Annotated in this window: 98 protein-coding genes, 1 tRNA gene and 1 riboswitch (1 of these 100 running past the window's edge); of the genes, 59 read left to right on the top strand and 40 right to left on the bottom strand. The window is 32.4% G+C overall.

The genetic code is table 11. The annotated features are described in order from the left end of the window. The 12 genes from ACKTTV_RS15215 to ACKTTV_RS15160 all read left to right on the top strand — a co-directional run. Nucleotides 1-443, top strand: the 3' portion of a protein-coding gene (locus ACKTTV_RS15215) for a macro domain-containing protein (RefSeq protein WP_408031717.1). It extends 178 nt beyond the left edge of the window; 443 of the gene's 621 nt are visible here — the last part of the coding sequence; the start codon falls outside the window, past its left edge; its stop codon occupies nucleotides 441-443. 4 nt (nucleotides 444-447) lie between these two features. Continuing rightward, entirely contained in the window at nucleotides 448-1,326 is an 879-nt protein-coding gene (locus tag ACKTTV_RS15210; RefSeq protein WP_408031716.1) for a pirin family protein, read from the top strand. Further along, entirely contained in the window at nucleotides 1,319-1,516 is a 198-nt protein-coding gene (locus ACKTTV_RS15205; protein ID WP_408031715.1) for an NIF family HAD-type phosphatase, read from the top strand. The genes ACKTTV_RS15210 and ACKTTV_RS15205 overlap by 8 nt, the downstream gene beginning before the upstream one ends. Nucleotides 1,517-1,549: 33 nt before the next feature. Then, nucleotides 1,550-2,032 carry a DUF3995 domain-containing protein gene (locus tag ACKTTV_RS15200; RefSeq protein WP_408031714.1) on the top strand — a complete coding sequence of 161 codons (483 nt, stop codon included), beginning with the start codon at nucleotides 1,550-1,552 and terminating at the stop codon, nucleotides 2,030-2,032. Nucleotides 2,033-2,162: 130 nt separating this feature from the next. Then, nucleotides 2,163-3,284 (top strand): serine hydrolase domain-containing protein, encoded by a 1,122-nt coding sequence (locus ACKTTV_RS15195; RefSeq protein ID WP_408031713.1) that lies wholly within the window; start codon nucleotides 2,163-2,165, stop codon nucleotides 3,282-3,284. A 93-nt stretch (nucleotides 3,285-3,377) separates the two neighbouring features. Then, nucleotides 3,378-4,103: a hypothetical protein gene (locus ACKTTV_RS15190; protein WP_408031712.1), complete on the top strand. Its 726-nt coding sequence runs from the start codon at nucleotides 3,378-3,380 to the stop codon at nucleotides 4,101-4,103. A gap of 3 nt (nucleotides 4,104-4,106) precedes the next feature. Beyond that, nucleotides 4,107-4,571, top strand: a complete 465-nt coding sequence (locus ACKTTV_RS15185) for a hypothetical protein (protein ID WP_408031711.1) — start codon at nucleotides 4,107-4,109, stop codon at nucleotides 4,569-4,571. After that, nucleotides 4,558-5,064, top strand: a complete 507-nt coding sequence (locus tag ACKTTV_RS15180; RefSeq protein ID WP_408031710.1) for a GyrI-like domain-containing protein — start codon at nucleotides 4,558-4,560, stop codon at nucleotides 5,062-5,064. The genes ACKTTV_RS15185 and ACKTTV_RS15180 overlap by 14 nt, the downstream gene beginning before the upstream one ends. A gap of 202 nt (nucleotides 5,065-5,266) precedes the next feature. Then, nucleotides 5,267-5,719 (top strand): GNAT family N-acetyltransferase, encoded by a 453-nt coding sequence (locus ACKTTV_RS15175; RefSeq protein ID WP_408031709.1) that lies wholly within the window; start codon nucleotides 5,267-5,269, stop codon nucleotides 5,717-5,719. Further along, nucleotides 5,716-6,462 carry an alpha/beta fold hydrolase gene (locus tag ACKTTV_RS15170; protein ID WP_408031708.1) on the top strand — a complete coding sequence of 249 codons (747 nt, stop codon included), beginning with the start codon at nucleotides 5,716-5,718 and terminating at the stop codon, nucleotides 6,460-6,462. Before ACKTTV_RS15175 ends, ACKTTV_RS15170 begins: the two co-directional genes overlap by 4 nt. 520 nt (nucleotides 6,463-6,982) lie before the next feature. Further along, a complete protein-coding gene (locus tag ACKTTV_RS15165) occupies nucleotides 6,983-7,525 on the top strand; it encodes a Crp/Fnr family transcriptional regulator (protein ID WP_408031707.1) in 543 nt (180 codons plus the stop codon). A gap of 119 nt (nucleotides 7,526-7,644) precedes the next feature. Further along, nucleotides 7,645-9,153, top strand: a complete 1,509-nt coding sequence (locus ACKTTV_RS15160) for a glutamate synthase-related protein (RefSeq protein WP_408031706.1) — start codon at nucleotides 7,645-7,647, stop codon at nucleotides 9,151-9,153. 192 nt (nucleotides 9,154-9,345) lie between these two features. Here ACKTTV_RS15160 and ACKTTV_RS15155 read toward each other — a convergent pair whose 3' ends face one another. The 12 genes from ACKTTV_RS15155 to ACKTTV_RS15100 form a co-directional block, all read right to left on the bottom strand. Further along, on the bottom strand, nucleotides 9,346-10,749 hold the full coding sequence (locus ACKTTV_RS15155) for a beta-galactosidase (RefSeq protein ID WP_408031705.1): 1,404 nt from the start codon (nucleotides 10,747-10,749) through the stop codon (nucleotides 9,346-9,348). A 391-nt stretch (nucleotides 10,750-11,140) separates the two neighbouring features. After that, nucleotides 11,141-11,854 (bottom strand): sialate O-acetylesterase, encoded by a 714-nt coding sequence (locus ACKTTV_RS15150; RefSeq protein WP_408031704.1) that lies wholly within the window; start codon nucleotides 11,852-11,854, stop codon nucleotides 11,141-11,143. A 264-nt stretch (nucleotides 11,855-12,118) separates the two neighbouring features. Then, nucleotides 12,119-12,901, bottom strand: a complete 783-nt coding sequence (locus tag ACKTTV_RS15145) for a LytR/AlgR family response regulator transcription factor (RefSeq protein WP_408031703.1) — start codon at nucleotides 12,899-12,901, stop codon at nucleotides 12,119-12,121. A 24-nt stretch (nucleotides 12,902-12,925) separates the two neighbouring features. Next, complete coding sequence (locus tag ACKTTV_RS15140; RefSeq protein ID WP_408031702.1) at nucleotides 12,926-13,978, bottom strand: sensor histidine kinase; 1,053 nt, start codon at nucleotides 13,976-13,978, stop codon at nucleotides 12,926-12,928. Between the two features lie 275 nt (nucleotides 13,979-14,253). After that, nucleotides 14,254-14,994 carry a hypothetical protein gene (locus tag ACKTTV_RS15135; protein ID WP_408031701.1) on the bottom strand — a complete coding sequence of 247 codons (741 nt, stop codon included), beginning with the start codon at nucleotides 14,992-14,994 and terminating at the stop codon, nucleotides 14,254-14,256. Between the two features lie 273 nt (nucleotides 14,995-15,267). Beyond that, nucleotides 15,268-16,011, bottom strand: coding sequence for a hypothetical protein (locus ACKTTV_RS15130; protein WP_408031700.1), 744 nt, complete (start codon nucleotides 16,009-16,011; stop codon nucleotides 15,268-15,270). 259 nt (nucleotides 16,012-16,270) lie between these two features. Then, nucleotides 16,271-16,450 (bottom strand): hypothetical protein, encoded by a 180-nt coding sequence (locus ACKTTV_RS15125; RefSeq protein WP_408031699.1) that lies wholly within the window; start codon nucleotides 16,448-16,450, stop codon nucleotides 16,271-16,273. A gap of 144 nt (nucleotides 16,451-16,594) precedes the next feature. Then, nucleotides 16,595-17,452, bottom strand: a complete 858-nt coding sequence (locus tag ACKTTV_RS15120; protein ID WP_408031698.1) for a M57 family metalloprotease — start codon at nucleotides 17,450-17,452, stop codon at nucleotides 16,595-16,597. Nucleotides 17,453-17,766: 314 nt separating this feature from the next. Beyond that, on the bottom strand, nucleotides 17,767-18,882 hold the full coding sequence (leuB, locus tag ACKTTV_RS15115) for a 3-isopropylmalate dehydrogenase (protein WP_408031697.1): 1,116 nt from the start codon (nucleotides 18,880-18,882) through the stop codon (nucleotides 17,767-17,769). 25 nt (nucleotides 18,883-18,907) lie between these two features. Next, nucleotides 18,908-19,507: a 3-isopropylmalate dehydratase small subunit gene (gene leuD / locus ACKTTV_RS15110; protein WP_408031696.1), complete on the bottom strand. Its 600-nt coding sequence runs from the start codon at nucleotides 19,505-19,507 to the stop codon at nucleotides 18,908-18,910. Continuing rightward, a complete protein-coding gene (gene leuC / locus ACKTTV_RS15105) occupies nucleotides 19,508-20,890 on the bottom strand; it encodes a 3-isopropylmalate dehydratase large subunit (RefSeq protein WP_408031695.1) in 1,383 nt (460 codons plus the stop codon). Then, the gene (locus ACKTTV_RS15100) at nucleotides 20,890-22,065 is read right to left on the bottom strand and encodes a 2-isopropylmalate synthase (RefSeq protein ID WP_408031694.1); all 1,176 of its coding nucleotides are present in this window, start codon (nucleotides 22,063-22,065) and stop codon (nucleotides 20,890-20,892) included. Before ACKTTV_RS15100 ends, leuC begins: the two co-directional genes overlap by 1 nt. Nucleotides 22,066-22,196: 131 nt before the next feature. Here ACKTTV_RS15100 and ACKTTV_RS15095 point away from each other — a divergent pair, with 131 nt between their 5' ends. The 23 genes from ACKTTV_RS15095 to ACKTTV_RS14985 all read left to right on the top strand — a co-directional run bounded on the left by ACKTTV_RS15095 (nucleotide 22,197) and on the right by ACKTTV_RS14985 (nucleotide 49,722). Beyond that, nucleotides 22,197-23,759, top strand: coding sequence for a hypothetical protein (locus ACKTTV_RS15095; RefSeq protein WP_408031693.1), 1,563 nt, complete (start codon nucleotides 22,197-22,199; stop codon nucleotides 23,757-23,759). A 239-nt stretch (nucleotides 23,760-23,998) separates the two neighbouring features. Beyond that, a complete protein-coding gene (gene thrA, locus ACKTTV_RS15090) occupies nucleotides 23,999-26,440 on the top strand; it encodes a bifunctional aspartate kinase/homoserine dehydrogenase I (RefSeq protein WP_408031692.1) in 2,442 nt (813 codons plus the stop codon). Nucleotides 26,441-26,456: 16 nt separating this feature from the next. Then, nucleotides 26,457-27,389, top strand: coding sequence for a homoserine kinase (locus tag ACKTTV_RS15085; RefSeq protein WP_408031691.1), 933 nt, complete (start codon nucleotides 26,457-26,459; stop codon nucleotides 27,387-27,389). Between the two features lie 28 nt (nucleotides 27,390-27,417). Continuing rightward, entirely contained in the window at nucleotides 27,418-28,719 is a 1,302-nt protein-coding gene (gene thrC / locus ACKTTV_RS15080) for a threonine synthase (protein ID WP_408031690.1), read from the top strand. Nucleotides 28,720-29,011: 292 nt separating this feature from the next. Continuing rightward, complete coding sequence (locus ACKTTV_RS15075; RefSeq protein ID WP_408031689.1) at nucleotides 29,012-30,400, top strand: ankyrin repeat domain-containing protein; 1,389 nt, start codon at nucleotides 29,012-29,014, stop codon at nucleotides 30,398-30,400. A 205-nt stretch (nucleotides 30,401-30,605) separates the two neighbouring features. Then, on the top strand, nucleotides 30,606-31,370 hold the full coding sequence (locus ACKTTV_RS15070) for a response regulator transcription factor (protein WP_408031688.1): 765 nt from the start codon (nucleotides 30,606-30,608) through the stop codon (nucleotides 31,368-31,370). Nucleotides 31,371-31,444: 74 nt separating this feature from the next. Beyond that, nucleotides 31,445-32,536 (top strand): S41 family peptidase, encoded by a 1,092-nt coding sequence (locus ACKTTV_RS15065; RefSeq protein ID WP_408031687.1) that lies wholly within the window; start codon nucleotides 31,445-31,447, stop codon nucleotides 32,534-32,536. A gap of 143 nt (nucleotides 32,537-32,679) precedes the next feature. Beyond that, nucleotides 32,680-33,930, top strand: coding sequence for an aminotransferase class V-fold PLP-dependent enzyme (locus ACKTTV_RS15060; RefSeq protein ID WP_408031686.1), 1,251 nt, complete (start codon nucleotides 32,680-32,682; stop codon nucleotides 33,928-33,930). Nucleotides 33,931-34,178: 248 nt separating this feature from the next. Continuing rightward, nucleotides 34,179-34,640, top strand: a complete 462-nt coding sequence (locus ACKTTV_RS15055) for a helix-turn-helix domain-containing protein (protein WP_408031685.1) — start codon at nucleotides 34,179-34,181, stop codon at nucleotides 34,638-34,640. Between the two features lie 186 nt (nucleotides 34,641-34,826). Then, a complete protein-coding gene (locus ACKTTV_RS15050) occupies nucleotides 34,827-35,171 on the top strand; it encodes a DUF1801 domain-containing protein (RefSeq protein ID WP_408031684.1) in 345 nt (114 codons plus the stop codon). Between the two features lie 140 nt (nucleotides 35,172-35,311). Continuing rightward, entirely contained in the window at nucleotides 35,312-35,878 is a 567-nt protein-coding gene (locus tag ACKTTV_RS15045) for a cysteine hydrolase family protein (protein ID WP_408031683.1), read from the top strand. A gap of 82 nt (nucleotides 35,879-35,960) precedes the next feature. Then, a complete protein-coding gene (locus ACKTTV_RS15040) occupies nucleotides 35,961-36,464 on the top strand; it encodes a GNAT family N-acetyltransferase (RefSeq protein ID WP_408031682.1) in 504 nt (167 codons plus the stop codon). A gap of 146 nt (nucleotides 36,465-36,610) precedes the next feature. Further along, nucleotides 36,611-37,948: an alkaline phosphatase D family protein gene (locus ACKTTV_RS15035; RefSeq protein ID WP_408031681.1), complete on the top strand. Its 1,338-nt coding sequence runs from the start codon at nucleotides 36,611-36,613 to the stop codon at nucleotides 37,946-37,948. A 66-nt stretch (nucleotides 37,949-38,014) separates the two neighbouring features. Continuing rightward, nucleotides 38,015-38,524 carry an AAA family ATPase gene (locus ACKTTV_RS15030; RefSeq protein ID WP_408031680.1) on the top strand — a complete coding sequence of 170 codons (510 nt, stop codon included), beginning with the start codon at nucleotides 38,015-38,017 and terminating at the stop codon, nucleotides 38,522-38,524. A gap of 203 nt (nucleotides 38,525-38,727) precedes the next feature. Next, on the top strand, nucleotides 38,728-41,871 hold the full coding sequence (locus ACKTTV_RS15025; RefSeq protein ID WP_408031679.1) for a VPS10 domain-containing protein: 3,144 nt from the start codon (nucleotides 38,728-38,730) through the stop codon (nucleotides 41,869-41,871). Between the two features lie 227 nt (nucleotides 41,872-42,098). Then, complete coding sequence (locus ACKTTV_RS15020) at nucleotides 42,099-43,163, top strand: DUF4198 domain-containing protein (protein ID WP_408031678.1); 1,065 nt, start codon at nucleotides 42,099-42,101, stop codon at nucleotides 43,161-43,163. Next, nucleotides 43,163-43,843 (top strand): HupE/UreJ family protein, encoded by a 681-nt coding sequence (locus ACKTTV_RS15015; protein WP_408031677.1) that lies wholly within the window; start codon nucleotides 43,163-43,165, stop codon nucleotides 43,841-43,843. Before ACKTTV_RS15020 ends, ACKTTV_RS15015 begins: the two co-directional genes overlap by 1 nt. 166 nt (nucleotides 43,844-44,009) lie before the next feature. Further along, nucleotides 44,010-44,723, top strand: coding sequence for a DUF3667 domain-containing protein (locus ACKTTV_RS15010; protein WP_408031676.1), 714 nt, complete (start codon nucleotides 44,010-44,012; stop codon nucleotides 44,721-44,723). A gap of 147 nt (nucleotides 44,724-44,870) precedes the next feature. After that, nucleotides 44,871-45,476, top strand: a complete 606-nt coding sequence (locus tag ACKTTV_RS15005; RefSeq protein ID WP_408031675.1) for a hypothetical protein — start codon at nucleotides 44,871-44,873, stop codon at nucleotides 45,474-45,476. A gap of 61 nt (nucleotides 45,477-45,537) precedes the next feature. Beyond that, nucleotides 45,538-46,356: a DNA alkylation repair protein gene (locus ACKTTV_RS15000; protein WP_408031674.1), complete on the top strand. Its 819-nt coding sequence runs from the start codon at nucleotides 45,538-45,540 to the stop codon at nucleotides 46,354-46,356. Between the two features lie 82 nt (nucleotides 46,357-46,438). After that, on the top strand, nucleotides 46,439-48,007 hold the full coding sequence (locus tag ACKTTV_RS14995) for a serine hydrolase domain-containing protein (protein WP_408031673.1): 1,569 nt from the start codon (nucleotides 46,439-46,441) through the stop codon (nucleotides 48,005-48,007). Between the two features lie 197 nt (nucleotides 48,008-48,204). Further along, nucleotides 48,205-48,843, top strand: coding sequence for a peroxiredoxin (locus ACKTTV_RS14990; protein ID WP_408031672.1), 639 nt, complete (start codon nucleotides 48,205-48,207; stop codon nucleotides 48,841-48,843). A 69-nt stretch (nucleotides 48,844-48,912) separates the two neighbouring features. Further along, nucleotides 48,913-49,722, top strand: coding sequence for a hypothetical protein (locus ACKTTV_RS14985; RefSeq protein WP_408031671.1), 810 nt, complete (start codon nucleotides 48,913-48,915; stop codon nucleotides 49,720-49,722). A gap of 39 nt (nucleotides 49,723-49,761) precedes the next feature. Here ACKTTV_RS14985 and ACKTTV_RS14980 read toward each other — a convergent pair whose 3' ends face one another. After that, a complete protein-coding gene (locus tag ACKTTV_RS14980) occupies nucleotides 49,762-49,965 on the bottom strand; it encodes a hypothetical protein (protein ID WP_408031670.1) in 204 nt (67 codons plus the stop codon). Between the two features lie 193 nt (nucleotides 49,966-50,158). Between ACKTTV_RS14980 and ACKTTV_RS14975 the strand changes: the two genes are divergently transcribed. Genes ACKTTV_RS14975 through ACKTTV_RS14965 form a run of 3 tightly spaced genes read left to right on the top strand, consistent with a single transcriptional unit; the run spans nucleotide 50,159 to nucleotide 52,165 of the window. Beyond that, entirely contained in the window at nucleotides 50,159-51,076 is a 918-nt protein-coding gene (locus ACKTTV_RS14975) for a PhzF family phenazine biosynthesis protein (RefSeq protein WP_408031669.1), read from the top strand. Nucleotides 51,077-51,092: 16 nt separating this feature from the next. After that, a complete protein-coding gene (locus ACKTTV_RS14970; protein WP_408031668.1) occupies nucleotides 51,093-51,677 on the top strand; it encodes a Crp/Fnr family transcriptional regulator in 585 nt (194 codons plus the stop codon). A 53-nt stretch (nucleotides 51,678-51,730) separates the two neighbouring features. Continuing rightward, the gene (locus ACKTTV_RS14965; protein ID WP_408031667.1) at nucleotides 51,731-52,165 is read left to right on the top strand and encodes a carboxymuconolactone decarboxylase family protein; all 435 of its coding nucleotides are present in this window, start codon (nucleotides 51,731-51,733) and stop codon (nucleotides 52,163-52,165) included. Nucleotides 52,166-52,249: 84 nt separating this feature from the next. On the opposite strand, the gene ACKTTV_RS14960 is transcribed toward ACKTTV_RS14965, so the two are convergent. Together ACKTTV_RS14960 and ACKTTV_RS14955 are read right to left on the bottom strand one after the other, a co-directional pair. Next, entirely contained in the window at nucleotides 52,250-57,226 is a 4,977-nt protein-coding gene (locus ACKTTV_RS14960; RefSeq protein ID WP_408031666.1) for a DUF4132 domain-containing protein, read from the bottom strand. A gap of 11 nt (nucleotides 57,227-57,237) precedes the next feature. Continuing rightward, nucleotides 57,238-57,663 (bottom strand): hypothetical protein, encoded by a 426-nt coding sequence (locus ACKTTV_RS14955; protein ID WP_408031665.1) that lies wholly within the window; start codon nucleotides 57,661-57,663, stop codon nucleotides 57,238-57,240. 197 nt (nucleotides 57,664-57,860) lie between these two features. Here ACKTTV_RS14955 and ACKTTV_RS14950 point away from each other — a divergent pair, with 197 nt between their 5' ends. Continuing rightward, entirely contained in the window at nucleotides 57,861-58,121 is a 261-nt protein-coding gene (locus ACKTTV_RS14950; RefSeq protein WP_408031664.1) for a hypothetical protein, read from the top strand. Continuing rightward, the gene (locus tag ACKTTV_RS14945) at nucleotides 58,121-58,729 is read left to right on the top strand and encodes a hypothetical protein (RefSeq protein ID WP_408031663.1); all 609 of its coding nucleotides are present in this window, start codon (nucleotides 58,121-58,123) and stop codon (nucleotides 58,727-58,729) included. The genes ACKTTV_RS14950 and ACKTTV_RS14945 overlap by 1 nt, the downstream gene beginning before the upstream one ends. Before the next feature lie 210 nt (nucleotides 58,730-58,939). On the opposite strand, the gene ACKTTV_RS14940 is transcribed toward ACKTTV_RS14945, so the two are convergent. The 13 genes from ACKTTV_RS14940 to ACKTTV_RS14880 form a co-directional block, all read right to left on the bottom strand. Further along, a complete protein-coding gene (locus ACKTTV_RS14940) occupies nucleotides 58,940-59,857 on the bottom strand; it encodes a glycoside hydrolase family 17 protein (RefSeq protein ID WP_408031662.1) in 918 nt (305 codons plus the stop codon). An 18-nt stretch (nucleotides 59,858-59,875) separates the two neighbouring features. Then, entirely contained in the window at nucleotides 59,876-62,209 is a 2,334-nt protein-coding gene (locus ACKTTV_RS14935) for an MFS transporter (protein ID WP_408031661.1), read from the bottom strand. A 12-nt stretch (nucleotides 62,210-62,221) separates the two neighbouring features. Beyond that, nucleotides 62,222-63,661 carry a glycoside hydrolase family 30 protein gene (locus ACKTTV_RS14930; protein ID WP_408032018.1) on the bottom strand — a complete coding sequence of 480 codons (1,440 nt, stop codon included), beginning with the start codon at nucleotides 63,659-63,661 and terminating at the stop codon, nucleotides 62,222-62,224. Between the two features lie 61 nt (nucleotides 63,662-63,722). After that, on the bottom strand, nucleotides 63,723-65,006 hold the full coding sequence (locus tag ACKTTV_RS14925; protein WP_408031660.1) for a glycosyl hydrolase family 17 protein: 1,284 nt from the start codon (nucleotides 65,004-65,006) through the stop codon (nucleotides 63,723-63,725). A 96-nt stretch (nucleotides 65,007-65,102) separates the two neighbouring features. Then, nucleotides 65,103-68,543 (bottom strand): hypothetical protein, encoded by a 3,441-nt coding sequence (locus ACKTTV_RS14920; RefSeq protein ID WP_408031659.1) that lies wholly within the window; start codon nucleotides 68,541-68,543, stop codon nucleotides 65,103-65,105. Between the two features lie 275 nt (nucleotides 68,544-68,818). Continuing rightward, a complete protein-coding gene (locus ACKTTV_RS14915) occupies nucleotides 68,819-70,822 on the bottom strand; it encodes an immunoglobulin-like domain-containing protein (RefSeq protein WP_408031658.1) in 2,004 nt (667 codons plus the stop codon). Nucleotides 70,823-70,843: 21 nt separating this feature from the next. Continuing rightward, nucleotides 70,844-71,671, bottom strand: a complete 828-nt coding sequence (locus tag ACKTTV_RS14910) for a glycoside hydrolase family 16 protein (RefSeq protein WP_408031657.1) — start codon at nucleotides 71,669-71,671, stop codon at nucleotides 70,844-70,846. Between the two features lie 24 nt (nucleotides 71,672-71,695). Then, nucleotides 71,696-73,090 (bottom strand): Ig-like domain-containing protein, encoded by a 1,395-nt coding sequence (locus ACKTTV_RS14905; protein WP_408031656.1) that lies wholly within the window; start codon nucleotides 73,088-73,090, stop codon nucleotides 71,696-71,698. Between the two features lie 10 nt (nucleotides 73,091-73,100). Then, nucleotides 73,101-76,280 carry a glycoside hydrolase family 2 protein gene (locus tag ACKTTV_RS14900; RefSeq protein ID WP_408031655.1) on the bottom strand — a complete coding sequence of 1,060 codons (3,180 nt, stop codon included), beginning with the start codon at nucleotides 76,278-76,280 and terminating at the stop codon, nucleotides 73,101-73,103. Nucleotides 76,281-76,932: 652 nt separating this feature from the next. Beyond that, nucleotides 76,933-78,114 carry an AIR synthase related protein gene (locus tag ACKTTV_RS14895; protein WP_408031654.1) on the bottom strand — a complete coding sequence of 394 codons (1,182 nt, stop codon included), beginning with the start codon at nucleotides 78,112-78,114 and terminating at the stop codon, nucleotides 76,933-76,935. A gap of 1,417 nt (nucleotides 78,115-79,531) precedes the next feature. Continuing rightward, on the bottom strand, nucleotides 79,532-80,020 hold the full coding sequence (locus tag ACKTTV_RS14890; RefSeq protein WP_408031653.1) for a GNAT family N-acetyltransferase: 489 nt from the start codon (nucleotides 80,018-80,020) through the stop codon (nucleotides 79,532-79,534). Nucleotides 80,021-80,028: 8 nt separating this feature from the next. Beyond that, nucleotides 80,029-80,478 (bottom strand): GNAT family N-acetyltransferase, encoded by a 450-nt coding sequence (locus tag ACKTTV_RS14885; protein ID WP_408031652.1) that lies wholly within the window; start codon nucleotides 80,476-80,478, stop codon nucleotides 80,029-80,031. A 33-nt stretch (nucleotides 80,479-80,511) separates the two neighbouring features. Further along, complete coding sequence (locus ACKTTV_RS14880; protein WP_408031651.1) at nucleotides 80,512-82,695, bottom strand: glutamine synthetase III family protein; 2,184 nt, start codon at nucleotides 82,693-82,695, stop codon at nucleotides 80,512-80,514. Between the two features lie 191 nt (nucleotides 82,696-82,886). Here ACKTTV_RS14880 and ACKTTV_RS14875 point away from each other — a divergent pair, with 191 nt between their 5' ends. Beyond that, nucleotides 82,887-83,909, top strand: a complete 1,023-nt coding sequence (locus ACKTTV_RS14875; protein WP_408031650.1) for a glutamine synthetase beta-grasp domain-containing protein — start codon at nucleotides 82,887-82,889, stop codon at nucleotides 83,907-83,909. A 65-nt stretch (nucleotides 83,910-83,974) separates the two neighbouring features. Here the strand turns inward: ACKTTV_RS14875 and ACKTTV_RS14870 are convergent, their stop codons facing one another. Then, the gene (locus ACKTTV_RS14870) at nucleotides 83,975-84,916 is read right to left on the bottom strand and encodes a calcium/sodium antiporter (RefSeq protein ID WP_408031649.1); all 942 of its coding nucleotides are present in this window, start codon (nucleotides 84,914-84,916) and stop codon (nucleotides 83,975-83,977) included. Between the two features lie 504 nt (nucleotides 84,917-85,420). Here ACKTTV_RS14870 and ACKTTV_RS14865 point away from each other — a divergent pair. From ACKTTV_RS14865 to ACKTTV_RS14845, 5 genes are all read left to right on the top strand, one after another. Then, nucleotides 85,421-86,749, top strand: coding sequence for a hypothetical protein (locus tag ACKTTV_RS14865; RefSeq protein ID WP_408031648.1), 1,329 nt, complete (start codon nucleotides 85,421-85,423; stop codon nucleotides 86,747-86,749). A 126-nt stretch (nucleotides 86,750-86,875) separates the two neighbouring features. Next, nucleotides 86,876-87,028, top strand: coding sequence for an SsrA-binding protein (locus ACKTTV_RS14860; protein ID WP_408031647.1), 153 nt, complete (start codon nucleotides 86,876-86,878; stop codon nucleotides 87,026-87,028). Nucleotides 87,029-87,039: 11 nt separating this feature from the next. Further along, complete coding sequence (locus ACKTTV_RS14855) at nucleotides 87,040-87,267, top strand: putative signal transducing protein (protein ID WP_408031646.1); 228 nt, start codon at nucleotides 87,040-87,042, stop codon at nucleotides 87,265-87,267. 47 nt (nucleotides 87,268-87,314) lie between these two features. Next, a tRNA-Arg gene (locus tag ACKTTV_RS14850) sits at nucleotides 87,315-87,388 on the top strand. Between the two features lie 317 nt (nucleotides 87,389-87,705). After that, nucleotides 87,706-88,107 (top strand): DoxX family membrane protein, encoded by a 402-nt coding sequence (locus ACKTTV_RS14845; RefSeq protein WP_408031645.1) that lies wholly within the window; start codon nucleotides 87,706-87,708, stop codon nucleotides 88,105-88,107. 327 nt (nucleotides 88,108-88,434) lie between these two features. Here the strand turns inward: ACKTTV_RS14845 and ACKTTV_RS14840 are convergent, their stop codons facing one another. From ACKTTV_RS14840 to ACKTTV_RS14810, 7 genes are all read right to left on the bottom strand, one after another. Then, a complete protein-coding gene (locus ACKTTV_RS14840; RefSeq protein WP_408031644.1) occupies nucleotides 88,435-89,490 on the bottom strand; it encodes a clostripain-related cysteine peptidase in 1,056 nt (351 codons plus the stop codon). Between the two features lie 54 nt (nucleotides 89,491-89,544). Continuing rightward, nucleotides 89,545-89,763, bottom strand: a complete 219-nt coding sequence (locus ACKTTV_RS14835) for a hypothetical protein (RefSeq protein WP_408031643.1) — start codon at nucleotides 89,761-89,763, stop codon at nucleotides 89,545-89,547. Nucleotides 89,764-91,258: 1,495 nt separating this feature from the next. Continuing rightward, a complete protein-coding gene (gene metF, locus ACKTTV_RS14830) occupies nucleotides 91,259-92,215 on the bottom strand; it encodes a methylenetetrahydrofolate reductase [NAD(P)H] (RefSeq protein WP_408031642.1) in 957 nt (318 codons plus the stop codon). A 20-nt stretch (nucleotides 92,216-92,235) separates the two neighbouring features. After that, nucleotides 92,236-92,484 carry a hypothetical protein gene (locus ACKTTV_RS14825; protein WP_408031641.1) on the bottom strand — a complete coding sequence of 83 codons (249 nt, stop codon included), beginning with the start codon at nucleotides 92,482-92,484 and terminating at the stop codon, nucleotides 92,236-92,238. Between the two features lie 4 nt (nucleotides 92,485-92,488). Then, complete coding sequence (metH, locus tag ACKTTV_RS14820; RefSeq protein WP_408031640.1) at nucleotides 92,489-95,167, bottom strand: methionine synthase; 2,679 nt, start codon at nucleotides 95,165-95,167, stop codon at nucleotides 92,489-92,491. A 49-nt stretch (nucleotides 95,168-95,216) separates the two neighbouring features. Next, a complete protein-coding gene (locus ACKTTV_RS14815) occupies nucleotides 95,217-95,687 on the bottom strand; it encodes a hypothetical protein (RefSeq protein ID WP_408031639.1) in 471 nt (156 codons plus the stop codon). Then, nucleotides 95,671-96,681: a homocysteine S-methyltransferase family protein gene (locus ACKTTV_RS14810; RefSeq protein WP_408031638.1), complete on the bottom strand. Its 1,011-nt coding sequence runs from the start codon at nucleotides 96,679-96,681 to the stop codon at nucleotides 95,671-95,673. Before ACKTTV_RS14810 ends, ACKTTV_RS14815 begins: the two co-directional genes overlap by 17 nt. Nucleotides 96,682-96,732: 51 nt before the next feature. After that, a riboswitch (SAM riboswitch) is annotated at nucleotides 96,733-96,836 on the bottom strand. Between the two features lie 1,132 nt (nucleotides 96,837-97,968). Here ACKTTV_RS14810 and ACKTTV_RS14805 point away from each other — a divergent pair. The 7 genes from ACKTTV_RS14805 (at nucleotide 97,969) to ACKTTV_RS14775 (ending at nucleotide 104,428) form a co-directional block, all read left to right on the top strand. Continuing rightward, nucleotides 97,969-98,790 (top strand): DUF4393 domain-containing protein, encoded by an 822-nt coding sequence (locus ACKTTV_RS14805; RefSeq protein ID WP_408031637.1) that lies wholly within the window; start codon nucleotides 97,969-97,971, stop codon nucleotides 98,788-98,790. Nucleotides 98,791-98,871: 81 nt separating this feature from the next. Continuing rightward, nucleotides 98,872-99,606: a hypothetical protein gene (locus tag ACKTTV_RS14800; protein ID WP_408031636.1), complete on the top strand. Its 735-nt coding sequence runs from the start codon at nucleotides 98,872-98,874 to the stop codon at nucleotides 99,604-99,606. A 69-nt stretch (nucleotides 99,607-99,675) separates the two neighbouring features. After that, on the top strand, nucleotides 99,676-99,951 hold the full coding sequence (locus ACKTTV_RS14795) for a hypothetical protein (RefSeq protein WP_408031635.1): 276 nt from the start codon (nucleotides 99,676-99,678) through the stop codon (nucleotides 99,949-99,951). Between the two features lie 76 nt (nucleotides 99,952-100,027). Next, nucleotides 100,028-100,339: a hypothetical protein gene (locus ACKTTV_RS14790; RefSeq protein ID WP_408031634.1), complete on the top strand. Its 312-nt coding sequence runs from the start codon at nucleotides 100,028-100,030 to the stop codon at nucleotides 100,337-100,339. A gap of 54 nt (nucleotides 100,340-100,393) precedes the next feature. Continuing rightward, nucleotides 100,394-101,131, top strand: coding sequence for an HNH endonuclease (locus ACKTTV_RS14785; RefSeq protein WP_408031633.1), 738 nt, complete (start codon nucleotides 100,394-100,396; stop codon nucleotides 101,129-101,131). A 205-nt stretch (nucleotides 101,132-101,336) separates the two neighbouring features. Beyond that, nucleotides 101,337-103,673 carry an nSTAND3 domain-containing NTPase gene (locus ACKTTV_RS14780; protein WP_408031632.1) on the top strand — a complete coding sequence of 779 codons (2,337 nt, stop codon included), beginning with the start codon at nucleotides 101,337-101,339 and terminating at the stop codon, nucleotides 103,671-103,673. 383 nt (nucleotides 103,674-104,056) lie between these two features. Next, nucleotides 104,057-104,428: a hypothetical protein gene (locus ACKTTV_RS14775; RefSeq protein ID WP_408031631.1), complete on the top strand. Its 372-nt coding sequence runs from the start codon at nucleotides 104,057-104,059 to the stop codon at nucleotides 104,426-104,428. A 266-nt stretch (nucleotides 104,429-104,694) separates the two neighbouring features. Here the strand turns inward: ACKTTV_RS14775 and ACKTTV_RS14770 are convergent, their stop codons facing one another. The 4 genes from ACKTTV_RS14770 to ACKTTV_RS14755 all read right to left on the bottom strand — a co-directional run bounded on the left by ACKTTV_RS14770 (nucleotide 104,695) and on the right by ACKTTV_RS14755 (nucleotide 108,667). Beyond that, the gene (locus ACKTTV_RS14770; protein WP_408031630.1) at nucleotides 104,695-104,895 is read right to left on the bottom strand and encodes a hypothetical protein; all 201 of its coding nucleotides are present in this window, start codon (nucleotides 104,893-104,895) and stop codon (nucleotides 104,695-104,697) included. Between the two features lie 173 nt (nucleotides 104,896-105,068). Then, complete coding sequence (locus tag ACKTTV_RS14765; RefSeq protein ID WP_408031629.1) at nucleotides 105,069-105,278, bottom strand: hypothetical protein; 210 nt, start codon at nucleotides 105,276-105,278, stop codon at nucleotides 105,069-105,071. A gap of 235 nt (nucleotides 105,279-105,513) precedes the next feature. Continuing rightward, nucleotides 105,514-108,183: a LuxR C-terminal-related transcriptional regulator gene (locus ACKTTV_RS14760; RefSeq protein WP_408031628.1), complete on the bottom strand. Its 2,670-nt coding sequence runs from the start codon at nucleotides 108,181-108,183 to the stop codon at nucleotides 105,514-105,516. A 184-nt stretch (nucleotides 108,184-108,367) separates the two neighbouring features. Beyond that, complete coding sequence (locus ACKTTV_RS14755) at nucleotides 108,368-108,667, bottom strand: hypothetical protein (RefSeq protein ID WP_408031627.1); 300 nt, start codon at nucleotides 108,665-108,667, stop codon at nucleotides 108,368-108,370. A gap of 467 nt (nucleotides 108,668-109,134) precedes the next feature. Between ACKTTV_RS14755 and ACKTTV_RS14750 the strand changes: the two genes are divergently transcribed. The 6 genes from ACKTTV_RS14750 (at nucleotide 109,135) to ACKTTV_RS14725 (ending at nucleotide 114,887) form a co-directional block, all read left to right on the top strand. Next, a complete protein-coding gene (locus ACKTTV_RS14750; RefSeq protein WP_408031626.1) occupies nucleotides 109,135-109,506 on the top strand; it encodes a hypothetical protein in 372 nt (123 codons plus the stop codon). Then, on the top strand, nucleotides 109,493-110,473 hold the full coding sequence (locus ACKTTV_RS14745; protein ID WP_408031625.1) for a hypothetical protein: 981 nt from the start codon (nucleotides 109,493-109,495) through the stop codon (nucleotides 110,471-110,473). Before ACKTTV_RS14750 ends, ACKTTV_RS14745 begins: the two co-directional genes overlap by 14 nt. A gap of 172 nt (nucleotides 110,474-110,645) precedes the next feature. Next, entirely contained in the window at nucleotides 110,646-111,566 is a 921-nt protein-coding gene (locus ACKTTV_RS14740) for a hypothetical protein (protein WP_408031624.1), read from the top strand. 207 nt (nucleotides 111,567-111,773) lie between these two features. Beyond that, nucleotides 111,774-112,064: a putative quinol monooxygenase gene (locus tag ACKTTV_RS14735; protein ID WP_408031623.1), complete on the top strand. Its 291-nt coding sequence runs from the start codon at nucleotides 111,774-111,776 to the stop codon at nucleotides 112,062-112,064. 539 nt (nucleotides 112,065-112,603) lie between these two features. After that, nucleotides 112,604-114,037 carry a glycosyl hydrolase family 18 protein gene (locus ACKTTV_RS14730; protein WP_408031622.1) on the top strand — a complete coding sequence of 478 codons (1,434 nt, stop codon included), beginning with the start codon at nucleotides 112,604-112,606 and terminating at the stop codon, nucleotides 114,035-114,037. A gap of 205 nt (nucleotides 114,038-114,242) precedes the next feature. Beyond that, nucleotides 114,243-114,887: a class I SAM-dependent methyltransferase gene (locus tag ACKTTV_RS14725; protein ID WP_408031621.1), complete on the top strand. Its 645-nt coding sequence runs from the start codon at nucleotides 114,243-114,245 to the stop codon at nucleotides 114,885-114,887. Nucleotides 114,888-115,343 lie beyond the last annotated feature (456 nt).

Here is a 115,343-nt window from a genome sequence, read left to right as displayed (position 1 = left end):
ATGGAGGAATAGATTTGGCTATTAGAAATTATTTCGGGATGAAAATTCAATACAACGTCCAAAAGAGAATTCAAAAAGATTTTTATGGAGAACAACCTGTAGGAACTTCAATCATTGTTTTTACGGAAAATGAAGACCACCCTTTTTTAGCACATACACCCACAATGAGAGTACCTTCAGATATTTCTATAACTGACAATGTGTACAATGCATTTTTTGCTATGCTCACAGCTATTGCTAATTATAATAAAAACAACAAAGTCCGAATTCATAAAGTTCTTTGCCCTGGAATGGGAACTGCAACTGGAAAAATGAGTACCAAAGAAGCGTCAAGACAAATGTATACTGCTTATAAAAACTTTCATAATCCAACATCCAATATGAACTGGAAAAATTTGACAGCTCGTCATTCAGAAATTATTGGACAACTAACAAACCACTAACCTCATGTCAAACACAAAATTAATTATTGAAGAAAGAAGCAGAGATATTGGAGATTTTCTAGTAGGACGATTACTTCCATTTAGAAGAAAGCGAATGATTGGTCCGTTTATTTTTATTGATCATATGGGACCGACAACCTTAGGAAAAGAAAAAACTATGAGCGTAGATCAACACCCTCATATTGGTTTGGCTACATTAACCTATCTATTAAGTGGTGCCGTGATGCATGTTGATAGCATTGGTACTTCACAAAAAATTATTCCTGGTGAAGTAAATCTTATGGTTGCGGGTAAAGGCGTTACTCATACTGAAAGAACTCCTGAAGAATTAAAGGGAAAAACATATCAAATAGAAGGCTATCAAATATGGCTAGCTTTACCCAAAAATATGGAAGACAATCAACCAGAGTTTCATCATTTGAAATCTCATGAAGTTCCTTCTTGGGAAGAAAACGACTTAGTAATGAAGTTGATTGTTGGTACTGCTTTCGGAAAACAGTCTAATTTAACTTTATGGTCTAACCTATTTATGTTGGAAATAATTGCACAAAAAGACACCTCTGTAAACTTAACTGGTAATTTAAAAGGTGAAATCGGAATTTTGGTTCATTTTGGAGAGATAACAGCTTGTGATGAAGTAATTAAAAAAGGACATTTACTGGTTTCTAAAGAAAATGATTATTGCCAGTTTAAGGTCAAAGCCAATTCAAGACTATTTGTTTTTGGAGGTCAACCTTTTGAAGAGCCTCGCTATATCGATTGGAATTTTGTATCGCATGACAAAACTAAAATTGAAAAAGCTAAATTAGCATGGAACAACAAACAATTCCCCAAAATTAGCAATGATAATAGCTATATACCCTACCCTAGTGTGAATGTATAATATAAACATGCCTGAAAAAGAAAAACTTTTACTCATTCTTGATATTGACGAGACTTTAATTCATGCCACTCGAAATAAGCTAGATAGAAAGGAAAACTTCAAAATTTTCGACTATTATGTTTATGAACGACCTTATTTACTTGAATTCCTAAATGAGGTGAAAAAGATGACAATGAGCTACTACTTTTAGTAAAGTATTTAAAAACATTAAAAAACGAAACAAATGTCCGAAGTATCGAAAAAAGAGGTTAGCAACAGAAAATATAAAAACAATACTTTATCTATTGTTTTATCAATTATCTTCCTGTTACTATCTATCATTCATGTTTACTGGGCATTCGGTGGAACATGGGGATTTAATAACGTTCTACCAGAAACGTCAGAAGGAGTAAAAATTCTAAACCCAACATTTACGGATAGTATTATTGTAGGTTTTGGGCTGCTACTTTTTTCAACTATCTATTTATTTTATGCAAAATTATTTAAAGTAAAAGTGTTAATATTTCTTAGAGCCATTCTACTTTGGTTAATTCCTTCTATTTTTCTTCTAAGAGCTATAGGTGATTTTCATATCGTTGGTTTTTTCAAACATATTAGAAACACGAATTTTGCCTATTTTGACAATTACTTTTACTCTCCTCTATGCCTGTTTATTGCAGTTATGGGATTTATTGTTGCAAAAAGAAAAGTAACTATTTCAAAGTAATATCATGAGATATTTGGAAGAAACTAGTTTAATAACTTATCAGTCTTTGAATATCTATAAGTAAGTAAAATGGCATAAAAACACAATTTTACTATAGTATATTTCTTTATTTTTAGAGCAAACTACTACCATGATAAAACTTATTAAACTTCTAACCTTCGCTTTATTTTGCATTTCTGTGAATTCTCAAGAACTCAAGTTGAACACCGAAAAGCTTACCAACTATTTACAAAATTTTCATAACAATAATCGGTTTAACGGAGAAGTACTCGTTGCTCACAAAAACAAAGTGGTTTATCGAAAAAGTTTTGGATACGCCAATACCGAGCTAAAAACAACTTTCAATAACAAAACAAAGTTCCAATTAGCATCACTATCAAAACAGTTTACATCTTTTGGTATTCTTATTCTTGAACAAGAAAAAAAACTATCCGTTAATGACTATGTTTCTAGCCATTTGAGCAATTTCCCTTACAAAAAAGTACAAATTAAACATCTAATGTCACACACTTCTGGGCTACCTAATTTTGTTAATTCCATGTGGCAAGATCTTGATACTACAAAAGTGAACGGAAACAAGGAAATGTTTGAAATGTTTGCGTCTAAAAAATATCCATCACAATGGGCACCTGGAAAGAAATGGGAATACTGCGATATCGGGTATTGCACACTTGCTTCTTTAATTGAAAAAGTTAGTGGTAAAAGCTATAAAAATTTTATGAAAGAAAAGATTTTCGATCCCGCGAAGATGCATAGCACCACGGCTGAGCATTCTACAGATTATAGAACGGTCAAAACTCCTGAACTTGCCATGGGATATATATATGACGCTAAAGCAAACGAAAAACGTATAGCTTATGAAACTCCCGAAAACAGCTTTGTGTACTGGTTAGGTGGCTTTTATGGTGATGGATCAATAATTAGTACCCTTGATGATTTATTGAAATGGGATAAAGCTCTTTATGAAAAAAGCATTATTTCAGAACAAAGCCTAACAAAGGCAACCACTCCTGTTAAGTTAAATAATGGCGAGCTTGCCAATGGCTGGGGCTCACACTATGGATTCGGTTGGTCTTTATACACTTCAGAAAAATTAGGAAAAGTGCAGACTCATTCAGGACAGCAACCAGGCTATAATACCAGACTCACTCGCTGCCCTGAAAAAAAACTAACAATCATTATTGCTGCTAATTTATCCATCCCTAAATTCTGGGAAATTAATTTGTTAAAACAAATTGAGGAACAACAATAGTATTTTCAATAATAAAATTTATATTGCAATACTTCCCCATGACTTATAAAGCTAAGTCCAAATATTGCTATTATTTAACCTTATTTAAAAATTATGTTTCGTTATTTATTATTGGTCCTTGTATTTGTTACAGTAAAAATACAATCTCAAAATCAGTATAAATCTGCTGAAGGACATTATAGTTTGTCGGGTTTTGAAATTGCTTCAGGAATTTATCTTATCAAAAACAAACAATTTTTCTACTATGCTACTTTTGGAGCTGTTGATTTAAAAGTTTACGGAAGTTATAAAATTAACAACAATGGAGATTTAACTCTGTATCCAGATAAGGAACTTTTAAAGGAGTTTTATATTTATGGTTCAAAAGACGTTGCTCCAGATAATACTATAAAAATATCTTACTATAAACCTTACGATCGTAAAGCTGAGAAAATATCAATAATATCGGATAAAGAAACATTACCATTTCCTGAGTTTACGTCAAATAAAAGGGAGGTTTCTCTTACTTTTAAAAGACCCGTGAGTAATGAAATCAAAATTTCTATTGATACCTCAAAAAGCACAAATTCTTTTCTATTACCTAAAAATGTAAACGAATTAAAAATACTACATAATTATTATGCACAAATGACCAAAAAAATGGCAAAAAGTGCATTTAAAGTAAAAGAAGATTATTTGATTGATGACAAGTTAAAGAAACATAAAAGAAAAGATATTAACTCAAAAACTATTGAAAAAGTTCTTTCATTTATTGGTAAAAAACAACAGAATAGAAGCTTTGTAAAAAGAGGAAAAACATTCGAAATAATAGATAATTAGCATATGAATAAACTCGTATTCCGCGTTATACTACCAATAAGTATCATTTTATTTGGAACCATATCTCAATGGAGATATGGGTTAGTCCTTGACGGAACATATGAGTTTTTCGTTGGTTTTCCTTTTATACAACAATGCCGTGGTTTTCATACATCGCTATCTACTCAATATTTTGTAATGGAGATGCTTTTAAATTTCCTTGCCTACTTTTTTATTACCCTTGTTTTCTGTCTATTCATTCGTAAATTTTATAGGATTGAAATTTCTAAGAAGATATCAAATAGTTTTTGGATAGGTTTCGGAGTATTTCTATTATTTTTTATGTATTTATCACTAGAAATGCAAGATCATTTTCTGATAAAACGTAATTTTAAAGTTAAAATTACCAATACCGGTATCTCTTTATTTAATACCCATCCGGATAGAACGACTCAACAAATTAAGATATTAGAAAATGAGCAGCAATAAAATAGAGCCAAGAATAATACAATTGTCAGAAAAAAAACTTGTAGGACAAAAAGTTAACATGAGTTTGGTTAATAATAAAACTCACCAACTATGGAGTCAATTTTCACCCGAAATCAAAGAAATTCAAAATCGTATTTCTGAAGACATGATATCTATGCAAGTTTACCCACCTTTATACTACCAAAATTTCAATCCATCAAATGAATTCGAAAAATGGGCTACTGTAGAGGTTCATAATTTCAATACCGTACCTCAAAACATGAATACTTTTGTGTTGAAAGAAGGAATCTACGCGGTATTTGATTATAAAGGTTTGAGCTCAGATACATCTATATTCCAATATATTTTTTCTGAATGGATTCCAAATTCTCCTTACGTTGTTGATAATCGGCCTCACTTTGAAGTACTAGGAGAAAAATACAAAAATAATCATCCTGATTCTGAGGAAGAGATTTGGATTCCGATAAAGAAGAAAAAAAGTAATGTGTTATAAGTTTCAGACTAATTCTAATTACCCTGTTTACCTGTATTCATGTTAGCCATTAATGGATGGCTTATTACTGAATATACTATTCATAATTCAAACTATTACTTTAAACTTATTCCTGAATTTCATGGTAGCTGTAAAAGAGAATCCCAGTATTTAAAACTAAGTCTAAAATAATATCATTCAAAAAATAAAATCTTAGCAAACAATGTATAAAATAGAAATAGTTCGGAAGAAGGACTATGCAGAACTCATAAAAGTATGGGAAGCCTCAGTAAGGGCGACACATGATTTCTTAAAAGAAGAAGATATCGAATACTTTAAACCGTTAATTTTAAACACTTATTTCGATGCAGTGGAACTTAATTGTATAAAAAACAGCAGCAATAAAATAATTGGTTTCAGTGGAGTAGCTGAACAAAGTTTAGAAATGCTTTTTGTTCGACCAGATTATATTGGAAAGGGAGTTGGAAAAACCTTACTTCAAAACACTATAACAACATTAAATATTGACAAGGTAGATGTTAATGAACAAAATCAACAAGCCTTGAATTTTTATTTAAACCAACGTTTTGAGATTATAAATCGCTCGGAATTGGATGCTACCGGAAAGCCATACCCAATACTTCATATGAAACTTAAAAAAACTACTACAAAATGATAAAAACATCTACTACAAAAGAATCCGGTTACCTAAAAATTGGTAATCATCAAATTTATTACGAAACTTATGGAAAAGGTGAACCTTTGCTGTTATTGCATGGTTATACACAATCTTCAATTGCATGGCATAGTTATGTTGACGAATACCTAGATAAGTACAAAGTTTATTTAGTAGACTTAAGAGGTCATGGTAAATCAAGTACATTGACAGAAAAATTCTCTGTAAAATCTGCATCTGAAGATGTTCTGAAATTACTAGAACACCTTAATATTAAAAAAATAAAAGGAATTGGATTAAGCTTTGGTGGTGATGTACTTCTCCAGTTAAGCTGTCTAAAACCTGAACTAATTAAATCAATGGTAATTATAGGTGCTAATGGTGATTGGAACAGTCAAGATTTCCCTAACATGTTGAACACTTTCAATTATGAAAATGTCGAAAAATTTCAATGGATATACGATTACCATAATGGTGGAGATGAACAGATTAAAAAAATCTTGGATGAACTTGCCAATTATAAAATTAAATTAACAAAGAGCGAAATAACAGCTATTAAAACAAAAACACTCCTTGTGCTTGGTGATAAGGCCGAACAAATATCAATTGAGTCTGTAACAACACTTCATAAGAACTTAAAAGACTCTCAACTTTGGGTAGTACCAAACACAGGACACTATGCTCATGATGGTGATAATAGAACTGAATTTCTTAGATTGTCTAAAAATTTTCTTTCATCATAATAAGTTTAACTATACCCTCTTCACCTGCTATTCTACTACATTTATAACCAATAAAATGTAGTAGGTTTGAATATAAATACAGAAGCTAAAAATAATCACTTCATAAGTACTTCATCATATTTTGACAGGAAGTAATGCCATATCTTTGCAGTGTAATTAATAAATGTTTCCCCTCAAATTTAATTACGAAAAGGTTATCGTAAATTAATCATCCCATTACAAACTTTCCCCAAAAAGTATATTACACACAACGATAACCTTTTTTTATTTCCCTTTTTTTAAGGGGAGAAGTTGGCTCCTTCGGGAGCTTTCTTATTTTTTTTCCACTTTTTTTTATTTTTTTTCATTTTTTATGTGACCTATCAAAAATTTGTGTGTCATATAAGTAATTTAAGTAATAAAGCTGGGGGGCTTTTATATTTAAGGTTAAATTAAGAGGAGCTTTTTATAAGCTCCTTTTTTTGCACATAAATATTTAACCTTATTTCTTTAAAACATTGTATTTATTACTTTTACAACTATGAGTAGACTTCAAGATATACTAGCAATTAGTAAAAATGCAAAAGCCAAACTTTTTAAAAAAGGAACAATATTACAAAAGCCAGGAAAATTAAAACCTTATGCATATTTTGTTTCCAAAGGGTTATTACGAAGCTATATCATTGACAGCAAAGGAAAAGAGCATATATACATGTTTGCTCCTGAAGAATGGATTATTGGAGATCTAGAAGCCATGGAATACAATCAACCCATTGAATTATATATTGATTGTTTGGAGGATACTGAAGTAATTATTTTTGATAAAGATTGTTTTTTCGAATATCAGTTATCAAAAGAGCAAATAATTAATAATGCCCAACTTCTATATCGTAGAATAGGCAGATTACAACGTAGAGTTTTAATGCTTATGGGCACTCCCGCTATAGATAGGTATAAATATTTTTTAAAAACCTACCCTGAACTCCAAAACAGAGTACCTCAACATATGATTGCCTCATTTTTAGGAATCGCACCGCAAACATTGAGTACTTTAAAAGGAAAAATAATACGTTCAAAAGATTAAACGAGAACGTTAACTTATCTTTAATCAAACAATTCGCTCAAACTTTCTTCATATAGATGAATGCATAATACTACGGAGTTTTTGAATTTTGAAAGGAATACAGAAACTAATAAGATATTATGAGCAAACCAAAAATAGCAGATCGAAAACCGATTAAGGTTACACTAGAAAAAGGAGAAGAACAATATTGGTGTGCATGTGGGTTGAGTAAAAATCAGCCTTATTGTGATGGTTCGCATAGAACAACTGATATTACTCCTAAAAAAATTATAGCTGAAGAAACAGGAGATGCCTATCTATGCATGTGTAAACATAGTAAAAACCCACCTTATTGTGATGGAACTCACGCCACATTAAAAGAAGAAGAGTCTACCATTAACAACTCTCCTACTCCAGGATCAACTAAGGAAGAGCCTACACTTGCCTATATCAAAGCTCTAGCTAAAGATGGCTTGACAAAAGTTGGTCATCATGGAGAAATGGGTGCTATGGGAGTTCCTATTCCTGAATTACCCCAATGGAAAGATATTCAAATATTAGCAGCTCAAATGGCGACCAAGCCTCTTATGGAAGATGTTGAAGTTAAAACAGAATTAATCATTGGGCCAAACGCTGAAAAGCCTCTAAAATTAGATATCCCTTTATTTGTATCCGATATGAGCTATGGAGCGCTTTCTGAAGAAGCGAAAATATCGTTAGCTAAAGGAGCTGAGCTTGCCGGAACGGGTATTTGTTCTGGTGAAGGAGGGATGCTTAGAGAAGAACAAGAAGCTAACTCAAAATATTTTTATGAATTGGCTTCAGCTAAGTTTGGTTTTGACTGGGATAAACTAAAAAAAGTACAAGCTTTTCATTTTAAAGGAGGTCAAGGAGCCAAAACAGGAACTGGAGGTCATTTATCTGGAAATAAAGTTATTGGTAAAATAGCTCAAGTACGAAATTTAAAGGAAGGAACACCAGCTGTTTCACCACCAACATTTGACGATTTAAGTACTACTGAAGATTATAAAAACTTTGCAGATAAAGTAAGAGAAATTACTGGAGGAATTCCCATTGGATTTAAACTTTCAGCAAATCATATTGAAGAAGATATCCAATTCGCTTTAGATGCAAGTGCAGATTATATTATACTCGATGGTCGTGGAGGTGGAACTGGAGCTGCTCCTTTGATTTTCAGAAACAATATTTCAGTTCCAACAATTCCTGCCCTTGCAAGAGCAAGACATTATCTTGATAAAGTAAATCGTAAAGATGTTACTTTAATTATTACAGGAGGTATACGAATTCCTGACGATTTTATAAAAGCATTGGCCTTAGGTGCCGATGGAATAGCTCTATCAAATTCAGCACTACAATCTATTGGTTGTGTTGCTGCACGTATGTGTAATACAAATAACTGCCCTGCTGGTATTGCTACTCAAAAACCAGAGTTGAGAAAATTGTTAAATATTGACAAATCAGCGAATCAGCTATTCAATTTTTTTACCGCTTCTGTCGAACTGATGAAAGTTATGGCAAGGGCCTGCGGGCATAATGATTTTAACAAGTTTAATGCAAAAGACATAACCACTTGGAAAAAAGATATGGCTGAACTGGCCAATATCCGATATGCGGGAAGTATTCAATAATTATACTCTTTTCTCTTTCATTTAAACTCTGAGTTTTTCTTTTGAAAAGCTCAGAGTTTTTTTTGAATATTACCAATCTTAAAACGTCAACTTAATTGGTTAAAACAAGTTTATTTCTTGAGAAAAAACGAGTAACACAGCAACCCTAACCCCAGAATCACTGTGTTACTTCGGATAAACTTAGAGGGGATCTTAGAAATTATCAGCATTTCTTTTTAAAAGTCTTCGCCCTTCTTGCATATTATTAGCTCTATGATGTTCAAAACAATCATTACCTCCAGGACCATTGTTAATGTCAGTACAGTCCCATTTATTTGGAATCTCTACATAAACCCCATGGTTTCTTCCCGCTACTTTTAGCCCTTCATAAAGATCTTCTAATTCATAATCTACAAACCTGCTAAAAACCTGTGTTTGATAATAAATAGGAAATCCCATTTCCGCATGAGGTAATAACCATTCTTGATAAATTTCTTTCTCTACATTGTCATAAAGACTATGCTGCCCAAGAATTCCCTTTACTCCTAGTATTCGTCTTGCTGCTGCGAAAAGCTCACTAGTTCTCTCCTCATCTGTTGGACTGTTATTTCCATCAATTTTATAAGGATTCAGCGCAACAAGTGTTCTAGTTTTCTTCCAGTTATTGTTATGAATTCGTAACATTCTCTTATAGGCTTCAATATCTCTATCAGGTGTAAAACCAGCTGCATACATCACATCTTTATTATTAGAAGAAACCTCTGGTCTACCCAACCTATTCCACATTACCTCTCCATGAAATGTCATAATTCCGTTGGCCTGAACCCCTGCCACCATTGGGTTGTCATCATATCTTTCAGCCAAAGTTCTCATTAAACGATTGTAGTTATTAAGAAAAGGAGCTTCCCAAAACTTAGGTAATTTAAAATTATCTGTATCTCTTCTAAAATCCCATAATACATATCCCACTTCTTCTTTCAACCATTCAGGGCTCCATACCCCACAATTCATTCGAATAATATACTTATAATCAGGATTAACCTGTTGTATATGTTCTAGTGCATCATCTATAATAGAAAAGTCATAATTTCCTCTAGTTGGTTCTAGATCTGACCAGCGAATTTGATGAATTGAAATATCCAAATTATCAACAGGTGTATTATAAAAAGTTCTTTTAGAATCTATATAGCCCCTAGATTGACTAACACCTCTTAAGGCGATACCAGAGGGTACTGGCTTTAACCCACTTGAACATAACCTTCCTCCTTTAATATTATCTCGCTCATGTAATTCGCTGTTTACAGTATGAACAACGGTAATATTTCTGTCTTCATTAAAAAAAGTTTTCCTTATTTCGAATACACCTTGATTATTATCATTTACGTCCCATATCGTAATTGAACATTCAATATCAGCCAAGTGATTTCCTGAAACACTAAACCATGTGCTTCCATTTTTTAGTTCTCCATGATTTCTAATAGTAAAACAATTCTGATTTTTAGTTTGAGCCTTTCCGTGTGTTGACAGTTCTGGTGTATCCAACTGTGACACATGACTATCAGAACATGATAAAAACAGGAAAACAACAACTAAACTAAGGTTAGTGATTTTTTTCATAATTAAATTAAATTCTTATTAAAATATTGTTTGATTTAATTAAGAGGACAGGGCATTTATTTCCCTCTTACGGTTGAATTATTTCTTACTATAAAAGCTTCAATAATAATTCACTCAAATACTTTTGAATACTTTACCATAGTGCTATTAAAATAGCCCTTTGATTTTATAGGTTATAACCTTTATAGTTATTTAACCCATTATATTCCTTGTATTTAACATCCAGTAGGTAGTTGTATTTCAATAGAAATCTGGCATTCACTAATTCCATAAGAAAATAATATTCTTAGTATGCAATCCTTTAATATGGCTTTTCTAGTCAGGCAATTTATCTTAAGAATTTAGTACCAAATAATTCTTCTCTTTACAAAATCTACCTTGTTTTATCAAGTTACTTGTTGCTTTCAATTAACTTAATTGCCTTTTCAGCAAATCGCTCTCCCATAACTACATAACCATTGACCGACATATGAATATTGTCTTTAATTTCATTTCCTTTTCTATTCCGTCCTGTGTTAAGATCATCTGTATTAACCCAATCAAATCGTGGATTAGATTCTGCCACCTTCACTTGAACTTCTCTAATCATTTTCCAATGAGCCCATTTCTTTTTCTTGAGACCAAAATCACTTATTCTTCCAATAACAAAATTGATGTCTGCTCTATTTAAGTCTTTGCTTAACTGTTTGTATAGACCTAGAAGGCTTTGTTCATAAACCTCTCCATGATTTTTTCTTGCATCTCTCTCTCCTTGCATCCAAACAAAAGTTACTGATGCTATTTTCTTTTTGTCAATGGCCTTTTTAACACGTATCATTAAGGAATCATACAAGTACGGCTCCGCTTTTGGATCATTCCCTTTAGCAGGTTTCCAATCTCTATACCATCTCCTAATAGGTTGTGCTCCTTTAGCATATTTTACAGTTATTATATTTTTAGCACCAAACTTCTTTTTAAGTACAGGAATAAATGATTCCTTTGGTTTTAAAAGTTGCATATTTGATTGCCCAGAAAGAATAAATAGATGCTTTCCTTCTTTTTTTGAAGAAAAAAATGAAATAGCAATAACTAGTAAGAAACTAGAAACAATATATATAGTTTTCATTGATGAATATATTTATTTCCAATTTGAGAGTATAGCGAAGCCCAACCTAGAATTTATAAGTGCTGTAAACACGCTTACAATATTAAGTAAGTTATCCAAATGAAGTTTTCTGATATGTAACAAGATGTTAATCTAATGTAACAAAGACTTATTTCATCAGGTAAACGGAGTTATTAAAGAAGCAGAAGTATAAAATATGTTAAAATAGAACCTAACGTTTCAAAATAGTCTTCAAGAAATTCATCCTTATTCACATTCCTACAATTAAACCCCTAACCAACTATTAAATTCAGCTGTTTTGTTTTGACTGGTTTTTAAAACGACATCGGAATTGATCACATTTATGGCAAGTATATTTTTGTTGTATCTACTTAATTTATCTATATAATTTCTATTTAAAATTTCACTTCTGTTGATTTTGAAGAAAATATTGGGATTAAGCATTTCTTCCACTAATTTAAGTGAAGATTGAGAAAGTATATGTCTTTTGTTTTTATTATCAATAGCAACAACAATACCATGATCTGCTTGGAAATATACAACTTCTTCTATTTTTAAAAAATATGTATACTGACTAGCTTTAATTGCTATTTTATCTTGGTAAGTAGTTTTTACGGTACTTATTTTATTAGTAAAGTATTTTTCTAACTTTTCCAAAACACTTTTTTCTTCTTCATTTCCAAAAGAATTTTTCAGTCCAACATATTTACCCATTGCTTTTTCAAAACGTTCAAAAGAATACGGTTTTAATAAGTACTCTATACCGCTGGTTTCAAATGCATTCATCCAAAAATCATTATAGGCAGTTACAAATATAATTGGCGCTTTTATATTCAGATGTTTGTATGCTTCAAAAACATTTCCATCTCTAAGTTCAATATCCGAAAACACCAAATCTATTTCTTGGTATTCTTCAAAATATTCTATCACCTCCTCTACCGATTCAAATTCACTAACAATCTGAATTTCCTCATGGTAATTACTAATGTATTTCTTTAGCTTTCTTTTGGCAGGAAGTTCGTCTTCAACTATTATCGCTTTTATCATTTTTCAACCTTATTTTTAAGAAATTCAATGTTGTCTTTCTTCGTTTAAGTAAGGAAGCACAACCTCAAACTTTTCTTCTAAATCGTTTATTTGAATACCACTTACTCCTAACAATTCATATTGTTTCGATAAATTAATTAATGCTACTCCATTCCCTTTCTTACCATTTTTAAAGGGAATTTTATTATTTACAACCTTAATTCCTTTATCATCTTGTATTTTAATATAAATTGGTTTTCTGGAAGTTCCATTATTATGAGTAATTGCGTTTTCTATTAAAACTTGTAAACAGAAAGGTGGTACCCGACTTTCCTTTTCATTTAATTTCTCGTCTATTTCCAAAAAATAATATCCTTCATATTTTTCCTCCATTAGTTTAAAATACCCTTCTGCAAACAGTAATTCTTCTTCTAAGGTTACCAATTCTTTATCGGCACTATGAAGACTATAACGATAAAGTTCTGAAAAACGATTTAGAAAAATTGATGCTCTTTCAGAATCTTCCTCTATTAATTGATCAAGAATATTTAAATTATTGAATAAGAAATGAGGGTTCAGTTGTGACTTAAGTTGACTTATCTCACTCTTAACCTTTTCTATTTTATAACCAGATGCTTGTTTTTGATACTTGATACTTTCTTTGTAATACAAATAAGCAAGTGAAAGTCCTCCGAACATGATAAAATCTATTAACGAATTGGTTGTGCGATAAAACTCCCTGAACAAGGTGGAATAATTTCTGTGGAAAGTTCCAAAGGTTAACGAAATTGCCAAAGAAAACGCACTACTAATTACCAAATACAAAAGTGTTCCAACACTCAAAAAAATAACATAGTTTACTAATAAAGAACTTTTAGAAGTTATTCTCTTATTAATATTTCGTTTGATAACTCCCACAAACCAAAAAATGAAAACAGCTCTCAAGAAAAACCAAAATGGGGCATCAGGAAAAAACCGGAAATCTTCCCATGATGTAGAGTTTCTTAATTCTCCATGAATAATTACAACCCAGCTAAACAGGAAGAGAAACAAAAAAAACGGGACATTATCCTTAAAAAAATTAGGCTTGGTTTTCATATGTAAAACAAATATATCAATTCCGTAATGAAATATGCTAAGACCTTTCATTATGTGTTTACCAGAAAATAAAATAGTTTCTAAGTTTATAGATTAGTTTTTTTTTTACCCTTAATAATGAGGTATTACAAAGTGTCCTTTTTATTTCTGGAGACTAGACTTAATAAGTATCTTTTCAAGTATTATTCTGCTATTAAATAAAAACCTGCGATATCACTATAAAAGCTCTATCGCAGATTTTCAACAATTCACTTTACTTTTAGATATATATTCAACTATTTTTTTTGTGGCCACGAATCTGTAACATTTCCTTTATCATCATATGCTTCAAGTTTTAATTTATTATCTGCGTCTACAATAAATTTCGCTTTTACCTTTCCATCTTTGTCAAAAAGAAACAATCCGTTTTGTTTTCCTGCTGTTTGTCCTAACATAACTCTAGGAGCTCCTCCAATCATCCCTTTTTCCCTGTATTCATTGAATTTAGCTCTCCTTATTTTTTTGTCTTTAATGCTATTCAATTCTTTCATAATAGAAGTAGTCGTTGCATGTGACTCATTATCTCCTCTATCATTAAAAACCAGTCTTCCCGCTTTGTATCTTTCTCCTTTATACTTTTCATCTGTAGTAATCAATTGCATTACTTGGTCTCCGTCATATTGATCAAAAGTTAACGATAGTCCTGAGCTGTGTCCATTTTCTTTTTTCTTACCATCAAAAATAAATCCTCCACATTCTAAACCTTCTTCATTAAAGAATAACATACCCGCTCTTTTCTTTCTTTTATGATATACTTCTTGGTTAATTTTGTCTCCTTCGCTAGGAAAATTCGCCGCATTAGTAATTAGCATTTTTACTGTTCCATCATCCTCAATCACATTTATTCTTTTTACATCAATTGTGTCAAATCGTGTATTCCTCTTACTTTTAAAAGCAACTGTTGTTACGATACCTATTGCCGCTGTTATACTTACTGCAAATGTTCTTAAAAATATAAGTTCTCTAGTTGTGCTCATCTTTACTTTGTTTTTGTTGATAATTCAAAAGTATAGCGAAGCCAAAAGATATTAAATGAGAATTTGATAAACTCAGGAAAAATTAGAAGGAACTAAGGAAATTTTTAATTTATGTTTTTCTAAGATTAAAATAAGAATCAAGTAAGTATAAAACATTACAGATAACTTTGATTTAATACTTGTTTTAAATAACAAAACCTGCAAAGAAGTCTATTAAAACTTCAATACAGGTTTATAATTCCTCTTTTATTTAAATTATCCCATTTATCTCCCCTATTTTTGGGATTTTGGCCATGTATCTGTTACATTTCCTTTTTCATCATAAGCTTCAAGTTTTACTCGATTCTCTTTATCCACGATAAACCTTGCCCTCATATTACCATTTTTATCCATTAGAAATAAACCATTACTTTTCTCTATTGATTGTCCTAACATTACTCTCGGAACCCCTCCAAGCATTCCTTTTTCTTTATACTCCTTGTATTTAGCTCTCCACGACTTCTTATCTTTAATACTAGCTAACTCATTCATTATTTTGTCGGTTGTTGAATGAGATTCATTATCGCCTCTATCATTAAAAACCAGCATACCAGACTTATACCTTTTCCCATCAATTTCGCGGTCTGAAGTACGAAGTTGCATTACCTGATCACCGTCATATTGATCAAAAGTTAACGATAATCCTGAGCTGTGTCCATTTTCTTTTTTCTTACCATCAAAAATAAATCCTCCACATTCTAAACCGTCTTCATTAAAGAATAACATACCCGCTCTTTTCTTTCTTTTATGATATACTTTTTGATTGATTTTATCTCCTTCACCAGGAAAATTCTCCGCATTAGTAATTAGCATTTTTACTGTTCCATCATCTTCAATCACATTAATTCTTTTTACATCGATAGTGTCAAATTTTGTGTTCCTCTTACTTTTGAAAGCAACTGTTGTTACGATACCTATTGCCGCTGTAATACTTACTGCAAATGTTCTTAAAAATATAAGTTCTCTAGTTGTGTTCATCTTTACTTTGTTTTTATTGATAGTTCAAAAGTATAGCGAAGCCAAAAGGTATTAAATGGGAGGTTGATGAACTCAGGAAAAATTAGAAAGAATTAAGGAAATTATCAATTTCAGAAAAACAATTATTTAGTAGAATATTATGAACAACTTCTTTTATGAGAAAACTCAGCATTTTTATTAAATAATCACCTCAACAAATACATACAAAAAAAGCAACCTTAAAGGTTGCTAATATCATGTATGATTTTAAAATGTATTTTTAAGCATACCACTGACATACCCATAAATTGTATACATTATCAAAAATACATTTAGAAATTCTTGGGCAAGTTTTCCTACACTGAGACCACGTTTGAGAATACACTCCTCCTTCTATCGATTTTTGTTCCTCTTTGCTTAATGTTTGAACATCTTTTAATTTTAAAATTGACTTTAACATAATAGTAGTTTAAATATTTGGTTATCTGATAAATATAAAGACTCTCTTTAATGACTCAAAAAACGATCTATAAACAACTTCTATATACATATAAAAAAAGCCATCGAAACTATCGATGGCTTTTACAATTACGAAATTTCGTTATTAATATAATCTACGAAGAGCGGTTCTATCATTATTATTGAACTCTCCATTTACTCCTGAATGGAAACATGCCAACATAATTGAAGTTGAATCATATCCAGTAGGTGTACCTGCAACATGATTAGCTCCTACACCAGCAGATCCTTCATTTGAATTTTGCCCACAACTTTGACGGCTAAACCAGTCTGTGTGTCTAAATCCGATTGCATGACCTATTTCATGAGTAATTACATGCTCATTAACATTTGTTGAATAATTACCTAAACCGTAGATTTGAATCCACTTGTAAGGACGACCACCACTCGGGAAACCAGCTTGTCCACCAGAACCACCATTATTTGGATTATGGTAAACTACCATATCTTTTGATTGATAGTTGGTACCAAAAGTTAAAGTAAACCTAATAGTTAACCCTAAGCTGTTGTAGTTATTTACTGCCATTTGTAATCCACTACGCTCTTTATTAGAAAGACCATATCCACCACCACCGGTATAACCAATGATAGAAATATTTCTTCCTTGAGAAACTAGATTGTTTGTAGAATACTGACGTCCATCTTGAGACTCTGCAAGTGTTAAAATTTCTTGCTCAGTCATTGCAATATCTTCCTCAACGAATAAACGCTCCTCAGACGTTCCATCAGGAAAATAGAAAGTGTCATAACGTAGATGATTTACGTTTAGTTCTAGTTTTGCCGCGGCATCCACAATTTTCTGTGGTACAGGCTTCGACCAAGGCGCTTCAACTGCTTGTTCAACAGTATTCGACTCATTAACTTGTTCGTTCTCACTAGAACATGAGGCAAGGAGAATCCCTGCCATTAAGCCCAAGGATAGGGCTAGTTTAGCTTTGCTCATAATATTAGCTTTAATTATTAGAATGGGTTTTAATTGTGCCAAATCTACATAATTAAATAGTAAAAATTGAATATTCCTCAAATTTAACCACCAAAAAAGCCTTAATTAAACAAAAAAGATGTTTCCATTTAAAAATATTCACAATTTGTTAAATTTTACTTAACAAAACACAAATAAAGTATTAAAAAAATAGATTTACTGGAAATGCCCTACAAATTTAACATTAAAAATACATCAAACAACATTTATAAAAATAAAAAAAGAGCTACCTCTTTTATTGAGGTAACCCTTTTATTTATCAAGTATTTTCTTATCTATATAATAGTACTTTGTCCCATGTGAATATTTTGGAAATTCATATCACTATCCTCTTGATTATTAATATAATCAGCGATAAAATCTCCTACTTTACTTGTTGAGAATGGCTTTTCTGAGTTTATATCTTCCGTAGTTATTCCCAATTCTAAAGACTTCTGAACAGCTCTATCGATAGCTCCGGCCTCTTCATGTAAACCAAGATGTTCTAACAACATGGCTGCTGATAATATAGATGCTAATGGGTTTGCGATATCTTTTCCTTTTGCCTGCGGGAAAGATCCATGAATTGGTTCAAATAAAGCATTTTCTTTACCTACAGATGCAGAAGCCAATAAACCAATTGAACCTCCAATAACACTAGCTTCATCAGATATAATATCTCCAAATAAATTCTCTGTTAGTATTACATCAAATTGTTTTGGATTTAATATTAATTGCATTGCTGCATTATCCACAAATAAATAATCTAACGTAACATCAGGATATTGTGAAGCTAAAGCAGCTACAGTTTTTCTCCATAACCTTGAAGTTTCAAGTACGTTAGCCTTATCTACTAATGTTAATTTCTTACGTCTCGCTTGAGCCGATTGAAAAGCTAAATGAGCAATCCTTTCAATTTCTTCTACTGAATAAGAACAACCATCAAACGCTACTTTACCGTCGTCACTTAATTCTTTAATTCCAAAATAAATTCCTCCAGTTAACTCTCTATAAATACTAATATCAGTTCCTTTGATACGATCTTCCTTCAAGGGAGAATTATGAATTAATGTATCATAAGCTTTTACTGGTCTTACGTTACAAAACAGTCCTAATTCCTTTCTTAATTTTAATAAACCTTGTTCTGGGCGAACTTTTGCTGTAGGGTCATTATCATATTTCGGATCACCAATAGCTCCGAACAAAACAGCATCAGATTCTTTACATAACTTTACCGTTTCGTCTGGCAAAGGGGTACCAGTTTCATCAATCGCGCATGCCCCCATTAATGCTTCTTTGAACAAAAATGTGTGATCAAAAACGTCAGCGATAGCATTTAATGCCTTTTTCGCCTGTGCTGTCACTTCTGGACCTATTCCATCTCCAGGTATTACAGTAATATTTACTTTCATTTATTTTTTTTTAGCAGGTGTATAATTAACTCGGAATAACTTCCTTCGAGTTTTTCTTTTCAAAAGCCTCTATAGCTTCTCTTTTACTTACAAGAAAATCGATATCATCGTATCCATTTAATAAGCAAACCTTTTTGTAAGGATCTATTTCAAATTGAGCTTTTCCTACTGCAGTTTTTAATGTCTGCTCTTCTAAGTCTACGATAATTCTTGTTGTTGGATCTATTGTGGCAATATCCATTAATTTAGCCAAAAACTCTTTCGATACCTGAATCGGTAAAATTCCATTGTTTAAGGCATTTCCTTTAAATATATCTGCAAAGAAGCTACTAACTACCACTTTAAAGCCATATCCACTTAAAGCCCAAGCAGCGTGCTCCCTACTCGATCCACAACCAAAATTATCTCCAGCAATTAAAATACTTCCTTTGTACATCGGATTATTTAATACAAAATCGGTATTTAAATCACCATCTTTATGATATCTCCAATCTCTAAAAACATTGTCTCCAAAACCTTTTTTATCGGTGGCTTTTAAAAAACGAGCTGGAATAATTTGATCCGTATCAATATTTTCTATCGGTAATGGAATTCCCGTATCCACTAATTTAACAAACTTTTCCATCTAATTTAAATGTTTTGTGAAATTTACAATTTTTCCTTCCACCGCCGTGGCTGCCGCCATTAATGGGCTTGCCAAAATAGTTCTTGCTCCTTGCCCCTGACGTCCTTCAAAGTTTCTATTTGATGTTGACACACAATATTCTCCTTCAGGAATTTTATCATCATTCATTGCCAAACAAGCAGAACATCCTGGCTGACGTAATTTAAAACCTGCATCTTCAAAAATTTCTTGAAGTCCTTCTTCCCTTATTTGTTTTGCTACTTGTTGAGAACCTGGAACTAACCATGCATTTACGTTTGACGCTCTTTGTTTACCTTTTATATAATCGGCAGCAACTCTAAAATCTTCAATTCGAGAATTCGTACAACTACCAATAAACACATAATTTACAGGAGTATTTATCAAACTCTTTCCTTTCGTAAAATTCATATAAGCTAAAGCCTTATCAAAAGAAGCATCGTTTTCTTCAGGAATTACATCTGAAATTTTAAGCCCCATACCCGGATTGGTTCCATAAGTAAGCATTGGCTCAATGTCTTCTGCATCAAAATTATATTCTTTATCGAAAACAGCATCTTCATCTGTTTTTAAAGATTTCCAATAGGCAACTTTAGCATCGTACTCATCCCCCTTGGGAGCAAACTCTCTTCCTTTTACGTATTCAAAAGTGGTTTCATCGGGTGCAATCATACCTCCTCTAGCTCCCATTTCGATACTCATATTACAAACAGTCATGCGACCTTCCATAGACATTTCTTCAAAAACATTTCCTGCATATTCGCAAAAATATCCCGTTCCTGAATTGGTCCCTAACTTTGCAATAACGTATAAAATAACATCTTTTGGTAGTACGCCTTTTTTCAATTTTCCATTTACGTTTACACGTAAACTCTTTGGTTTTTCCAATAACAAGCATTGACTCGCAAATACTTGAGCCACTTGACTAGTTCCTATTCCAAAAGCAATTGTTCCAAATGCTCCATGAGTTGAAGTATGACTATCACCACAAACCATGGTCATTCCCGGTTGTGTTATTCCAAGCTCTGGTGCCATTACATGAACAATACCGTTGTACTTATGACCTAGACCGTAAAGTGTAATATTGTTTTTTTCACAGTTTTTTGTTAACTGCTCTAATTGATTTCGTGAAAGCTCATCTTTCACAGGTAAATGTTGATCTACTGTTGGTGTATTATGATCTGCTGTAGCAACAATTTGATTCGGACGTGCAATTGGAATGTTTCTATCTTCCAATTCATTAAACGCCTGAGGGCTTGTTACTTCATGAATTAAATGTTTGTCAATGTACAAAATCTGGGGTCCGTTTGGTATTGTTTCTACCACGTGCGCATCCCATACCTTATCAAATAATGTTTTTCCCATTAAGCGATTGCTATTTTTGAAATCTTATTAACTTGCTTCATTATTAGATGAATATCTTCATCAATTACTTCTTTTTGTTTATCTGCAAAATTCAGAAAAGTTTTATAGGCAGTATCTAACTGTACTTTAGTTAATTCGTAACCAATTTTCTTTGCTCTATATGCCAAAGCTGCTCTTCCACTTCTTGCTGTTAAAACAATAGCACTCTCTGTAACACCAACATCTGCAGGATCTATAATTTCGTAAGTTTCACGATTCTTGATTACTCCATCTTGATGAATTCCTGAACTGTGTGCAAATGCATTCGCTCCAACAATAGCCTTATTAGGCTGAACAAACATTCCCATTTTTTCTCTAACCATTAAACTCGTATCGTATAATAATTTAGAGTTAATGTTAGTATCTAAATTTAAATATGGGTGTTGTCTTAAAATCATTACAACCTCTTCTAATGCCGTATTTCCTGCACGCTCTCCAATACCGTTAATGGTACACTCTATCTGTCGAGCTCCATTTATAACTCCTGCTATCGAATTTGCCGTAGCCAATCCTAGATCGTTATGGCAGTGGCATGAAATAGTTACATTATCAATTCCTTCCACATTATCTTTTAAGTACTTGATTTTCGCCCCATATTCATCTGGTAAACAGTATCCAGTAGTATCAGGAATGTTTAACACTGTTGCTCCAGATTTAATAACTTCCTCACATACTTTTGCTAAAAAAGCATTGTCAGTTCTCCCAGCATCTTCCGCAAAGAACTCAACGTCATCTACGAAATTACGAGCATAAGCTACAGCTTCTTTTGCACGGAAAATCACTTCCTCTTTAGAAATATTAAATTTGTGTTTAATGTGAGACTCACTAGTACCTATTCCAGTATGAATTCTTGGCTTTTTCGCTATTTTCAAAGCTTCTCCCGCAACTTCTATATCTTTCTTAACCGCTCTTGTTAAACCACAAACAGATGCGTTTTTAACAATCTTTGCTATTTCATTTACTGAGGTAAAGTCTCCCGGACTAGATATTGGAAAACCAGCTTCAATCACATCAACTCCTAAATTGTCTAATCGCTCAGCAATGATCAACTTTTGCTGGGTGTCTAATTTACAACCTGGAACCTGTTCTCCATCTCTTAGTGTCGTATCAAAAATTTGGACTTTATCACTTGACATATTCTAAAACTTTTGTCTGATTATAAAATCAAATGTATATATTGGATTTTCTAATTAACATCTTTTTAAAAAGCTGTTTACGAAACTTAATTAACAAAAAACTAACTTAAAAGACTGTAAATCAGTTAATTATGAAGAAAACAATTACATCAACCAACCAACAAACTGATTCGCTTTTTATCTTGATAAAATCGTTGTCAAAGTCTGAAAAAAGGCAATTTAATCTTTACATCGGAAGGCTTGGTGGGAATGTTGATGCTAAATTTTTTGCTTTGTTCAAATTGCTGGAGAAACAAAAAATTTACGATGAAAAAGCCATCATAAAAAGTGGTATTGTAAGTAAGCAACAGCTGTCGAATTTAAAAGCTCATTTATACAAGCAGATATTGACAAGTCTACGCTTAAATCCAGTTCATAAAAACATAAGAATTCAAATTAGAGAGCAATTGGATTTTGCCACTGTTTTGTATTTAAAAGGCCTTTACAAACAAAGCTTAAAACTACTTGATAAAGCGAAAAATATGGCTTTAGATAGTGAAGAAAAGAATATGGCTTACGAAATTGTTGAGTTCGAAAAACTAATTGAAAGTCAATACATAACAAGAAGTATTAATACCAGAGCCGATGAATTAACCATCCAAGCGAAAAACTTGAGTCAACAAAATGTGATCACAAGTAAACTCTCTAACTTGTCACTTCAACTATATGGTATCTTATTAAAGACCGGTTATGTGAGAAACGATGAAGAACTTCAAAAAGTAAATGATTACTTTGAAGCACGACTTCCAAAATATGACTTTAAACAACTCGGTTTTAGAGAAAAACTTTGGCTATACAAAGCAAACCTATGGCATAGTTTTTTAACACAAGATTTTTTACAGAGTTACAAATACGCGAATAAATGGATTAACCTATTTAAAGAAGATCCGAAGAATATAAGCTTACATCCTGTATTTTATTTAAAAGGGATAAATTACTTACTTGAAAGTCTGTTTTTCATCAATCATTATTCTAAGTTTCAACAAGAATTTGCGTTGTTTGAAGAAGGAATCGATAACAACAGCATTCCTAAAAATAGTAATACTGAAATTTTGATGTTTCAATATTATTATGCAAATAAACTCCATTTACATTTTTTAGAAGGAAGTTTTAGCGAAGGAGAATACCTAGTAGAAATTATTAATAAGAAAATAGAGGAATATCGTAACCTACTTGATAACCATCACATTGTTGTTCTTTATTACAAGATTGCATGTTTATACTTTGGAATGGGAAAAAATTCTGAGTGTATTTTCTACTTAAACAAAATTATTAATTCTAAAAATTTACATGTAGCTGAAGACCTTCAATGCTTTGCGAGGGTTTTAAACCTAATTGCTCATTACGAATCAGGACTAGATTACCACTTAGAAGTTCAGTTTAAGGACACCTATCGCTTTCTTCTGAAAATGGAAAACCTTCAAGAGGTACAAAAAGAGTTTATATCATCTATAAAAGCATTGGGTGATGTTTACCCTCATCAAATAAAAAATGAGTTCAAAAAAATATATGATCGTTTAAAGGTTTTTGAAAATCACCCATACGAAAAAAGAGCTTTTCTATACCTTGATATACTATCTTGGCTTGAAAGTAAAATAGCTAATAAAACGGTTTCGCAAATAATTCAAGAAAAATTCAAAAAATCTACCAAATAATTAAAAAAGCATTTATATCTTTGACACCATGATAATTAATGAAAGACATATCCTAGATATAACAAACACTTCTACAGGAGTGTCTTTCGTTGGCACAATTATTATTACTACTGGTATTACCCTTTAGGGGGTTTCGTTCATACATATAATTTCCGTACTATTTATTTTTCCAAAAGATTTGGAAACAGATAAATAACCACAAATATTCTTTAATCAATTATTTTTTATAACCTTTTAAAATGAAAGTTTTAAAATTCGGAGGCTCATCAGTAGCAAATAGTCAAAATATAAGCAAAGTAGTTCAAATTGTTAGTAACACAGCTGCCAATACCAAAGTTGCTGTAGTAGTATCAGCTTTTGGTAAAACTACAAACAAGCTTATTGCTTCGGCAAATTATGCTGCAGAAAACCAACCAAATTATTTAGATCTTTTTAATGAAGTAAAAGATCATCATTTTCAAGTAATCAACGACTTGATAAATAGCAACCAAAAAGAAACTGTTGAAACTAGAGTTGAAAACCTATTTGAACAATTAAAAACCTTATTAGAAGGCTGTTTTCTACTGAAAGAAATTACGCCGAAAACAATGGCTGCAATTAGCGGCTTTGGTGAATTACTTTCTTCTTTTATTATTTCTGAAGTTGCCAAACAAAATTTGAATACTACTTATAAAGATAGTAGAGAGATTATTTTAGCCTCTAATGTATTTGATAAAGCACAAGTTAACTTTAAAGTAACTAATAAAAACTGTCAAGATTTCTTTAAAGATAATGGTCATCAAGTTACCCTATTGCCTGGTTTTATTGCTAAAACTGAAACTGGTTTTTCTACAACTTTAGGTAGAGGTGGTTCAGATTACACGGCTGCTATTTATGCAGCTGCTTTAAACGCTGAAGAACTTCAAATTTGGACGGATGTTAGTGGAATGTTTACTGCGAACCCAAGTGTAGTAAAACAAGCCTTCGCTATACCACAAATTTCATATCAGGAAGCGATGGAATTATCACACTTTGGAGCTAAAGTTATCTACCCACCAACGATTCAGCCTGTTTTGGAAAAAGAGATTCCAATTGTTATTAAAAACACCTTTGATCCTGAAAATGTTGGTACCTTAATCACAAAAGAATCTGGAAATACAAAACCAGTAAAAGGTATTAGCCATATTGAAAACATTACATTACTAACTTTAGAAGGAAGTGGCATGGTTGGTGTTTCCGGCACTTCAAAGAGGCTGTTTGAAACATTATCTAATCAAGACGTTAATGTAGTTTTAATTACCCAAGCTTCGTCTGAGCATTCTATTTGTGTAGGTATTTATGATGAAGATGCTGAAAAAGCAGCAAATGCCGTAAATAAAGCCTTCGAAATAGAAATTGAACGTCGCAAGCTCAATCCTGTAACCGTTGAACAAGGGTTAGCCATTATTGCTTTAGTTGGAGATAATATGAAAAACCATCAGGGTTTAAGTGGACAAATGTTTAGTTCTTTAGGCAAAAACAATGTAAATATTAGAGCCATTGCCCAAGGAGCATCTCAAAAGAATATTTCTGCTGTGATTGACAGTAACGATGCAAAGAAAGCGTTGAACACTCTCCATGAGCAATTTTTCGAAGAAAAAATAAAACAACTTAACCTGTTTGTTACTGGTGTTGGTAATGTAGGAGAACGATTTTTAGCTCAAGTGCATCAACAAAATGAGTATTTACGCGAGCATTTAAAAATGAGTATTCGAGTTGTAGGGCTTGCAAACTCAAGAAAAATGGTATTCAACACGGATGGTCTCGATCTTAATAATTGGAAAGAACTCTTGGAAAATGGAGAGCAAGCTTCTATTCAACAGTTTTTCGAACGTAGTAAAGATTTTAACTTAAGAAACTCAGTATTCGTTGATAATACAGCAAATCAGTCGGTTTCTGAAATCTATGAAAACTATTTACGTAATAATATTGCTGTAGTTACCTGTAACAAAATAGCATGTGCTTCAAATCTTGAGAATTATAAAAACTTAAAAAGAATTTCAAGAAAATACAATGCTCCATTTTTATTTGAAACAAACGTAGGTGCTGGTTTACCAATTATCGACACACTTAAAAACTTAGTTGCTTCAGGAGATCGCGTTCAAAAAATACAAGCTGTATTGTCTGGTAGTTTAAATTTTGTTTTTAACAACTTTAATGCCTCTTCAAGCTTTCACAATGTTGTTAAAGAAGCACAAAATCAAGGTTATACTGAGCCAGATCCTACAATTGATTTAAGTGGTATTGATGTTGCTCGAAAGATTTTGATTTTAGCACGTGAAAGTGGTTATGAACTTGAGTTATCAGATATTGAAAATAGCTCTTTCTTACCAAAAGAATCTTTAGAAACTAACAATAACGACGATTTCTACAAGAGTTTAACAAATAACGAAGCTCATTTTCAGGAATTATTCCAGAAAGCATCGGAAGAAAATAGTCGTTTAAAATATGTAGCTGAATTCTCTGAAGGTAAGGCCAAAGTAGGATTACAACATATTCCTACTGATCATCCTTTTTATAATTTAGAAGGTAGTGATAATATTGTTCTTTTTTATACAGACAGATACCCTGTACAACCTTTACAAATCAAAGGAGCTGGTGCAGGATCTGATGTTACGGCCTCTGGAATTTTTGCAGATGTAATTAGAACTGGTAATAACTAATATTTAATTAAAGAAAATGAACTTTATCAAAATATTTGCTCCTGCTACTGTTGCCAATGTTTCTTGCGGGTTTGACTCAATGGGGTTTGCTGTTGAAAATGTTGGTGATGAAATGACCTTTACAAAAACATCAGAAAAGGGAGTTAAAATTACAGAAATTACTGGAGCTAACGGGCTTACTTTAGACCCTACAAAAAACGCTGCTGGTGTCGTAGCTTTAGCCATGCTTGAACAACATCCTGTTGATTTCGGTATTGAAATGACCATGCATAAAGGCTTTTCTCCAGGAAGTGGTTTAGGAAGTAGTGCTGCAAGTGCAGGTGGAGCTGCCTATGGTGTAAATCAGTTATTGGGAGCCCCTTTTTCGGATTTAGAATTGACCAAATTTGCCATGTTAGGAGAAGAAGCTGCCTGCGGAACTCCTATTGCAGATAATGTTGCTTCTGCCGTTTTTGGAGGATTTGTTCTTATTAGAAGTTACGAACCTTTAGATATAATTAAGCTTCCTGTTCCTGATGAATTACGCTTGGTAGCGATTCATCCTCAAATTGAGGTAAAAACAAAAGACGCTAGAGAAGTTTTACCTACTGAAGTATCACTAAAAAATGCAGTTACGCAATGGGCTAATGTTGGAGGATTAGTTAGTGGCTTACATTCAAATGACTACCAGCTCATAAGTAATTCACTAACTGATGTTATTGTTGAACCAGCAAGAAAGCATTTAATTCCTCATTTTGACCTTGTAAAGTCAGAAGCCATTAAAGCAGGTGCCCTGGGTGCGGGAATTTCGGGTTCTGGTCCCACTATTTTTGCTATTTGTCAAGGGGATGATATCGCAAAAAAAGTACATAAAGCCATAGAAAATGCTTACTCTGACAAAAAAATTGATTTTAACGTATTTACATCAAAAATAAATACGGACGGAGTAAAAACTATAACATCGAATTAGACTAACTTTATCACATAAACAACACGAAATGAACTATTATAGTTTACATAAAAAATCGCCTGATGTTAGCTTTCAAGAAGCAGTAGTTAACGGTTTGGCTCCAGATAGAGGGTTATATTTTCCAGAAAACATAACTCCTTTATCTAAAGAATTTATAGAAAATTTAGATTCGTACTCCAACGAAGAAATTGCTTATGAAGCAATTAAACAATTTGTTGGAAATGAAATTCCAGATAATACCTTAAAAGAAATTATCAAAGACACCTTATCTTTTGATTTTCCAGTGGTTTCAATTGATGACAATACGGCTACATTAGAATTGTTTCATGGGCCAACCATGGCTTTTAAAGATGTTGGTGCTCGCTTTATGGCTCGTTGCTTAGGATATTTCAATCGTAACAATGATAATAAAGTTACTGTTTTAGTGGCTACTTCTGGAGATACAGGAGGTGCTGTTGCTCATGGTTTTTTAGGAGTAAAAGGTGTAGAAGTAGTTATATTATATCCTAGTGGAAAAGTTAGTGATATACAAGAAAAACAATTAACCACTCTTGGTCAAAATATTACAGCGCTCGAAGTTGATGGTGTTTTTGATGACTGTCAAGACATGGTAAAAACGGCTTTTTTAGATAAAGATATTGAAAGAGTACTCACATCAGCAAACTCTATTAACATTGCTCGTTGGTTACCTCAAATGTTCTATTTTTTCTTTGCTTACAAGCAAGTTTACAAACAACACAAAGAAGTTGTTTTCTCAGTACCAAGTGGTAACTTCGGAAACATTTGTGCTGGAATTATGGCTCAAAAACTAGGGCTTCCAATTAAGCATTTCGTAGCGTCAACAAATATAAATGATACAGTTCCTAACTATTTAGACAAAGGAGTATATGAGCCTAAGCCTTCAAAAGCTACTATTTCTAATGCTATGGATGTTGGAAATCCGAGTAATTTTATTCGTATCCAAGAGTTATTTGAGAATGATATTGAAGCTTTGAAGAGAACATTCTCTTCCTATTCATTTAATGACGAAGAAACTCGTGAAGCCATGAAAGTTATTTACGATGATAGTAAATATGTTTCGGACCCTCATGGTGCAGTTGGTTATTTGGGAGCAAAAGAGTATCAAAAAAATAATGCTGGAAGTTTATCTATCTTCTTAGAAACTGCTCATCCTGTTAAATTTTTAGATGTAGTAGAAAGTACACTTCCAGTAAAAGTTGCCATTCCTGAGCAGATTAAAGAAGTACTTGACAAACAAAAGGTAGCTACCGCTATTAGTTCTTATGATGAACTAAAAAAGTTTCTTAATTCTGAAAAAGTTACCGTATAAGCTTGCTCCTTTAACAAGTAAAACTTTGGAATACAAATCCTATAAAATCCCTGCTTTTAAAGTGGGGATTTTTGATTTTATATACATCAGAACATCATTTTGAAGCTATTTAATACTCAAAAATAATATACTCTTCAACTAAAATAGCATGGGTATTCTAAACCTATAACCATGTTGGTTTTATGTGTTTATCTCAAAACGTCAATGCTTTAACGTTATATTTGTAAATGTATAACATGCTATAAAATCGCAACTAATCATTCATGAATACTGTATCTACAATTTAAACGAGATGAAAAAATTACTGATAACTATTGTAAGCTCTGTTTTTTGTGTAAACCTATCAGCACAGAATATATTTAGGACTGCTTGTAATGGGAATATAGTAAGGTTAGACAGTATGCTAACCCATAGTAAAATTGATATAAAAGACGATCGCGGAAGGTCGCTACTACATTGGGCTGTAGCCTGTAAACAGAAAGAAGTTTTTGACCTTTTGATTAAAAAAGGTATAAAACTTAATGGAATGGATAAACAAGAAAGAATTCCCCTACATGTGGCTGTTCAATTTAATAATGTGGAATATTTTAACTATCTAATTGAGTTACAACCTAACGATAACTGGCAGTCCTTATATGGTATATCATTAATTGAGCTGGCCATATTGAATAGAAATAAAGAACTTACAAAGAAATTAATTACTAGTGGAATTGACATAAACACTAAGAACAAAAGAGGTAGTACGGCTTTGGAAATTTCACAAAGAATGGGTACTGATCATATTTCTAAATTCCTAATTTCTCAAGGAGCAGATAAACATCTTGTTCGAAAATTCAAAATGAGAGGAAAGTATATGGGTATGAAGGAACCTGGGGCAAATCCCAAAATGTTCGCACCTAATTTTATTTCCACTGAAGAGCAAGAATTCGGTTCAATATTTAACAAAACAGGAACTGAATTTTATTTTAGTGTTGATGTAGGTAAAAGAAACGAAATTAGATATTCCAAAATGCAAGATGACGGCTGGACTAAACCTAAAACTATTATTTCGCATGAAAGATATAGCTACAATGATCCATTTCTTTCAAACGATGAAAATAGACTGTATTTCATATCTAAAAGACCACTCGATGGAAAGGGAGATGTTAAGGATGTTGACATCTGGTATGTTGAGAGACTTGATGACGAGTGGTCAGAACCAATAAATGCAGGTCCGAATATTAATACAAGCGGAAATGAATATTATATTTCATTCACAGATAATGGAACTATGTACTTTGCTTCTAACGGTCATCCCCGAAAAGATACGTCTAGAACAGACCATGATATATATTGCGCCAATCTCATTAATAACAAGTTTCAGAAACCAATATTGCTTGATTCAACAATAAACACAACTGGATATGAAGCAGATGTTTTTGTTGCTCCAGACGAATCCTATATTATATTCTGTTCTACCCGTGATGGAGGATTCGGAAGAGGGGATTTATATATAAGTTTTAAGAATTCTAATGGAAACTGGACAAAAGCTATCAATATGGGTAACGAAATAAATTCTAAATATTATGAATACTGCCCATTTGTTACCAAAGATGGAAAGTACTTATTCTATACCAGTAATCAGGATATATATTGGGTCAATACAACAATTATCAATAAACTAAAGAAAAAAAACAAGTAATAATATATAAAAAAGTATAAAGCTGTTGCACTTAACTATAAGCTCTACACTTATAAAAAAGAGCTTATAACTATAAAATTTGGTGTTAAAAAAATAAATGTAATATATTTGATATAATACCAAACTGAAACGTATCATTACCTACTTTACGTTTCTTATACTAACTGTTGTAGCTAATATTAGGAAACTCGATAAACTATATATAATGCCCAACGTTAATGATTTCTTTACTAATAAGAATACTGTAAAAAACATTTCTGAGAATCAGCTTTCTCAACTCTCTGACTTTCTAATACCTATTGAAGCTTTTGCAAGAACAACAAATAGTAGTATTTATGTTATAGATTATAATAAAAAGGGATTTGATTATGTATCTAGCAATCCATTATTTTTGTGTGGTCATTCTCCAAGTGAGGTAATAGAAATGGGATATGAATTCTACTTTAAATATGTTACCCAAAAAGATATTGAACTACTTCTGAAAATTAATCAAGTTGGGTTCGATTTTTATGAAAAAATACCGCTTATTGAAAGAACCGATTACACTATATCTTATGATTTTCATTTAAAAAACAAAGAGAATAAAACCATCCTTGTCAATCAAAAATTAACCCCGTTGTTTTTAGCAGATGATGGTAAAATATGGAAAGCAATGTGCGTAATTTCTATTTCGAGTTCAAAAAAATCGGGCAACATTAAAATAGTCAAAAAAAATAGTAATATCGTTTTTAAATATCAAGAAATTGGTAATTACTGGAGTTCCTATGAAAGTATTCAATTAACAGAAAGAGATAAAGAGATACTTTTTTATTCTTCTCGAGGATTCACTATAAACGATATTGCCAAAGAAATTTTTATTTCAGCTAATACTGTGAAATTTCATCGAAAAAAATTGTTTGAAAAATTGAATGTATCAAACATTTCCGAAGCCATTGTTTTTGCAACAAATAATGGTCTTCTTCAACCTTAAAACTACCCTTTTGTATAGCCAAACATTCAATAGATTACTATAAATTGTAACGATATAATTTTAATTTTCTACTCATGAAACAGGTTATTGTTCTATTATCTCTTCTGAGTGTTGCAATTGGATGTAAAACAAATAAAAGTTATACAGTTGATTCCTCTAAATATGAAAAAATTCTTGACTCTATTATACATAATATGAAAGAGAATTCCGTGTATACGAATAACGTTGATTGGAATCAATTAGAAAAAGAAATGCATAACATATACAATGAAAAAGATTCTATTAACACTTTAAAATCAAGCATAAAACATATGCTAACAGTACTTGGAGACTTTCATGGTTCATCCTATGTTAACGGAGAGCAAATCAAAGCTAATGTAAAAAGAACCAGAACCGTTGCCTATGATTATGACAGTGATAAGTACATTGGTAAAATGTCGAGCATATATCAAAAAAGATTAAAAGAATCCAATAGTATATTTTCGAATCTTATTGATAAATCCATTGGATATATTCAAATTCCTATGATATTAAATAATATGGGAATTGATAGTATTAACATTGCATATACATTAAAAATTAGGGATAAACTATGTAAATTAGAAAAAAACAATCCTAAGGGATATATCATTGATTTGAGAACAAATTTAGGAGGAACTATGTACCCCATGTTTTCAGGACTTGGTATACTTTTTCCAAACTTAAAACTGGGAGGAGACTCTAAAGATGAAAAAACATTTTATTCTAAATGGGCTATTATAGAAGGTAATATGCATTATGAAGATTATGCAATCCCCAATATGCCTGCAATCACCTGTAATATAAAATTGGGCAATAGAAAAGTTGCTGTAATTATTGGTAGATATACTAATAGTTCTGGTGAAGCGGTTGCATCTGGTTTAAAAGGGCAAAAAAACGTTAAACTATTTGGTGAGCAAACTGCAGGAGCAAGCTCTACAATATCTTGGATACCTATTTCAAATAACATCCAACTTAATCCTACAGTTGCTTATTATATGAGTAAAGATGGAACATTAAATAAAGACGGAATTGTTCCTGATGTCAATATCATTGAAGACTACTATATTGAAAAACCACTTCAATCAAAAGCAATTACGCAAGCCATAGAATGGATAAATACAAGTTACAAGAATGACCATAAGTAATTGCTTGCTCTCGCCTACTTCTGAAAATATTAAGGATTTTCTATTCGGTTTGTATTTGCTAAATTAGTTGCTGGAATACGTAACGAAATGATTCACAAAACTGTTAGCCTCGTACCAAAATCAGAAACCTCAAAATACACATTATGAAAAGAAGACAATTAATAAAAGGAATTTTGGCTACAGGAGCATTATCTATGGTAAACAACGTTGACGCAATGAATTTATTAGTAAATGATGATTTTTGGAGTAACATCAGAAATTCTTTTCCAAAAAAATCTGAATATATCAATCTATTGAATACTGGAGGGGGTGCAGTATCTAATGCAACTTTAGAACTTCTTTCGAAATATCAAGAAATCACTGCTGGTGGAGGTGAAAATAAAACTCAAGCTTTAAATTCTTTAAAAGAAAGTGGTTCATCACAATCTTTACGGCAATTAATGGCGAATACCTTTGGTTGCTCTTCCAATGAAATAGCATTGACGCGTAATGCAATGGAAGGACTTGTAACTGGATTACTGGGACTTGACCTCGATAAAAATGATGAAATCATTACAACAAACGCTGATTATGATTCCTGTATTAGAATTATCGAACAAAGGGAAAAACGTGATAATATTCGCCTAAAATTAATTGATATTCCAATGCACGCAAAAAATGACGATGAAGTGGTTTCTGCATTTGAGAACAGCTGTACTAATAAGACAAAAGTTATTTTGATGTGCCATATGTTCAATAAAAATGGACAAATATTACCTATCCGTAGAATTTGTGAAATGGCGAAAAAAAAAGGCATTACAACTATTGTTGACGGTGCTCAAAGCATTGGGCAAATCGATTTTAAAATTTCAGAATTAGGCTGTGATATTTTTAGTGCATCACTTCATAAATGGTTTTATGCACCTAAAGGAACAGGGATTTTGTATGTTCGAAAAGATAGTATTGAAAATGTTTGGCCTATTTATGCTAGTTGGTCAGGTAAACCAAACAATAGCATTGAAAAATTTGAAGAATATGGAACAGTATCTAAAGCAATTAGTGCAAGTTTACCCTCTGTATTTGAGTTCAATCAAAAAATAGGTATTGAAAGAAAAGAGAAAAGACTTCGTTATTTAAGAGACTTGTGGTTAAACGAAATTTTAAAATCAGATAGAGTTAGACTATTAACAAATCCAAAAAAATCTTGTGCAATTACCGCTTTTAAAATTGAAGGGATAAATCCTAACGTATTTTCCAAAGAATTATACGATAAACATAAGATAAGTATCGGCTCTATACATTTACAAGACAAACCTAACTTTAAAGGCAATTACTTAGCTGCCGATTTAACAAATTCAGAGGAAGAAATATACAAATTCATTGAAGTTTTTAAAGCATATATCAAACAGAACTAAAATGCTACATTCAACCCTTGCAAAAAAAATAACGAATAAGCATTTAATATAAAGCACAGTGATATTTTTTAGTTCTATTTGATAAAACATAACCTATTTAATTATCTACTTGATAATAACCTCATCATAAAAGAAGTAATATAGCTTGTCCTCTTAATGTCATACCACTGTCGTATTGGTGTCAGACTATTGGCAACACTGGCATTTCTTTCATCCTTACTTTTGTATCAAAACAAAAATCATCTATAATGAACACAAGCAAAACAAATTTAAGAGACATAAAAAAAATGAGATTAGAACGTCATTGGTCACAAGAACAATTGGCTGCAATGAGTGGATTAAGTATACGAACCATTCAAAGAATTGAAAACGGGGAAAATGCTGGATTAGAATCTTTAAAATCATTAGCTGCAGTTTTTGAAACGGACATTAAAGATTCAAACAAAAGGGATGAATTAGAACAGGTAAGAAAAGAAGAAGCCTATATTCAAAAGTTAAAAGGTTTTTATAAACTTTGTGCCATCGCTCTGCTAAGTATGATTGTTCCTATCGTAATTGCCTTTAATAATTCCTCTTTCTGGGTAATTGTATTGTGGATTCTACTAGGGTGGCTAGTTATTATTGGTATCTATTCTTTAAATACTTTTGAATTCTTTGGAGAAGAATGGAAAAAGAAAAAGATTGAAAAGAAGTTTGGTCGTAAAAAATAACAATCGATAAAGGATCTATCTGTTTTCAATTTGAACATTATAGAACAATTCAATGAACTTATAAAACGCTGTAATTTTACAAAAAAAAAGAAATAATTGAATTCGAAACATCGCCCCCTGACATACCCTTAACACTAAGTAATTCTATTTTTGTAATATGAATTAATGAGATGATAAAGAACCATAATGAAAGCCATTGATAATTTTTATTTCGAACAAGAAGAACCTGTCAAGAGTTGTCTGTTGGCATTAAAGGATATAATCTTAAAATACAACTCTGAATTTGAACCAAGATGGTACTATCGACTACCTTGCTTTATGTATAAAAATCAAATTTTCTGCTACCTCTGGGTAAACAAGAAAACACAATTACCCTATATAGCCATAGGTAAAGGAATAAAAATCAATCACCCTGATTTAATCCAAGGAAAAAGGACATTCACGAAATTAATGATTATCGATCCTATAAAAGATATTCCAGTACAAAAAATTCATAAAATATTTGACCTCGCAATAGATTTGTATCAATAAAAAGAACATGTGGGATATGAATGTAAGCATTCAAAACTTCAAAAAACATTAATATCTATAACAAATAATTAAACAAACTATAATTTCAACTTTTTAACTAACTTTACGAAAAACCACAAATATCGATAACCAGAATTTAGATGAAACTAAGGGATAAAAATCCAGCCCTAATTCTTGTAGACGTACAAAATGCTTTTTTGAATGAAGAATACTGGGGAGGAAATAGAAATAACAAAGATGCCGAAATCATTTGCGGAAAAATACTCAACAAATGGCGTAAACTAAACTTACCTATTTTTCATATTAGACACAGCTCAACCAATCCAAAATCATTACTTCATGAGCAAAATCCAGGGTTCGAATTCAATAAAAATGTCATCCCTAAAAATAATGAACAGGTAATAACCAAGAATGTGAACAGTGCATTTATTGAAACCAACCTTAAAGAACAATTAGATCAATTGAGTATTACAACCGTTGTTATTGTTGGCATTACAACGAACCATTGTGTTTCAACAACCACTAGGATGGCTGGAAATTATGGTTATAAAACATATTTAATTTCTGACGCAACGGCTACCTTTGACAGAACAGGAGTTAATGGAGAAAAGTTTGATTCTGAGATAATCCACCAAACGACACTCGCTAATTTGAATGAAGAATTTGCTACTGTTTTCGATTCAGAAAAGTTATTGGAAGAACTTTAGAAATCATATCATTTTCCATCATATGATACAATGTTATTAATATAGAACATATTCTAAACTCATTAGAAAAGCAGCAATTGAAATGAAATACAGGCACGGAAAAGTAGAGGACTTTGAAAATATTGAAGAGTTTGTAAAAGATGCTATTTTTCCTGCGTTCTATAAAGACGATTTATCAGAAGAACAGCTTAAGGAAAATGAATGGGTAATTAATATCTCAAAAAAATCGTGTTTATCTGCTATTGAGAAAAAAGATGTTATTGTTATCGTTGCTCATGATAAAGAATTGGCTGGTTTTATAATTGCCGACAGAACGTCAAAAGATTGTCCTGAAATTGATTGGCTGATGATATCACATAAATATCAAGGAATGGGAATAGCCAGAAAACTAACAGAAATGGCCATTGACTGGATTGGGAAAAATGAAAGAATCAAGCTTGGTGTTATTCATTTTAATGTTAGAGCAATAAAGTTTTACAAAAAATTAGGCTTTAAGGATACTGGAAAGGTTGTTGGCAAACATAAGATACCGAGAATACTCATGATAAAAGAGCCTACAACTAATAACTTAGAAACCCAATCATAAACACTTATTTTTAATGAGTTTTATCAATATTAACTATTGTATTAAATTAAACCTAACAAAAAAATAATATTGAGCTTAAAATTAAGATCCAATAAAAGTTATTATTTTAACCATGAATTTTAGTCTACCTTGAAAACCAAATCACCATGAAGAAGTTTTTATTTACATTAATCATAACACTCCTTATCAATCCACTGTTATCTTCTGCTCAAGATTTATTGCAATCAGGGCCAATGGTTGGTTACTCAACAATGATGGAAGCTTTACTATGGGTGCAAACTACAAAATCAGCTAAAGTTCGTTTTGAATACTTCGAACAAAACAATCCAAAAAAACGCTTTAAAACAGAAACCTACACTACCTCAGCAAAAGATGGGTTTGTAGCAAAGTTAATCGCTAATAAAATCCTACCTGGTAAGAAATATAATTATGAGCTTTTCATCAACAACAAACGAGTTAAAAGGGACTATCCTATGGAATTCCAATCGCAATCATTGTGGCAATGGCGTACAGATCCTCCTGAGGTAAACTTCGCTATTGGGAGTTGTAACTATGTTAATGAAGAACGTTTTGATCGACCTGGAAGACCTTATGGAAGCGACCATAATATATTTCATTCTATCCATAAAAAAGATCCAGATTTTATGCTTTGGTTAGGTGACAACACTTATTTGAGAGAAGCAGATTGGAATTCGAGAACTGGTTTTTTACATCGATATACTCATACACGCTCTCTTCCTGAAATGCAACCTCTGTTAGCCTCTACCCATAATTACGCTATTTGGGATGATCATGATTTTGGTCCAAACGACGCAGATGGTAGCTATTGGTTAAAAGAAACGGCTTCTGAAATATTTAAGTTATTCTGGGGAAACCCAAACTATGATGTAATTGGAGAAGGTGGAATTACTGGAAGTTTTCAATGGGCTGATCTTCAGTTTTTTCTTTTGGATAATCGTTATTACCGTACTTCCAACAAGAATTTTACTGAAAACAGACAAATGCTTGGTAAAAAACAAATTGATTGGCTCATTAATGCTTTAGCCTCTAGTCAAGCCCCGTTTAAATTTATTGTCATTGGTGGACAAGTACTAAGTACAGAAGCTTGGTACGAAAATCATGCAACCTTCGCCGATGAGAGGCATTACCTCTTGCAAAAGATTCGTGATGCTAAAATTGAAGGTGTTGTCTTTTTGGATGGTGACAGACATCATACTATTCTAAGTCGTTATAAAGAAAATAAAGATGTTTATCCTCTTTATGACTTGACCTGTTCATCTTTAACTGCTGGGGCACATAACAGAAAAGAACCTTTAAATACTAATGGAATAGAAGATACTTTCGTAGGGCAGCACAATTTTGGAATTCTAAACGTTAGTGGTCCTAGAAAAGACAGAGTCCTTAAAATAACCATCTTTGACAAGGATGGTAATTCTCTCTGGACACAAAACATCCGTGCGAAAGATTTGAAATATAGAAGATAAACGATGAAATTAACTATAATTCTTATCATTATTAATATAATCTAATTTAGAAACATCATCATAAATTTGAACAATAATGTTTTAGTCTTAACAGGAGCCTGCGGAGTTGGTAAATCAACGATTGGAAAAGCTTGGGCTAAGGAGAGAAAAGGAGTCTGTATTGAATCTGACTACTTTACTGAATGGATTCATGATGATCATCCTATCTCAACAGAATATTTTCTAAACACTGAAAAATTGATAGCTGATTTGTCTTGGGCATGTGCAGAAACCTATCTTAAAAATGGATTTTCTGTAGCTATTGAGAATGTTTGGTCTCCCAAAGGATTTGGCTTCCTTAGAGATAAGATTCAAAAAAACACTTTAGTCAATGAATTCAAATTTGTTCATTTGAAGTGCGATTTGGAAGAAAATTTCATCAGAGACAATCAAAGGGCATCCGATAATCAAATGAAAGAGCGGGTTGAAATTGTCAAATTAGAACTTGAAGATTACACTTGGCAAGATTATGTTCATATAATAGATTCAAGTTCTAAATCAATCGAAGAAACACTGTCAATCATAGCGTCTATATAAAAGAGAGCTTAGTTCAACTGACTCTTTCTTTTACGTTTCCCTACTTCTTTCCTGAATTTCTCAAGGTAATAACTAACAAAAAAGTTTTGGTTATCTTAGCACTGAGTTGCAATTACTACCTATACAATTGCTATTCATTTTTAAATCAACTTGTAAAATAAGACCTACGTCTTTTTACTTTAACTACAACCTAAAACAACTACATGAAAACGCTAAAGCTTCTTGTAATTTGCATGCTACTACTTCCATTAAGCAATCATGCACAAAAAAGAAAAAAGAAAACCAAAGAACCTATAATAAAACTTACCGATTCATTATTTCACGGATTAAAATGGAGAAATATTGGACCTTTTCGAGGTGGTAGAAGTGTCGCCTGTTCTGGAGTAATTGGAAAGCCTCACACCTACTACATGGGATCAACCGGAGGAGGTATTTTTAAAACAACCGATGATGGTATTACTTGGAAAAATATTTCTGACAACTATTTTAAAACCGGATCGGTCGGAGCTCTTGCCGTGTCAGAAAGTGACACTAATATTATTGTTGTTGGAATGGGAGAACATGCTGCTCGTGGGGTTATGACCTCAATGGGTGATGGTGTTTATAAATCAATGGATGCTGGGAAAACCTGGACTCATCTAGGTTTGGAGAAAACACGTCATATTTCTGATGTAATTATTCACCCTACAAATCCAGATATTATCTATGTAGCAGCACAAGGAGCTCAGTATGCACCTACACAAGAAAGAGGAATTTATAGAACAACCGATGGAGGAAAATCTTGGAACAAACTTCTTTTTGTGAATAACTCAACAGGAGCATCTTCTTTATCTATGGATATGACAAATCCAAGAATTTTATACGCTTCTATGTGGGAACATCGCCGTTTTCCTTGGGTAATCGAATCGGGAGGAAAACATTCTGGTTTATACAAATCAACTGATGGAGGTGATACATGGACAAAAATGGAAACAGGACTACCAAAAGAGTTTGGAAAATCTGGGATTTCAGTTTCAAGAGCAAATCCAGAACGAGTGTTTGCTGTTATAGAGGCAGAAGGGGAAAAAGGTGGTGTGTATCGTTCTGATGATGCTGGAAAAAAATGGAAACAAGTGAATAAAGACCGCGTGAACATTGCTCGCTCTTGGTACTATATGGAAATTTTTGCCGATCCTCAAAACGAAAATGTGGTATATGTTTTAAACGCCCCAGTGATGAAATCTATTGATGGTGGAAAAACTTTTTCAAACATTCCTGTTCCTCATGGAGACAATCATCATCTTTGGATCAATCCTTATGACAATAAAAACCTCATCAACTCTAACGACGGAGGTGCAAATATTTCTTTCAATGGCGGAAAAAGTTGGAGTACCCAACAGAATCAAGCTACTGCTCAGTTCTATCGAGTTATTACCGATAATTTAGTGCCTTATAACGTTTATGGAGGTCAACAAGATAATTCAGCAATAGCCATTGCTAGTCGAACAAATGATGGTGGTATCGATTGGAAAGATTGGTATTCTGTTGCGGGAGGCGAAAGCGCTTTTATAGCTTTTGATCCAGACAATCCAGAAACTGTTTACGGTGGAACTTATCAAGGAAACATTAGTAAATGGACCAAATCGTCAAGGGAACAAAAATCTATAAAAGAATATCCTGAACTAGGATTAGGTATTGCTCCGAAAGATTCTAAATATCGTTATAACTGGAATGCACCAATTATTTCCTCTCCGCACAATAGACAAACTATTTATCATGCTGGGAATGTTGTTTTTAAAACAACCGATGAAGGAACGAGTTGGAATGTTATAAGTCCTGATTTAACGAAAAACGAAAAAGACAAGCATGGTCAAGGTGGAGCGCCTTTTACGAATGAAGCTGCTGGAGGAGAAAACTATAATACAATTACCGCTTTTGTAGAATCACAACATGAAAAAGGAGTGCTTTATGCGGGTACTGATGATGGTTTAGTACACGTTACAAAAAATGACGGAGCTAGCTGGGAAAACATTACTCCTAAAGAAATCAAAGATGGTATTATAAATAGCATTGACATTTCTGAACATGATCCAGCGGTTGCTTATATCGTTGTTATGAGGTACAAATCACTGGATTTAAACTCATATATTTTTAAAACCTCTGACTATGGAAAATCGTGGAAGAAAATCGTAAATGGCTTGGATGATCCTAATGGTTTTACAAGAGTTGTTAGAGCCGATAAAAAGAGAAAAGGGTTGTTATACGCGGGTACGGAAACTGGATTGTATATTTCGAACGATGATGGTAACCATTGGCAGCGTGTTAAATTAAACTTACCTGTAGTTGCTATTAACGATCTTACTATTCAAGATAATGATTTGGTGGCAGCAACTTCTGGTCGTGGATTTTGGGTTTTAGATGATTTAAGTACTTTCCAAAATATGACTAAAGAAAGTAAAACACTTCAATTATTTCAACCTAAGCCAACCTATCGCATTTTTGGTGGGGTGTCAAAAGCTCCAAGACAAGGACGAAACCCTAAAAGTGGAGTTACTTTCGATTATTACCTAAACAAGGACGTCGATACCCTTGATTTAAAATTGGAAGTTTTACAAAGCACTAAAGTAATACGAACGTACACCAACAAAAAACCAAAGAATTTTAAATCCTGGCCAGGTGGACCATCGAAACCACAAGTTCTACCTTCAAAGAAAGGTTATCATAGATTTACATGGGATTTTGGCAGAGAAGCTATTCCTGCTATTCATAAAGTTTTTGTCTTTGGTGGACTTTCAGGATCAAGCGTTGCCCCAGGTAAATATACCTTACGATTATCACTCGATGGGGAAAGTGTAGAAAAGATAGCAACTATTCTTCCAAATCCTTCAATTAAATCAACACCGAAAGATTTTGCTGAACAACAAGATTTGTTAGTAAATATTGAAACTATCTTAAGAAACATGCATAAATCTGTAAATCAAATGCGCTCAGCAAAAACACAATTAAAAACATATGCTGAACTCTTGAAAGACAATGACAATGCCAAACGTTTGCTTGAAAAAGGAGAAGAGTTACAAAAACGCATTAACACTTGGGAAGAAAACCTAATACAAGAAAAGCAAAAAACTTTCCAAGACGTCATCAATTTTAATAATAAGTTAAATTCACAACTTTTACAACTTAAGGGATATATCAATCAAGCTGATCCAAAAGTTACCAAAGGTGCCAAAGAACGTTTTAGAGACCTTCTGGCTGACTGGAATTTGTATAAAAATGAGCGAGATGCAATTATCAACAGTGAAATGGATGCTTATAACAAGCTATACAAATCATTAAACATTCCAGCATTGATTCTAAAGAAAGAATAAAAACACTATTCAGGTAAAGGAGGTGTTAAAATAGTAACACCTGCTTTTCTTTTTGTTTATATGTAAGGGTTTTATTTTTAAATAATTAATCAATTCTCTTGTAATAGATTTCAATATTATAACGATGAAAACTAATTTTTATGGGGCATCATGCCTTGAAATATCTGGGTTATAGCATTATCTTTACCAGATAAAATTTAGATAAAAACAACAATTAATATTGAACTATGAACCTAAATATAAAAGCACTTTCAAAAGTGTTTAAAAACCCCCATTATTTACTGCTATTTATAGGTGTTTTATATAGCCATGATTTATATATAAAAATGGAAACCTATTTTTTAAAACCGAATCAAGAAGCTACTCTTAGCTTATACAATGGAACATTTGATAGTAGTGAAAACACCATTGCTCTCGACCGCATATCAGATGCTTCCTTTGTTTCACAAGGTAAAAGAATCGCCATTGAATCGAATCAATGGAAAGATCAAGACAGTACAATTACTCAAGTAAACTTCAACACAGGAAAAGCAGGTACTTACGTTGCTGGTGTATCAACAAAGGCAAGAAGTATTAAACTTGAAGCAAATGAGTTTAATGATTATCTAAAACACGATGGAGTTTTAGATATCTTAAAACATCGTACGGATAACAATTTACTAGATCAAGATGCGATTGAGAGTTATCAGAAACATGTTAAGGCTATTTATCAAGTTGGAGATATTAAAACCAACGATTGGAATACAATTTTAGGTTACCCAATTGAATTCGTTCCGTTAGCCAATCCTTATGAAAAATATAGCGGTGAAAAACTTGCTGTAAAATTACTTGTTGATGGAAAGCCTCTTCCTAATCAATTAGTATATGCTGATTATGTTCCGACTGGTCATAGTCATGATGATCATGATCACAAGCACGGCGAAAACGATCACCATAAAGACGACCATCATCATACACACAAATCTGATTCAACTGAAGGACATACTCATACGAATGGACAACAACTACGCACAGATGAGCAAGGAGTAATCACTGTAGACTTACCAAAGGACGGAATTTACTATTTAAGAACAATCTACATGGTAAATGTTACTGACAATGATGAGTTTACTCATGAATCGAAATGGGCTACACTTACTTTTGAAGTAACTCACAAACACGACGCAACAACACATACTCATGATCACGACGATCATCACGATCATGAAGAAGGTATTCCAACTTGGGTATTCATTCTTGGTAGTATCTTAATTATAGGAGTTTTCTTTTTAATCTTCAGAAAAAAGGATTAATGAAAAACATCAATTTAAAACAAATTTTATCTCTTTTATTGATATTCGTTCCTTTTCTCGCATTTGCACATGATGTCACAAGTGCCGATCAGGAAATTCTTCGTAATGGAGGTTTATTAGCATATATCCGCGTCGGAGCTACACATATGCTAACAGGTTATGACCACTTGCTTTTTCTCGCAGGTGTCCTATTTTACTTAAATGGTTTTAAAGACATTTTAAAGTTTATTACTGTTTTTACCATTGGTCATTGTATTACATTAATAGGTGCTACTTATGCAGGTATTACGGCTAATGAACATTTAGTAGATGCAGTTATCGCCTTGAGTGTTTTATACAAGGGATTTGAAAACTTAGGAGGTTTTGAGAAATTAAAAATAAAATCACCTAATCTATTAGCAATGGTCGGTGTTTTTGGTCTAATTCATGGCTTTGGGCTTTCTACTAGATTACAATCTTTCGACATAGGTAATGAGCAATTTTTATCTAAAATTTTATGCTTTAATGTTGGTGTAGAGCTAGGGCAAGTTTTAGCGCTAATTCCTATTGTTTTTATCATCACTTTGTCTCAAAAAAACAAGCAATTCCCTGCATTCTACAAAGCAGTAAACTCGTATTTAGTACTCGCTGGAATTTGGCTATTTATTTATCAATTATACGGATACTTTAATGGTCATTAATATAAATGATCTAAATATTTAATTACTTATTCCCTGTAAACTATCTTTCATAAAGTTTACAGGGATTTTTTATTGTTATCTTCTTTTATGAAAAGCATTATCTTTATCCGAAACAAACAGTTACACCAAACTATCAAACTACCGCTTTAATCTTAAATTATAATAAATGGAATGTGTTTCATGTAATACTGAACATGATGAAAATTTCTGTCCAAATTGTGGGCAACGAAATGGTGTACTAAGAATTACGATGTCCTCAATTATTGGAAGTACCCTTTCTACTTTTATAAACATGGATAGAGGATTTCTTTTCAACTTAAAATCCCTAGTAATAACACCCAAACAAACAATAACAGATTACATAAAAGGGAAAAGAAGAGGTATTTTAAACCCAATGTCCTATTTAATTTTATCTATAACTTTTTACATTGTTATAATTACGCTTATTCCCATACCCAAAGATCCTAACGATGTTGTTAACGTTCCCAAAACGGGAATTGGTAAAATAGCCTATGAAATTGGAATTTTACTACGTGTACACATTAAATATTTTTGGATTTTCTCAATAATTCCTTTAGGATCTTCTTTAAGGTTAATCTTTGGAAAATATAATTATCCTGAACACCTTGCTATTAGTTCGTTTATAATTGGCCAGGCAACAATTATTGCAGTAGTCAGTTATATACTTTTCAGAATTCCGTTGTTTTTTGATCCAATAGTTTTCGGGGTGATTTCATGGTTAATTTTCAAAATATTTAAACAAAAAAATAATACAGGTGAGTCATTAGTTATGACCTTTGCTACCATACTTTTTTTCGTAATTCAATGGTTTATATTCCTTATTCTTATTGGAGTACTAAAAACCCAATTTGATTTTTAATAGCTTATAAACCATTGCATTCATTGAAATGAAACTACTCTCCCTAAACTGAAAAACGATTAGTTCAGAACTTAAACAAAAAACAGTAACTTTAAATCCACTACGAAGGGGTGAGTAATCATTGTTTTAGCTTCAAAATCGAAATACATGAAAAAAAACACAAAGAGAATATTGAAGTATTTAATAGAATTTTTAATCGTTGCTTTTGGTGTATATCTTGGGGTTTATGCTAGCGAAATACAAAGTAAAAAGAAAACAAAAAGTGAAAAAGAAAAATCCATTACTTATATAATTCAAGAATTAGAAAGTAATAAGAAAAGTCTTGAAGAATCAATTAAGTACCATGAATCAATAAAAAAAGAAATTGACAGTGTTAGTAAAACCTTAAATACAAAAGATTTGTTTAGTACTTATATTGGAAACGAATCGTTCAGACATACAAAGCTAAAAGGCTGGAATGGAATTAAAATAGCAAACTTACAGGACACCTCATTCGAAGCTGCCAAAATTACTGGTATAATAAGAGAGTTTGATCTTGAGTTTATCCAAAGGCTTTCAAAAATATATAAACACCAAGTAACCTATTCTAAACTTGGTAACTCAATATTAACAAAAATGATTAATCTAGATTCTTCAACGAAAGTAGTTGATGTAGTTAATGCAATAGAGTTAATGACCTACGATCTATGCAACTATGAAAAGTCTATATTAAAAGCAATTGAAAAAATGGAAATAAAGGACATAGAAAAATAAAATAGCTTTACCTTAAATTAATCATTATCCACTTACTGAAATAGTTAAAAGAAACAACAATATGAACAAAGAAATATTAAGCCGAAAAGGAGCTCGAAAAGCAGTAGATATTCCAAATGATATTTTGGAGCTCTTAAATCAAGGTAAAATTGAAACTGTTAATTTAACAGAATGGTTAGCTGTTGATCATATTATGCTAGTCTCTACTATTTTTCCTGAGATAGGAATCAAAGAAAATGAAATTCATCTAATTGTTGAAAAAATTAAGTCACAGAAGAAACCTTCAACAATGAATACAACCAAACTTATTGGTGCTACTTTATACGAATTAAGTTCTGAAGCTGGTAATTTGGATGATATTTCAAACAAACTTAGTACTCATTTGTCGGACTCTATTCGCTGTTATGCTCCTTATCTTATTGCGTTGAATGAAAACTTAAGTATTACTGAAAAGCTATCTAATTCGTTAGAGTTAATTGCTGATAATCACTTTGGAGTTAGAGAAGTCGTTTGGATGGCACTTCGACCTGAAATTGATAAAAATTTATACCAAGCTATTGAAGTATTGAGTACTTGGACAATCAATACAAATGAAAATATAAGGCGATTTACGACCGAATCAACAAGACCTAGAGGTGTTTGGTGTAAACATATTGATCAATTAAAAGAAAATCCAAAATTGGCACTTTCAATATTAGAACCACTAAAGTCTGACACCTCTAAATATGTACAAGACAGTGTTGGGAACTGGCTCAATGATGCCAGTAAATCAAAACCTGAATTTGTTTTAAACCTTTGTAGTAAATGGCTTAAAGAATCGCCAACAAAAGAAACAGAGAAAATTATTAAAAGAGCAAAAAGGACCATCAACAAAAAATAATCGAGCAATTTTTATACCTCCTTTCAAAAGAGTGTTACAATTCAGAAAAAATTAAGTCTTTCATTAAAATATCAACAAACAAATGAAAAACAACTTAATTTTAACGATATCGATTTGCCTTTCTATAATTTCTTGTACTCCCAAAAAAACTTCAATTAACAATCAGAACAAGAAGTTAATTTCCGACACGTACAAAGCTCCTGAATTCATTAATAATGCTAGAGTTGAAAAGTTACAAAGTGTTGCTCCCGAATTACAGCAGATATTTACAGAACATGCCTCAAGTAAAAATATACCTGGAATTGCCTATGGAATTGTTGTAGACAATTCATTAATATTAACTTCATCAACAGGTTTATCTCAAATAGAAAATAAAACTCCTATTACTAAAAACACTTCATTTCGAATTGCATCTATGACTAAAAGTTTTACCGCAATGGCTATATTAAAACTAAGAGATGAAGGAAAACTATCATTGGAAGATGCCGTTGTAAAATACGTTCCTGAACTAGCAAGTTTGGAATACTTAACCGAAGATTCTCCTACGATTGATATTGAAAATTTATTAACGATGACAGGTGGTTTCCCAGAGGATAATCCTTGGGGAGATCGACAACTTGCCTTACCTACCAAATCATTTTTGAAGATTGTTTCCGAAGGTTTATCTCTATCAAAACCATCATCTTATCAATACGAATACAGCAACACAGGTTATGCCTTGTTAGGACACATTATCACTAAAGTATCTGGTTTGCCTTATCAAGAATATATCACAACAAATATTTTAAAACCACTAGGAATGACGAACACCTATTGGGAATACAGCGACATTCCAGAAGAGCAACTTGCTAGTGGCTATCGATGGGAAGTTGAAAAATGGAAAAAAGAAGCACTATTAAATGATGGTTCATATGGTGCCATGGGAGGATTGATTACGTCAATTGAAGATTTCAGCAAATATGTTAGTTTTCATTTATCAGCATGGCCAGCAAGAAATGAAAAAGATAATGGCCCCGTTAAACGAAGTACTCTAAGAGAAATGCATACTCCGCAATATAACTTTTTAAACTCTTGGAATAACGATTGGAATAACGAACCATGTGCAAGTATGATCGGTTATGGTTATGGTCTTGGCATTTCAATGGACTGTAAACGTATTTTAAAAGTTTCACATGGAGGAGCACTACCTGGGTTTGGAAGTAATTACACATTTTATCCTCAATATGGAATTGGGATTATGGCTTTTGGTAATTTAACCTACACCTCTCCTATTCCCTATAAAAAAATAGAAAAAATTCTTTTTGAGAAACTAAAATTGCAACCTAGAAAATTGCCTACCTCAGACATTTTAAAGTCTAAGAAAAATGAAATTACCACTTTATTCACCGATGGAAAAGTCAGTTTAGATAAAAACATATTTGCTGAAAACTTCTTTCTTGATATATCAAAGGACAGAAGAACTAAGCAAATACAAGAAATACTGGATAAAGCGGGTTCTATTGAAGAAATCCAAAAAGTTTATCCTAGAAATCAACTTCGAGGTGACTTTAGAATAGATTGTGAAAACGGTAGTATTAATGTGTTTTTCACATTGACTCCAGAACATACCCCAATGATTCAAAAAATGAAAGTATCATTCAGACCAAAATAGAAATCTAACAGTTTGTTCAATACGAACCTTACCTTTAACAAAGGTGTTTAACATTAATAAAATAAAAGCGTTTTTGATATTCAATCAGAAACGCTTTGTTTATTTTTATAGTGAGAAAAAACCGTAGATTTAGTTCTACGACTACTCTCGAAAGACCAAATATTTTAAACTTAATTAACCATAAAAAGTATATCAAAATGGCTACAATCAGATTAGGAGATGAAGCTCCAAACTTTACAGCACAATCAACAGAAGGCGAAATCAATTTTCATGAATGGTTAGGTGATAGTTGGGGAATATTATTCTCTCATCCAGCAGACTATACACCTGTTTGTACTACAGAATTGGGAACTGTTGCTAAATACAAAGAAGAGTTTGGCAAAAGAAACGTGAAAGTAGTTGCCTTAAGTGTTGATGGATTAGATTCTCATCATGGTTGGATTAATGATATTAATGAAACTCAAAACACAACTGTAAACTTCCCTATCATTGCTGATGAAGATAAAAAAGTATCAACTCTTTATGATATGATTCATCCAAATGCTAATAATAAGCTTACAGTAAGATCTGTTTTTGTTATTGGATCGGACAAAAAAGTAAAACTTATTATCACGTATCCAGCTTCAACGGGTAGAAATTTCGACGAGTTATTACGTGTTATTGATTCATTGCAGTTAACTGCTTTTCATAAAGTAGCAACTCCTGCTAACTGGAATAATGGAGACGACTGTGTTATTTCTCCTGCCGTTGGAAATGATGAAATCCCAAGCTTATTCCCAAAAGGTCATAAAGAGGTTAAGCCTTATTTAAGATTAACACCTCAACCTAATTTGTAATAAATGAATTCTTAAGTCAAAAGGGAACACTAATCCTTTTTGACTTTTTTATAAAACATAAGAACAATCATGAACAAACAAAACATTCTTATTTTACTAAAAATCATTGGTTTCCTTTTAATATTTACAGGGTGTAAATCGAATATTAAGAATGAATTGCTTGAGGTTGATCATGTTCTTATTTGGGTTAAAGATCCTGCCCTACCAAAATCTAAAATAAAAGATTTGGGTTTTACCGCAGTTCCTGACTCATTATCTCAAATCCACAAAGGTCAAGGTACCACAGGAAGGTATTTTAATTTTTTGAACACCTATTTGGAGTTAATTTATGTAAATGACAGTACCGAATTTCAAAATAATATAAAATCAAATCCCTCTTTAGATTTTGAAGAAAGAGCAAATAATTCTTCAAACGAGTTTAGTCCTTTTGGTATTGGGTTAAAGATGAAAGAGTATGCTCCTAATTCCATCCCCTTCAAAACAATCGAATATCATCAAGATTGGATGGGAGAAGGTAATAGCATCTATGCCGCATCAGATTCTAAAAAACATAAATCAACACCATCAATTTTTGTTGTGTATCCTAAAATTGCTTTTGATGAATTTAAAAATCTCGAAGACCTGAGTAAAATTCCTGAAGAATACTCAATATGGCGTGAGTTTTTTAAACATAAAAATGGAGTTCAAAAAATCACCAAACTTGTGTATACTCTCAAAGAACACAGCAGTGCAAAGGATTTTATCAACGAAATAGATAAAATAGAAATGATTGATTTTAAAACTGGGGACACCTATTTATTAGAAATCTATTTTGATAATCATAAACAAAACAAAACCTTTGATCTAAGACCTGAACTACCTTTAAAAATATATATGTAGGATTAAACTATTAAAAGAAAAAACCTTTAATAGTGTTTTTTAATTTTTTCTTTCAATTTCAATCCTTTTATTATCTTTAATTTTCACAGAACATTTCTTAAAAAAAATATTTGCTACAGCGATAAAAACAATAGTCAAAATCAAATTTACTATCATTTTCTTGGAAGTTAACTTTGGTCTCTGACCTTCTTCTTTCTGTTTCTTTTTAGTGTCTAAATACTGTTGGTTAGTCTTCTTTGTCATTATGTAGTTAGTTGGAGTAACAAAGGTAATCTTTTCCTAATTTATTAAAGTTGTTTTTCTAGATTTTGAGCATATAGAACCTAATATATTTCTGTAAATCATAAACTCTTGATAAAGCAAAATTTTGATCAATTTTCGATAAAAGAAAAAGGTTTTTGAATGGGTAAAGAGTATCTTTGGTAAAAACTAACAAATGAAGGAACTTACATACTATCTTGTTGATGTATTCACTGACACAAAATACGGTGGTAATCAACTTGCTGTTTTTATTGATTATGAAAATTTAGCTTCTGACAATGACATGTTGCAAATTGCTAGAGAACTTGGTTTTGCTGAAATTACATTCATCAAGAAAAACCATGATAATCAAAAATTTGATGTTCGAATTTTTACACCTGAATATGAAGTCCCTTTTGCAGGGCACCCCTCTTTGGGAACTGCATATGTTATTTCTAAATACCTTATTCCTTCCCCTAAGGGAAATCTTACTTTAAGTTTAAGACATGCTGATATCGATATTGCTCTCAGCAATACTCAAGATATTGAAAGCTGTCTATTTACCATGACTCAAGCTAGTCCAGAGTTTATAGCCGATTTTTCTCACAAAGAGATTTCAGAAAAACTTGATATTGACTTATCTCTTATAAATACTTCCTTACCAATTCAAGAAATAACAACTGGATTGCCCTATATCATTATTCCGATCAAAAATATTGAGAGTATTAACAAAATGGAACTGGAAGCAAAAAGAACAATCAACTTTTTAATAGAAGAGAAAAAACATAAATCAAATAGTTCTACCGGTCTAAGTACTTCTTTCTTCTTCTTTACGGAAGAAACTGTTGACAAAGAGAATGATTATCATACCAGAATGCTTCTTATTGAAAATGGAGTATATATTGAAGATGCAGCAACGGGTAGTGCCAATGGCTGCTTTTTAGCGTATCTTTTGAAAAATGTAGACCCTACAATTTCTGTAACTACTGAACAAGGCTTTCAAATGGACAGACCATCCTATTTGAAATTAAATGGAAATATTAACAATGGAAATTACACCATTAAAGTTGGTGGGCAAGTAGTTTCTGTTGGTTCTGGAAAATGGTATATTTAACCTCAACTTGTTATAAATGCCTAAGAGATTTTTTCAACATATCAATCAATTCACTACAATTACTCAACAAGAATTTGAGCAGATACTTCCTTTTTTCGAAGTAAATCAATTAAAGAAAAAACAACTACTTGTTGAAGGAAACACTACCTGTGATACAATTCATTTTGTTTTAGAAGGCTGTGTTCATATGTATTTTATAGGAGAAAACGGAACCAAAAGAACTATAAAATTTGCTATTGAGAATTGGTGGATCTCAGATTTTTTAGCGTTTTTTCAAGGCTCGCATACAGATTTTTATATTCAAGCTGTTGAGACAACGAAAGTTCTTTCTATAAACGCTAAAAATCACGATGCCCTTTTGGACAAATTTCCGGCATTAGAAAAGTACTTTAGAATCATATACCAAATTTCATATGGTGCTTCTTTGAATAAGTTCAGGTACTTATTTGATTACTCAAAAGAACAGATATATTTTCATTTCGTTAAAGAGTTTCCTGATTTCGCACAAAGGGTTCCACAATATTTAATTGCTTCATTTTTAGGTCTAACTCCTGAATATGTTAGTGAAATACGTAAAAAACACGTTCTTAAACCAGCTTAAGAACTTCATTAGTTCTCGATTATACCTTTGTTTCAACTTAAAATTTAACACCTATGGAACAAAGAGTACAAATTAATGTTCAACAACCAACTGCCTTCAAAGGAATGTATGTTTTAGAAAATTATTTAAAAGAAAGTGATGTATCTAAAATACACAAGCAATTAATTAAGATTCGAGCTTCTCAAATCAACAAATGCCCTTTCTGTCTGAACATGCACACCAAAGAAGCCTTAAGCATTGGTGAAACCAAGGAACGTATTTTTCAATTAAACGCTTGGAAGGATTCGGAATCATTTACAAATGAAGAAAAGGCTATTTTACAAATGACGGAAGAAATCACTTTAATTCATAAAAAAGGACTAGACGGTAATACTTATCAAAAAGCAATTTCTCTATTTGGAGAAAGCTATACTTGCCAAATTATTATGGCTATCACTACCATAAATTCATGGAATCGAATTGCTGTGAGTACACACATGCCTTTTTAAAAAAGCATAAAAAAGTGAAACTCTAAATTTGCTCTTAGAGATCAAATTTAGAGTTCCACTTTATATGTTCATAGTATATTAGATTTATACCATGGTTCCTACCAATTGCCCTAAAATTGTTGGATCTTTTAATTTTTTATCTTCCGCTAGCAATAACATTTTAGAAACAATTTCTGCTGTTTTCGGATCTTCATCCACAAAAGGTAAAAAGATTCTTCCTCTATGCTGAGAATGGACTGGTATAATGCTTACATACCCTCCTGGCTGTACATGAACTACTCCACTCCCTAAATGGAGACTGTAATTAGCATGATGCCCTTCTATTAAAACATGCCTTTCTTTGAACGATACATTATTTAATTTAAACAATTTAGCACTTTCCTCTGCAATAACTTTTCTTAGAGCTACAGTAGACAAACTTGCCTCAGGATCTACTCCTCCAGCATGCGCTACAGAAACCACTAAATCAACGTCCCGCATAACTTCACTGAAAACATGTTTCGGAACTTCATTAAAAGGAATTGGTTTATAATCCTTTTTATGATAAAAACGTATCGTTTCTAAAGTCGGATTTTCAACATCCGCAGGAGAAAACCAATCAGCTAATGAATATAATTCAACAATAATATGATGTTTGTGTATTACCTTTTGTAATCCATTATCATAATCAACTGTCCAACCTCTTCCTTTTAATAATGCTAGTGTTTTTTTAGGTTGAACTTGATGTCCTGCATAACGTTTACTTACCGAACCTTCTTTTTCTTCATCTGGTGTTGGAGCATATAGTTCTCTATATACTTGCTTAAAAGGTTGCTTCCATTCATTTTGGAAAAAGTAACGTTGCCAAGCAGACCATTTTTTACTTTCATATAAATCAACACAATGAGCTATATAAAATGTATCTTTTTCATTTGTGTTAAATACATCACCATCAACATCATGTAAAGCATTTTCTTTCCAAAGACCTAAGTTGTTTGAGTTTGATTTTAGCACCAATTTTTTCAACATCGGTTTCACGACCGGGTGATTTGATAACCCAATAATCTCTTCAAAAGTAAACTCATCTTGATTTACCATTGCATGCTCTAAAGACTTTCTAGTTCTACGATATTGCTCTGTTAATTTTTTATTGAAATCCTTTAGTTTTAATACCTCTTTATCTTTACGCAGTTTCGCAGGAATGTTCTTTAGTAACTTCCCTTTTTTAGATACAAAAACATTTGATTTTCCTTCCTCATCAACCTCTAACCAAATTTTAACCTCATCAAAAACTAACTCTTGAGCATTCGATAATAATTGTTGTGCTTGCAGAGATTCCATAGACCATGTCAAACGAATAGGGTCTGTGTACCCTGCATTTCTTGCTAAATTATCCATTGCAATTTGTACTGCTAGCTTCTCACTTTCTTGTCGTTGAGAACCAAACTGTTTGCTCTCTTTTAAAAACTGCTGTAAATAGTTATAACGCTTTAATACATCTTTCTGGGGCACAGTTTTACTTAACGGTACCAACCCATAAACACGTAAATAGTTTTGATTTCTTTTCTCTTTAACTCTTTTGGTTACTTCGGTTATTTTCACCTCTTTTAAAATAACATCTGCATACAACTTAGCTAAAGTATGCCCGTTTCCATATGAAATATATTTAGCTGCATCATATACTAATTTCCATCGAGATTTACCTAATACTTTATATATCGAATTAAACCAATCAACATCCACAGCTCCTTGATTAAATTCTTCAATAGGAATTGAAGAGTACCTTGCTATTTCTGTTTCTTTTTGTGCATTTAAATATTGACTCGAATGTGCATGCAACCACCAAATGGCACTTTCTAAACCTTCCCAGTCAAGGTGAGATTGAACAAGTCTTTGCCATTGCGGAGCGTACATAGCAACTTCAATTAAACGTTTTTCTGTGAACTTTGCTACTTTAACCTTTGTATCAAATTCTTCTTGGGTATCATCAGATGAAGGAACCGTATTAGATAATAACTGGCTCATCATGCTTCTTTTTGACATACTGCCATAGGAATAACCAGTTTCTAACTTATCCTTACCAAGTGCCTGAATACATTTAACAAGATAGTCTACTCCTTTTATTTCTTTGATTGCTCGGGCTAAGAAACTCACACCCGTGTCTGACTCACCTCTTACCAGTTCAATTTCGAGTATACGATCAACGACTCTTTCAATATAACCGCTTTCAAGTAATTTCGGCGACAATGATTTCCAATCACGCTGTTGGTATCTATTCTTTTTCGGATTAGTTAACTGTCCTATCATATCTGCATTTACCAAATAATACATGATATCAGGTTCTGAAAGCTCCAAACGATTAAAGTATTCACAAAACCTCCATAAATTATGTCTTTGCTCTTTGTATACATTACTATTAATCCAGATTTCTAATTGATACAAACGTATCAAATCCGTTTCATTTAATTCACTTGCTTCAACATTATTTAAATAGTTAGAAAAGAATGGCAAATCAGTGAAATAAGAAGTATAATCAGAATACCCATTTGATAAAACGACACCTTTATCTAACTCTTTTCTTGGATATTCATTACAAATAGAAATAGCCCCTTCTAACCAGTAGGAAGAATCATTGTATTTATACAATACTTGCAAAGCCTGGATAATAGCCTCTATTTGGTACTCATATTTAAATTTGGACTTATTATCGTAATTCTGTTTTGTTAATACTTGACTGTAGTATTTTTCAACTAGTTCAAAAATCCATTTTGAGTTTTTCTTCTTTTCAATTTTATTATATCCTGAATAAAACATTAAATACTCCAGATCAAGGGCATCCAATTTCGAATTTACAAACCAGTTTTTCCAAACATTTGCTAATGGGAAGAGATGATACCATTCCTCGTTTGAATACTCCTTTTTATCTTTACTTCTTCTTGTTTCTGTATGAAACAATGTGTTTCCTACCAAATAAGTTTCCTTTCCTCCTCTATAATTTGAAGCTTCAAATTCTACATCTTTGTTTTTCTCAATTAAAGCATCAAGTGCATGCAACTGTTCTTCTATTTTTTCAATAGGCATGCTAAATCCACTGTGTGACTTCTTTCTACTAAAAAGTCCTTTTTTAGTAGAAAAAATACGTTTATGGAAATTATGAGATGAATTAACTTCTGGAAGTACAGCAGGAGATAACTCTTTGCGGTCATATAAACCCCAACCATTTTCTGCAGTATAGTTTGTTTTTTCCCTTATTAAATCTTTAAGAATTAACTCCTCATCAGGAGTGGTTGCATACAAATCTCTATAATTCCTAGCTTCCTCAGCAACTTTATCAAGAGCTCTATCTTGCTGATGTAACTGCTTCAGCAAATCTAAAGCCGCCAATCGCTTATTTTTTAATTTTGAACTGGCCAATGAATGGATGCTTTTTAGCACCTTTTCATCATCTTGCTTAATCAAAATACCTAATACTCCTTTTCTCAACGCCGCACTTTTTTTACGAAGAATATCTTCTAAAACAGGAACATCTCTCTCTTCTATAGTAGCACTCTCCAAAACTTTAGATGCAGCACTTTGCACCATCGAACTTCGATCTTCAATAAGCGTTAGTGCCATCTCTTTTTGAAAACTAGTAGGCACCTTATTAACTTTGTCTTTTTGATAGCCATAATGATAGAATTTTTTAAAAACCAATCGAGCAAAATGTTCTCTACCTTCTAACCCAAATTCGGTCACAAAGGGAAAAATCAATCGCAAGTTTTCTTCGCTATCTTCAGCACTACTAATCCAAGGATAGGTTACCGAATTTTTACTAACCTTAGCTATAATCCATTCAAACCCTTTATTTGGAAGTACTTTCTCTTTTTCGGGTAAACTCATATATAGTTTTTGATAAAGTTCATGAGCCTCTTCAAAATTATCAATATGTGCTAATTCATTCACCCAATACATATCCCATAATGAATCTGAACCTCTTAATGGCTCTACCAAAATATTATTATGATCTGATAAATCGGTTTGGTTGGCAAAATACAAGGCTATATTTCTCTTTTCTTGTGTTCCATTGACAACAAGTTGTTGTAAAAAAGGATAACACTTTTCTACATCATACACTCCTTGCGCCCATAAAGCCATATGTATTTGAACATTATTTTTAGACAGCACTCCTTCTTTAATAGATTCTGGTTCTTTTAAATATTGCAATCCAAAATTAAGAGCTGTTTTTATTGCTGATTTTCGTTCACTCTCCCACCTCATTCCAGTCCAAACATCTAAACTTCTCACCACAGAGCTAAATCGTAATAAATCTTCTTCAAGAATTACCTCTAACAAATAAACCAAAGCTCCAGTACTTGTTTCATCAAGACATTCAAGAATTACTTGACGTAAACCTTCTTGGCGTTGCGCTGCTAGCAAAAGGTTTTTAACCGCCTCCCAAGCTTCTTTTTTATTTGATAACAACAACCCTTTAATAATACTTCTTGAAACTGTTCCCACTTCGGCATCACCTTGTAAGATATTTAATAAAGATTTTAGTAATGTTGGATGATTGTTATCTATTGCTGCCGCATACACATAAGAGAAACTATAATCTCCAATATGATTTCCAAATTTGGCATATTCTTCAAGAGTTAAATTATACTTCCACTCTTTCCATAAATTATGCAACCAATTAACTTGATTGTAAAAATACTTTTCTTTTTTACCAGGTAATCGAAATGATCTTCGAGCATAACCTGATTGATACATTCCTTCTGTGATCTTTAACCATCCATAAACTATATAATCTGCATTTTCACCAAACATAGCAACCAACATCTCTTTGGTTCTATTATCCCAAGGACGTTCTCTATTTAGTTTTGATTTTTTTAAAGCTTCCCAGCGTTTTTTAGAACGTGTGTTCCAATCATCATACTCCGAAAATTCACTTGAAAGATCAAGTAGTTTAAGTAAAAGGTTATTGTTTTCAACGGATAATGATTTACGTTGTAGATTAACGCGATCAATGAGTTCATTGTGCCAATCGGTTTCTTTTACAATTTTTTTGGTTTCTAAATAATTAGTTATTTGGTCGTTAGTCATCTTATTTCTTTTTAATAGTATCCGCCAGCTAAAAATGTTAAACGAATAAAAGTGAATGTATTCTTTTCTGTAAATTCCAGTGTGTCATCTAAATTTTCCAATTCATCATCATCGAGAAAAACTTTATATATACCATCTTTAAATGCCAATAAAGCCACCTCTTGTGCTTCATTTACTTTTGCTTTCTCGGAATTATAGGATTCTTTAAAATCTACCTTCCCTTCAGATACCATGGTATCAAGTTGGTTTGGCAGTAAAAAATTAAGAACTTCAGGATTGTCAATCCGGGAGTTAAAGGTATTTACTTGCTGCTCTACAACTCTTTCTAAAAATATTTTTAAAGTGCTTCCTGAATTTAACTTAGGAATATCAAGCGTTTTATTTTCAATAATTGGTTTTCTTTTTCCCAATTGTTTTACACGTATTTGTATATTCATTTTATCTCTTTCTTAGATTATACTTTGCTCTAACAATATACAATGAAGTTACTCAGCCATATCATAACAATGATATAATTTATTGTGAAAGTTTCTTTTATTTATTTACTATTCGCTAGAATTCGTCTAATATTCGCGTTAACGTTTTTATTTTTAGTAACTTTAAAGAGATAATCAACACTTTAACACTACTAACCATGTCAGAAAAAGTTACCATACAAGACATAGAAAGGCTTGTAGACAAGTTTAAAATTGAACGCTATACTTACCTCGTACTAATTGCTATCTGTGCCATTATTATTATTGTTGTTGCCGTTGTGGCCTTTGTAAATAATAAATGGGAAACAGGGCTTTCATTAATGGCGCCAGGAGGTACTATTTTCTTCTGTTTATCCAAAGTATTTAAAATTTGGGATGATATTATGAATGCATTTTTTGATTTAGAAAACAAGGAGTAATGGGAGCAACAAATAGTAACATCAGAACATTTACAATTGTAGGAATTGTAGCGAGTATTTTGGGATATTCATTTCTTATATATCATAGTTTTTCTTTGGGAAACCAGGTACAAGTTTTGGATAAGGATATTACAACCAAAAAAAATGAAATAGAACAACTCGAATCTATAAGAGCTGAAAAAGTAAAAGACTTAATAGAGTTGGAAAACCAGATATTGGAAATTACTTCTACTTCAAAAGACACCAATACTGTAAAAAAGGGAAAGGAATTAATGACTAAAAAAGGAATTCCTACGAGCACTCATTTCGAAGTTACGAAGAAAGAGAATCGTAATTTACAAAAAGCAAAAGAGTATGAAATCCTTGGTTTTGACTACTTACTTCAGAAAGAAGTACAAAAAGCAATTGATGCGTTTATAAAAAGCGAGAATTCTTATAACAGTTATCATCAAGTATATGAAATAGCAAGGTATTTGGGTAAAAATAAATCGAGACTAGCTGATAAAAACTCTCCCCATTGGAAAAAAGTTTATCGAAGTATTTTGAAAAACTACAGTTGGAAAATGCCAAAGAAATATAGAGAAGAGTTTAAAAAGTTAGCAGAGTGATTATTACTCATAAATATTAAAACTCCCATAATTTGAATTAAGGGAGTTTTAACTTTATAATCAAGTTTTAATTTCAAATACCTGTATTATTTTTTGTGTTTCTTCGGAAGATTAGAATTACAGCGTAACATCACCTTTTTATTATAAAAAACCACATCGCAAAATACATTGCAACGTGGTTTATCTCAATTTAAAAAGAAACAATTACTCTTAACTTGAAGCAGTCAAGACTGATTGAAATTTTAGTTCTTCATTTTTATCCCATATTCCCCAATAAGCTCCAACAACACCCTCGTCTCCTTGCTTCCAAGATTCATCAAATGATGAGAAATAGAATACTGGAATATCTTCTTCTTTAGCCCAACTTTGTGTATTAATAAAATACTTCATTGCGTTTTCTTGAGAAGGAATAGCTCCTCTCAGCCCTTCGCCTTGACTAGGCCATCCTGTTTCAGTAATGATAACAGGCTTCCCTTTCCCTGCATCTTTTGCCTGATGATACATTTGCTTCATATACATCAATGAATAGTCAATATCACATCCTTCCCAATAAGGATAACAATTCGTCAAAATCACATCGCATGCCTCAGTAATTCTTGGTCTTTGCGTAAATTCGTAGTAGGCATCAACATACCCCATTGGAATACTTTCTGGCAATGCTTTTTTAACTCTTTCCATAAAAACTAACAATTCATCTTCCGTTAAATCTTTACGATACATTACTTCATTGCCTACCGCAGCAATATCCACATATCCTTCGTTAGCCAATTGAATAAGTCCTTCAATTTCTTTTTCATTAATTTCAGGATCATCACCTAGCCAAGCTCCTACCATAGTTTTTATTCCCATTTCTTTGGCTATTTTAGGGATCAGTTCATTTCCTTCGGTACAAGAGAATGAACGAATCCACTTTATATAAGGTTTTAAAATGGTTAACCTTCTTCTAATTTGTTCTTCTCCTAATTCATCCCCGGGTTTTTGTCCCTCTTCGTAGAAACTAGAACACACTCCATGCATTCCCCCTATTAATAAATCATTAAATATCTCTTTTAACTCTTCTTGAGATTTACCTTCAAGAGATATAGAACTTTTTATTAATGATTGTATTTTTCCAGTTCTATAAGACATTTTAGTATCTTTTTAAGTTTAGTATTTAAGTTGTTCATTTTTATCCCAAATTCCCCATCTTGAACCAACATCACCTTCATGATGTACTTTCCATGATTCATCAAATGATGAGAAATAAAACATTGGTATTTCTTTATGCTGAGACCAATTAATTGCATTGATAAAATATCGCATTGCATTCGTTTCAGATGGCTCCGCCCCTTCAAAACTTTCTCCTTTATTTGGCCAACCAGTTTCAGAAATAATCACAGGTTTGCCATTAGCAACTTTCTGAGTTACTGCATACATTTTCTTTAAATAATTAGAGGTATCTTCAATTGTGCTTCCTTCCCAGAAAGGATAACAATTAACTAAAATAACGTCACTCGCCTCTACCAATTTTGGTCTTTGTACAAATTGATAATAAGCATCAACATATCCAACAGGTACATCTGGAATTGCTTTTTTAACTCTATCAATATACCCTATTAACTCCTCTTCTGATAAATCATCACGCAATAGCACCTCATTCCCTACAACTGCTATATCAACATGACCTTCTTTGGCTAAATTGATTAAGTTATTAATTTCAATGTCATTTTGTTTTTTATCACTTCCTATCCAAGCTCCTACCATCGTTTTCAATCGCCTACTTCTTGCTACCTTCGGAATTAATTCATTTCCATCAGTACAAGAGAATGAACGAATCCATTCAGTATATGGTGCTACAATATCCATACGATGTTGTATTTGTTCTTCTGATAATTGATCTCCGATATTCTGACCTTCAGTATAAGGACTAAAACAAAGTCCGTGTAATTTTCTATTGAAAACAGTATCGAATAGCTGCTTTATTTCGGTGTCAGATTTTGAGGCAAAATCAAAATCCATTGAGTTGTCTATTTGCAAATCTGACGATAACAACTCAGAAAGTTTGTCGGCCTGGTATCCTGAACCTTTTGGCTTCTTACGACGGTCTAATTCTGCTCTAATTTCGTTTGATCGCTCCTCACTCACATCGTAATCTTTCATTACCCACATTGCTCCAATAGTACCTAGTACTGGGAAAAAACAAAAAAATGCATGTAATCCATCTATAGCCCCTGGTTGCTCCGTTGTTGGTACTCCTGCTTCGAAACCAACAGCCCAAATAATAACACCACCTAAAGCTCCGGCTATAGCAAATCCAACTTTTACCATCCACCAATAAATTGCGCCAAAAATTCCTTCTCTTCGTTTTCCCGAGTTCAACTCATCAATATCAATAACATCAGCGGTCATAGACATCATAATGGTAAATAAACTTCCTATTCCAAATGAGAAAAACGGTAAGGCAATAATATACATCCATGGTTTTCCAGGAATGAATAAAAAATACATCATTGAATACCCTATAATAGAAATAGCCTGTGAAAGCATAAACGCTTTTTTCTTTCCCATTTTTTTAGATAACCATGCTACCACAGGAATCACAAAGAAAGTAGTCCCTAAAGCTCCTAAACATCCAAATAGAGCTACCCAAATACCCGATGCTTCTGTATCTCCATTAAATAACTTATAAACGATTACAAATAGGGTTAATGACGAAACCGCCATAAATGCATTGTATATAAAGAACGTAGAAATACATAATTTTCTGAATTCCTTTATTTTAAATGCCTCAACAAAACTTCCGAATATTTTATCTAAGCTTCCTTTTATATTTCCAAAACTTAAAGGTTCGTAACCTTCTTCATCTAATGTTGATTTACTTCGTATAAAAATAGCAGGTACAATAGCACAAATTGCGCAGGGTATTGCCACCCAAACGGCGAGTTCTCGTGCCGCTACATCCGCGGAAGGAAACCATTCAGGATCATACATAATAACCCAAAACCAAGGTGCTATTACCCAAGCCCATTGTCCTATCCATTGCGCAATAGCCATAATATTTGTACGTTCATGAAAATCATCACTCATTTCATAACCAATGGCTACATAAGGAACACTAAAAAAGGTTAATCCCAAGTAAAAAACGATAGACCAAAGAAAGAAATACCAGAAATTATACTGTACAGAGTTCTCTTTGAACAATCGCCACATAAAAATATAAGCAATTCCCATCAAAACACCTCCAATAAGTACATAAGGTTTTCTTCTTCCCCATTTCGATTTTGTATTGTCAGAAACAAACCCCATGATAGGGTCAGAAATAGCGTCAAACAATCTTGGGAAAAGATATATCATTCCCCACATGAGTCCAGAAAACTTAAGGTCCTGTACTAAAACTACCATAAATATACCTAATATGGCAGGAAACATTTGATTAGCAAACATTCCTATTCCGAAGGCTATTTTTTCACTTAAAGGGACTTTCGTTGTAGTTGACGACATAGTTAATTGGTTTTAATTAGTTGAAATAATTATAGTTTGTAAAGCTTTCGCCTGTATTGAAATGTCTTTAGTGTTTTCACTTAATTCTAAAGTAAATTTCTTCTCCTCTTCAGTTGGATTAAACAATACAACTGCAACTGTACCATCTGGATTCTTTGCTGCCGTAACCATAACTTCTTTATCAAAAGAATCTACTTTAATTACCTCAGCTCCAGGTCGGATATATTTGCTAAAATGAGCCATCGTATAATACAACGGTGTAAAATATATCTCATCTTCTATTTCATCAACAATTATGGGTGCTGCACACCAATTTTTAAACCAGTTTGGTCCACCTTGACGATTAAGAACCATATTCCAATCGACCCATCCATCTACCCAATTATTCAAACACCCAATAATATCACGTGCATAACGAAAAACTGGAGCATATTTAGGATGTAAATATTTTTTACTTTCTTCTCTCCAATCATATCCCCAATCAGTCGCTTCCTTACTCCAATACCATGCATCATCCTTCCATGCTGGAACTTCAGAATCAATACAACCTTCAGTTTCTATTAGATATTTATTTGGAGCCTTATTATGTGCATATTGCAATGCTTCCGGAAATATTTCGTAAGTACTATCGTACCAATGAATCGCTGTTCCATTGAAATATTTAGATGTTTTTTCATCTTTATACATAGCGTCAACCCATTCTTTTAATCCATCTCTATTTTGATCATAACCCAAAATTATCTTATCACCATAGCCATCAGCCTCTAATTTTGGTCCTAAGTGATGTTGAACAAAATCAGTCATCTCTTCAGGAGTATAATGCATACTTTCCCAATTATTTCCATTTCCATGAGGTTCATTTTCAACTGTAAACCCCCAAATATCAATCCCTTCAGCTTCATAGGCCTTTAAATACTTTGAAAAGAATAATGCCCAAGTATCATAATATTCAGGCAATAATTTACCTCCGACCCAATGGTTATTATCCTTCATCCAAGGAGAAGCTGTCCATGGTGATGCAAAAATTTTAAATCCGTCTTTAGAAGTTTCCAGAGCATCCTTAATCATCGGAATTAAATCTTCTTTATCCTCTTTTACTGAAAAGTCCTTGAGCTCTTTATCAGGTGTTGGTGTGTATGAGTATTGAGTAAGTGAGAAATCACAAGAATTCATATGGGTTCTTGTCAAAGAATAATTGGCCCCCTCTCTACTAAAGTAAGCGTCAATAATTCTTTTCCTGTTGTCTTTTCCTAATCTGTTTAGTAAATAAGCAGAAGACTCTGTAAAGGCCCCTCCAAATCCCGTTATAGTTTGGTACTTTTTTGTGGTATCAATAACTATTTTAGCGGCGGCTTCACTTTTAGAAAACTGGGTAAGCAAGGTTAATTTATTACCACTTGCTGAAGTTTCGTAAACTTCAAAATTTAATTCGTTTTGCTTAGAACATTTCATTAGTAAAATAGACAAAAACAACAAAGCGGTTAGTTTCGTTAGTTTTCTCATAATTTATAGTTTACGGTGCTATCACCAGTTCTTTCTTTATTGGCGGCATTGATACATCAATTAACAACGCTTCTTTACTTCCTTTATAGGTCTTAACTATAGGATTCCCTCCTCTTGTTAATCCTTCAAATACTCCTTTATCCACTAAATCCCAAATTGCATATTTTGCCTTACCATCAATAGTAAATAATCCAAAATGATTCTCTGAACCACCAGGGTTCTGTTGGTCTTTCCATATTTCATCGAATGCTTCGAAATAAAAACACGACATTCCTTCTTTCTCTGTCCAATCTCTCATGTGCTTATAAAACAGTGCTTCCTTGTATTCATCAGTAGCCTTAGAACCATTGTTTCCATAATGTTCGTTTGAATAACTTGCCCAACCTGTTTCACCAATATGAATTGGTTTTTCAACACCAATACTTTTCATGTAACGTTCAACTCCATGATATTGAGATTCTGCATATCTCCTTGAACGAAGCATAGCTTCTTCAATTTTTTCAAGACTCGTTAAACTATCTTCTTTGTGAGCTACACCCCAAAAACGTGGGTTATAATGTGTATCATGCATTGGATATGTATGCATAGAAATAAAGTCAACAGAAGCTATGAGTTTATTCAAATCATTCGTATGATATTCATTACTTCCCCCTCCCCAAGAAGCAAAATTATCTGAACTGGTAATCCATAAATCCTTATCAAGTTTTCCTTCTTTCTTTAGATTTTGTAAATGATTTACCCATTTTAAAATTACACCAGGCTGTACATAATAACTAGTGGCCCATTTTACCATTGCTTCATTTCCAACGGCAATAATTTTAACAATGTCAGAATATTCATTAGCAATTGCCACCGCTCGTTCTATTTCACCCTCATTCTGTTCACTTTCTACATTATGATCAACAGGAAGACCTGTCCATGCGTTTTTGCAGTCAATCCAAGCCCCTAACATGATATACATTTCAAATGCCGGATCGTCCTTTTTTATTTCGCTAATCGCTTTTGCCACATTAGCTGCATGAGGTAATTGAACATTATAAGTTCTTAATAATTTAATATTCATAGCATGAAGAATTTTTAAATCCTCTTTTAACTCTTCAATTGTAGGTTGAATATCTCTTGACTCTTTTCTATAACCACCGTATGAAATGGCTAAGTAATTCGGGTTTCCTAATATATCTTTAGCTGTCACTTTTTTCTTGTTTGATGAATACTTTTCAACTTTATCTGGTTTCTGAGCACACGAAACAGTTATTAAAAAAATGAGTAGATATATGTGTGCTTGTCTCTTCATCTGTTTTGTTTTGTTGTTGTTTGTATCAGATGGAACTTCCATGTTTACAATAGCATAGTTTCTAATGCCATTATAAACATGTCAGTTTCATTACTTTTATTTTAAATGACCTATTTCTATGTCAACAATAATCTGAGAGATTTCTCCAGATCTACTAAATACTTTTTTACTCGCTTCTGAATCTAGTTTCAGTCCTTTTAAGACTGATTTACTACCATCGCTTTCTAATACTTCTAGCTTAGATTCATTAGAAATCCTATAAATTATAGGGACTTGACAGTAGGTAAAGCCTAGCATTTTTTCATTTAGTTGAATCTCTTTGAGTTCTTCATTTAACCCTACATACTTAAAAGATCTTGGCTTAGACAAAAATTCATCTTTACGCAGTAAACACGGATCGAAATACAACTTACCATCTGTAACAAAAACACCTAATTCTCCGAAACGACTTAACACGTCTTCCTTTACTTGTCCTGTCATTCCAGGTTGCTGCGCACCTTTACCCGAAGGTGTATGTGAATAAGGATCTGTTGGAAATGCTCCATACAAGGTTGGTGATTTATGCACTCCAATACCTTCGTTGATTTCATAATAATGTTCTAATAGCCTTCCAACAACTTCAGCGCTTTCGCCATCTTTGATTGCTTTTAAACAACATTCTTGAACTGCCAACTGTAATTTTGAAACCATGTGCCAATAAATTGAGCCTAACCCTTCATATCCATAGAATGTTCCTGAACGACCTGTAAAAGCTTTATGATTGAATACTTCTTCAAATATTTGTAGCATTTCGGTTTTATCATCTTCTGAAACCTTTTGAGCAAGACTATCTAAAGCTTCCGCTAGATCATTGGCATTTTTAAAATTTCCGTTAAAATGATAGTTTCCTCTAACGTCTTGTTCTACAATTTTGTGAAGTGATTCGGAAGAAATACTTTTTAACAAACTTGCATTTTCAATAGATTTCTGAGGAATAGTATTACGTTTTAAAAAACCAGGCAATTCTTTATTCGGGTATAATAAATAACTATATTGATCTGGGCGGAAAAGCTTACTATTCTTCATTGCATCTAAAGCTTTTAAAGCCTCATCAGAAGTTAAATATCCAGAACTTAAAGAAGCTACTTGTCCCTCTAGCATTTCGTCTAGATAAGAGATTGAGATTTCATTATGACTTTCTACGGTCATTAAATTATAGGCATGATATAAGTTATCTGCCCTCTTATTTGCTTTTATTGAGTGCTCTAGATATGCTAAACTCACCTCAACAAATTCCTTTAAAGAATCTAAACTTACTTGTTCTTTTCTTCCAGAAAAAGCGTTATCATAAATATGTAATCTATAATCACTAGCAGGTTGACCTAATCCATCTAAAACCGTTTTTCTTTGAGCATCTGAAAACTGACCAGACAATAAGTTCTTATGTGATTTTAAGGTATGTAAAACACTATTAAAAAAGCTTAACAACTCCTTAGAAACCTCTACTGTATCAATACTAGATTTTTCGAAAACTTCATTAAAAAACTTCAAAAAACGACGCATATAGTATAGGGTTACCATTGATACTCCATTTCCTACTAACGCGTTGTTTGCATCATTCCATTCAGGACGTTGTGTATTCATCCAAATTCCTCCTTCAGGAATGAAATTAGACATCTTTGCTAAAGTTGTAGCCAATATTTTCTCAACGAAATTTACCTTAATAATAAAGCGGTTTTCATCTCTTAACAATGCTCCATCCGCACCTAATTCATTACGTCCTCTTCTAATTTCTTCATCAGATTCCTCGTCGAAATCAATTGTATCCTTAGGATTTTTTAACAAATCAGTGTATGATTTTATTCGGTAAGGAACATTTGCGTAAACAAAATTATCTTTAGTAAATAGACTTTCTAATTTGTCTGGCTGATGATTTTCAACAAACTCTAAGAACTTTAACAAGTATATAATTTGGTGGTCTCCCCAATATCCAATATAACTCCAAGGATCGTCTGGTTCAATTGTTTCCCAATCAAAGCCATCTTTGGTAACTCTATATGGATTGTATCCATCGAAAGTAGTTGCATTTAAAAACTTATGAATCATACTTTCAATAAAATCTGGATATGAATGGACTAATGCTTCCCAGTTTTGGAAAATATCACGCCAGTTACCTTCATAATCCAAAATTTTAGAACCATCTTCATTTCTTGTATTAATTGAGAACTTATTCCAAGGTCTACTTGGATCCCCATGTCTTCTACTAAATTTTAATGGCATATACTCCAAACAAAGGCGACGGAAGTTAATATCTTCTGTTTCTGAAGCTATTTTCTTTAAAACAATTAATGAAAACTTTTCAGAAAGATTCTCTATGACATCTTCATTTTTACGAGCTACTTTTTTATTTGCTTTTTGTATATAATTCTGAAAATCGTATTTCTCGATGGTATAATTATCATCAAAAATACCTCCACGCATTATGTTGAATAATGTATTAGAAAAATGACGTGTGTCTCTTAACTGATCTGCTGTAACCTGAATAGCATCTGAAGAGGCATTCAAGCTTATTAATTTTTTGGTACCCGTAACAACATCATTGTATACTTTATCTTCTAAATCTCTATCCTTTAAGATACTTTCAGAAAGTTCAATAACATTGCTATGATCTTGATTTACATTGGCTATCAACATCCAACTTTCACCAGTATTTGGATGAAGTTCTAATGTTGTATTCACAAAATAGGCTCCTTTCTCTGCCTTTACGTCTTCCTCTTGATGTACTGTTTTCCCTTCTCTGAAGTTTTTTAACTGCAAAGAAGATAGAAGATATTTGACATTGTTCAAACCAATTGACCAAACGACATTCGCTTTTAGTGCTTCACTCGGTTCTGCCTTATCTACAATAATCGAACTTAAGGCGTAAATACCTAACCCTGTTGTTTTATCTAACTCACTTCTTTTATAAGCATCTACTAAATTACTACTCGCTCGTTGTAAATCACTTCCAACTCCGTAAGGAATAATATTTTGAACACCGTCTAAAATTTCAACATTAATTGTTTCTTCAGAGGTATTGACCAATTCACTCTTACGAACAAAGCCATAAATATCACTCGAATTCCATTGATACCTAAATACTAAATCTAAATCATGATTGATCTCTTCAAAAAGTATTTTATTTCCGTATTCATTCTTATAAAGATTCTGGGTTATTTCAAACTTACCTCTAAATCGCTCAGAAAACGGTTCCCAAATATGAAATTTATCGTGTTTATGAACCTGAAAGATTGATTTGCTTCCTGTTATCTCTGCGCTTTCCGTTATTTTATCATCTGTATAATATGGAAACAGAGAGAATTCTGAATTCTGCCGCCCAGCAGTTAATCCTCCATTACTAGAAATAAACATCCAATGATTTGATGCGCTTACTATACTCATAAAAAATGGGCGCATTTCATCACTATTCGAAATTTTGAAAAATTTTTCACCGTTAATCACGGTTTTTCCTAAAGAAACTTTTTTCATTACGTCTTTCTTTAAAGTAGAATTTATCATCTCTTATATTTTATCAATATTTGTCTTGTATTCTATTATGCATCAGACAATACACTCCCCATTAAAACACATCAATACTAAAAAAGTAAAGGCGTTTTAAATTCCATTATGGTCGTTGCCAAACTAAAATTCAAGAAAATGTTTTCTTATATAGAGTTCTAATACATTTATTAGGGTTTGGTTTAAAAAGACCAAGAAAAAACTTGGCCTTTTCTTAATAGTATGAGACTTAATTCCTGTTATTAAGACTGTATCTCATTCAACTGAAATAAGTTTTATTCAATACTTATATTATCTATATAATACGTTCCGTCTGAAGTAATATCACTATTGCTTTGATCGTTATCAGGTTTAATAACAAATTGGTTAGATACAGATCCAGGTGGTACACCAGGGAATGTAAATGTCAATTCTGTCCATTCATTTGCATTCGTAACTGTTGCAAATGCCCCTGCAGGTTGACCCGTTGCTGGATCTGTCTGAGGATTTAAAGCAGCTTCAAATCTAAAAACAACATTTGGTTTACTAGAATAAACTTGCACTTTTACTGTTGCTGAAGTTAAATCTGGGAAATTTGATGAATATATATTCTGAACACCAGCCCAAAACTCAGCTCCTGTATTTTTAACTACTTTCAATACTTTACTCGAAGTATTGATTCCTGTTGCTGAAGGATTATCAACAATTTCACTTGTTATTGTTCCAAATCTATCTCCATCTTTTGTATAATCATCTCCAGATTCAAAATCAGATAACGCATTGGTAGTTCCACCACCTCCTCCTCCAGAAGATTCTTTATAGAAATAAATATTGTCTAAGAAAATATCGCCATTTCCATCGAACTTCATTTGAATAACATCTGCTAAATCAACAGGAGAAAAATCTGTTAAAGGAATATCTATACTTGTCCAACCTGAAGTTGGTACTGTTAATGCTTTGGCAGTTTCAACTGGTCCAGAACTTATTATAAATGCATTTAAAGCTGTTGAATTAATTGTCCAATAATCAATATGTAAGTGCGTCATTCCAGAAACGTCTTGCGCACTACCAATTTGCATCCCTTGATAATTCAAACCAGCATATTTTAATGTATTATTTCCTGCAATATCTTCTTGGGTTACTACAGTTGCCTGCCCCCAGTTTGGATTAAAATCAGTTCCACTTACATTGGTATAAGCATCACTAAATAAAGAAACTACATCAGCAGCATCTCTTGTTGGAGGGGCTGGAGCTCCTTCTGTTGGTGCAGTTGGTGCTGCAGTTACTTCTACCGTTCTGCTAACTTCAGTTGCTGCATTTCCTGCTGCATCACTCACATTATAAGTAATTGTATAAGTTCCAACGGTATTTGTATCAACCGTATCTCCTGCTACTACAATATTGGCTGAAATATCTCCATCAACATTATCTGTTGCCGTAGCTCCTGGATCCGTAAAAGTACTACCCTCAACTACTGTCATTGAAGCATCACCATTCAAGGTAATCACTGGTGCTACAACATCTACTGTTTCCGTTTGCATAATATCGTCAAAATAAAATGCACCCGCTGCTGTTCCAGGACCATCTACAAACACAGTCATTCTATTATAACTAGCTGCAGAATCAAAAGTAAATATTAATTCTTCCCAACCAGTTCCTCCATGAGTAACTGCCATTTCAATAGCTGCCGCTGTTCCTTCTTCTAATTTTAGCAATACAGGAACTGATGTTTCGGCCCATACTTTCATTTTTATGGTTTTATCAGTCGTTAAATCTACAGATGCATCTAAGTCATAGAAAAAACCTTCCCAGTTAGCTCCACTATTCGTTAGTTTCCCTACTTTTGACGCCGTTGCATTTGCTCCCGAAATATCAGGGTTATCAACTACTTCAAACGCAGTTCCATTAAAAATAGAAACTTCATCATACTTTACATTCGCCTCATCAAAGCTTATAGGTAATCTTACTGGAACTGGGATATTGATATATACTTTATCTTCAAAAGTTTCTGACGCTCCAGAAGCATGAGTTGCTTTTAAGGTTACAGTATATTCACCAGTTTCATATGTTTTTGTCGGATCAATTTCAGTTGATGTATTTCCATCACCAAAATCCCACGAATATCTATCTGCATTTTCTGATGTATTGATAAATTTCACTAAACCAATTTCTTGGTTTACTGTATATGTAAAACCAGCTTTTACACTTGGTAAAACAGCATCTTCTTCTTCACACGCTGAAAAAGAAATGATCAACAAAAAGATCGATAATAACTTTATATTTTTTATAATTTGTTTCATGTTAATGTCTTTTAAAATTGGTTATTGTTTGTACACTCTTACGTAATCTATAAGCATACGCTGTGGAAAAACAGTACTAGCATCTGGTGCTCCAAGGAAATCTCCTCCTACTGCTAAATTGATGATGATGAAAAAAGGCTGATCAAAAACCCACTCTCCAGTTACATCTTCTCTTGTTATTTGGTTATATAACACATTATCTACATAATAATTCACGTAATCTGGTCCCCATTCAATTCCAAAAACATGAAAACCAGTATCGAACCTATCATTTTCGAGTGTATAACTTTTTGTAACAGATTCACCAGCTGAATACCCGGGACCATGCATACTCCCATGGATTACTGTAGGCTCTTGCCCTCTAAACTCCATAATGTCAAGCTCACCACATTGCGGCCATCCAACCGTATCAATATTTGATCCTAACAACCAAAATGCTGGCCATATTCCCTGACCATAAGGCATTTTAATTCTTGCTTCAAAACGACCATAAGTTTGATCAAATAAACCTTGTGTTTTAATTCTAGCAGAAGTATATCCAGAACCATTAAAATCTTCTTTCTCTGCTGAGATTATTAACACTCCATTTTGAACGGTAACATTCTTTTCATCATTGGTATAATACTGTAATTCATTATTACCCCATCCATTGGTACCTGTTCCGATATCGTATGTCCATTTTGAACTATCGGGCATTCCATCAGTATCAAAGTCATCTCCCATTACCAAATTTGTAAAAGTGGCTACAGTTTGCTCTTCACTATTGTTACATCCTAAAAAAGTGGTTAAAAGGATCAATAATGAATACTTAAAGACTCTGTTTTCTATTAATTTATGTATTCGATTCATATTTCTTGATTTAGCTTTGGATAGTTAGTTGTAGAAATAAATATTATCTACATAGAAATTCGTTAAATTAGTTCCCTCATTACTATAAATCAGTAAACCAAGTTTGTTCTTATTGGCTAGACTCAAATCAAAGTCGAGACTTGACCAATTCCCAGCGGATAATTGAGCACTGCTAATTGTGATATCCTGATTTGTATCATCTCCTCCTCCATCGGCTCCATCTGCACCGAAATCTCTAATCGTTATTTTTAACTGTGCACCAGCATCCAAAGTTCCAGGAATATAAATGTCAAAATGTACCTTTTGCATTGCACTAGCATCAACGGTAGGATTACTAAAACTAGTTCCGACAAAATTGAAATTGGTATAGTTTAAAATTTTATCCCCGTTAATATCAAAATCTTCAGATTGTGTTGTTTGGAATGGGGCCCAAAAGCCATTAAAATAATCAACTGGCACACTTGTATAGGCCTCACTGAAAATAGAAATCACCTGATTAGCTGGAACATTAGGTGCGGCTGGTAATTCAAAATCACCTAAAGAAGAGAGTGTTAAAGAACCCGCTGCTGCAACATTTCCTAAAGTTGCAGTAATTGTAGTTTCTCCAGCACCATGAACAGTAACCTCTCCTAATTCATTTACTGTTGCAACACTTTCATTCGAAGAGCTATACGTAAAATAAGATGGAGCTACCGCGAATGTTATATCTTCTCCTGATCCTAGATTGAATGTTTGAGTTCCAGAAATTTGAGAAACTATTCCGTTGAACGTTTGTCGTGTAATAGTTTCGCCATTCATAATAGCTGGTCTTGGTTGTGCTACAGTTCCTAATTTTTCAAACTTTAGTTCATCAATCCAGAAAGTATAACCTCCTTCATCATTTTCATTCTCCGCTCCTTCAGCATACCAAAACATTCCTTTTTCTTGATCCAACTTAGAAGGATCTGGAATAGGTATCACATACTTCGTCCAAACCGTTGATAACTGTAAATTTTCCACAGTTACTCTGTATTTATTATTGGTATCACCATCAATACCAAAACCTATTTCATTAATATCTGCTCCTTGAGAAGCCTTTGCCCAAAAGGTTAAGGCATCATACCCAGTTAAATCTCTAGGACCCAAACTTTGAAATGTAGCTCCTCCATATCCTACTCCAAACACAGGAATATCAAAACGCATTGAAGCAGTTCCTTGATATTTTACATCGCTATCCACAGAAAAAGCTTCTGCAAACGAACCTCCAAAAGGAAAATAATCCAATCCCCCTTCAAAATTATCAAGAAAAATATTTCCATTCGTTGGATAGGTTGCTAACTCAGCGTCCTCAGTAAGTCCTCGTTCACAACTTACTGTTGACAGTAAAATCAAACCTAAAAATAAGCTGATTTTAGCGTATATATATTTTTTAGTCTTCATCTTATTATTTTTATTTTCCTAAGTTGATATGAATATATGTTCTAATCTCCCACTCTGAACCGTTATCAAATCCAACTGGACTAATAATTGGTGATGTAGCAAATGGTAAAGCCTCATTTGGAGAATATCTTGGCGAATATTGATCTAATGAACGCCATGTACCTCTAATTCCTATTTTCGTACTTGGAAGTATAAACCAATCTTGTTTGCTTATCGAAGTAGAAACATCTAACATCAACTGCATCGGAAATGTTAAGTTAAAATCTCTATGATAATCAAAAGGTCCCCAATCGTCAACCTTTACCGAACCCATAAACTTCATTTTCTTATACAAAACTCTCAACTCAGTTCCGAAACGATCAATGGTTCTCTGGCTATCACCATTTGCTTGGCCATTTCCTGCATAAATATTTGCAATCAACCCTAAATCAGGATTCACTTTTGAAACAATGCGAGAATGTACCTCCCACAAGTCTTGTGCTGGTGTTGAATTTGGAAAAGCAAAAAATGTACGATTCGCTAAGAAACCAATATGTGCATCTTGTGTAGTTGGTAAATGTTTGTAAACAAAACCGAGGTTCATCGCAAATTTGGCATCTTCTGCTCTATCGTTGTCCCATTGATACATCCATGTTCCAGGAGTTGGATCGTAGGTAAATAAAATCTCACCAGCTGTTGTCTCTCTATTCGCTCTTACCACAAACGGATCATCAATTACGTTTCTTAATCTTCCTGTTCCTCCAACATCATTTGGCATTGCTGCTATTAATGGTTTTTGCCATAAAAAGTTAGGTGCTACTTGAAAATCTCCAGCCGTGTAAGTGAAACCAGACAAGAAATTAGTTTGGTTTCCACTACCATTATCTTTCAGCTTCCATCCAGTAAATGTTTGTGTTTGATCAGCACCTCCATTGGCTACTAAGCCCATGATAGCTCCTTGTGCATACCAGTTAAATCTTCCTTTTTGGAAAGTAATTTTCGCTTTACCTCCCCAGTTATCATTAGAGTTGATTTTATCAGTATATACTGTATAATTCCCTGGTGTTCCTCTAACATCTTGGAAAGAACTTCCATTTAAAGGACTTCCTGCCCAAATACCTCCAAGCGCAACTCCAACACTACCAAACTTCTTCTCAACAACAAGTGTTGCTCTTTCTGTTGGCCATGGCGGAATAACCCCACTTCGTACTTGATTTGCATCTAAAACTCTTCGTCCTGTAGCATCAAAATCTAATGTTGTATTTAAATCTCTATGGTAAATCCCTGTTACATCAAAACCAGCTAAGTGCTTACGATACTTTAAAAGAACCGTAGGGTTTGCTCCCCACCATAATTGAGGACCCGCCGCAACTTTTAATCCTTTCAAATGTCTCTTTCCATCGATTTCAACTCCAAAAGTCTCCCCTCCATAAATATCAAGATTAGGTCCGTAATTTGCTTCGGGATATAATCCAAAAAAATCACCTTCATAGCCCCAGTGGTAATGCCCTGTTCTATAGAACCCTCTTAAATCAAAATCTTTCGCATTCCATTTGAACTCTGCATTATAAATATTTAATCGATTTACATCTCCTAGAGTTACGTTACCATTTTCAGTATTTACATCCTGAACTGGACGTGCTCTGTTTTCATAAAATATTTCGTCAATTGGATTTTCAGCAACTTTACCTATAATATTAAAGTTTACTTTAGCGGTCATATTATCCGTCGGCTTTCCTTCAATTCCAACGAAATATGAATGCATATAATCGAACCCTAATTGATTAGGATACGCAATATTATCTGGATCAGCCGTTTCCGGAGTGGTTAATAAGGATCCTCCGGTATAAAACGTTGTATATTCAGCTCTTAATTGGCTTAACTTTATTTTTCCTCCTTGTTGAGCTTCTAAAGCTGCTTGATCTCCACGAGCTTTTAAAACAGCATCCATGATATTAATTCCTTTGAAATACTTATCGATATACTCCAAAGTAGTTTCTTTATCATAAGGATCCACTCTATGAGCATCTTTTAACGCATAATAGGCAGCACGAGGATATAATGTATATAATCCACGAGAGTTTGTAGGTCCTTTCGCACAAATACCAAACCACTCTTCATTCATATTATTTGAACCATTTTTAGTATCGTGGTAATATCCTCCATTACTCCAAGAAGCTCCTGTTTCATGAGTATCAGCATCTTTTCTTTTGTCGAAACCTAGTTTCCACCAACCATCACTAAATTGGAACGTGAATCCACCAATTGAGTTTCCTGCTTTACCTAAACCAGCTGCATTTTCGTAGATTTCTTCCCAATTACGAAGATTATAATGTGCCTGCCAGTACTGATCTTCTTTTGCTTCTAAAGCATTGTAAGCATCTGCACCGAACTCGGTAAACATTAAAGCCATATCCAACTTTTTACTTACTACATCGAAAAAGTCTCCAAACGATTCTCCTCGATACGTATTTGCCCCATAGATATCAACATCTTTACATTCTTCTGCAATGATATCAATAAACAAGACATCTCCATTACAAATAGCTACCGGGTGATTTGGATCAATGGCTTTCATTTTTTTCGCCACTTCGTTCATTAAACGATACATTGGACGACCTCTGTTTTCACCAACAGCTTTCTTTTTCTCTTCTTCATCAGGGAAATCCTCAGTTTCTGCACCTTGCCAGAACAGTCCATAGTTATTCTCGTTCCCCATCATATACATTAAAATACCCGGTGTATTTTTATAATCATTCACTAGTTTTAGCATTTCACCAACTAATAATTCTTGTGTCCGAGCATCCGAATAATCAGTAACAGGTGTCCAAACACCATCGATGGTTAATCCGTAACGACCGAATTGGTGATTTAACAAGGTATAGATTCCATACTTTTCATAGATATACTTTACCCATTTCTGAGGAACACCGATATATTGACGAACTACATTAACATTCATGTTCTTTAACAAGCCCATTTCAGCATCTAATCCAGCTTTTACGATGTCATCTGATTGATTATAAAAATTAGCATTAACTACGTTGGTACCAATAGGAACATAATCCCAATTCATACCATTCATCATTAATGGTTTTCCGTCCACCATTAATCGCATTCCATCCTTACCTTTTTCAACGACTACTTTGTTTTGTGAGAAAGCAATCATTGAGAAAAACAAAAATGTAAGTATTAGAAAGTGTTTATTCATAATAGATTGTATTTAAAGCGTTGATATTGTTCCCCTTAGTTTTCGAAGATGTTGTAAATCTACATACTGAAAGCAGTAAATCCTCAAAAAAAACCTACACAAAAAACATACAACACAATAAAAAACGCATTAAACGTTTCAAATTCTCAAAAACTACCCGTATTTATTGAGAGTATAATAATCCACCTCAACAACCTCGAAACATGGTAAAAACGAATTTGTATAGTTAATGTTTGGGTAAAAAGAGGTTTTGTATGGTTTTAAATGGGGTATTTTAATGTGACTTCACAGCTTTTTAACATTAAAAACACCACAACATAGCTTTATTTTAACATATAACTCCTAGAATTGGAGATTGGACAATAAATATATTCTTCCAATTTTTATTGTTTTAAAATGTTTCAACAGTTATGTTTTATGAGAATTGTAACTTCAAAAAATATGAAACCCACAACTTTCGTTGTGGATTTAGATTAACACGAACTATTTTTAATTTCAAAACTGCTTAACCATACTTCTTATACGAAAGGATTTTTGCTAGAATTGTGTTAAACCTAGCCTCTTTATAATGCAAAAACAATTCACATATAAAAAAAAGGGGGAGATGTTTTGAAACATCTCCCCCTTTTTTTATTTTTTTATCAATTACTTACTATTCATACTCAAAAGTACCATAGTCACTTTTTATGGTTAGCTTTTTCGTTTCAGAAGCTTCTACTCTACCAATAATTTGTGCATCTACATTAAATGACTTTGAAATTGCAATGATATCTTCAGCTATTTCAGGTGACACATACAACTCCATTCTATGTCCACAGTTAAATACTTGATACATTTCTTTCCAATCTGTTTTTGATTGTTCTTGTATCAATTTAAATAATGGTGGAATTTCAAACATATTATCTTTAATAACATGATTCTTATCGGTAAAATGTAAAATCTTTGTTTGAGCCCCTCCAGAACAGTGGATCATTCCATGAACTTTATCCGATTTATAAGTAGATACTATCTTTTTAATTATCGGAGCATACGTTCTTGTTGGAGACAATACCAATTTACCTGCATCAATAGGTGAATTTTCTACTTCATCAGTTAACTTGGTATTTCCTGAGTATACCAAATCAGAAGGTACAGATGCATCAAAGCTCTCTGGGTATTTTTCTGCTAAATATTTATGAAAAACATCATGGCGAGCAGAAGTTAAACCATTACTTCCCATTCCTCCATTGTATTCTTTTTCATAACTCGCTTGACCGAATGAAGCCAAACCAACAATAACGTCTCCAGCTTGGATATTTGCATTGTCAATTACATCTTCTCTCTTCATTCTAGCCGTTACAGTAGAATCCACGATAATGGTTCGCACTAAATCACCAACATCCGCTGTTTCTCCTCCTGTAGAATGAATAGTTACTCCAAAATCTTTTAATTCATTAATTAATTCCTCAGTTCCATTAATGATAGCAGAAATAACTTCTCCTGGAATTAAGTTTTTGTTTCTACCAATTGTAGAAGAAAGCATTATATTATCTGTAGCACCAACACACAAAAGATCATCAATATTCATTATTAATGCATCTTGAGCAATACCTTTCCATACTGAAACATCTCCAGTTTCTTTCCAATACATATATGCTAACGAACTTTTTGTACCAGCTCCATCGGCATGCATTATCAAACAATAGTCTTCATCATTAGACAAATAATCAGGAACAATTTTACAAAATGCCTTTGGAAACAATCCTTTATCTATGTTCTTAATAGCATTGTGTACATCTTCTTTTGACGCAGATACTCCACGCTGTGCATATCGTTTAGATACTTCTTGACTCATGTGTTGTTGTTTTGTAGGCGCGAAATTACTTCAAAACAGGAAACTTTCAAAGAGAATACTACTTATTATTATTACTCACACCATTATTCTCTTAAAAACAATTAACACCTGACTATAAACAACTTACAAAACTCAGGTAAAACCAGTAGTTAAACAACTAATGGTTTTCCCTGATATAAAATTCAGGGTTTTCCCTTATTGCTCAGTTCATTTTTCTTGCTCATCTTTGTAATGTCTTAAGAGACGTCTTAAGATTTTTCTTTTTCATAGCAATTTTCCCACTCAATCTTTTGAGTGGGTTTTTTATTTCAACTAAGTAGTTCCCCTGAAGTCAGACCGAAAATTATATCTACCTGATTTTAAGTGTTTTTCCCCGTTTTTTATTCCAATTTTTCATCTTATATTTGAGTAATATTTGTTACGGGAATCTCAAATATTAATACATTCTAAAAAATGTATCACTTGCTATTTTAGAATAGAAAAAGAAACTCCTTTATTGGAGTTTTTTTATTTATATAAACAAAATATTGCTCATGTGATTTCTTTCACAAAACTTAACTTTTTATTATTTTTGTATAGCGTTATTTAGTCTAACCATACTAAATAAGTAATTTAAGGGGAAACATCCTACTCATTACCTTGAGTAGGATTCCTCTTTTATAGGGGTTTCCTCATTCAACTCCGTTATTCTACTTATTTCTATTTAGGGATATCACCTATTGCAAGCAATTTTTAATCTACTTATTTTTAATACATTAATATAACAAAAAATCAAAATCTCTTATTTGATTTCCCCTAAATTATTGATTTCTACACTAAGAATGCTCTGATTGGAGCATTCTATTTTTTATTCCATTTTAAAAAATATGAGCCTAACTGTTTAGATTCATTTCTCGAGCCCATAATCCATTGAAAATTTCAAAGAGTCAAAATCAAAAAGTAGTTTTCATCATATTACCTAACTAAATTGCAAAAACTCTCAAAAAGCATAGTCGGGAGTTTTTTCTATAGTTAATGATTATAACCTAGTCTTGAATGCCTTTGACTTGACAAAAAATTTTCCGATGCAAACATAAAAACACCTAATTAAAAACCATCGTATTTAGAAAAAAACAGATTATTACTAATTTTTTTCTAAAACTAGCATGTATAATTTTCGAGCGATTTTTTTCTCTAGAATTGACAAAAAACAAACAAAAAACATTGATTTTTCGGACCTTAATAAAAAAGAGCAACTATTTGTCGTATTTGAGACATCAACGGTGAAATACCTTAACAAAAAGGCGAAAATAAAAAAACGCTAACTTTTTTCTCATCGTATCTTTGAAGTGGTTAAAGCAAATGATTAAAGTTTGGTTAGTTTTCACTTAAGCTTATCGAGTTCTCAAACTCGGTAAGTTTTTTTTTTGCTTTTAACTTAAAACAAAGTGCTTCTTCGTTCATATAGTATTGTATCCTTCCAAGCCCCATCTAATTGAGCAATTTTTTCTCTTCGCCCTATTAATCTAAATCCATTCTTTTCATGAAGCTTCATACTTCCTACATTCTCAGGAAACAAACTTGAATATAATGTCCATATATTATTTTCTTCTGAAGAGCTAATAAGTTTTTCCATTAAAATGGTTCCAATTCCTTTTCCTAAATGAGATAAAGCTATATAAATACTTACTTCGGCCACTCCTCTATATTCAAAACGAGTAGACACTGGAGCAAGCGCGCACCAACCAACTACTTTGGAGTTAATCACAGCAACAAAACGCGAATGATTATGATGCCCATTATCCCAATCAATCCAACTTGGCACCACTGTCCTAAACGTAGCCTTTTTCGTTTCAATTCCTTCTTGATAGATTCTAGCCACTTCTTCCCAATGATTAAATGTTAGTTTTTCAATAAGAACTTTCATACGGTTATTCAAATATTTTTTTTGAAACAGATACTAGATTCAATATTTTTATAAGGTTCGTAATTTGGAATTACGTCATAATTATTCCTTTTATAAAGCTTTACAGCTGGCAGCATTTCTTTACTCGTTTCCAAAAGAACAAACCTAAATTCATTTGCTTTAGCCCATTTTTCAAGCTCCTCCAAAATCTTCATCGCAATCTTCTGCCCTCTAAATTCTGGTTTCACATACATTCGCTTTACTTCCACACCCTCTTCATTAAAAACTTTAAAAGCACCGCAACCCACAGCTTCACCATTACAATAAGCTACAACTACATGGTTTAAATGATCAATTTTATTATGTCCACGAAAAAACTCATCATTATCACCATTGATTCCTGACAAGTACATATCTAATTCTTTAACTAAGATTTTAAAATCTTTGTTTGTGGAGTCCGTTCGTATTAAATTAATCATTCTTTAGATGTATTATACTATTACTAAAATATACTATCTCATAAATAAAAGCTCACGGTACTTAGTCAAAGGCCACAAATTATCATCTACCAACAACTCTAATTTATCAGCATGATATCGTATTTCATCAAAATAAGGCTTTACCTTATTATTATAGGTGTCAGCATTTTTTTGTCCTTTTAGCTTATTAGCTTTTTTTCTTTCTTCAGTCATTAATTCAATTGTAGAATTAATTTCAGCAATGTGATTCGATATTTTCTTAATTAAAACTATCTGTTCTTTCGCAAATGCTTCGTAGTCGCTTTCAAAAATTTCCTTTAATCCTCGAACGTTCTCAATCAAAGTGTTTTGATATTGTATAGCAATAGGAATTACATGATTACGAGCAACATCTGCCAACACACGACTTTCAATTTGAATTCGTTTTACATATTCCTCTAATTCAATCTCATGTCTAGCTTGGACTTCCACCTTATTCATAACATCCATTTCTACAAAAAGTGAAATTGCTTTTTCAGAAATTTGTGCTTTCAATGCTTCTGGTGTTGTTTTATTATTACTTAGACCGCGTTTTTTAGCTTCCTTTTCCCAAGCTTCGCCATAACCATCACCCTCAAACCTAATTTTTTTAGACTCCTTTATATATTCTCTTAATACATTAAATATAGCCTCATCTTTTTTCAACTTCTTGTCATCAACGAGTTTATCCACTTCATTTTTGAAATCTTTCAGCTGTTTCGCTATAATAGTATTTAATACTGTCATAGGTCCTGCACAATTTGAACGAGATCCTACTGCACGAAATTCAAATTTATTTCCTGTGAATGCAAATGCCGAAGTCCTATTTCTATCAGTATTATCTAATAGTATCTCAGGAATCTTTCCTACAATATTTAATTTTAAATCAGTTTTTTCTTGAGGTGATAATTTTCCTTTTGTCACATTTTCTAATTCATCTAACACACTAGACAATTGTGAACCTATAAACACCGACATAATAGCCGGAGGAGCTTCATTAGCTCCTAATCGATGATCATTACTTGCACTTGCAACTGAAGCTCGTATTAACTCTTCATATTCATAAACGGCTTTTATAGTATTGACAAAGAATGTTAGAAACTGTAGGTTTTTCATTGGAGTTTTACCAGGACTCAACAGATTAACACCTGTATTGGTTGATAAGCTCCAGTTATTATGCTTACCAGAACCATTAATTCCTGCAAATGGTTTTTCATGAAACAACACTTTAAAGTGATGGCGTTGCGATACCTTTTCCATCACATCCATTAATAATGAGTTATGATCGACTGCTAAATTCGCCTCTTCATGAATCGGAGCCAATTCAAATTGATTCGGCGCTACTTCGTTATGTCTGGTTTTAACTGGAATCCCTAACAACATACATTCCTGTTCCAAATCACGCATAAAACTCATAATTCTAGATGGAATCGTTCCAAAATAATGGTCGTCTAACTGCTGTCCTTTAGCAGACGCATGTCCTAAAAGAGTTCTTCCTGTCATCATAATATCAGGACGTGTTGCTGCCAAAGCTTTATCTATTAAGAAATATTCTTGCTCCCACCCCAAGGTGGCATTTACCTTGGTTACATTTTTATCAAAGTACTTACAAACTGCTGTTGCAGATTCATCAACTGCCTGAAGCGCTCTTAATAAAGGAGCCTTATTGTCTAATGCCTCACCCGTATAGGCTACAAATACTGTTGGAATACATAAAGTGGTACCATATATAAACGCAGGAGAAGTAGGGTCCCAAGCCGTATAACCTCTTGCTTCAAAAGTATTACGAATTCCTCCATGTGGAAATGAAGAGGCATCAGGCTCCTGTTGTACCAATTGACTCCCATCAAAACGCTCCATTGCACCACCTCCTTCAATAGTTTCAAAAAATGCATCATGCTTTTCAGCTGTTGCCCCAGTTAAAGGCTGAAACCAATGCGTATAATGAGTCGCACCTTTTGAAAGCGCCCAATCTTTCATACTTACAGCAATTTGGTCTGCTATTCTCCTATCAATCTTAACTCCAAACTCAATAGCATCCATCACACTTTGATAGGCTTCTTTTGTCATATGCTGTCGCATAGCTTTTTCATTAAAAACATTCTCACCAAACAGTTCTGATCTTCTTTTTTTCTCTTCTATAGAAATAACATCTCTGTTTAAAGCTTCTTGTAAAGCACTAAAACGACTTACTGACATAACAAAATCTTAATATTTACACCTCAAAAATAAGAAATATCAAATTACACCCCTAAAAAAACAAGGTTAAACTCAAAAATAAAACGTTTTAGTAAAAACACCCCCTAAAAATTTGGGGGTATTAGAAAAAATACTGACTTTTGTAATAAATAACACAACAACAATATTTTATAGTATAAAAAGTAAAATCGATGAGTAGATCAAAATTAGAGTACATTTGGTTAGACGGTTACTATCCAACTCAAAACATGAGAAGTAAAACTAAAGTTGTAGAAGACTTTAGCGGTAAATTAGAAGACTGTCCTATTTGGTCTTTTGATGGTTCTTCAACAAAACAAGCAGAAGGAGGAGACTCAGATTGTTTATTGAAGCCTGTTGCAATTTACCCAGATCCAGCTCGTGAGAATGGTTTCTTAGTAATGACTGAAGTTTTAAATGCAGATGGTACAGCACACGCTACTAATGGTCGTGCTAAAATAGATGATGATGATAATGATTTTTGGTTTGGTTTTGAGCAAGAGTACTTTATTATGGACTCTCACACACAACTTCCTTTAGGTTTCCCAATTGGTGGATACCCTGGACCGCAAGGTATGTACTACTGTTCTGTTGGTGGTAAAAATACTCATGGTAGAGATTTCGTTGAAGAGCATGCTGATTTATGTATTGCTGCTGGATTAAACTTTGAAGGTATTAACCAAGAGGTTGCTTCAGGTCAGTGGGAATTCCAATTATTTGCTAAAGGAGCTAAAAAAGCTGGAGATGAAATTTGGGTTGCTAGATATTTACTTGACCGTTTAACTGAAAAATACGGATACTATATTGAGTACCATCCAAAACCAGTAAAAGGAGATTGGAATGGTTCTGGTATGCACGCAAACTTCTCTAACACTTTATTAAGAACTTGTGGAAGTCAAGAGATTTACGAAAAAGTTTGTGAAGCTTTCCGTCCAGTAACAAAAGAACACATTGCAGTTTATGGAGAATACAATGACCAACGTTTAACAGGTTTACACGAAACTGCATCTATTAACGATTTTAGTTATGGTATTTCTGACCGTGGAGCTTCAATCCGTATTCCAATTATTACTGTTGAGAAAGGATGGAAAGGTTGGCTAGAAGACAGAAGACCAGCATCAAACGCTGATCCTTATAAAGTAGCTGGAAGAATTATTGACACTGTTAAAAGTGCTAAAATTGAAGTCGAAGCATAAGTAACAGCTACAAAAAATGAAAAAACCGCCAATGGCGGTTTTTTTTATGTTCTTTATTTCAATACTTATGTAATTGTCATGTAGATAAAAACAACATATGCTCCTAACAACAACACTCCATCTCTCCATCCTAACCTTCTTCCTTTAGGAATAAACACTAAAGGTAATATTGCAAACGAAATTGCTAACATCCAAAATATATCGTGGTTAATTAAACTTGCAGCATCTTCCTTTACCTGTATTGGAGTTATCATGGAAGTAATTCCTAATACCGCCAAAATATTAAACACATTTGACCCTATTAAATTCCCCAATGATATGGCCTTTTCCTTATTAATTACTGCAATTATAGAGGCCGCTAATTCTGGAACACTTGTTCCTACTGAAACGACAGTTACTCCAATCACAGCATCACTAACCCCCAAGCTCTTCGCTAAAGTAACGGATCCATCAATCAAAAGCTCGGAACCAGCCCACAAGCCAAAACCTCCAATTGCTAAAAATAAAGCTATCTTAAATAAGGGTAAATCTTCATCATCCTCTGGCATTTCATCAACAACAGCTTGTTTTTGAAAACGTAATAAATAAATTAAAAAAGCAACTAAAGATGTAAATAGTATAATTCCTTCATACGTTTGAATGGTTCTATCATTAACTATAAAAAAATACAACATCACCGAAGCAATCATCATTACTGGCCAATCCGTTTTATAAAAACTTTTTTCTACATCAATTGGAGAAAGGATAACCGTTATAGCTAATACCAGCGCCAAATTCGCAATATTAGAACCTATCACATTTCCTACAGCCAACCCAGTAGCACCATCTAATGCCGATTTTATACTCACAATTAATTCTGGAGCAGAAGTTGCAAAAGAAACAACGGTCATACCAATTACTATCTTTGGTATGTTAAGCTTTAAAGATAAACCTACAGCTGCTTTTAATAACCAGTTCCCTCCAAAAACCAATAACGTTAAACCTATAATAATGTATAAAATGCTCATGGATTATTTTTTTTTGCGAAGATATAATTTTTAAGCAGTTTTTGATAACTGAAACTGAACTTCATTCCAATACCATTAAAATGAGATTTTCAACAAACTAAAAAAATGAAAAGGTCTTTTTTATCCAAAAAATTAATCGTTTTTCCTTTGCTTTCAAAAAAAACTCAAAATACGCCCTTTACTTACTTAACATGTAAAACACAAAACCACCATTAAAACTTCATTTTAAAACTTAATTATAGATAAAAAGATTACACATTAAAACAAAAACAACTTTTTACACTACAATTATAAATTCAATTTGGAAAATAATTTGGTTTTGATTTGGTGGAATAATTGGCTTTCTCATATCTTCAAAAAACAATTCCGGAATTGACAAAAATTTATTAACAAAAACACTATTAAACTAATGATCACTATTACATTAAAACTAATTGTAATTATAATGAATGTTATTGCATTCTTGCTTTTATTTTATTAATCAACTATTAAAAAAATTATACTATGTTAACATTTTTTGGAATTCTATTAATTGTTATTGGTATCGTTACATTGATAATGAACTCAATACTAAAAAATAATAAATACCTAAGCTGGTTTACAACAGCAAGAAGTATTCAAGTATCACTTTTAGGTGTCTTTTTAAGCATTTTTACTGGGATGTTTTTCTACGCAGAACCAGGAACAGCTTACGCGGTTCAATATCCTTGGGGAGATCAAAAAGCGGTATTTAGACAAGGTATTAACACTAAAATGTGGGGGCGTTTAATTCCTATTCAGTTTGAAATGCCTATTAAATATGTTATTCCTGACACAAAAGGAAATTTAGGTGACCAGAGTAGGTATGCATATGTAGACAAAGCTAGACAATGGGAGTTTAACGATGCGGTAAAAGGGAAAATTGCGACTTCAATTGTTATAAGTATTAACATTAGCGATGATAATCAATTTCTATCAGTTGCTGATAGAAATAAAACCGAAAAAAACTTAATACGTTCTCGTATTATTCCAAACATTGATCAATCAATAAAGAACACTTGTAAACTGATGGCTGCACAAGACTACATCTCAGGGCAAGCTGCGGATTTTGACAGATATTTTCAAGATCAATTAGAGAACGGAATGTATGTTTTGGAGGAGTTTTCTGATAATGAAAATCCAGAAGTTATTGGTGACAGCACTGTTGTCAGGACAATCCCAAATAAAGAATCTCGTCAAAAAAGGTTTAGAATAAAATACAATGAAGGACAACCTGTAAGAGTAAAAGGAAACTCGTTAAAATCGTACGGACTTACTGTAGTACAAGCAGTAGTTACTGAAATTGATTGGGAAGAAACCTTCGACAACAGATTACAATTGCAAAAAGAAGAAGTTGCACAAACGCAATTAGAAAAACAACAAGCTGAAAGAGAATTTTATAGAGCACAAAAAGAAAAAGCAAAAGGTGAAGCTGAAAAAGCGAAAGAAAGAGCTAGATTAGAAAAAGCACAAATACAACAAACAATTGCCGCGGAAACAGAAGCTAAAGTTGCTGAATTCAATTTGATAAAAGAAAAAAAGCAATATGAAGTAGAACAGTTTAAGGCGAAGAGTAAAAAAGTTGCTGCTGATGCTCAGTACTATGAAAATGCAAAATTAGTAAGTGCTGGATTAACACCTCAGGAACGTGCTGAGTGGGAATTCAAAACCGCAGTGGGAGTTGCTAAAGAATTGAAAGATTTAAAACTGCCTTCAACATATATTGAGGGAAGTAAAAACGGAAACAGTGGGAATTTGCTACAATCATTAATTGGTGCTGAACTAGCTAAGAAAATGATGGAAAAGAAGAAATAGAGAAAAAGTAAAAAATAAATAGACAGGGCGCAATCGCGCTCTGTCAAATATATCGACTACCAAAGGGCAATATATACAAGTATATCCGTAAAATTTTCGTTATTTTTGATGTAAATCAACTACAAAATGAAAACTTCGGTATTTAAGTTATTGGCCAAGCTAAACAAAATTCTTTTGCCTTCATTTACCAAAAGGCAATTGGATATTACAAAAGCTTCAAAGTTTCAATTAGCTATTATTGGATGGAGAGCTTTTGTTACAATGAACTCGTTAAAATAAAAATTATTAGTATGGAAGAATATATTAGAATATATACCGGTTCAGGTATTTTAGTAAATCGTTTAGCATCGCTATTGAAAGAGAACAATAGTCGATTTATCATTAAAGATGAAAAGGAATCTGCACGACTTGCTGGTTTTGGAACTACAGGGGACTCTGTAGAGGTTCATATCTTAAACTCTGATTTAGAGGGCGCTAAAAATATTATTGAAAATTTTAAAAAAGAAATCGAAAAATAATTTTCAGAAACTAAAAAATAGTTATATATTTGCACCCGCAAATCAATGGCCTCGTAGCATAACTGAATAGTGCACTTGATTACGGCTCAAGAGGTTGCAGGTTTGAATCCTGCCGAGGTCACAACGAAAAACTCCTAACAATTTTGTTAGGAGTTTTTTTATATACTACTATAAGTTTAACATACTTTTTTTGGCTATTCTCCCCACCTTATCTTACTCGATAACATAAACAATCTAACTACTATTCCTCACCGAAAAACTAAAGATTTTATTTTAACTACACCTTATGTTCCTCCCTATCAATTAATAACAAAAAATAAATAACATATATTTACAATAAATACAATCCTGAAAATCAACAAAATAAACTATCTGAAAGGTTAATCAGAAAACTACTACTAAATATTTAGAATTTTAACTAATTTAAATTTATATATCATGAGTGGAAACTTATTAATCAGAATCGGAATTGGAGTTATTTTTATTTGGGGTGGTCTCGAAAAATTTATCCCAGGATTTTTAGGCGGGGTTGGTTTTACAGGTGCTTCTGGGTTTATAGGAGGACTTTTTGGTGTAAAGGGTATTATTGCCACTATTCTAACTTTAGGTTTGGCGTTAACTGAATTAGCTGCTGGTATTTTAATTATCAGTGGTAAAAAACTTTTCGAAGCTTACGCCGCATTAACAGCAATTCTTTTAGTGGCCATTGTTATGGTTTGGCTTCCTGCTGGATTCAAAGATATCAGTGGCAACAACAATGTTACCTGGGTCACTTTAATTACCCATATTGGACTATTATTAGTACTTGCCGGGTTAACCCTAAACCATAAAAAATCATAAGAGATACATTTACAAAATACAAAACCAGATTTATGCTGGTTTTGTATTTTAATTAGTAATCTTCTATCTTCATTTTGCATAACTCAAACTTTACTCACAAATACCCCTATAAGCATGATTCTTTCATCAACTTCTACACCTCTAAAATCTCAAATAGATTTAAATCCACACTCCAAATTACACCTTTCACCATCGCCCTCAAACTTAGCTAACCCAAACCCCTTACCTACAACAAAATACAACTCCTATCGCTCACTACCAGGAACTCCTTTGTGAATAAAAAAGATACTTTGGACTAACTTCGAAGTTCATAACCTCTATAAAACGTCAACCATTTAATCTGTTTTGGTATTCGAACACTAAAGAGCCCCAGTTTTTTACTTTCATCGTAAATTCAGTTTTACAATATCGTTCTAAAGTTGCTTGAGGAATCTTTTTTAAAGGAAAGTAAATTGATATACCAGTAGCATGTTTATATATATTTCCATTTACAGTTTTAATTATTATTTCATCTAAAAGCAAAAACAACTTATCACTCTTACTTTTAAATAAATCATCTCCTTCTTTCGAAATTATTTGAAGAAAACATTTCAGATCAACATAGTTATTATATTTGAAGTCAACACACTTTCTCCTAAGTTCCATGAACATATTTAACAACCTTGCATCTTTTAAAATCATAAAACACCAATCGTCGAACATTTTTACAAACTTGTTTATTTGCACTGTATTTGACATTGATAAGGTAAAATCCTCTCCCCCTTTTAACTCACATTGGTGCGAATACCCACACAGTATTTGTTTAGAAAAATCTAGAACATCCCGCTGTTTTTTAAATAAGTTATCATACTCCCACCCTTCTGGTGGTTCTACATTTTGTGAAGCTATTATTAAATCAGCATAATTTCTAACTACGTAGAAAACCTCGATAGTAGCCATTTGACACATATCAAACCCTATTAACTTAAAACCTTTTTTTCGTCCAATTTTTAAAGCTTTTTTTAACTCATCTAGCTCAAGTACATCGTTCTGCGAATAATCATGAGCACATCCTTCCCAGCCATAACCATGACCCCATAAAATCAAATAATTATTATTTCCTGAGCAAGAACCACCTCCCCATTCAATAAAACTCTTTAAAGCTCTATAATCTCCTGTATTTTTTTCTTCAACAAAAAAAACTTTAACTCCTTTAGAGTCTACTATGTATCTTTTAGTTTTTCTTCTTGCTTTTTCCTTAGATATATAGGTTTTGTAGCGATCAATCTCTATAAAAATTCGGTAACCACTCCCTACTTCAGAACGCAAAACTCCATTTAACTCTTCTTCGCTTTCTAAATCTAAATTATTATCTCCTGCTATAAAAAGAAATAAATTCGTCATACCCCTTTACATTAATTAAAAAAAGTCTCAAGTGTATACCCGAGACTTTCTTCATTAGTTTCTCTGATCAACGTAAGTTGCATATGCTTCCCCTGCCACCTTTGAAATTTCAGCAATTCCATCATTAAACTGATCCCATGCCTTTCCAGCAAGCTTTGTTAAATCTACGTCCACCCCTTTTTCTTTCGGGATATGGCTTTCAAGTTTACTAAATGCTTCTTCAATTTTTGCATGCAACTCATCTTTTAGATTGTATAAATCATTTGCTTTCATAATAAAAAAATTAATGTTAATCCCTTGCATATTATAACAATACACGTGATGTTAAAATCCCTAGAAATAGGTATTCTTCAAAAAGGCAAATTCAAGTGAAACCGAAAACAGCTATCAAAGAATCCCTCACCCCCATACTTATACACCATAGGTAATCACCACTTAACCACCACATAATAAACAAACTAACTACCAACCACATAATCAATTTTCTTCCATCTTTTTTCACTAAACCCCAAATGAAAGGATTTTAATTCAACAAGAAGTGAGCTACATGAAATGGAAAAATTGCTATGGATGCTACATTCAATTAGCTAATAAAAGCTCTATACATTCAAGAATAAGATAAATTAGTCATACTTCGTTCTTACTTCAAAAGTAAAAAGTGAAGAAATCTTATAAGTCTTCTCGATTTTTTTATACCCCAAAAACAACTAAAAAAACAAAAAACACTATTGTCTAATTTGAACAACACCCCTTTCACAGCAAACGCACTACACTACAATTTCGACGCGTAATCGTATATATCTTTGCTGTGTAATTAAGAGATATTCCCCTTAAATAAATAGCTACTACTAAGCTATCAAAACAACAAAATTTTCTCCCCCTTGAAAATTCCCCCCACGTTTTGGTAGCTTTTTTATTTTTAATAATTAACTAATCTTTTCAATTAAAACAAATCCCCACGTTTACTGGCGCACCTGTTCTATATAGAATTGTATCTACATTTTTCTATAAAGTTCATTTTGCGAAAAATTAATCCAAATTTATTAGTGCTAAGATTTCTTCTTTCAAACAGAAAGTAGCTAAATCTTTACACCTTTGTTCAGCTATTTGAATTTCACCCAGTGAATTCAAAAATGTATTATTTCTGTTGAGGCAAATAATAGGGATTAATTTATTTAAAAAAGTTTTTTCTCATTTTTACCCAATTTTAGACAGAAAATGTCTAAAATAAGACAACTTATGTCTATTTTCAAACACTACTTCTGTCACTGCAAAAACACTACATTACCCATACAACTGGAAAGATTAGATACATTTGTAGTGTAATTGAAAATTATTTCCCCTTAATAGTTAAGCAATTCGCAAGCTATCAAAACGATTTTCCCTCATTAAATTTCCCTCTGTTTTTGATAGCTTTCTTTTTTTTATAAAATCCAGCTATATTTATTTCCAATCAGAATAAGAGAAAAGATTTCTCATTTCAGTCGAAATATGAAGTAGTATATATTCAATACGACATAAACATTATTTCGAAAAAGTGAAACGACTCAGAGATTTTTACTTGAATAACGTTTAATATTATAATCTTTAAGTTTCTTCTCACAACCATAAGAATTCTTGAGCTTTTGTTTTGTGTTAAGCGGAATAATTAACTCCACAAAAAAACCTCCTAATGATTACTCATTAAAAGGTTTCTAAATATATAACTATTGACAATAAACTTCTGGTTACAAAGTTCATTGGAACTAAATTTACAACCGCGTAGTGGTTAAAAAATCTCCTTTGCTATTGCTTTAATATTACTCGACTTACCCATTGAATAATAATGCAATACAGGAACTCCTCCTTCAATAAGCTCTTTACTTTGTTGAATAGCCCACTCTATACCTACCTGCCTTACTTCTTTATTGCTTTTACATGCTTCCACAGCCTCTACTAACTCTTCAGGTAAATCTAATCTAAAAATTTGAGGTAAGATTTGTAAGTGCCTTTTAACTGCGATAGGTTTGATCCCTGGAATAATAGGTACATCAATACCAATCTCTCTTGCTTTTTTTACGAACTCAAAATATTTTTTATTATCAAAAAACATCTGAGTAACTACATAATCTGCACCAGCATCCACTTTTTCTTTCAACCTCTTTAAATCATTTGTTAAACTTGGTGATTCAAAATGCTTTTCAGGATATCCAGCAACCCCTATACAAAAATCAGCTTTATAAGGTGTTTCAATAATTTCATGCAGATACTTCCCTTGGTTTAAATCGCAAATTTGCTTTACCAAATCTGACGCATAGTTATTCCCCCCTTCGGAAGGTTTAAAATACTGTTGATCTTTTCGAGCATCACCTCGAAGTGCCATTACATTATCCAATCCTAAATAATGGCAATCTACCAAAACGTACTCTGTTTCCTCTTTTGTAAACCCTCCACACAAAACATGAGGAATTGCATCTACATCGTATTTATACTTTAAAGAAGCACAAATACCCACCGTTCCTGGACGCATTCGGGTTACTTTTTTCTCTAACAATCCATTTTCCTTCGGAAGATATACATATTCTTCACGTGATGTTGTTACATCAATAAATGGAGGTTTAAACTCCATTAATGGATCTATATTATTATAAAGTTCCTGAATGTTTTGACCTTTTTGAGGAGGTACAATTTCAAATGAAAATAAGGTTTTTCCTTTTGCGTTTTTTAAGTGTTCTGTTACTTTCATATGGCTCTCTATCTAAAGAGTTATTCTTTTAGTAGTTTGTTTTTTACTGTTTCAAAATCTTCTTTATACTCCCAGTAAATCCATCTGCCATCAACATAATCACTTAAAATATACTTCTCACTAATGGATTTAATTCTTGATATAGCTACTACTTTTTTCGAAAAGTTTTCTACCTCAACATCTTCAATTACCTCTTCATTATGTTCGTTATACCCGTGTACTATTTTATGACTTCCAAGAGTTAATTCTATAAATTCTGTTTTACTCATAATTTTAATTGTCCACTATTGTCGGATGCAACCATTTTCTTGCTTTTTCCAATGTTATATTTTTTCGTTCAGCAAAGTCTCTAACTTGGTCATCAGTTATTTTACCCAATCCGAAATACATTGCTTCCTCGTTAGCAAAATAGTAACCAGAAACAGCTGCTGCCGGCCACATTGCTAAACTCTCCGTTAAGGTTACTCCTATATTTTCTTCAACTTGTAACAGTTCCCAAATCGTTTCTTTTTCTAAATGATCTGGGCATGAAGGATACCCAGGAGCCGGACGAATACCTTTATATACTTCCTTAATTAATTCGTCATTTGATAGGTCTTCTGCCTCAGCATATCCCCAATGTTTTGTTCTTACTCTATGATGTAAATATTCAGCAAATGCTTCAGCAAAACGATCGGCAATAGCCTGCGCCATAATTGCATTATAATCATCATGATTGTCTTTATAACCTTGCGCTAATTCATCTGCACCAAAAATGGCTGTACAAAATGCTCCAACATAATCTTGCTTTCCAGATTCTTTAGGAGCAATAAAGTCGGCCAGTGCAAAACTTGGCTTCCCTTCTCTTTTCTTTAATTGCTGACGTAATGTTCTGAATATTCCAATTTGACCTCCTTTCTTTTCAACAGAAATATCATCATCATTGATTGTATTCGCTTCAAAAATTCCGAAAACAGCCTTCGGTTTCAAAGATTGCTTCTCTATAATTTCTTGCAACATTTTTTGTGCATCTTCATACAAACTTGTTGCCTGCTCTCCTACGACTTTGTCTTCTAAAATTTTAGGAAATCTTCCATGTAAATCCCATGAACGGAAAAATGGACTCCAATCAAAAAATGGAATTAGTTCTTTTAAGCTAATTTGCTCTAACTTTTGAACTCCGAGTTCTTTTGGTTTCGAAATATTCACCGAATCCCAATCGATTTTAAACTTACGTTCGCGAGCTTCTTCTATAGAAATGTAATGCTTTTCTTTTCCTCGTTTTAAAAACTTATTTCGAAACTCTTCATAATCATGTTTTAACTTCGCAACATATTCATTTCGAGTTTTTTTATTCAATAAATCCCCAACCACGGTTACAGCTCTTGACGCATCATTTACATGAACTACCGCATTTTTATATTGTGTATCAATTTTAACAGCCGTATGTGCTTTCGAAGTTGTTGCACCTCCAATTAACAATGGAATTTCAAAATTTTGACGTTCCATTTCTTTAGCTAAATACACCATTTCATCAAGAGATGGCGTAATTAATCCACTTAATCCAATGGCATCAACATTTTCTGCTTTTGCTGTTTCAATAATCTTTTCTGGCGGTACCATTACACCTAAGTCTACAATTTCATAATTGTTACAACCCAAAACGACACTCACAATATTTTTACCAATATCATGGACGTCACCTTTAACGGTAGCCATTAATATTTTTCCAAGAGCTTTTTGCTCTTCACTTTTTTCAGCTTCAATGTACGGATTCAAATAGGCAACTGCTTTTTTCATTACACGAGCCGATTTTACTACCTGTGGTAAGAACATTTTTCCTTCTCCAAAAAGATCTCCAACAACGTTCATTCCAGCCATTAAGTGCCCTTCAATTACCTGAAGTGGTCTTTCAACACTTAATCGAGCCTCTTCTGCATCTTCTTCAATAAAAGCATCAATACCTTTTACTAATGAATGCGTAATTCGATCTTGTAACGGCAATGTTCTCCACTCTAAAGCTTTACCATCATCTTCTTTTTTCTTTCCTTTTACAGTTTCAGCAAAATCAAGTAAGCGCTCGGTAGCATCATCTCTCCTATCGAGAATTACATCTTCAATATGTTCTAATAAATCCTTCGGAATGTCATCGTAAACCTCCAGCATCGCAGGATTTACAATTCCCATATTCATTCCAGCTTTAATGGCATAATACAAGAATACCGAGTGCATCGCTTCACGAACTGTATTATTCCCTCTAAATGAAAAAGAAACATTACTAACCCCTCCACTTACACTGGCATGTGGTAAATTTTCACGAACCCAACGTGTAGCTTCAATAAAGTCAATTGCATTCTTTCGATGTTCTTCCATTCCAGTAGCTACTGGGAAAATGTTCAAATCGAAAATAATATCTTCCGGAGGAAAGTTTACCTTATCTACTAAAACTCTGTAAGACCTTTCAGCAATTTCAATACGACGCTCATACGTATCTGCCTGACCAACTTCATCAAAAGCCATTACGATTACCGCAGCACCGTATCGTTTAATTTGAGTTGCTTCCCAAATAAACTTTTCTTCTCCTTCCTTTAAAGAAATAGAGTTTACAACTGATTTTCCTTGAACTACTTGTAATCCCGCTTCAATAATTTCCCATTTCGAACTATCAATCATAATAGGTACACGAGCAATATCAGGTTCAGAGGCAATTAGATTTAAAAAACGAACCATGGCTTGTTTTCCATCAATCAAACCATCATCCATGTTTATATCAATAATCTGAGCACCTCCATCAACTTGATGTCTTGCTATAGCCAAGGCTTCGTCAAATTTCTCTTCTTTTACTAGCCTAAGAAACTTACGAGAACCTGCTACGTTGGTTCGTTCTCCTACATTAATAAAATTGCTTTCAGGAGTAATAATTAAGGGTTCTAATCCTGATAAACGCATGTATTTACTTTCTGCTTTACTCATTATGAAACGGTGTACAACTGCTGTTAACCAAAGCTAACAGCAGTATTTTTTATTTTACTCTAATATATTTTTCTATGATATCTCTATTGATACCAGCATCCTTTACCTCTTCTTTTCCAAATTGGATAAGGGTATCACCCACTATTTTTACTTTAAATGGAAATTCGTGGTTTCTGATAGCTTCAACACCTACGTATTCTAATTTTTCAACATAATCATCACCATTCAGTGTGTAGCTACCACCACCTCCGTAAAATCCGTCAGCAGTTCCTTTGTTTTGGTTAAAAAATGCAAAGTGACTCTTGTTTATGATTTTAATAAAATCAGTTTTGGACAAGTCCTTTACCTGAACAGAATCCTTTTCTTTAATTTCTCCGTATACCAACTTCCATGTTCCTTCCACTTTTAATGTGTTTTCAGTTTCTGATTTCACTTCTTCGGCTGCGGTTGTCTGGTTACTGTTTTTTTGACAAGACATTGCCAGGAGTATCATACATACTCCGCTAATCATTTTGTTCATCTGTAGGTAGTTTTCTTGGTTTATATTTGGCGGCAACAGTAGCGATTGCCTGTATATGTTCAGGTGTTGTTCCGCAACACCCTCCGATAATATTGATTAAATTCTTTTTTAAATACTCCTCAATTTGATTTGCAGTTTCGTCTGGTGTTTCATCATATTCACCAAAAGCATTTGGTAATCCTGCATTTGGATGTGCAGAAACGGCAAATTCAGTTTTAGGAGCAATAGCTTCTAAGTGTGGTTGTAGTAAATTGGCTCCTAAGGCACAGTTAAATCCAACTGATAACAAAGGAATATGCGAAATAGAAATTAAAAATGCTTCAGCGGTTTGTCCTGACAAGGTTCTTCCAGAGGCATCTGTAATGGTTCCTGAAACCATCACTGGGATTTCTATATTTCGTTCTTCTTTAATTTCTTCAATTGCAAACAAAGCTGCTTTGGCATTTAAGGTATCAAAAACAGTTTCTACCAATAACAAATCAGAGCCTCCATCTAACAAAGCTTCTGCTTGTTGTTTGTAAGCAATACGTAATTCATCAAAAGTTACAGCTCTATAGCCAGGATCATTTACGTCTGGAGACATACTTGCTGTTCTGTTTGTAGGACCAATAGATCCAGCAACAAACCTAGGTTTATGCGGCTCTTTAGCTGTAAACTCATCTGCTGCTTCTTTGGCTAGTTTTGCCGATTCAAAATTTAGTTCATATACTAAATCCTCCATCTGATAGTCTGCCATCGCAATAGTAGTACCCGAGAACGTATTTGTTTCAACAATATCAGCTCCAGCAGCAAAGTATTGTCGATGTACATCTTTTACGGCTTCAGGTTGTGTGATAGATAATAAATCGTTATTCCCTTTTAAAGGAATTGGATAGTCTTTAAAGCGCTCTCCACGAAAATCTTCTTCAGTAAATTTATAGCGTTGTAACATGGTTCCCATGGCTCCATCTAGCACTAAAATTCTTTCTTGTATTTCTTTAAAAATGTTTGACATTCCTGATTTGTTAAGGTGTGTGTTATCAGGAAAAGAGAAAAGTATTTCTTTTCGTTATCTCTCTGTTCTAACAGTAGAATGTAGCACCTTCTTTGATTTTCAAAGGGTTGCCAAGGTTTCAACGGATCTATTCCCTCCACCTTTCTTGATAACACAAGTTAAGTTTATGAACTCGGGTGCAAATAAACGAATTATTTTTTATATAAAGCCATATTTTTAAAGGAGTTTTAAATTTTTAAATGTTGAATTCTTAGTGTTAAATTCTAAATTCTAAATTTTAAGTTTCTATTCGTTAATTTTAAATTTTGATTGTTAAGTTTTTAGCGTGTTGATTTCTCAACAGTTACACTCCTCGAAAGGAATCAATTATTATTTCGAGTGAAATTTTGTATCGAGAAGTCTTTAATAATAAGAATCTTTAATTCGTTCTCGATACCATTTTTAATCTACCCTTCAATCTATTAAAATCACTTGAACTGACAGTGTTTTTTTTTAATATTGAATTCTATTCTTTATAATTTTGACCAAAGAGAAAAATCTAAATAATCAAATAAGTATAAAAAAGAGGCTAGATTTCTCAGTCATACCCTCCTTCGAAATGACTCTCTGTTGTCACTTCGAGTGGAATTTCATGTAGTAAAACGAAATGAAATTTTGTGTCGAGAAGTCTTTCATAAACTATACTTACAACTAGTTCTCGATACCATTTTAATCTACTCTTCAATGGATTAAAATCACTTGAACTGACAATACTATTTAGAATATTGTTTATAGAATAGTATTTTGTTTGTTTTGAGATTAAATAGTTGGTGGTTTAATACAATTAATTGTAAAAAAAATTATCAAATCATTATAAAATTTAAACTAAAAATTGAACAATAGTAGCCGATAATTAAACATTTAAAGAACGAGCATTCAGAATCTGTAATTATCATTAAAGGGAATTGCAATACGCTCATGCACTAAAATCGGACACTTATTATTAAAAAAGTTACGACTACGGGAAACCGTAAGAGGCTTTAAATTCTTTTTTTTATGTTCGCAAAGTAAAGAGAAAGCACAACTAAAAAATTAACTATATACTACGAATTTAGGTCTCCATTATTTAACTGTAACACTCAAAAACCTCTTTTCTTAATATAACAATCTTACTTTTTAGCAAAGCTTTTTAAACAAAAAACTAAATGGATAACAAAACCTAAAAGGTCCAGTTATCAGGGGATATAACCTGAATAAAAATTATATTTATCGAGGTATAACTAGTTGTAGAGTATTTAAAAACAGAAAATGGAAAATAATTCTGACGAGAATAAAGAAACAAATGTAAAGGCAACCATAGATGCCGTTGCAGGATTAGCGAAAGCTATACCTATCTACGATGATGCGGTTCAACCTGCAGCAAAAGAAGTAGGAAAAGCTCTAGGAACTGTTGCAAAAACAGTGAATATTGCTTTAGCACCTATCAAAGTCCTAGTTTGGGGATATGAGCAAATTGAGAATTTCGTAAATGAAAAAGTATCAGACAAATTAAAGAATACGCCTGAGGAAAGGATTACTACGCCTCCACCTGAAGTAGTTGGACCAGCTTTAGAATCATTAAAATTCACAGGTCATAATGAAGATTTAAGGAATTTATTTGCTAATCTAATTGCTAACTCAATGGATTCGGCTACCCTGAAGCATGCTCATCCAGGATTTGTTGAGATAATAAAGAACATTTCCTCTGAAGAAGCGAAAATGCTTAAGCTTTTTAATTTAAGACAGACAATGCCATTAATTGATGTACGGAACGAATTCAAAGATGCCAGAGGCGGCACAGATGTAATTAAAAATTTATCCCAAATCGGAACCTTAAGCGGATGTGTAGATGATAGCCTAACTCCAAGCCTTCTAGATAATTTATGTCGATTAGGGTTACTTGAAATCCCATCGGGGAGTCACTTAATAGATGATAATCTATATACTCCTTTGGAACAATCGCCAAGAGTACAAGCTTTAAAAATTGCAATAGAAAAGAATGAAACCAAGAAGATTGGGTTCACTAGAAAATATATCACTCTAACGACATATGGAAAGCAGTTTTGTGACACTTGTGTGAAGGATAAATAACACTCTACAACAAGATGTATAGTGCATACCCTTCGGGATACGCACCATACACAGACCGTTGTGCAATATTGAAGAAGACGGATGAAACCATATAAAAGAATATTAAGACCATCGAACGTGAATTCGGATAACTTTGGACATTTTCACTTAGTAGACGATCGAAACTGTGTTGAAAGATTTCAACTTGTTCACGCATATCATATTATTGAAAGTGATTTCAAAAAATTATTCGATTATGTTGAATTAAATGACTCTAATAAAAGTACATTTTCTCATCGCATTTATGAATTAATTTTGAGAACGTGTACAGAGTTTGAAACTAACTGTACTGGTATTCTTGACGACAATGGTTATACCAAAAGTGGTAATCTAAATATAACTGACTATTTCAAAATTAATGAAGCATCCAAGCTGAATGAATATGAAGTTAGATTAAATGTTTGGTCACCAAATCCATTAACAATTAAACCGTTTATGGATTGGAATTCAACTTCATTTACAAGTTTATCTTGGTATCAAAATTATAATAGCGCAAAACATAATCGTAATGCAAATTTTCATTTGGCATCACTTGAAAATTTAGTTAATTGTATGGCAGGATTATATGCTGTTCTTGCTTCTCAATTCGCACATCATATTTTTTCCCCTTATCAAATAACTGAGTTCTATTCAAGAGATGATGACGGATTTATTTCTGTTGATTCGAGTGTTTTTTCTATAAAAATACCGAGCAATTGGAATACTTCGGATGAAATAATTTTTGATTGGAACACTTTAAAGAACGATACAGCCCCATTTGATAATTATACATTTTAAAAACATTACACAACAAGGTATAAACTGCATTAAAACGCATTTTATACAGAACGTTGTAGCTTATTAAGAATGACAAAAATAAATCAAGATATATATAAGTTATTTTTAAAATACGGGAGTGAATGTCTTTGGACTAGTGACTCTCGAGTTTCTAGACCTAAAGGAACATCAACAGAAACAGATAAGATGCTTACTATATTGGAAGCAGTTGATCACAGATTAGAAATGATAGCAACTGGAAACTATAGCTCGGAAATAGTAGATGACTTCAAAAAAGAAATTGAAGAACTTAAGACAACAATATCGAAAGATGTTTTTGAATTAATGAAGAAAACTTACTCATAGAGATTTGGAACATTTAGCCACATATAGCACTTTGAATTTAAAGGATTTTTGTAGTAGACTTAAATTCATATTAGATATGCCTGATTTTGTATATGACTATGAGAATGAAACTGAATGGGGAGAATCCAAAAAAGGTAATCTGACTATAAATGTTAGTAAACCTTTTGAAATTGGGACACTTCAAGAATGGGATGATACAGTTCCTGATAAGTGTAATTTTGGGATTTCCATGACGAAGGAAAATATTGCTTTAAATGAGATTAGACGAATTGGACAATTAATTGCTGATGAATTTAGGACATCAGTTTATTATCACCGAACTTGGATAGAGCCAGGAAAGAATATTAAACGAGAAATTGAAATAAAAAAAAGCTACAACACTATATAAAATGCATTAAAACGCATTTTACACTTAACGTTATGAGTTATTAAAACAAATTAAATGCCATTTTCTGAAAAAACTAAATTAGAGGCTAAAAAAAGATCTGCTTTTAGATGTTGTATCTGTCATAAATTATTTGTGGAAATTCATCACATTATTCCTCAAGCGAAAGGAGGTTCTGATGATATTGAAAATGCTGCTCCTCTATGTTCATCTTGTCACGATCTTTTTGGAGGTAACCCCGAAAAAAGAAAACAAATTAGAGAAATGCGAGATTACTGGTGGAAATTAATGTCCGTTAGACAAGAAAAGCTATCTCAAAGTCCTGATTTAAAAGATTATTGTTTAATAGATGAAGATCCTGATAGAATTAATCAACTTCATACTAAACATTCAGTCATTTATCACAATATTTTTAAAGAGGAAGGTTTTGAAAAATCAGCGGAAATATTATTTGACCTTTTATCACACTCTATTAAGGATTCTCCTAATAAGAAAAGAATTCTATTCTTAGATATAGAAGGACATTTAAATGAAAATGGTGGATTTGACCACGATATGTTTGAGCTACAATATCATTTCATACTTAATATAATCTTACCATTTATAAGTGAATGCTATACACCTTTAATATCTGTCAAAAACAATAAACCACAAAGAAAAGATATTCCTGAAGGGATAAAGATTTTTGAGGATAAAGGAAATAATTTATCCGATATGATTAAATCTGATGATGATTACGAGATTTACTTAGCAGATAACAATAGATGGATTAGTAGTAAAAAGAACAATTCATAACACTATATATAACAAATAGGGCGATTAGTCTTTAATTGAAAGGTCGTTGTCTATTTACAAAGTTGCCAAATCTTTTGATTTGGTATTAAAAGAGAAAAATTAAAACAAAATAAAAAGATTTGGATTGTGGTTAATCCGAAAAGTTAGTGTCTTTTTGCACGCCACGTTTCATACACAAGTCCGTTCTCTGCAATTAAAAAACTGAATGAAAAATTATAATTTCCAAATACTTTCTCCTTACGAGTTTGAAATACTATCTAGAGATTTGCTCCAATTACATTTAGATGCGTTTTTGGAATCATTTGGAGAAGGACAAGATGATGGAATAGATTTAAGATGCTCTAAAGGTGAGTATATAGTTGTTCAAGCTAAAAGATATAAAAACTTCAGTTCTTTAGTATCTAATCTTAAAAAAGAACAAATAAAGGTCGAGAAACTTAAACCCGAAAGATATATTTTAACCACCAGTTGTTCATTATCTCCTGCTAATAAGGAAATAATTAGGAAATTATTCAAACCTTATATAAAATCCAATGAAGACATACTTGGAAAAGAGGGTTTAAACAATCTTTTAACAAAATTTCCATCCGTTGAAAAGAACTTTTACAAACTGTGGTTAGCAAGCGTTGATGTATTAAACAACATACTAAATGGCCAAGTAGTTAACCAATCAAAGTTTTTACTTGATGATATTCAAGAAAAAATTGGAGTTTACGTAGAGAATAAAAGTTTTGAAGAAGCTCTTACAGTAATTAAATCAAATAACTATGTTATAATATCAGGCTCTCCAGGAATTGGAAAAACTACCTTAGCTGAAATGCTTGTATTCCACCTTTTAAGTAAAGGAATGGAAGAGTTTGTATTTCTGTCAGATAGCATAAACGATGGCTATAAATTTTACAATGATAATAAAAGACAGATTTTCCTTTTTGATGATTTTTTAGGAAGAAACTTTCTTCAAAATACTTTACCAACAAATGAAGAAAAACAAATTTTACGCTTTATTAATAAAATACAAAAGTCTTCAAATAAAGTATTAATATTTACTACAAGAGAATATATTTTAAACCAAGCAAAACAAAAATTTGATGTCTTCGAAAAGGACTTATCTAAATGTGTCTTAGATATTTCAAAATATAGCACATTGGTAAAAGCGAAAATACTCTATAATCATCTATCTATTAATGAAATGCCATTTGAATATGTTGATGAGATCATTAAACAGGGATATCTTTTGAAAATAATAAAACATACAAATTATAATCCTCGTATAATTGAATCTTTTACTCAAAGAAAATTGTGGGAAGAGACAAAAGCAAGTGAATTCCCTTCAAAATTAATTAACCTCTTTGATGCTCCTTTTTTGGTTTGGGAACACGTTTATGAAAATCAAATTTCATCGATCTCGAGAATAATTCTCAATTCCATACTTATATCTGGAAGTAAAATTGAATATGACCAATTATTCAAACAGGTTAAAGTTTATATTGAACAAAATAAAAATAGTTTTGACTTCACTATAAACAATCATAACTTTAAATTATCTATTCGCGAATTAGAAAATTCACTTATTCAAATTAATAAAAACCACGACGGTAGTTTGGTAATACAATATCAAAACCCTTCGATTCAAGATTTCATTGTTAGCTATATAAATAAAGATAAAGTTGCAAAAAAATATCTTATAAATTCATTACACTTTTTAAAACCGTCACTTAATATTTTCAGCTTAAAATCAGATTTATTTTCAAACCAAAAAATCATATTAGATAAAACCTTATTAGAATATTTACAGGAGAAATTATTAGATAGATTTATCAAACTTGAAATTGATTCAAAACTCCCAAAATATTCTAAACCTAGCGAAGATGATAATTACATTATAAAGCTCTTCTTAATTTTTGATTTTTTTAAAAGTAAAAGTGATACTCTAAAAGCTTTCATTCAAAATAAATTTGAAAATATAATATACTCTGAAAATATTACCAACAGATCCATATACGAATTCAGTCAACTACTTATTTTGTTTTACGATACTGAAAAATTTGATTCTGAGAGAATATTATTGAACATATCAGGATGTTTTTGGGATTACGATGATTTAGGTTATTTATATGAAATAAAAGGGCTATTTGAGGAGGAATTTGAGAATTACGAAGAGAATGGAGAGGATATTATTTATGAAATAGTTTATGATATCACCTATGGAATAACAAATACTGATACTGATGAAATAGAAGATTTAAGGAATTATATTGATCAGTTAAAGTCAATAGAAGAAGATTTTCATTACAGTTTAGACAATCGAATAGATGAATTAAAAACTAAAATCAGACGAATTGAAGAAAAAGAGTTTAGACAGCAAGATAATTTTTACGATGAATTTCCAGATGCATATTACCCTCAAAGAGTAAGTTATATTGATGGAAGCCTATCGAACTATATATCAAATCAAGAAGAAAAAGAATCGCGGAGTCAATCTTATGAAAAACCAAGAGATGAAACCGAAATAATAAATAACCTTTTCAAATCTTTAGAATAACTGCAGAGAACAATGTATAAAAAACATATGGCTGTTTTGGCTTTCCCAACGGTTTGAGTTTGTTTACCAAGTCACCAAATATAAAATTTAGCATTTACGAAAAATGATAAAAGCAAAATATTTATATTGAGCTAAGTAATAAACCGAAACGATAGTGCTTTTTAACTGCCTACGTTTCTTATGCTAAACGTTAGCCATAATTTAGAGTGAAAAAATCGAATCCTATCATAAAATTAGTTTTGAAAATCACTGCGATTGTTTTTAGTGTAATTTTTTTTATATCTATCGCTAATTGGTTTTTTGGTTACATTGGTTATAATAAACATAAAATCAGAAGGAATAGTTGGGGGAATAAAAATGAGTCAGAATATAGAAAAGTATTTATGAAAGATTTAAAAACAATTTCAAATGTGAAATTAGACTCGTTTAATATTTTTATAGAAAAAGGTTATAAATATGGTTTCTTCTCAAGTAATCAAACAAATTTATTGACTGAAAAAGTTAAATATCCTTATCAAATTTCACATACTGATAGAACAAATAATAGTAAAACTTCTTATTCTTTCATAAATCCGAGAGGAAGAAACTATGATGGAATTGACTCTGTTGGTTATCACAAGGAAATCTATCTTAAAGAACCGAAAATAAAAGATACATTAAAAATGAGCGTTAGGAAATTTCGAATGATAAAAGAAAATGGAAAAGACAAAGCCATTTGGGATTCAATAGGCTATATTAAAGTATTTGAAAAATAAAAAACTATGGCTAACAACGTATCCTATGAAAAATAATTCTCAGTTTTATTAGGTTATTAAAATACTATTTTCTTTTTAGATTAGCTCATTACTCCTTGATTTTATGACCTACCAGTTTTCAATACTTCAATAGTAAGAAAAGCCCACTAAATCACTTTTTCCCGTCGAAAACACCAAATAAGTCGAATTTTGTTTATTACAATAAAAAAACTACTGAAATACTTCAGTAGTTTTATATTACAAAAGATACGGTTTATATATAAAATCTAATCGGGTTGTGGCTGGCATAATCCAATATGAGAACCGAATCCTTTATCACAATTTCCTGATGCACAATGGCTATCTCCATTACATAAACATCCATTATGGAACTTTCCAGAATGACAGCTACGAGCGGCACCTCCATGAATACTTTTTTGCTCTGCTTTGCTTATTTTTTTTCCTATTGTTAAAATTTGTTTTTTCATTTGCTATAAGTATTAGTTAATAATTTATAACCTCAGATTAACTTATAGTGTTTTAACTATTAATCCGAGATTTAAAATGTTAGGTCGTGTTTTTATTAGTTCTTTTAAATCTAAAAAATTACAACCTCGCATTAGTTTTTGATTTTAAAAGCTAAAGTTAGAATTGAAAAGACCTATGCTGGTTGACACATTCCAATAAATGCAAACCATCCTTTTCTACAGTATCCTGATGCACAGTGACTATCATAGTTACATAGACACCCAACGGCAAATTTTCCTCGGTGGCAGCTAGTCCCTCCCCCTGGATGTTCAGCACCTCCATAAATACTTTTTTGTTCTGCTTTACTTATTGTTTTTCCAATTGATAAAATTTGTTTTTTCATTTGTTATAAGTTTTTGGTTATTAATGGTAATGACGTCATCTTAACTTCATGGATAAATATAGCTACACAGCTATTTCTATTAAAAAAGTGTTGGGTACAAAATGAAATTTTATAAGGTTGATTTTTAGGGTTGACCCTAATGTGTTTAATTCAGCGGTTGATTATGGCTAAATTAGATTAAGTAGGTAAAGAAGAACAACATGTAAAAGTTTCTAGCTTTTTAATATTCGAATTCCTACAGCACTACAGATTTCGATTTTTCTATGGCTTCATTTCTGTCTCGTACATTCATCTTGTCAAAAATATTGTGAACATGACGTTTTACAGTTCCAATACTTATAAATAATAATTCTGCAATTTCTCGATTTGAATGTTTTTCTTCTAACAATAGCAATACATCTAGTTCTCTATTACTTAAGTTAAACTTATTATGGATTCGTTTCCCTAATGTTTTACTATTATTGATATGTGATATCATAAAATTAAATACATCAGTATATGCTGTATTTTCTTTAATAGCATCCAAAAACACAGTTACCATGGGTAACTCTCTAATAAACATTTGAATTACCCCTTCTTTCTGAACATACCTCACTGATTCTACAAAAATTGAGATGGCTTTCTCTCTTTTTCCTTGTTTATACAGGTTTATAGAGTTTAACAAAAGTGTTTCAGCATACATTCCAAATCTTTCTCTTTTTAATTGATTTTCCCCTAACCAACTCAATATCTCGCTGGCATTTTTATAATCGTTTGAGCGTATTAGGAAACGAACCAAAACTGTCGCTTGTATTTCTGTTAATACATTAAAAATATGTTGGTTAATTTTTAAATAGGGCGCTGCCCAATCTTTAATTTTAGTAGGTTCGTTTAATCGCAAAAATAAGTCCGCTTCAATTGCATCTACTTCCAGCTTCCTAATTGGAATACTTAGTGCACTTCCTAGTTCGTTTGCTTTCTTAATCGTATGAAATGCCTTATTTTTTTCTTTCTTGGCACCGTATACCTGACTTAAATACATTAACCCGTATAACGAACTCATAGTTTCTCCTCCTGCTAACCCTAAGTCAACACCTTTTTTTAAATATTCTTCTGCTTTTTCAATACGATTCCATAGATAATACAACCTACCCAGCCCCACATAATTATAAGCATTAAACCCAAAATTTTGAGCGTTAAACTCTTGCACCAAACTCAAAGCTCCATTGTATGTTTTTTCAGCCAAATGAAACTTCCCTCCTGCCATTTCATTTTGACCTTTATAAAATATTGAGGTAATAGCACCGTATAAACTTTTCCCTTTCAAGCTATCGTAAATGGCAATATCATAAAATTTAGAAGCCTTATGTATATTACATTCAATATAATGGCTTACCACAATATTATAGGCTATTGTTCCTCTTAAAAATAATTCGGAATCAGGAAATTCGCGTAAAGCTTGTGTACAATAATCAATCCCAGTAATTGTATCACCAAGGTGGGAAGCAATGAATCCTTTGATAGCCAATATATGAATGTGAATTGTAGGATATTTTATGGCTTGTTCTGGCTTTTCCTGTAATTCTTTACTGATTTCATTTAAATGATTATCAATCGACGTCATGTCCATTTGTTCACTAAAAATGTATATCCAAGCTAACCATACTTTTACCATGCATGAAGATATTTTATCCATAGTAATTCGTTCAAACCAGGAAAACAAAAGACTTAACTCTCCATTTAAAATTAATGGCAACATGGATTCTTCAATAAGATGGTTGATCAATTCATTGTCTCCCGATTCAAATGCATAGTTTATAGCATTCTCAATATCTCCATTGTCAAAATACCACTTAGCCGCTCTTTTAAAAAACATCGCCGCCTCTGATGGGTTTTCTTTAAGAAATTCATTTTTTAATAGTTTTCCGAATAAATGATGGTATCGATACCAATTGTTTTCATAATCTAGACCTATTAAGAACAAATTGGCTTTGTTTAGCTCTTTTAAATACTCTTTCCCTTCCGATATAGAAAGAATATAGTTCATTATTTCACTATTGAATTTATAAAGCAAAGAACTTGCGTACACAAATTTTCGAGTCGATTCATCTAAATTTTCCAATATCTCTTCTACAATATACTCCGTAAGATATTTTTCAGATAATTCGATCTTTTTTGTTAGAGCGTTCTCTTTTAATCGCTGTCCTGAAAGTGCTAATAATTGAATGCTTACAATCCATCCTTCCGTCTTTTTTTCAATAAATTCAAGTTCATAGCTATCAATGGTTATTTTCCCATTGTTTTTAAAGAAAAAAGCTATTTCTTCCTTGGTAAAGGCTAAATCTTCCTTTGTAATTTCAACTAACTGTCTGTTAACTCTCAATTTAGAAACTCCCAAACCAATGTCTCTTCTACTTGTTATTATCAAATGAAAATTGTCTGGTAAAGTACTCGTTAACAACTTCATTACTGAGTTTATTTCTGTGATATCTATGATATGATAATCATCAAGAACAAGTACTATATCCTCTTTAAATTGTTCTACATTATTGATCAGTTTTGATAGGAATAAATGCGTATCAAAGTTTGAACTCATAAAAAAAGGATCCATCCCCTTTACCAATACCGCATCAATTTTTAACAAGGCTCCCAAAACATTTTTTAAAAACGTAGCTACCTGCCTATCTTTCTCATCTATTGACAACCAACATAACCGGTGTTTACATTGATGCCCCCACATGGCAACTGAAGTAGATTTACCATATCCTGCAGGAGCGTTAACTAGGGTTACCTTTGCTTGCAAACATTTTTCTAACAAATCATTTAATCTCTTTCGAATGATGGTGTCTTTTCTTTTTGCAGGAATATGAAATTTTGTAGTTCTGAGGTTTCCAAACAGTTCAGTAGTTAGTATGTCAGTATTCATAAAGGGTTGGTTAAAAGGGTATAAAATCACAAGAAATATAAGATTTCTCTTTGATATTAAGCATCAATCTTTAAGACTACATGATTATATTTCGTCACTTATGGTCATACAAATGAAACGGTTAACCATGTTTATTATTCTATAAAGGGTTATTTACTCTTTCGTTGATCGGAGAATTGATTTATCAATTATTGAGCACTCCATGCATTAATGCAGCTTCCTTTTTTACCTCAACAAAGTCTTCCTGCACTGGTGCAATGCTTATTTTAACACCAACAGTACCTTCTCGCACTGGTGTAATGCTCTTTTTCACATCGACAAGGTCTTCTCGCACTTGTGTAACACTCGTTTTAATGACAACAGAGTCTAATTGCACCGGTGTAATGTTCTTTTTAACATGAACAAAACCTTCTTGTACTGGTGTAACGTTTGTTATAAGGACTGAATGTTGAAAAATAGTTATTGATGGCGAGTCATAATTCATTGTACGTTAAAAAAGCTCATAGTTTAGAAGTCCATCTAACAATAATCGAACAATATCCATTATATGTAAACCTCTCAAAAACGAAACATTAAATATTAAAATTCAGGTAGTTACGGAAAACCGTAAAGGAATTTAAATATTTCTTTTTAAGTTCGTAGGGAAAGAATAAAGCAAATCTAAAAACTAACGAGAATACTACAAAAAGAAGTGAAATATCTGACTTGGTATTTGTGTCATTATTAAACCAATTAATAGTCCGTAAATTTAAATATCTTAAAAAGATACACTTCTACATTTCTTCTCTAATACACTCCCCTTTTTATATAGATATTGCTTTTCGAATAAATAGATTCAGAGGATAACTATATATATAGTTATCCAACTATACATAACGAATAACCAGTATGCCGTAGATATATAACTAGTTGACGGTAAGTTTTGATATATTATAAATTAAAATAGCAAACATGAACAATTTGGATAAAATACTAAATGTTGCAACCAAAATTAGAACCCCCCTCTCAATTGCCGGACTCATAATTATAATTTTATATTTGATTGTAAGACAAATTTTAGATATGCAAATTTTCACAGAAGTAGGAAAGGAAAATTCTTTTTTACTTATAAATTCTATTCTAGATAAAATATTCTGGCTTGCATTAGTCTCATTAATTCTTGGAATATCCAGTTATCTAATTACAATTTTGATTAAAAAGAAATCAAGAAAAACATCGAATGTAAGTATAATAGATTCTAGTAATGATGAAAAAATGAGTAATTATATTGAAACGACGGAAACCAAAGGTGTAAAAATCATAAAGCCCGATGATAAAAATTGATGATATTTCTAAAGAGTTCAAATTTCCAGTAATTGATTTTAAACTACAGAATAGTGGAAATGCTACAGCATTTCTCTGGCAATTTATAATTGATGTAAAGAAAATTGAATTGGATATTACACCCAGTTTATCTTTAGAATACAAAGTTGTTCCAACGGATAAAAGGGATAGTTTTTTTCATGAATCATTATTGGGTAATTTAGAAATAATTGCTACGAACAATGGATATGGAGCTGCGTTGAATTGCAATATTGAAATTTCTCATCCAAAATTAGAAGATTTTTTTTCAAAATCTGAAAGAACATTTATTGGACAAATTGATTCTGGTGAAAGCAAATCGATATTAACACTACCTGGAGACAAACTTTCAGCAATTTCAAATGAGTATTGTATAAATGAAATCAGTGCCTTTATAAGTTGTTATGATTTACTTAGTAAATCGTATAAAGATAAAAGTTATGTAAGGAGCGACTATGGTCATTGGAACAAGCTCAGAGTAACAAAAAAAGGATTTTTATTTGAATATGGTTTTTATCAAAAAAGTGCACTAATACCGAGCGAGATTTATTGTGTAATTCTAGACCCAGAAAAAAACGTTCAACAAAGAACATATAAAATTTCGCGCGAAATTAAAGCTGGCGATATTGATAGATTTCATATAATGATTGGATGTTCTAAATCTGCCCAAATTGAGTTGAATTTTCAATTCACTGTTGATAAAGATAACATTATAAAATCTAACGATTTCCAAATTAACATCTGGAATCCATTGAATAGCAAGACTTACGATAGGTATTATACCGATGGAGATGTACTTAAATATGAATTCGAGAAAATGAATCAAAAAAAGGATAAACAGGATGACTTCGAATTATCTCAACTAAAATGGAAAATAGAAAGTTTAAATAACAATAGTACTTTCCCCTTTTACGATAAAAACAAAGAAGATGACGTAGATTGGTGGTAAATAATCAAAAAAACAAACCAGCTGTATACATGATGGTGTTTAAGTATTAGTTATTTAAATTATAAAACGAAAGTAAAACACAAATAATGGTCAGCGTAAAACTCAGAGATCTTTTAAATAAAACTTCCACCTATTTTTAGCAGCTGGCCTTCCAACCTCTTCCCATCCCTATATGAAAAAATGTAAGCAATGCAACACTTCAGAGTTTAAAATTTACCCAAATAGATTATGCCAAAAATGCTTAAGTTACAATAAAGAGTTGTTTCTTTTAGAAAAAGGGGTAAAGCCAACTATAAGTTCCGATGAACTAATTACTGAATATATAATTAAGGAAAAATCTATCAATCAAATTGCTAAGGATAAAAACTTAAAGCCTTTTCAAATTAGAAAACTACTCACAGATTTTTTAATCCCAGTAAAATCTCAAAGTGAATCAAAAGAAAAGAAAATCGACGAGAAGATTTTCAAAAAACTAACTGCAAGAAGTGCATTCTTGCTTGGATATATTTATACAGATGGAGACTTAGTGCTTAATAAAACTACCAAAAAATACTTTCTTCGAGTTTATAGCAAACATAAAACTCAGATAGAAAAAATAAAAAAAATTCTAAAAAGTGATGCCAAAATTCAATATAGAAAGGAGAAAAGCTACAACAATTTCATTCAAGGCGGAGTTTACTTCATACATGTAGGTAATCAAATAATTATCAATGATCTGTTAGATTTTGGGCTTACCCTTACCAAAAATGAAAATGTTACGTTCCCAAAAATACCTAAAAACCTAATTAACCATTTTATTAGAGGCTGCTGGGCTGGAAGTGGAAATGTGACTACATATAATGGTCGGGTATTCTCATCACTAACTATTGGTTCGATTAAATTTATGACCGAAATAGAAAAAACGCTAAACTTAAATGGTCTAAAAATTAGAAACATTTACAAAAATTCACATTCGAAAAAACCTTCATATAAAATCAAGTACGCTCATTCAGAAAGTGAAAAATTATACAACTATTTGTATAAAGGAAAATCCACTTTAACAACGAGTGATAAACAACAAATTATATATACCAAATACTTCAAACGTAAATAAAATTATTCAAGTTAACATAAAAAATACTATACCTTTCAAATAACAATTACTCAGAAAAATCTAATTTCCCCAAAGAGTTTCTCTCTATATGATAGGGATGCCAACTGAATTTACCAATAAAATTAAGCTAACATCATTTCTTAATCTTGATTAAGAAGTTTCTTTTTTCTTCAATCTAACTTTGTGGTAAATAGAAATACAAAAAGAATGGATAAAAAAGTAATTTTAGAATTTAAAGTAAAATCAGAAAAGGTTAAAAAACTAATGGATTTTCTCGAAAAAAATTTAGAGAACGTAAGAACTTTTGAAGGTTGTTCGCAAGTTAAAGTTTATTACAATACAAATGATAAAAAGATGATATTCGATGAAGTCTGGAAGAGTGTTGTACATCATCAAAAATATCTAAATTTCATTACTAAAAATGGCGTTATGGAGGAGCTAGGATCATTTCTTGAGTTTAAACCTGAAATAAAATATTTTGACATTGTCAATTTATAAAATGAAAAAACATTCTATTTTTCCAGTTTAAATCTAACAGATAAAAAATAGCGATTTAGGTGAAAACCTGAATCGTTTTTGTATTTAATTATGTGTATTTCTTTACGAAAGGCTAGTATACATAACTTAACAACCAATAATAATTTAAAATAACTTGTTGTGTTTTTCGGAAGAAAGTTAATCCATTAGGTACTTAAAAGTAAACTTCTTTTGTTTAACTCTGTTTTAGAACGTTGAGTTAAAAATTAAATGCCTCGATACAATTTTTCTTCCTTCTCATCAGAAAAATCACTCGACATGACAATATAATTTTATCTCAAAAAAAATAGAGCCATCTCTTAACGACTCAACACCAAACACTTATACCCAAAAACCACACGCAAAAAACTCGATTTTAATCAGTTAAAGAATAAACTACAATAGCTGCTTTTTATTTTTTTAAGTTAGACTATTAACTAACCTAATGGATTTAACACAGTCGTTAATCATTAATAAGTGATGAAGAAAGCATGTGTTTTATTCGTATAAAAACAAATAGTATGTCAAATACACAATTACCACTAGGTATCAATGCGTGGATATTTTTAAATGAAGATGAACCCGCAGGAACTAATTATAACAGTCCCACAAGCTGTTTTCAATCATTAATTAATTACAAAGTTTACGATTCTATCAACCTTCTTGGTATTGCTTTTTTCGAAGTTGTACATAATTCTAATGGATCTACCATTCAAGTTGGTAACGCAACTCACCCTGGAAATTCGGAAAATCCAAATGACTCTTTGAGTAATCAACAATATTTGGAATATGTTTTAAGAGATGCTCGTGAGGTTAATCCTGATATCAAGTTTTTAGCAACAATGGTATATTCTGGAAATAACACCTTAGCATCTGTTTTTACTCCTGGCGGAAATGCTCAAGACGAAGCCACTGCATTTGCAAATAACTTAGTTACTTACCTAAAAGCAAATGGCATGAATGGCTTAGATGTGGATTGGGAGGGTGATGTATCGGCAAGAATGACACAGACTCAATTTCAAATTTTATTTTCAACTATAAGAAGTGTTTTTGATCAACAATCGGAAAAATTCTATTTAACAATAGCTCCTGCATGGTCTAGTTCAACATACGATTTTCCAACACTTAATAGTGCTTTTGATGTAATTTCACCTCAATTTTATGATGGAACTCCATTATCAAGTTTCTTAAATGTGGGAATGTCTCCTTCTAAAATTGGTTATGGAGCGCAATTTGAACCAGGTAATGCAGTTCCTAATGCAAGTGCACAACAAGTATGGGATACAGTTTCTGCTGGTTTCGATTATCAAGGTAGTCATTACAATTACCAAGACATATTTATGTGGCGTCTCAACTCTGGTAATTTCCAATTTGAGCAAGGACAACTTCTAATTCTTTCGGAACTGGCTTATCCTGAAACCAACAATAGCTTTGATGACTCGGATGTTGTTTTTGCCTCGGGAAGCCCGAACATTAGTCAATTAACAGTAAGATCAGGAGATGTATTAAATGCTGTACAAACTGTAAATACTGGAACGGGAACTTATAACACAGGAACACAACCCCCTGGTACCGATAAAGGTGTATTTACTTTATTACAGCATGGTGGAAACAGCGGTGCAAGTCAAACAGTTAATATTCCTTCTAATGATCCTATTGTTTCAATTTCTGGTTACACAGGTGTTTGGTATGGAACTCCGTGTGTTTTACAGCTAACACTTACTGGGCAAAGTGGAACGACCTATGGTCCTTTCGGTAGTATGGCAGGAGCAACCAGTAAAACCCCATTTACTCAAACAGGACCAAATGGTCAAACGGTTGTTGGTTTTAAAGGATCAACCGTAGGTGTAACATTGGCGGGAGGAGAATACACTAATATCATTGCTAATTTGGATGCAATTTTCTCTATACCAAACTCGGTTCAAGCAAGATCAAAAGCTGCTGAAGCTCATTAATATTTTAAGAAATAGTTACGAAATTTAGAAAAGTCTATTTGTAAAATCATCAAGACTTTTCTATTCTTCGAAAAACCAAACCTTATAATATTATTATAAAAACACTACCGTAAACTCTACATAAATGAGTTTACGGTTTTCGTATTTGAGGCGGTTATACATATTCAATGTTTTTAAGTAATTTCACATTTAAAAATAGGTCGCCATGGACGAACAAATGAAAAAACAATTAGGAATAGAAGAAAACAAACCTGTAGATTGGTTCGAAACACTTTATTCTGAATCTAATGAAAAAGGTAACGGTGTCCCATGGGCAAATATGGCTCCGCATCCTGTATTTCAGTATTGGATAGATAAAAACTTAAATATTGGAACAGGGAAAACCGCTTTAGTTGTCGGTTGTGGTATGGGAGATGATGCCATCGAACTTGAAAAAAATGGTTTTAAAGTTACTGCCTTTGATGTTTCTTCCAGTGCTATAGTCCTTTGTAAAAAGCGTTTTCCAGATTCTAAGGTTACTTTTGTTCAAGCCGACTTGTTAAAAGAAATTCCCGAATGGCATCAAAAATTTGATTTCGTTTTGGAGATTTTTACCATTCAAGCGCTTCCTCCTAAATATGAAGATATTTTAATCAAAAATATTGCTGATTTCGTTGCTCCAAATGGACAACTTCTCGTTGTTACGGAGGTACAAAAATCAGAACGTGACTTTCAAAATGGACCGCCTTGGCTTTTGAATGAGAGCTATATAAAATCATTTGAGTCTCATGAATTAAAACTTATTGAGCATTCTAATTCTTTTGAATCTCATATGTGTGGAGAATTGCATTTGAGTTTGTTTCAGAGATAATTTGGGCTTTCTTTTTATCTTAAAACGACTGTCCTTTTGAATAATATTTTTTACCGAAAGATTTCTCAGTCCTGCCGTCCTTCGAAATGACTCATTTGTCACTTCGAGTGAAATTTGATGCAGTAAAACGAAATGAAATTTTGTATCGAGAAGTTTTTAATAATTCGAACTTTTAACTTGTTCTCGATACGATTTCAATCTCATCACCCTTCGATTAAAATCACTCGAACTGACAGTGTTGTTTTTAATATTGAATTCTTTACATTATCATTTCGACCAAAGGGAGAAATCTCAATAATCAAATGAACATAAAATAGAGGTGAGATTTCTCAATCCTGCCGTCCTTCGAAATGACTTAATTGTCACTTCTGTAAAGGTTAACTAATTCGTTGACAAAATTTTATATTTTGCCATGCGAATAAATACAGATGATTTAACATTGGTTCGAAGTTATTT

The sequence above is a fragment of the Tenacibaculum xiamenense genome (assembly GCF_964513065.1).
In the GTDB taxonomy this organism is placed as follows: Bacteria; Bacteroidota; Bacteroidia; order Flavobacteriales; family Flavobacteriaceae; genus Polaribacter; species Polaribacter xiamenense.
The sequence above is the reverse complement of the archived record's forward strand: the minus strand, read 5'-3'. Positions and strand labels throughout refer to the sequence as shown.

Coding starts and splice junctions, on each gene's coding strand:
- ACKTTV_RS15015 (WP_408031677.1), top strand. CDS start 43,163: ATGAAAAACATCAATTTAAAACAAATTTTATCTCTTTTATTGATATTC.
- ACKTTV_RS15065 (WP_408031687.1), top strand. CDS start 31,445: ATGAAACAGGTTATTGTTCTATTATCTCTTCTGAGTGTTGCAATTGGA.
- ACKTTV_RS14915 (WP_408031658.1), bottom strand. CDS start 70,822: ATGAAACAAATTATAAAAAATATAAAGTTATTATCGATCTTTTTGTTG.
- ACKTTV_RS15120 (WP_408031698.1), bottom strand. CDS start 17,452: ATGAGCAAAGCTAAACTAGCCCTATCCTTGGGCTTAATGGCAGGGATT.
- ACKTTV_RS14805 (WP_408031637.1), top strand. CDS start 97,969: ATGGAAAATAATTCTGACGAGAATAAAGAAACAAATGTAAAGGCAACC.
- ACKTTV_RS14825 (WP_408031641.1), bottom strand. CDS start 92,484: ATGAGTAAAACAGAATTTATAGAATTAACTCTTGGAAGTCATAAAATA.
- ACKTTV_RS15035 (WP_408031681.1), top strand. CDS start 36,611: ATGAAGAAGTTTTTATTTACATTAATCATAACACTCCTTATCAATCCA.
- ACKTTV_RS14995 (WP_408031673.1), top strand. CDS start 46,439: ATGAAAAACAACTTAATTTTAACGATATCGATTTGCCTTTCTATAATT.
- ACKTTV_RS14940 (WP_408031662.1), bottom strand. CDS start 59,857: ATGTCTTATAGAACTGGAAAAATACAATCATTAATAAAAAGTTCTATA.
- ACKTTV_RS15180 (WP_408031710.1), top strand. CDS start 4,558: ATGAGCAGCAATAAAATAGAGCCAAGAATAATACAATTGTCAGAAAAA.
- ACKTTV_RS15185 (WP_408031711.1), top strand. CDS start 4,107: ATGAATAAACTCGTATTCCGCGTTATACTACCAATAAGTATCATTTTA.
- ACKTTV_RS15040 (WP_408031682.1), top strand. CDS start 35,961: ATGAAATACAGGCACGGAAAAGTAGAGGACTTTGAAAATATTGAAGAG.
- ACKTTV_RS15210 (WP_408031716.1), top strand. CDS start 448: ATGTCAAACACAAAATTAATTATTGAAGAAAGAAGCAGAGATATTGGA.
- ACKTTV_RS14945 (WP_408031663.1), top strand. CDS start 58,121: ATGGGAGCAACAAATAGTAACATCAGAACATTTACAATTGTAGGAATT.
- ACKTTV_RS14795 (WP_408031635.1), top strand. CDS start 99,676: ATGACAAAAATAAATCAAGATATATATAAGTTATTTTTAAAATACGGG.
- ACKTTV_RS14865 (WP_408031648.1), top strand. CDS start 85,421: ATGTTAACATTTTTTGGAATTCTATTAATTGTTATTGGTATCGTTACA.
- ACKTTV_RS15130 (WP_408031700.1), bottom strand. CDS start 16,011: ATGAACACAACTAGAGAACTTATATTTTTAAGAACATTTGCAGTAAGT.
- ACKTTV_RS14960 (WP_408031666.1), bottom strand. CDS start 57,226: ATGACTAACGACCAAATAACTAATTATTTAGAAACCAAAAAAATTGTA.
- ACKTTV_RS14970 (WP_408031668.1), top strand. CDS start 51,093: ATGCCTAAGAGATTTTTTCAACATATCAATCAATTCACTACAATTACT.
- metH (WP_408031640.1), bottom strand. CDS start 95,167: ATGAGTAAAGCAGAAAGTAAATACATGCGTTTATCAGGATTAGAACCC.
- ACKTTV_RS14835 (WP_408031643.1), bottom strand. CDS start 89,763: ATGAAAGCAAATGATTTATACAATCTAAAAGATGAGTTGCATGCAAAA.
- ACKTTV_RS15005 (WP_408031675.1), top strand. CDS start 44,871: ATGAAAAAAAACACAAAGAGAATATTGAAGTATTTAATAGAATTTTTA.
- ACKTTV_RS15050 (WP_408031684.1), top strand. CDS start 34,827: ATGAAAGCCATTGATAATTTTTATTTCGAACAAGAAGAACCTGTCAAG.
- ACKTTV_RS14895 (WP_408031654.1), bottom strand. CDS start 78,114: ATGAGTCAAGAAGTATCTAAACGATATGCACAGCGTGGAGTATCTGCG.
- ACKTTV_RS14755 (WP_408031627.1), bottom strand. CDS start 108,667: ATGAATTATGACTCGCCATCAATAACTATTTTTCAACATTCAGTCCTT.
- ACKTTV_RS15085 (WP_408031691.1), top strand. CDS start 26,457: ATGAACTTTATCAAAATATTTGCTCCTGCTACTGTTGCCAATGTTTCT.
- leuB (WP_408031697.1), bottom strand. CDS start 18,882: ATGAAAGTAAATATTACTGTAATACCTGGAGATGGAATAGGTCCAGAA.
- ACKTTV_RS14855 (WP_408031646.1), top strand. CDS start 87,040: ATGGAAGAATATATTAGAATATATACCGGTTCAGGTATTTTAGTAAAT.
- ACKTTV_RS14770 (WP_408031630.1), bottom strand. CDS start 104,895: ATGAAAAAACAAATTTTAACAATAGGAAAAAAAATAAGCAAAGCAGAG.
- leuD (WP_408031696.1), bottom strand. CDS start 19,507: ATGGAAAAGTTTGTTAAATTAGTGGATACGGGAATTCCATTACCGATA.
- ACKTTV_RS14725 (WP_408031621.1), top strand. CDS start 114,243: ATGGACGAACAAATGAAAAAACAATTAGGAATAGAAGAAAACAAACCT.
- ACKTTV_RS15170 (WP_408031708.1), top strand. CDS start 5,716: ATGATAAAAACATCTACTACAAAAGAATCCGGTTACCTAAAAATTGGT.
- ACKTTV_RS15125 (WP_408031699.1), bottom strand. CDS start 16,450: ATGTTAAAGTCAATTTTAAAATTAAAAGATGTTCAAACATTAAGCAAA.
- ACKTTV_RS14885 (WP_408031652.1), bottom strand. CDS start 80,478: ATGATTAATTTAATACGAACGGACTCCACAAACAAAGATTTTAAAATC.
- ACKTTV_RS14845 (WP_408031645.1), top strand. CDS start 87,706: ATGAGTGGAAACTTATTAATCAGAATCGGAATTGGAGTTATTTTTATT.
- thrC (WP_408031690.1), top strand. CDS start 27,418: ATGAACTATTATAGTTTACATAAAAAATCGCCTGATGTTAGCTTTCAA.
- ACKTTV_RS15000 (WP_408031674.1), top strand. CDS start 45,538: ATGAACAAAGAAATATTAAGCCGAAAAGGAGCTCGAAAAGCAGTAGAT.
- leuC (WP_408031695.1), bottom strand. CDS start 20,890: ATGGGAAAAACATTATTTGATAAGGTATGGGATGCGCACGTGGTAGAA.
- ACKTTV_RS15020 (WP_408031678.1), top strand. CDS start 42,099: ATGAACCTAAATATAAAAGCACTTTCAAAAGTGTTTAAAAACCCCCAT.
- ACKTTV_RS15190 (WP_408031712.1), top strand. CDS start 3,378: ATGTTTCGTTATTTATTATTGGTCCTTGTATTTGTTACAGTAAAAATA.
- ACKTTV_RS14745 (WP_408031625.1), top strand. CDS start 109,493: ATGATAAAAATTGATGATATTTCTAAAGAGTTCAAATTTCCAGTAATT.
- ACKTTV_RS15175 (WP_408031709.1), top strand. CDS start 5,267: ATGTATAAAATAGAAATAGTTCGGAAGAAGGACTATGCAGAACTCATA.
- ACKTTV_RS14910 (WP_408031657.1), bottom strand. CDS start 71,671: ATGAATCGAATACATAAATTAATAGAAAACAGAGTCTTTAAGTATTCA.
- ACKTTV_RS15055 (WP_408031685.1), top strand. CDS start 34,179: ATGAACACAAGCAAAACAAATTTAAGAGACATAAAAAAAATGAGATTA.
- ACKTTV_RS14930 (WP_408032018.1), bottom strand. CDS start 63,661: ATGAAATGTTCTAAGCAAAACGAATTAAATTTTGAAGTTTACGAAACT.
- ACKTTV_RS14840 (WP_408031644.1), bottom strand. CDS start 89,490: ATGACGAATTTATTTCTTTTTATAGCAGGAGATAATAATTTAGATTTA.
- ACKTTV_RS15010 (WP_408031676.1), top strand. CDS start 44,010: ATGGAATGTGTTTCATGTAATACTGAACATGATGAAAATTTCTGTCCA.
- ACKTTV_RS14815 (WP_408031639.1), bottom strand. CDS start 95,687: ATGAACAAAATGATTAGCGGAGTATGTATGATACTCCTGGCAATGTCT.
- ACKTTV_RS15195 (WP_408031713.1), top strand. CDS start 2,163: ATGATAAAACTTATTAAACTTCTAACCTTCGCTTTATTTTGCATTTCT.
- ACKTTV_RS15150 (WP_408031704.1), bottom strand. CDS start 11,854: ATGAAAACTATATATATTGTTTCTAGTTTCTTACTAGTTATTGCTATT.
- ACKTTV_RS14955 (WP_408031665.1), bottom strand. CDS start 57,663: ATGAATATACAAATACGTGTAAAACAATTGGGAAAAAGAAAACCAATT.
- ACKTTV_RS14870 (WP_408031649.1), bottom strand. CDS start 84,916: ATGAGCATTTTATACATTATTATAGGTTTAACGTTATTGGTTTTTGGA.
- ACKTTV_RS14730 (WP_408031622.1), top strand. CDS start 112,604: ATGTCAAATACACAATTACCACTAGGTATCAATGCGTGGATATTTTTA.
- ACKTTV_RS14925 (WP_408031660.1), bottom strand. CDS start 65,006: ATGAAGAGACAAGCACACATATATCTACTCATTTTTTTAATAACTGTT.
- ACKTTV_RS14790 (WP_408031634.1), top strand. CDS start 100,028: ATGCCTGATTTTGTATATGACTATGAGAATGAAACTGAATGGGGAGAA.
- ACKTTV_RS14785 (WP_408031633.1), top strand. CDS start 100,394: ATGCCATTTTCTGAAAAAACTAAATTAGAGGCTAAAAAAAGATCTGCT.
- ACKTTV_RS14750 (WP_408031626.1), top strand. CDS start 109,135: ATGAACAATTTGGATAAAATACTAAATGTTGCAACCAAAATTAGAACC.
- ACKTTV_RS14780 (WP_408031632.1), top strand. CDS start 101,337: ATGAAAAATTATAATTTCCAAATACTTTCTCCTTACGAGTTTGAAATA.
- ACKTTV_RS14950 (WP_408031664.1), top strand. CDS start 57,861: ATGTCAGAAAAAGTTACCATACAAGACATAGAAAGGCTTGTAGACAAG.
- ACKTTV_RS15070 (WP_408031688.1), top strand. CDS start 30,606: ATGCCCAACGTTAATGATTTCTTTACTAATAAGAATACTGTAAAAAAC.
- ACKTTV_RS15155 (WP_408031705.1), bottom strand. CDS start 10,749: ATGAAAAAAATCACTAACCTTAGTTTAGTTGTTGTTTTCCTGTTTTTA.
- ACKTTV_RS14740 (WP_408031624.1), top strand. CDS start 110,646: ATGAAAAAATGTAAGCAATGCAACACTTCAGAGTTTAAAATTTACCCA.
- ACKTTV_RS15140 (WP_408031702.1), bottom strand. CDS start 13,978: ATGAAAACCAAGCCTAATTTTTTTAAGGATAATGTCCCGTTTTTTTTG.
- ACKTTV_RS14900 (WP_408031655.1), bottom strand. CDS start 76,280: ATGAATAAACACTTTCTAATACTTACATTTTTGTTTTTCTCAATGATT.
- ACKTTV_RS14760 (WP_408031628.1), bottom strand. CDS start 108,183: ATGAATACTGACATACTAACTACTGAACTGTTTGGAAACCTCAGAACT.
- ACKTTV_RS14975 (WP_408031669.1), top strand. CDS start 50,159: ATGAAGGAACTTACATACTATCTTGTTGATGTATTCACTGACACAAAA.
- ACKTTV_RS15205 (WP_408031715.1), top strand. CDS start 1,319: ATGTATAATATAAACATGCCTGAAAAAGAAAAACTTTTACTCATTCTT.
- ACKTTV_RS14810 (WP_408031638.1), bottom strand. CDS start 96,681: ATGTCAAACATTTTTAAAGAAATACAAGAAAGAATTTTAGTGCTAGAT.
- ACKTTV_RS14800 (WP_408031636.1), top strand. CDS start 98,872: ATGAAACCATATAAAAGAATATTAAGACCATCGAACGTGAATTCGGAT.
- ACKTTV_RS14905 (WP_408031656.1), bottom strand. CDS start 73,090: ATGAAGACTAAAAAATATATATACGCTAAAATCAGCTTATTTTTAGGT.
- ACKTTV_RS14890 (WP_408031653.1), bottom strand. CDS start 80,020: ATGAAAGTTCTTATTGAAAAACTAACATTTAATCATTGGGAAGAAGTG.
- ACKTTV_RS15135 (WP_408031701.1), bottom strand. CDS start 14,994: ATGAGCACAACTAGAGAACTTATATTTTTAAGAACATTTGCAGTAAGT.
- ACKTTV_RS14920 (WP_408031659.1), bottom strand. CDS start 68,543: ATGATAAATTCTACTTTAAAGAAAGACGTAATGAAAAAAGTTTCTTTA.
- ACKTTV_RS15160 (WP_408031706.1), top strand. CDS start 7,645: ATGAGCAAACCAAAAATAGCAGATCGAAAACCGATTAAGGTTACACTA.
- ACKTTV_RS15075 (WP_408031689.1), top strand. CDS start 29,012: ATGAAAAAATTACTGATAACTATTGTAAGCTCTGTTTTTTGTGTAAAC.
- ACKTTV_RS14935 (WP_408031661.1), bottom strand. CDS start 62,209: ATGTCGTCAACTACAACGAAAGTCCCTTTAAGTGAAAAAATAGCCTTC.
- ACKTTV_RS15100 (WP_408031694.1), bottom strand. CDS start 22,065: ATGTCAAGTGATAAAGTCCAAATTTTTGATACGACACTAAGAGATGGA.
- ACKTTV_RS14860 (WP_408031647.1), top strand. CDS start 86,876: ATGAAAACTTCGGTATTTAAGTTATTGGCCAAGCTAAACAAAATTCTT.
- ACKTTV_RS14765 (WP_408031629.1), bottom strand. CDS start 105,278: ATGAAAAAACAAATTTTATCAATTGGAAAAACAATAAGTAAAGCAGAA.
- ACKTTV_RS14775 (WP_408031631.1), top strand. CDS start 104,057: ATGAAAGATTTAAAAACAATTTCAAATGTGAAATTAGACTCGTTTAAT.
- ACKTTV_RS14985 (WP_408031671.1), top strand. CDS start 48,913: ATGAACAAACAAAACATTCTTATTTTACTAAAAATCATTGGTTTCCTT.
- metF (WP_408031642.1), bottom strand. CDS start 92,215: ATGAAAGTAACAGAACACTTAAAAAACGCAAAAGGAAAAACCTTATTT.
- ACKTTV_RS14980 (WP_408031670.1), bottom strand. CDS start 49,965: ATGACAAAGAAGACTAACCAACAGTATTTAGACACTAAAAAGAAACAG.
- ACKTTV_RS15025 (WP_408031679.1), top strand. CDS start 38,728: ATGAAAACGCTAAAGCTTCTTGTAATTTGCATGCTACTACTTCCATTA.
- ACKTTV_RS15200 (WP_408031714.1), top strand. CDS start 1,550: ATGTCCGAAGTATCGAAAAAAGAGGTTAGCAACAGAAAATATAAAAAC.
- ACKTTV_RS14990 (WP_408031672.1), top strand. CDS start 48,205: ATGGCTACAATCAGATTAGGAGATGAAGCTCCAAACTTTACAGCACAA.
- ACKTTV_RS14880 (WP_408031651.1), bottom strand. CDS start 82,695: ATGTCAGTAAGTCGTTTTAGTGCTTTACAAGAAGCTTTAAACAGAGAT.
- ACKTTV_RS14965 (WP_408031667.1), top strand. CDS start 51,731: ATGGAACAAAGAGTACAAATTAATGTTCAACAACCAACTGCCTTCAAA.
- thrA (WP_408031692.1), top strand. CDS start 23,999: ATGAAAGTTTTAAAATTCGGAGGCTCATCAGTAGCAAATAGTCAAAAT.
- ACKTTV_RS14875 (WP_408031650.1), top strand. CDS start 82,887: ATGAGTAGATCAAAATTAGAGTACATTTGGTTAGACGGTTACTATCCA.
- ACKTTV_RS15060 (WP_408031686.1), top strand. CDS start 32,680: ATGAAAAGAAGACAATTAATAAAAGGAATTTTGGCTACAGGAGCATTA.
- ACKTTV_RS15045 (WP_408031683.1), top strand. CDS start 35,312: ATGAAACTAAGGGATAAAAATCCAGCCCTAATTCTTGTAGACGTACAA.
- ACKTTV_RS15145 (WP_408031703.1), bottom strand. CDS start 12,901: ATGATAAAAGCGATAATAGTTGAAGACGAACTTCCTGCCAAAAGAAAG.
- ACKTTV_RS15165 (WP_408031707.1), top strand. CDS start 6,983: ATGAGTAGACTTCAAGATATACTAGCAATTAGTAAAAATGCAAAAGCC.
- ACKTTV_RS14735 (WP_408031623.1), top strand. CDS start 111,774: ATGGATAAAAAAGTAATTTTAGAATTTAAAGTAAAATCAGAAAAGGTT.
- ACKTTV_RS15095 (WP_408031693.1), top strand. CDS start 22,197: ATGAAGAAAACAATTACATCAACCAACCAACAAACTGATTCGCTTTTT.